This is a genomic window from Streptomyces sp. 4F14, assembly GCF_048159485.1.
In the GTDB taxonomy this organism is placed as follows: domain Bacteria; phylum Actinomycetota; class Actinomycetes; order Streptomycetales; family Streptomycetaceae; genus Streptomyces.
Map to the genome: position 1 here is coordinate 1 of NZ_JBLRVY010000036.1, position 111,255 is coordinate 111,255.

General features: G+C 71.2%; 113 protein-coding genes, 1 pseudogene and 1 riboswitch (1 of these 115 only partly in view). Of the genes and pseudogenes, 51 read left to right on the forward strand and 63 right to left on the reverse strand.

Annotation, left to right across the window (positions count from 1 at the left end):
* The first annotated feature begins 148 nt into the window (after positions 1–148).
* Positions 149–1,114, forward strand: coding sequence for a tetratricopeptide repeat protein (locus ACLZOT_RS42080; RefSeq protein WP_416974503.1), 966 nt, complete (start codon positions 149–151; stop codon positions 1,112–1,114).
* 517 nt (positions 1,115–1,631) lie between these two features.
* On the opposite strand, the gene ACLZOT_RS42085 is transcribed toward ACLZOT_RS42080, so the two are convergent.
* A complete protein-coding gene (locus ACLZOT_RS42085; RefSeq protein ID WP_416974504.1) occupies positions 1,632–2,333 on the reverse strand; it encodes a PH domain-containing protein in 702 nt (233 codons plus the stop codon).
* A 246-nt stretch (positions 2,334–2,579) separates the two neighbouring features.
* Here ACLZOT_RS42085 and deoC point away from each other — a divergent pair, with 246 nt between their 5' ends.
* Genes deoC through ACLZOT_RS42100 form a run of 3 tightly spaced genes read left to right on the forward strand, consistent with a single transcriptional unit; the run spans position 2,580 to position 5,862 of the window.
* The gene (gene deoC, locus ACLZOT_RS42090) at positions 2,580–3,548 is read left to right on the forward strand and encodes a deoxyribose-phosphate aldolase (protein ID WP_416974505.1); all 969 of its coding nucleotides are present in this window, start codon (positions 2,580–2,582) and stop codon (positions 3,546–3,548) included.
* A 6-nt stretch (positions 3,549–3,554) separates the two neighbouring features.
* Positions 3,555–4,985 carry an aldehyde dehydrogenase family protein gene (locus tag ACLZOT_RS42095; protein ID WP_416974506.1) on the forward strand — a complete coding sequence of 477 codons (1,431 nt, stop codon included), beginning with the start codon at positions 3,555–3,557 and terminating at the stop codon, positions 4,983–4,985.
* Positions 4,978–5,862 carry an aldehyde dehydrogenase family protein gene (locus ACLZOT_RS42100; RefSeq protein WP_416974507.1) on the forward strand — a complete coding sequence of 295 codons (885 nt, stop codon included), beginning with the start codon at positions 4,978–4,980 and terminating at the stop codon, positions 5,860–5,862. The genes ACLZOT_RS42095 and ACLZOT_RS42100 overlap by 8 nt, the downstream gene beginning before the upstream one ends.
* Positions 5,863–5,918: 56 nt before the next feature.
* Here the strand turns inward: ACLZOT_RS42100 and ACLZOT_RS42105 are convergent, their stop codons facing one another.
* The gene (locus ACLZOT_RS42105) at positions 5,919–6,326 is read right to left on the reverse strand and encodes a hypothetical protein (protein ID WP_416974508.1); all 408 of its coding nucleotides are present in this window, start codon (positions 6,324–6,326) and stop codon (positions 5,919–5,921) included.
* Between the two features lie 161 nt (positions 6,327–6,487).
* Here ACLZOT_RS42105 and ACLZOT_RS42110 point away from each other — a divergent pair, with 161 nt between their 5' ends.
* Positions 6,488–7,129: a uridine kinase family protein gene (locus ACLZOT_RS42110; RefSeq protein WP_416974509.1), complete on the forward strand. Its 642-nt coding sequence runs from the start codon at positions 6,488–6,490 to the stop codon at positions 7,127–7,129.
* Positions 7,130–7,131: 2 nt separating this feature from the next.
* Here the strand turns inward: ACLZOT_RS42110 and ACLZOT_RS42115 are convergent, their stop codons facing one another.
* Complete coding sequence (locus tag ACLZOT_RS42115; RefSeq protein ID WP_416974510.1) at positions 7,132–8,421, reverse strand: DUF3089 domain-containing protein; 1,290 nt, start codon at positions 8,419–8,421, stop codon at positions 7,132–7,134.
* A gap of 297 nt (positions 8,422–8,718) precedes the next feature.
* A complete protein-coding gene (locus ACLZOT_RS42120; protein WP_416974511.1) occupies positions 8,719–9,456 on the reverse strand; it encodes a SigE family RNA polymerase sigma factor in 738 nt (245 codons plus the stop codon).
* A gap of 372 nt (positions 9,457–9,828) precedes the next feature.
* On the opposite strand from ACLZOT_RS42120, the gene ACLZOT_RS42125 reads away from it, so the two are divergent.
* From ACLZOT_RS42125 to ACLZOT_RS42155, 7 genes are all read left to right on the forward strand, one after another.
* The gene (locus ACLZOT_RS42125) at positions 9,829–10,920 is read left to right on the forward strand and encodes a methyltransferase (RefSeq protein ID WP_416974512.1); all 1,092 of its coding nucleotides are present in this window, start codon (positions 9,829–9,831) and stop codon (positions 10,918–10,920) included.
* An 85-nt stretch (positions 10,921–11,005) separates the two neighbouring features.
* Positions 11,006–11,683, forward strand: coding sequence for a two-component system response regulator AfsQ1 (gene afsQ1 / locus ACLZOT_RS42130; RefSeq protein WP_010352555.1), 678 nt, complete (start codon positions 11,006–11,008; stop codon positions 11,681–11,683).
* Entirely contained in the window at positions 11,680–13,236 is a 1,557-nt protein-coding gene (locus tag ACLZOT_RS42135; protein ID WP_416974513.1) for an ATP-binding protein, read from the forward strand. Before afsQ1 ends, ACLZOT_RS42135 begins: the two co-directional genes overlap by 4 nt.
* Before the next feature lie 137 nt (positions 13,237–13,373).
* On the forward strand, positions 13,374–13,988 hold the full coding sequence (locus ACLZOT_RS42140; protein ID WP_416974514.1) for a hypothetical protein: 615 nt from the start codon (positions 13,374–13,376) through the stop codon (positions 13,986–13,988).
* Positions 13,989–14,338: 350 nt separating this feature from the next.
* Complete coding sequence (locus ACLZOT_RS42145) at positions 14,339–14,890, forward strand: VanZ family protein (protein ID WP_416974609.1); 552 nt, start codon at positions 14,339–14,341, stop codon at positions 14,888–14,890.
* A gap of 98 nt (positions 14,891–14,988) precedes the next feature.
* The gene (locus tag ACLZOT_RS42150; RefSeq protein WP_010352551.1) at positions 14,989–15,201 is read left to right on the forward strand and encodes a PspC domain-containing protein; all 213 of its coding nucleotides are present in this window, start codon (positions 14,989–14,991) and stop codon (positions 15,199–15,201) included.
* A gap of 48 nt (positions 15,202–15,249) precedes the next feature.
* Positions 15,250–16,953 (forward strand): immunity 49 family protein, encoded by a 1,704-nt coding sequence (locus ACLZOT_RS42155; RefSeq protein WP_416974515.1) that lies wholly within the window; start codon positions 15,250–15,252, stop codon positions 16,951–16,953.
* 67 nt (positions 16,954–17,020) lie between these two features.
* On the opposite strand, the gene ACLZOT_RS42160 is transcribed toward ACLZOT_RS42155, so the two are convergent.
* Positions 17,021–17,347 (reverse strand): ATP-binding protein, encoded by a 327-nt coding sequence (locus ACLZOT_RS42160; RefSeq protein ID WP_416974516.1) that lies wholly within the window; start codon positions 17,345–17,347, stop codon positions 17,021–17,023.
* A 157-nt stretch (positions 17,348–17,504) separates the two neighbouring features.
* Positions 17,505–18,668 carry an adenosine deaminase gene (locus ACLZOT_RS42165; RefSeq protein WP_416974517.1) on the reverse strand — a complete coding sequence of 388 codons (1,164 nt, stop codon included), beginning with the start codon at positions 18,666–18,668 and terminating at the stop codon, positions 17,505–17,507.
* A 113-nt stretch (positions 18,669–18,781) separates the two neighbouring features.
* Here ACLZOT_RS42165 and ACLZOT_RS42170 point away from each other — a divergent pair, with 113 nt between their 5' ends.
* Entirely contained in the window at positions 18,782–19,543 is a 762-nt protein-coding gene (locus tag ACLZOT_RS42170) for an alpha/beta hydrolase (RefSeq protein WP_416974518.1), read from the forward strand.
* Positions 19,544–19,547: 4 nt separating this feature from the next.
* Here the strand turns inward: ACLZOT_RS42170 and ACLZOT_RS42175 are convergent, their stop codons facing one another.
* Positions 19,548–20,498: a LysR family transcriptional regulator gene (locus ACLZOT_RS42175; RefSeq protein WP_416974519.1), complete on the reverse strand. Its 951-nt coding sequence runs from the start codon at positions 20,496–20,498 to the stop codon at positions 19,548–19,550.
* Between the two features lie 63 nt (positions 20,499–20,561).
* Between ACLZOT_RS42175 and ACLZOT_RS42180 the strand changes: the two genes are divergently transcribed.
* Positions 20,562–21,827, forward strand: coding sequence for an MFS transporter (locus ACLZOT_RS42180; protein WP_416974520.1), 1,266 nt, complete (start codon positions 20,562–20,564; stop codon positions 21,825–21,827).
* A gap of 211 nt (positions 21,828–22,038) precedes the next feature.
* Positions 22,039–23,046, forward strand: coding sequence for a sigma-70 family RNA polymerase sigma factor (locus ACLZOT_RS42185; RefSeq protein WP_416974521.1), 1,008 nt, complete (start codon positions 22,039–22,041; stop codon positions 23,044–23,046).
* Here the strand turns inward: ACLZOT_RS42185 and ACLZOT_RS42190 are convergent.
* From ACLZOT_RS42190 to ACLZOT_RS42245, 12 genes are all read right to left on the reverse strand, one after another.
* Positions 22,954–23,295 carry an STAS domain-containing protein gene (locus tag ACLZOT_RS42190; protein ID WP_416974522.1) on the reverse strand — a complete coding sequence of 114 codons (342 nt, stop codon included), beginning with the start codon at positions 23,293–23,295 and terminating at the stop codon, positions 22,954–22,956. The two genes, ACLZOT_RS42185 and ACLZOT_RS42190, sit on opposite strands and share 93 nt — an antisense overlap.
* Positions 23,296–23,324: 29 nt before the next feature.
* On the reverse strand, positions 23,325–23,909 hold the full coding sequence (locus ACLZOT_RS42195) for a Uma2 family endonuclease (RefSeq protein ID WP_416974523.1): 585 nt from the start codon (positions 23,907–23,909) through the stop codon (positions 23,325–23,327).
* A gap of 96 nt (positions 23,910–24,005) precedes the next feature.
* Positions 24,006–25,289 carry a thymidine phosphorylase gene (locus tag ACLZOT_RS42200; protein WP_416974524.1) on the reverse strand — a complete coding sequence of 428 codons (1,284 nt, stop codon included), beginning with the start codon at positions 25,287–25,289 and terminating at the stop codon, positions 24,006–24,008.
* A gap of 62 nt (positions 25,290–25,351) precedes the next feature.
* Entirely contained in the window at positions 25,352–25,741 is a 390-nt protein-coding gene (locus ACLZOT_RS42205; RefSeq protein WP_416974525.1) for a cytidine deaminase, read from the reverse strand.
* Positions 25,738–27,000, reverse strand: a complete 1,263-nt coding sequence (locus tag ACLZOT_RS42210) for an ABC transporter permease (protein WP_416974526.1) — start codon at positions 26,998–27,000, stop codon at positions 25,738–25,740. The genes ACLZOT_RS42205 and ACLZOT_RS42210 overlap by 4 nt, the downstream gene beginning before the upstream one ends.
* Positions 27,000–28,121 carry an ABC transporter permease gene (locus ACLZOT_RS42215; RefSeq protein WP_416974527.1) on the reverse strand — a complete coding sequence of 374 codons (1,122 nt, stop codon included), beginning with the start codon at positions 28,119–28,121 and terminating at the stop codon, positions 27,000–27,002. The genes ACLZOT_RS42210 and ACLZOT_RS42215 overlap by 1 nt, the downstream gene beginning before the upstream one ends.
* Complete coding sequence (locus ACLZOT_RS42220) at positions 28,118–29,833, reverse strand: ABC transporter ATP-binding protein (protein ID WP_416974610.1); 1,716 nt, start codon at positions 29,831–29,833, stop codon at positions 28,118–28,120. The genes ACLZOT_RS42215 and ACLZOT_RS42220 overlap by 4 nt, the downstream gene beginning before the upstream one ends.
* Positions 29,834–30,068: 235 nt before the next feature.
* On the reverse strand, positions 30,069–31,124 hold the full coding sequence (locus ACLZOT_RS42225; protein ID WP_416974528.1) for a BMP family lipoprotein: 1,056 nt from the start codon (positions 31,122–31,124) through the stop codon (positions 30,069–30,071).
* A 190-nt stretch (positions 31,125–31,314) separates the two neighbouring features.
* Complete coding sequence (locus ACLZOT_RS42230) at positions 31,315–32,394, reverse strand: BMP family lipoprotein (RefSeq protein ID WP_416974529.1); 1,080 nt, start codon at positions 32,392–32,394, stop codon at positions 31,315–31,317.
* Positions 32,395–32,666: 272 nt separating this feature from the next.
* Positions 32,667–34,019 carry an amidohydrolase gene (locus ACLZOT_RS42235; RefSeq protein WP_416974530.1) on the reverse strand — a complete coding sequence of 451 codons (1,353 nt, stop codon included), beginning with the start codon at positions 34,017–34,019 and terminating at the stop codon, positions 32,667–32,669.
* 205 nt (positions 34,020–34,224) lie between these two features.
* On the reverse strand, positions 34,225–35,862 hold the full coding sequence (locus ACLZOT_RS42240; RefSeq protein WP_416974531.1) for an MFS transporter: 1,638 nt from the start codon (positions 35,860–35,862) through the stop codon (positions 34,225–34,227).
* Positions 35,859–36,737 carry a helix-turn-helix domain-containing protein gene (locus tag ACLZOT_RS42245; RefSeq protein ID WP_416974532.1) on the reverse strand — a complete coding sequence of 293 codons (879 nt, stop codon included), beginning with the start codon at positions 36,735–36,737 and terminating at the stop codon, positions 35,859–35,861. Before ACLZOT_RS42245 ends, ACLZOT_RS42240 begins: the two co-directional genes overlap by 4 nt.
* A 98-nt stretch (positions 36,738–36,835) precedes the next feature.
* Between ACLZOT_RS42245 and ACLZOT_RS42250 the strand changes: the two genes are divergently transcribed.
* A complete protein-coding gene (locus ACLZOT_RS42250; RefSeq protein WP_416974533.1) occupies positions 36,836–37,486 on the forward strand; it encodes a class I SAM-dependent DNA methyltransferase in 651 nt (216 codons plus the stop codon).
* Between the two features lie 48 nt (positions 37,487–37,534).
* Here ACLZOT_RS42250 and ACLZOT_RS42255 read toward each other — a convergent pair whose 3' ends face one another.
* The 5 genes from ACLZOT_RS42255 to ACLZOT_RS42275 all read right to left on the reverse strand — a co-directional run bounded on the left by ACLZOT_RS42255 (position 37,535) and on the right by ACLZOT_RS42275 (position 43,249).
* Entirely contained in the window at positions 37,535–38,047 is a 513-nt protein-coding gene (locus tag ACLZOT_RS42255; protein ID WP_416974534.1) for a MarR family winged helix-turn-helix transcriptional regulator, read from the reverse strand.
* A 138-nt stretch (positions 38,048–38,185) separates the two neighbouring features.
* Complete coding sequence (locus ACLZOT_RS42260; protein ID WP_416974535.1) at positions 38,186–39,484, reverse strand: hypothetical protein; 1,299 nt, start codon at positions 39,482–39,484, stop codon at positions 38,186–38,188.
* Positions 39,485–39,528: 44 nt separating this feature from the next.
* On the reverse strand, positions 39,529–40,467 hold the full coding sequence (locus tag ACLZOT_RS42265) for an N-acetylneuraminate synthase family protein (RefSeq protein ID WP_416974536.1): 939 nt from the start codon (positions 40,465–40,467) through the stop codon (positions 39,529–39,531).
* 14 nt (positions 40,468–40,481) lie between these two features.
* Positions 40,482–41,702: a cytidylyltransferase domain-containing protein gene (locus ACLZOT_RS42270; protein WP_416974537.1), complete on the reverse strand. Its 1,221-nt coding sequence runs from the start codon at positions 41,700–41,702 to the stop codon at positions 40,482–40,484.
* Positions 41,703–41,905: 203 nt separating this feature from the next.
* Positions 41,906–43,249 (reverse strand): DUF6716 putative glycosyltransferase, encoded by a 1,344-nt coding sequence (locus tag ACLZOT_RS42275; protein WP_416974538.1) that lies wholly within the window; start codon positions 43,247–43,249, stop codon positions 41,906–41,908.
* Between the two features lie 167 nt (positions 43,250–43,416).
* Here ACLZOT_RS42275 and ACLZOT_RS42280 point away from each other — a divergent pair, with 167 nt between their 5' ends.
* The 3 genes from ACLZOT_RS42280 (at position 43,417) to ACLZOT_RS42290 (ending at position 46,966) form a co-directional block, all read left to right on the forward strand.
* The gene (locus ACLZOT_RS42280) at positions 43,417–44,403 is read left to right on the forward strand and encodes a glycosyltransferase family 2 protein (protein ID WP_416974539.1); all 987 of its coding nucleotides are present in this window, start codon (positions 43,417–43,419) and stop codon (positions 44,401–44,403) included.
* Positions 44,403–45,719, forward strand: a complete 1,317-nt coding sequence (locus ACLZOT_RS42285; protein ID WP_416974540.1) for an alpha-2,8-polysialyltransferase family protein — start codon at positions 44,403–44,405, stop codon at positions 45,717–45,719. Before ACLZOT_RS42280 ends, ACLZOT_RS42285 begins: the two co-directional genes overlap by 1 nt.
* Positions 45,720–45,844: 125 nt before the next feature.
* On the forward strand, positions 45,845–46,966 hold the full coding sequence (locus ACLZOT_RS42290) for an acyltransferase family protein (protein ID WP_416974541.1): 1,122 nt from the start codon (positions 45,845–45,847) through the stop codon (positions 46,964–46,966).
* Here ACLZOT_RS42290 and ACLZOT_RS42295 read toward each other — a convergent pair.
* Entirely contained in the window at positions 46,963–47,613 is a 651-nt protein-coding gene (locus tag ACLZOT_RS42295; RefSeq protein ID WP_416974542.1) for a TetR/AcrR family transcriptional regulator C-terminal domain-containing protein, read from the reverse strand. The genes ACLZOT_RS42290 and ACLZOT_RS42295 overlap by 4 nt on opposite strands.
* A 78-nt stretch (positions 47,614–47,691) precedes the next feature.
* Here ACLZOT_RS42295 and ACLZOT_RS42300 point away from each other — a divergent pair, with 78 nt between their 5' ends.
* On the forward strand, positions 47,692–49,062 hold the full coding sequence (locus ACLZOT_RS42300; RefSeq protein WP_416974543.1) for an FAD-dependent monooxygenase: 1,371 nt from the start codon (positions 47,692–47,694) through the stop codon (positions 49,060–49,062).
* Between the two features lie 2 nt (positions 49,063–49,064).
* On the opposite strand, the gene leuE is transcribed toward ACLZOT_RS42300, so the two are convergent.
* The 10 genes from leuE to ACLZOT_RS42350 form a co-directional block, all read right to left on the reverse strand.
* Entirely contained in the window at positions 49,065–49,712 is a 648-nt protein-coding gene (leuE, locus tag ACLZOT_RS42305; RefSeq protein WP_416974544.1) for a leucine efflux protein LeuE, read from the reverse strand.
* Positions 49,713–49,821: 109 nt separating this feature from the next.
* Positions 49,822–51,402, reverse strand: a complete 1,581-nt coding sequence (locus ACLZOT_RS42310) for an acyl-CoA mutase large subunit family protein (RefSeq protein WP_416974545.1) — start codon at positions 51,400–51,402, stop codon at positions 49,822–49,824.
* Between the two features lie 287 nt (positions 51,403–51,689).
* Positions 51,690–52,823, reverse strand: coding sequence for a hypothetical protein (locus tag ACLZOT_RS42315; protein ID WP_416974546.1), 1,134 nt, complete (start codon positions 52,821–52,823; stop codon positions 51,690–51,692).
* The gene (locus ACLZOT_RS42320) at positions 52,823–53,467 is read right to left on the reverse strand and encodes an RNA polymerase sigma factor (protein ID WP_416974547.1); all 645 of its coding nucleotides are present in this window, start codon (positions 53,465–53,467) and stop codon (positions 52,823–52,825) included. The genes ACLZOT_RS42315 and ACLZOT_RS42320 overlap by 1 nt, the downstream gene beginning before the upstream one ends.
* Before the next feature lie 298 nt (positions 53,468–53,765).
* Positions 53,766–53,960: a hypothetical protein gene (locus ACLZOT_RS42325; protein ID WP_416974548.1), complete on the reverse strand. Its 195-nt coding sequence runs from the start codon at positions 53,958–53,960 to the stop codon at positions 53,766–53,768.
* Positions 53,957–54,532, reverse strand: a complete 576-nt coding sequence (locus ACLZOT_RS42330; RefSeq protein ID WP_416974549.1) for an RNA polymerase sigma factor — start codon at positions 54,530–54,532, stop codon at positions 53,957–53,959. The genes ACLZOT_RS42325 and ACLZOT_RS42330 overlap by 4 nt, the downstream gene beginning before the upstream one ends.
* Before the next feature lie 196 nt (positions 54,533–54,728).
* Entirely contained in the window at positions 54,729–55,055 is a 327-nt protein-coding gene (locus ACLZOT_RS42335; RefSeq protein WP_416974550.1) for a hypothetical protein, read from the reverse strand.
* A gap of 28 nt (positions 55,056–55,083) precedes the next feature.
* On the reverse strand, positions 55,084–55,638 hold the full coding sequence (locus ACLZOT_RS42340) for a hypothetical protein (RefSeq protein ID WP_416974551.1): 555 nt from the start codon (positions 55,636–55,638) through the stop codon (positions 55,084–55,086).
* Positions 55,639–55,807: 169 nt separating this feature from the next.
* Positions 55,808–56,482: a DUF4328 domain-containing protein gene (locus ACLZOT_RS42345; RefSeq protein WP_416974552.1), complete on the reverse strand. Its 675-nt coding sequence runs from the start codon at positions 56,480–56,482 to the stop codon at positions 55,808–55,810.
* A 79-nt stretch (positions 56,483–56,561) separates the two neighbouring features.
* On the reverse strand, positions 56,562–58,187 hold the full coding sequence (locus tag ACLZOT_RS42350) for a beta-N-acetylhexosaminidase (RefSeq protein ID WP_416974553.1): 1,626 nt from the start codon (positions 58,185–58,187) through the stop codon (positions 56,562–56,564).
* 169 nt (positions 58,188–58,356) lie between these two features.
* Between ACLZOT_RS42350 and ACLZOT_RS42355 the strand changes: the two genes are divergently transcribed.
* The 7 genes from ACLZOT_RS42355 (at position 58,357) to ACLZOT_RS42385 (ending at position 63,542) form a co-directional block, all read left to right on the forward strand.
* Positions 58,357–58,830, forward strand: a complete 474-nt coding sequence (locus tag ACLZOT_RS42355; RefSeq protein ID WP_416974554.1) for a 2-oxo-4-hydroxy-4-carboxy-5-ureidoimidazoline decarboxylase — start codon at positions 58,357–58,359, stop codon at positions 58,828–58,830.
* Positions 58,831–59,072: 242 nt separating this feature from the next.
* Complete coding sequence (gene sdhC / locus ACLZOT_RS42360; RefSeq protein WP_010351863.1) at positions 59,073–59,453, forward strand: succinate dehydrogenase, cytochrome b556 subunit; 381 nt, start codon at positions 59,073–59,075, stop codon at positions 59,451–59,453.
* A gap of 5 nt (positions 59,454–59,458) precedes the next feature.
* On the forward strand, positions 59,459–59,941 hold the full coding sequence (locus tag ACLZOT_RS42365; RefSeq protein ID WP_055721466.1) for a succinate dehydrogenase hydrophobic membrane anchor subunit: 483 nt from the start codon (positions 59,459–59,461) through the stop codon (positions 59,939–59,941).
* Between the two features lie 19 nt (positions 59,942–59,960).
* On the forward strand, positions 59,961–61,715 hold the full coding sequence (gene sdhA / locus ACLZOT_RS42370) for a succinate dehydrogenase flavoprotein subunit (protein ID WP_416974555.1): 1,755 nt from the start codon (positions 59,961–59,963) through the stop codon (positions 61,713–61,715).
* Positions 61,715–62,479, forward strand: coding sequence for a succinate dehydrogenase iron-sulfur subunit (locus ACLZOT_RS42375; protein WP_055721464.1), 765 nt, complete (start codon positions 61,715–61,717; stop codon positions 62,477–62,479). Before sdhA ends, ACLZOT_RS42375 begins: the two co-directional genes overlap by 1 nt.
* Positions 62,480–62,637: 158 nt before the next feature.
* Positions 62,638–63,231, forward strand: a complete 594-nt coding sequence (locus tag ACLZOT_RS42380; RefSeq protein WP_416974556.1) for a hypothetical protein — start codon at positions 62,638–62,640, stop codon at positions 63,229–63,231.
* Positions 63,228–63,542: a hypothetical protein gene (locus ACLZOT_RS42385; RefSeq protein WP_416974557.1), complete on the forward strand. Its 315-nt coding sequence runs from the start codon at positions 63,228–63,230 to the stop codon at positions 63,540–63,542. Before ACLZOT_RS42380 ends, ACLZOT_RS42385 begins: the two co-directional genes overlap by 4 nt.
* On the opposite strand, the gene ACLZOT_RS42390 is transcribed toward ACLZOT_RS42385, so the two are convergent.
* Positions 63,539–64,435 (reverse strand): hypothetical protein, encoded by an 897-nt coding sequence (locus tag ACLZOT_RS42390; protein WP_416974558.1) that lies wholly within the window; start codon positions 64,433–64,435, stop codon positions 63,539–63,541. The two genes, ACLZOT_RS42385 and ACLZOT_RS42390, sit on opposite strands and share 4 nt — an antisense overlap.
* Before the next feature lie 121 nt (positions 64,436–64,556).
* Here ACLZOT_RS42390 and ACLZOT_RS42395 point away from each other — a divergent pair, with 121 nt between their 5' ends.
* A complete protein-coding gene (locus tag ACLZOT_RS42395; protein WP_416974559.1) occupies positions 64,557–65,264 on the forward strand; it encodes a hypothetical protein in 708 nt (235 codons plus the stop codon).
* 71 nt (positions 65,265–65,335) lie between these two features.
* Here ACLZOT_RS42395 and ACLZOT_RS42400 read toward each other — a convergent pair whose 3' ends face one another.
* The 3 genes from ACLZOT_RS42400 to ACLZOT_RS42410 form a co-directional block, all read right to left on the reverse strand.
* The gene (locus ACLZOT_RS42400; protein ID WP_416974560.1) at positions 65,336–65,605 is read right to left on the reverse strand and encodes a TM2 domain-containing protein; all 270 of its coding nucleotides are present in this window, start codon (positions 65,603–65,605) and stop codon (positions 65,336–65,338) included.
* 237 nt (positions 65,606–65,842) lie between these two features.
* Positions 65,843–66,274 (reverse strand): DUF2752 domain-containing protein, encoded by a 432-nt coding sequence (locus ACLZOT_RS42405; RefSeq protein WP_416974561.1) that lies wholly within the window; start codon positions 66,272–66,274, stop codon positions 65,843–65,845.
* Entirely contained in the window at positions 66,267–66,770 is a 504-nt protein-coding gene (locus ACLZOT_RS42410; protein WP_416974562.1) for a TM2 domain-containing protein, read from the reverse strand. The genes ACLZOT_RS42405 and ACLZOT_RS42410 overlap by 8 nt, the downstream gene beginning before the upstream one ends.
* A 103-nt stretch (positions 66,771–66,873) precedes the next feature.
* Here ACLZOT_RS42410 and ACLZOT_RS42415 point away from each other — a divergent pair, with 103 nt between their 5' ends.
* The 5 genes from ACLZOT_RS42415 to ACLZOT_RS42435 all read left to right on the forward strand — a co-directional run bounded on the left by ACLZOT_RS42415 (position 66,874) and on the right by ACLZOT_RS42435 (position 69,348).
* Positions 66,874–67,281: a VOC family protein gene (locus ACLZOT_RS42415; protein ID WP_416974563.1), complete on the forward strand. Its 408-nt coding sequence runs from the start codon at positions 66,874–66,876 to the stop codon at positions 67,279–67,281.
* A gap of 115 nt (positions 67,282–67,396) precedes the next feature.
* Positions 67,397–67,810 (forward strand): hypothetical protein, encoded by a 414-nt coding sequence (locus tag ACLZOT_RS42420; RefSeq protein WP_416974564.1) that lies wholly within the window; start codon positions 67,397–67,399, stop codon positions 67,808–67,810.
* The gene (locus tag ACLZOT_RS42425; RefSeq protein WP_416974565.1) at positions 67,807–68,292 is read left to right on the forward strand and encodes a thiol-disulfide oxidoreductase DCC family protein; all 486 of its coding nucleotides are present in this window, start codon (positions 67,807–67,809) and stop codon (positions 68,290–68,292) included. Before ACLZOT_RS42420 ends, ACLZOT_RS42425 begins: the two co-directional genes overlap by 4 nt.
* Before the next feature lie 10 nt (positions 68,293–68,302).
* Entirely contained in the window at positions 68,303–69,049 is a 747-nt protein-coding gene (locus ACLZOT_RS42430; RefSeq protein ID WP_416974566.1) for a TetR family transcriptional regulator, read from the forward strand.
* On the forward strand, positions 69,046–69,348 hold the full coding sequence (locus ACLZOT_RS42435; protein WP_416974567.1) for a hypothetical protein: 303 nt from the start codon (positions 69,046–69,048) through the stop codon (positions 69,346–69,348). Before ACLZOT_RS42430 ends, ACLZOT_RS42435 begins: the two co-directional genes overlap by 4 nt.
* On the opposite strand, the gene ACLZOT_RS42440 is transcribed toward ACLZOT_RS42435, so the two are convergent.
* Entirely contained in the window at positions 69,341–71,746 is a 2,406-nt protein-coding gene (locus tag ACLZOT_RS42440; RefSeq protein ID WP_416974611.1) for an MMPL family transporter, read from the reverse strand. The two genes, ACLZOT_RS42435 and ACLZOT_RS42440, sit on opposite strands and share 8 nt — an antisense overlap.
* A 173-nt stretch (positions 71,747–71,919) precedes the next feature.
* On the opposite strand from ACLZOT_RS42440, the gene ACLZOT_RS42445 reads away from it, so the two are divergent.
* Together ACLZOT_RS42445 and ACLZOT_RS42450 are read left to right on the forward strand one after the other, a co-directional pair.
* Positions 71,920–72,609 (forward strand): response regulator transcription factor, encoded by a 690-nt coding sequence (locus ACLZOT_RS42445; protein WP_416974568.1) that lies wholly within the window; start codon positions 71,920–71,922, stop codon positions 72,607–72,609.
* Entirely contained in the window at positions 72,609–74,051 is a 1,443-nt protein-coding gene (locus ACLZOT_RS42450) for an ATP-binding protein (protein WP_416974569.1), read from the forward strand. The genes ACLZOT_RS42445 and ACLZOT_RS42450 overlap by 1 nt, the downstream gene beginning before the upstream one ends.
* Before the next feature lie 54 nt (positions 74,052–74,105).
* Here ACLZOT_RS42450 and ACLZOT_RS42455 read toward each other — a convergent pair whose 3' ends face one another.
* The 3 genes from ACLZOT_RS42455 to ACLZOT_RS42465 form a co-directional block, all read right to left on the reverse strand.
* A complete protein-coding gene (locus ACLZOT_RS42455; protein ID WP_416974570.1) occupies positions 74,106–75,656 on the reverse strand; it encodes an ABC transporter substrate-binding protein in 1,551 nt (516 codons plus the stop codon).
* A 192-nt stretch (positions 75,657–75,848) separates the two neighbouring features.
* Positions 75,849–77,255 (reverse strand): metallophosphoesterase, encoded by a 1,407-nt coding sequence (locus ACLZOT_RS42460; RefSeq protein ID WP_416974571.1) that lies wholly within the window; start codon positions 77,253–77,255, stop codon positions 75,849–75,851.
* Positions 77,256–77,304: 49 nt separating this feature from the next.
* Complete coding sequence (locus tag ACLZOT_RS42465; protein WP_416974572.1) at positions 77,305–77,544, reverse strand: SCO4848 family membrane protein; 240 nt, start codon at positions 77,542–77,544, stop codon at positions 77,305–77,307.
* Between the two features lie 91 nt (positions 77,545–77,635).
* Here ACLZOT_RS42465 and ACLZOT_RS42470 point away from each other — a divergent pair, with 91 nt between their 5' ends.
* Positions 77,636–78,961: a D-alanyl-D-alanine carboxypeptidase family protein gene (locus ACLZOT_RS42470; protein ID WP_416974573.1), complete on the forward strand. Its 1,326-nt coding sequence runs from the start codon at positions 77,636–77,638 to the stop codon at positions 78,959–78,961.
* A 120-nt stretch (positions 78,962–79,081) separates the two neighbouring features.
* Here the strand turns inward: ACLZOT_RS42470 and ACLZOT_RS42475 are convergent, their stop codons facing one another.
* The 3 genes from ACLZOT_RS42475 to ACLZOT_RS42485 all read right to left on the reverse strand — a co-directional run bounded on the left by ACLZOT_RS42475 (position 79,082) and on the right by ACLZOT_RS42485 (position 81,458).
* Positions 79,082–79,945 (reverse strand): YihY/virulence factor BrkB family protein, encoded by an 864-nt coding sequence (locus tag ACLZOT_RS42475; RefSeq protein ID WP_416974574.1) that lies wholly within the window; start codon positions 79,943–79,945, stop codon positions 79,082–79,084.
* A gap of 65 nt (positions 79,946–80,010) precedes the next feature.
* A complete protein-coding gene (locus ACLZOT_RS42480) occupies positions 80,011–80,952 on the reverse strand; it encodes a decaprenyl-phosphate phosphoribosyltransferase (protein WP_416974575.1) in 942 nt (313 codons plus the stop codon).
* Complete coding sequence (locus tag ACLZOT_RS42485; protein ID WP_416974576.1) at positions 80,949–81,458, reverse strand: phosphatase PAP2 family protein; 510 nt, start codon at positions 81,456–81,458, stop codon at positions 80,949–80,951. Before ACLZOT_RS42485 ends, ACLZOT_RS42480 begins: the two co-directional genes overlap by 4 nt.
* Positions 81,459–81,592: 134 nt before the next feature.
* Between ACLZOT_RS42485 and ACLZOT_RS42490 the strand changes: the two genes are divergently transcribed.
* Both ACLZOT_RS42490 and ACLZOT_RS42495 read left to right on the forward strand, forming a co-directional pair.
* On the forward strand, positions 81,593–82,942 hold the full coding sequence (locus ACLZOT_RS42490; RefSeq protein WP_416974577.1) for an FAD-binding protein: 1,350 nt from the start codon (positions 81,593–81,595) through the stop codon (positions 82,940–82,942).
* Positions 82,943–83,069: 127 nt separating this feature from the next.
* Positions 83,070–83,825 (forward strand): decaprenylphospho-beta-D-erythro-pentofuranosid-2-ulose 2-reductase, encoded by a 756-nt coding sequence (locus tag ACLZOT_RS42495; RefSeq protein WP_416974578.1) that lies wholly within the window; start codon positions 83,070–83,072, stop codon positions 83,823–83,825.
* On the opposite strand, the gene ACLZOT_RS42500 is transcribed toward ACLZOT_RS42495, so the two are convergent.
* The 8 genes from ACLZOT_RS42500 to ACLZOT_RS42535 all read right to left on the reverse strand — a co-directional run bounded on the left by ACLZOT_RS42500 (position 83,822) and on the right by ACLZOT_RS42535 (position 89,824).
* Positions 83,822–84,397, reverse strand: coding sequence for a 2'-5' RNA ligase family protein (locus tag ACLZOT_RS42500; RefSeq protein WP_416974579.1), 576 nt, complete (start codon positions 84,395–84,397; stop codon positions 83,822–83,824). The genes ACLZOT_RS42495 and ACLZOT_RS42500 overlap by 4 nt on opposite strands.
* A 151-nt stretch (positions 84,398–84,548) precedes the next feature.
* Positions 84,549–85,562 (reverse strand): tryptophan--tRNA ligase, encoded by a 1,014-nt coding sequence (gene trpS, locus ACLZOT_RS42505; protein WP_416974580.1) that lies wholly within the window; start codon positions 85,560–85,562, stop codon positions 84,549–84,551.
* A 153-nt stretch (positions 85,563–85,715) separates the two neighbouring features.
* Positions 85,716–87,161 (reverse strand): glycine hydroxymethyltransferase, encoded by a 1,446-nt coding sequence (locus ACLZOT_RS42510; RefSeq protein ID WP_416974581.1) that lies wholly within the window; start codon positions 87,159–87,161, stop codon positions 85,716–85,718.
* Positions 87,162–87,198: 37 nt separating this feature from the next.
* Positions 87,199–87,287, reverse strand: a riboswitch (ZMP/ZTP riboswitch).
* A 4-nt stretch (positions 87,288–87,291) separates the two neighbouring features.
* On the reverse strand, positions 87,292–87,480 hold the full coding sequence (locus ACLZOT_RS42515; RefSeq protein WP_416974582.1) for a hypothetical protein: 189 nt from the start codon (positions 87,478–87,480) through the stop codon (positions 87,292–87,294).
* Between the two features lie 90 nt (positions 87,481–87,570).
* On the reverse strand, positions 87,571–87,708 hold the full coding sequence (locus ACLZOT_RS42520) for a hypothetical protein (RefSeq protein WP_416974583.1): 138 nt from the start codon (positions 87,706–87,708) through the stop codon (positions 87,571–87,573).
* Positions 87,687–87,959, reverse strand: a complete 273-nt coding sequence (locus ACLZOT_RS42525) for a hypothetical protein (protein WP_416974584.1) — start codon at positions 87,957–87,959, stop codon at positions 87,687–87,689. The genes ACLZOT_RS42520 and ACLZOT_RS42525 overlap by 22 nt, the downstream gene beginning before the upstream one ends.
* A gap of 301 nt (positions 87,960–88,260) precedes the next feature.
* A complete protein-coding gene (locus tag ACLZOT_RS42530) occupies positions 88,261–89,436 on the reverse strand; it encodes a glutathionylspermidine synthase family protein (protein ID WP_416974585.1) in 1,176 nt (391 codons plus the stop codon).
* Positions 89,437–89,443: 7 nt separating this feature from the next.
* Positions 89,444–89,824 (reverse strand): hypothetical protein, encoded by a 381-nt coding sequence (locus ACLZOT_RS42535; protein WP_416974586.1) that lies wholly within the window; start codon positions 89,822–89,824, stop codon positions 89,444–89,446.
* A 118-nt stretch (positions 89,825–89,942) separates the two neighbouring features.
* On the opposite strand from ACLZOT_RS42535, the gene ACLZOT_RS42540 reads away from it, so the two are divergent.
* Genes ACLZOT_RS42540 through ACLZOT_RS42560 form a run of 5 tightly spaced genes read left to right on the forward strand, consistent with a single transcriptional unit; the run spans position 89,943 to position 93,209 of the window.
* Entirely contained in the window at positions 89,943–90,791 is an 849-nt protein-coding gene (locus ACLZOT_RS42540) for a hypothetical protein (RefSeq protein ID WP_416974612.1), read from the forward strand.
* An 11-nt stretch (positions 90,792–90,802) separates the two neighbouring features.
* Complete coding sequence (locus ACLZOT_RS42545) at positions 90,803–91,600, forward strand: thymidylate synthase (protein ID WP_416974587.1); 798 nt, start codon at positions 90,803–90,805, stop codon at positions 91,598–91,600.
* Positions 91,597–92,073 carry a dihydrofolate reductase gene (locus tag ACLZOT_RS42550; RefSeq protein ID WP_416974588.1) on the forward strand — a complete coding sequence of 159 codons (477 nt, stop codon included), beginning with the start codon at positions 91,597–91,599 and terminating at the stop codon, positions 92,071–92,073. The genes ACLZOT_RS42545 and ACLZOT_RS42550 overlap by 4 nt, the downstream gene beginning before the upstream one ends.
* Positions 92,074–92,128: 55 nt before the next feature.
* Entirely contained in the window at positions 92,129–92,611 is a 483-nt protein-coding gene (locus ACLZOT_RS42555) for a VOC family protein (protein WP_416974589.1), read from the forward strand.
* Positions 92,612–92,627: 16 nt separating this feature from the next.
* Complete coding sequence (locus tag ACLZOT_RS42560; RefSeq protein ID WP_416974590.1) at positions 92,628–93,209, forward strand: DinB family protein; 582 nt, start codon at positions 92,628–92,630, stop codon at positions 93,207–93,209.
* Here ACLZOT_RS42560 and ACLZOT_RS42565 read toward each other — a convergent pair.
* On the reverse strand, positions 93,143–94,675 hold the full coding sequence (locus tag ACLZOT_RS42565; RefSeq protein ID WP_416974591.1) for a PLP-dependent aminotransferase family protein: 1,533 nt from the start codon (positions 94,673–94,675) through the stop codon (positions 93,143–93,145). The genes ACLZOT_RS42560 and ACLZOT_RS42565 overlap by 67 nt on opposite strands.
* A gap of 83 nt (positions 94,676–94,758) precedes the next feature.
* On the opposite strand from ACLZOT_RS42565, the gene ACLZOT_RS42570 reads away from it, so the two are divergent.
* The gene (locus ACLZOT_RS42570; RefSeq protein ID WP_416974592.1) at positions 94,759–95,250 is read left to right on the forward strand and encodes a carboxymuconolactone decarboxylase family protein; all 492 of its coding nucleotides are present in this window, start codon (positions 94,759–94,761) and stop codon (positions 95,248–95,250) included.
* Positions 95,247–95,990: an isocitrate lyase/PEP mutase family protein gene (locus ACLZOT_RS42575; protein WP_416974593.1), complete on the forward strand. Its 744-nt coding sequence runs from the start codon at positions 95,247–95,249 to the stop codon at positions 95,988–95,990. The genes ACLZOT_RS42570 and ACLZOT_RS42575 overlap by 4 nt, the downstream gene beginning before the upstream one ends.
* Positions 95,991–96,081: 91 nt before the next feature.
* Here the strand turns inward: ACLZOT_RS42575 and ACLZOT_RS42580 are convergent, their stop codons facing one another.
* Positions 96,082–96,993: a LysR family transcriptional regulator gene (locus ACLZOT_RS42580; protein WP_416974594.1), complete on the reverse strand. Its 912-nt coding sequence runs from the start codon at positions 96,991–96,993 to the stop codon at positions 96,082–96,084.
* A gap of 105 nt (positions 96,994–97,098) precedes the next feature.
* Between ACLZOT_RS42580 and ACLZOT_RS42585 the strand changes: the two genes are divergently transcribed.
* Entirely contained in the window at positions 97,099–98,574 is a 1,476-nt protein-coding gene (locus tag ACLZOT_RS42585) for an MFS transporter (protein WP_416974595.1), read from the forward strand.
* 59 nt (positions 98,575–98,633) lie between these two features.
* Here the strand turns inward: ACLZOT_RS42585 and ACLZOT_RS42590 are convergent, their stop codons facing one another.
* The 5 genes from ACLZOT_RS42590 to ACLZOT_RS42610 all read right to left on the reverse strand — a co-directional run bounded on the left by ACLZOT_RS42590 (position 98,634) and on the right by ACLZOT_RS42610 (position 104,274).
* Positions 98,634–99,779: a DUF5954 family protein gene (locus ACLZOT_RS42590; protein WP_416974596.1), complete on the reverse strand. Its 1,146-nt coding sequence runs from the start codon at positions 99,777–99,779 to the stop codon at positions 98,634–98,636.
* Between the two features lie 135 nt (positions 99,780–99,914).
* Positions 99,915–100,904, reverse strand: a complete 990-nt coding sequence (locus ACLZOT_RS42595) for a malate dehydrogenase (protein WP_416974597.1) — start codon at positions 100,902–100,904, stop codon at positions 99,915–99,917.
* A 357-nt stretch (positions 100,905–101,261) separates the two neighbouring features.
* Positions 101,262–102,494 carry a DUF2690 domain-containing protein gene (locus tag ACLZOT_RS42600; RefSeq protein ID WP_416974598.1) on the reverse strand — a complete coding sequence of 411 codons (1,233 nt, stop codon included), beginning with the start codon at positions 102,492–102,494 and terminating at the stop codon, positions 101,262–101,264.
* Positions 102,495–102,596: 102 nt separating this feature from the next.
* Complete coding sequence (locus tag ACLZOT_RS42605; protein WP_416974613.1) at positions 102,597–103,010, reverse strand: DUF3017 domain-containing protein; 414 nt, start codon at positions 103,008–103,010, stop codon at positions 102,597–102,599.
* A gap of 406 nt (positions 103,011–103,416) precedes the next feature.
* Positions 103,417–104,274: a bifunctional methylenetetrahydrofolate dehydrogenase/methenyltetrahydrofolate cyclohydrolase gene (locus ACLZOT_RS42610; protein WP_416974599.1), complete on the reverse strand. Its 858-nt coding sequence runs from the start codon at positions 104,272–104,274 to the stop codon at positions 103,417–103,419.
* A gap of 227 nt (positions 104,275–104,501) precedes the next feature.
* Between ACLZOT_RS42610 and ACLZOT_RS42615 the strand changes: the two genes are divergently transcribed.
* The 4 genes from ACLZOT_RS42615 to ACLZOT_RS42630 all read left to right on the forward strand — a co-directional run bounded on the left by ACLZOT_RS42615 (position 104,502) and on the right by ACLZOT_RS42630 (position 108,010).
* Positions 104,502–105,230, forward strand: a complete 729-nt coding sequence (locus ACLZOT_RS42615) for an RDD family protein (protein ID WP_416974600.1) — start codon at positions 104,502–104,504, stop codon at positions 105,228–105,230.
* 129 nt (positions 105,231–105,359) lie between these two features.
* Entirely contained in the window at positions 105,360–106,091 is a 732-nt protein-coding gene (locus tag ACLZOT_RS42620; protein WP_416974601.1) for an FHA domain-containing protein, read from the forward strand.
* Positions 106,088–107,446: a serine/threonine-protein kinase gene (locus ACLZOT_RS42625; protein WP_416974602.1), complete on the forward strand. Its 1,359-nt coding sequence runs from the start codon at positions 106,088–106,090 to the stop codon at positions 107,444–107,446. The genes ACLZOT_RS42620 and ACLZOT_RS42625 overlap by 4 nt, the downstream gene beginning before the upstream one ends.
* 117 nt (positions 107,447–107,563) lie before the next feature.
* The gene (locus ACLZOT_RS42630; RefSeq protein WP_416974603.1) at positions 107,564–108,010 is read left to right on the forward strand and encodes a hypothetical protein; all 447 of its coding nucleotides are present in this window, start codon (positions 107,564–107,566) and stop codon (positions 108,008–108,010) included.
* A 69-nt stretch (positions 108,011–108,079) separates the two neighbouring features.
* On the opposite strand, the gene purH is transcribed toward ACLZOT_RS42630, so the two are convergent.
* The gene (purH, locus tag ACLZOT_RS42635) at positions 108,080–109,642 is read right to left on the reverse strand and encodes a bifunctional phosphoribosylaminoimidazolecarboxamide formyltransferase/IMP cyclohydrolase (protein WP_416974614.1); all 1,563 of its coding nucleotides are present in this window, start codon (positions 109,640–109,642) and stop codon (positions 108,080–108,082) included.
* 26 nt (positions 109,643–109,668) lie between these two features.
* Complete coding sequence (gene purN / locus ACLZOT_RS42640) at positions 109,669–110,301, reverse strand: phosphoribosylglycinamide formyltransferase (protein WP_416974604.1); 633 nt, start codon at positions 110,299–110,301, stop codon at positions 109,669–109,671.
* An 877-nt stretch (positions 110,302–111,178) separates the two neighbouring features.
* On the opposite strand from purN, the pseudogene ACLZOT_RS42645 reads away from it, so the two are divergent.
* Positions 111,179–111,255, forward strand: a pseudogene (locus ACLZOT_RS42645) (hypothetical protein) (its annotated part continues 622 nt past the right edge of the window); the annotation flags it as partial.

Here is a 111,255-nt window from a genome sequence, read left to right on the forward strand (position 1 = left end):
CCTCATTCTCGCTGGTCAGAGGCACTTTCTGCTTTCCTGACCGCCTGCCGGACAGCCCGCTTCATGAAAGCGCGAGGCTAGGTACTACCCCCACAGAACCACCCCGCAGCCGAACCAGAGATATTGTCGGCCGATGCCAAATCGAACAGTGTCAGCCGGAGTCGGTCTCGCGCGAGTGCTGGCGCACTGCGGGGGTGACCTGACAGCGGCCCTGCGCCATCTCACGAGTGCAATCGCCTCCGCCCCCTCGACCCCCGAGCCCTACACGGTGCTCGCCGAGTTGTGGCAGGACAGGCCGACGGAGCTTGCCGAGCTCCTGCGCAACGACTCCTTGGAAGCGGTACTGACGCAGTCGTACATCAGCTTCCTCAAAGGCGACATGGACAGCGCAGCCATGACTCTCGGCTCGGTCACGGGCGCACGACCCGACATCGCGTGGGCCGAGGCTCCCTGGTTCAGCGATCCGCGTTTCCTCGGCACGGTGAGCGCGGACGCGCTGGCCGAGGCCGCGATGCGAACGATGGACTACGGCCACGACCTGGACACCGAGAGCATGCGGCAACGGTTCCAACCCTGGTTCCACGCGATCGACAAGGTCTCCACCCACCGGCCGTCGCCGGACGCACTGGCCAAGATGGCGATCTTGCTGCGGGCCTGCGGTCTCACGGACGCGTCGTTCGCCCTGTGCGACCGGGCGGACGCGGTGGAACGAATCATGCTGACGGAAGTCGTCAGAGCAGGCACATGGCGCAAGCTGAACAACCCCGCCCGAACAGCGGCGGCATTCGAACGCGCCCTCACCCTGGACCCGACGAACTGGTCCCTCCACCTGGACCTGGCCGACATACGAGCCGAACAAGGTGACTTCACCGCAGCCGTCCACCTGACCGCCGAGGGCCTGACCCACGAGCCCACCGAACCCACCCTCCGCGCAGCCAACGCCGCCTACCGCACCCGCCTCACCGGTTCCCCCGCGGCGCTGGCCGAATTCCTCGAACTGGCCCCGAATCTCCCGAACATCTCATACCGAAACACATTGATCGACCACGCTTGCGCGGCCCATTCACTCCCTGCCGACCTCATAGCTACGGCCCGCCGCATCCGGAACAACTGAGGCCCCGCGACTGCCAGAGGTGTAGCACAAGGCAGAAGTCAAAAATCTTCGAGTCGCCCCCTCCCAGAAAGAATTACCAGCCGCTACATCCTCCCGAACGTCGATAGCGACATGTCGATCTCCGTTCCATTCACCAAGAAGACCCGCCTCTGCCACAGCTTCACGCAGCACAGATCGCACCTTCATCGACTCGCGTGAATCCACAAAGAGAACTCGCAAGACGCGCCGACCAGACTTCGCAATCAATCGGCCAAAAGTCCGTAAACATAAAAAGGGACACGAAAAACTTCACACCCAGAGCCTCCGCTGTTCTCGCGAAGCCACAACTGCTCCCGCATCCCTTCAAGGCCGAACGGAGCCAGGTCCGTCATGGCCATGTAACTCATCCCTTCTTCCCCTGCCTCTCAAGTCGCTGGGTACACCCATCCCCCAGAGGTACGCCAAACACACGTACGAAGAGGTAGCCCTGCGGAACGACAGGTACAGCTGATACGCCGGTGGCCCGCAGCGGCGCCGATCAGCCCGCCAGCAGCAGAATCACCAGCACCACAGCCCCCGCCGCGACCGGCCCCAGTACCTCCCACGCCCACCGCACGCTGACCTCGCCCGGTGTCCCCTCGGACGAGGGCGAGCCCTCCGGCCGATAGCCCTCGTGCAGGGCCCGCAGGTCCGCCATGGAGCGGTCGCCGGAGGAGAGGGTGTCGCCCGCGTCGAGGTCGGTCGTGCGCCAGCCGGTGCTGAAACCGGGCAGGCCGCCGCCGATGACGCCACCGGCGCCCCCGCCCGTGTTTCCGCCCGCGCTCGCCCGCGCGGCCCGCCGGGCGGCCTTCTTGCGGCCGCGCAGGGAGACGGGGATCGCCCAGAGCTGGAACTTGGCGCCCGCGTTGCTGACGGCCTCGTTCGTGTAGTTCGAGCGGACCACCGCGACCTGGGACCAGGGCAGGACGATGACCCGGAAGGGGTTGCGGATGCGGAGGCGCTCCTCGTTGGCGTACACCGCGGGGCGGATCGTGAAGGCCGCCACCAGGGGTACGGCGAGCAGGAGCCCCGCGAGCGCCAGCCAGGGCGTGCGGCCGTGGCCGACGACGACCGCGTCGATGCCGAGCCAGCCGCCGATGCCGAGCAGCAGGACTCCGCCGACGATGCCGGCGGGTGAGCGGTAGACGCGGTCCTGGTACTCGGGACCGGAGGGCTGCGGCTCGCGTGCGGGGGTCGTCATGCGCCCGATTCTGCCCGAAGGGTCTGCCCGGGCCATCTCAGACCCCGGTAGGGGGTACCGGTAGCTCCGCCGGTGGGCCGGATCAGCCCCAGGCAGGGGATACCCGTAGGCCGGGAGAGCCGCCCGCACGCCCTACCCGGGAGCGAGCCCGCACGCCCCCTACCCGAGAGCCAGGCGCCCTCCCGGTCGCTCCGGTAAGGCCCTCCGGCCCTATACATCCGCTACGCGCGTAGATATGCTCATCTGGTGACCATGCCCACCACTGCATCTCCCGCTGCTCGCTCGGCGCTCGCCGACGTCGCCGCGTCCGACAGCACGCTGCGGCGCTTCCTGCACGGCCTGCCCGGTGTCGACGCGGTCGGCCTGGAGGCGCGTGCCGCCTCGCTCGGCACCCGTTCGATCAAGACCACCGCCAAGGCGTACGCCATCGACCTGGCCATCTCGATGGTCGACCTGACGACGCTGGAAGGCGCGGACACCCCCGGCAAGGTCCGGGCGCTCGGCGCGAAGGCCGTCCACCCCGACCCGACGGACAGGACGACGCCCGCGACGGCGGCCGTCTGCGTCTATCCGGACATGGTCGCGACCGCGAAGGCGGCCGTAGCCGGTTCCGGTGTGAAGGTCGCGTCGGTGGCGACCGCCTTCCCGGCCGGCCGTGCCGCGCTCGACGTCAAGCTGGCCGACGTCCGCGACGCCGTCTCCGCCGGCGCCGACGAGATCGACATGGTCATCGACCGGGGCGCGTTCCTCGCCGGGAACTACCTCAAGGTGTACGACGAGATCGTGGCCGTGAAGGAGGCGTCCGGCGCGGCCCGGCTCAAGGTCATCTTCGAGACCGGCGAGCTGTCGACGTACGACAACATCCGGCGCGCGAGCTGGCTGGGCATGATCGCGGGCGCGGACTTCATCAAGACGTCCACCGGCAAGGTCGCGGTCAACGCGACGCCCGCGAACACCCTGTTGATGCTGGAGGCGGTGCGCGACTTCCGGGCGCAGACCGGCGTCCAGGTCGGGGTGAAGCCCGCGGGCGGCATCCGTACGACGAAGGACGCGGTCAAGTTCCTCGTCCTGGTGAACGAGACGGCCGGCGAGGACTGGCTCGACAACCACTGGTTCCGCTTCGGCGCCTCCTCCCTCCTCAACGATCTGCTGATGCAGCGTCAGAAGCTGGCCACCGGCCGCTACTCCGGTCCCGACTACGTGACGGTGGACTGATTCCCCATGGCTTTCGAGTACGCACCCGCCCCCGAGTCCCGCTCGGTCGTCGACATCGCGCCGTCCTACGGCCTGTTCATCGACGGCGAGTTCACCGACGCGGCGGACGGCAAGGTCTTCAAGTCCGTCTCCCCTTCCACGGAAGAGGTGTTGGCGGAGGTCGCGCAGGCCGGTGAGGCCGACGTCGACCGCGCGGTCAAGGCCGCCCGCAAGGCGTTCGAGAAGTGGTCCGCGCTGCCCGGCTCCGAGCGCGCGAAGTACCTCTTCCGTATCGCCCGCATCATCCAGGAGCGCAGCCGCGAACTGGCCGTCCTGGAGACGCTGGACAACGGCAAGCCCATCAAGGAGACCCGCGACGCCGACCTCCCCCTGGTCGCCGCGCACTTCTTCTACTACGCGGGCTGGGCCGACAAGTTGGACCACGCGGGCTACGGCGCGAACCCCCAGCCGCTCGGTGTCGCGGGCCAGGTCATCCCGTGGAACTTCCCGTTGCTGATGCTGGCGTGGAAGATCGCCCCCGCTCTCGCGACCGGCAACACGGTCGTCCTGAAGCCGGCGGAGACCACTCCCCTGTCGGCCCTGTTCTTCGCGGACATCTGCCGTCAGGCGGGCCTCCCCAAGGGTGTCGTCAACATCCTTACGGGATACGGCGATTCGGGCGCCGCCCTCGTCGCGCACCCGGACGTGAACAAGGTCGCCTTCACCGGCTCCACGGCCGTCGGCAAGGAGATCGCCCGCACGGTCGCCGGCACCCGCAAGAAGCTGACGCTCGAACTCGGCGGCAAGGGCGCGAACATCGTCTTCGACGACGCCCCGATCGACCAGGCCGTCGAGGGAATCGTCAACGGAATCTTCTTCAACCAGGGCCAAGTCTGCTGCGCCGGAAGCCGGTTGCTGGTCCAGGAGTCGATCCAGGACGAGCTGCTGGACGCCTTGAAGCGCCGCCTGTCCACGCTCCGCCTCGGTGACCCGCTCGACAAGAACACGGACATCGGCGCGATCAACTCCGCCGAACAGCTCGCGCGGATCACGGCGTTGACGGAGCAGGGCGAGGCGGAGGGCGCCGAGCGGTGGTCGCCCGCCTGTGAACTCCCGTCCTCCGGCTACTGGTTCGCGCCGACGCTGTTCACGAACGTCACGCAGGCGCACACGATCGCGCGCGACGAGATCTTCGGCCCGGTCCTGTCGGTCCTCACCTTCCGCACGCCGGACGAGGCCGTCGCCAAGGCCAACAACACGCAGTACGGCCTCTCCGCCGGTATCTGGACCGACAAGGGCTCCCGCATCCTCGCCGTCGCGAGCAAGCTGCGCGCGGGTGTCATCTGGTCCAACACGTTCAACAAGTTCGATCCGACCTCGCCGTTCGGCGGTTACAAGGAGTCGGGTCACGGCCGCGAGGGCGGTCGCCACGGCCTGGAGGCGTACCTCGATGTCTGACCGACTCAGTGTGTTCAAGACCTACAAGCTGTACGTCGGCGGGAAGTTCCCGCGTTCCGAGAGCGGCCGGGTGTACGAGGTGACCGACTCCAAGGGCAACTGGCTGGCCAACGCGCCCCAGTCGAGCCGTAAGGACGCCCGGGACGCGGTCGTCGCCGCGCGCAAGGCGTTCGGCGGCTGGTCGGGCGCGACCGCCTACAACCGGGGTCAGATCCTGTACCGCATCGCCGAGATGCTGGAGGGCCGCCGCGAGCAGTTCACGCGTGAAGTGGCCGAGGCGGAGGGGCTGTCGAAGTCCAAGGCCGCCGCTCAGGTCGACGCGGCGATCGACCGGTGGGTCTGGTACGCGGGCTGGACGGACAAGATCGCGCAGATCGTGGGCGGCGCGAACCCGGTCGCGGGGCCGTACTTCAACCTGTCCACGCCCGAACCGACCGGCGTGGTCGCGGTGTTGGCGCCCCAGGACTCCTCGTTCCTGGGCCTGGTCTCGGTGTTGGCCCCGGTCATCGCGACCGGCAACACGGCCGTGGTCGTCGCCTCCGAGAAGTCCCCGCTCCCGGCGCTCTCCCTCGGCGAGGTCCTCGCGACGTCCGACGTACCGGGCGGAGTGGTGAACATCCTCTCCGGCCGTACGGCGGAGATCACCCCGTCGCTGGCCTCCCACCAGGACGTCAACGCGATCGATCTCGCGGGCGCGGACGAGGAGTTGGCGAAGGAGCTGGAGATCGCGGCGGCCGACAACCTGAAGCGCGTCCTTCGTCCACAGCCTGTGGACTGGAACGACCCGCAGGGCACGGACCGCCTCACCGCGTTCCTGGAGACGAAGACGGTCTGGCACACGACGGGTTCGCTGGGCGCGTCGGGCTCCGCCTACTGACGGTGCATCAAACGGCCCTGCGGCAAGGCGACTTGCCGCAGGGCCGTCCGTCCTCCTCACCCCTTGAGCAGCCCCGCCACCTGCCCCACCACCGGCATCGACCCGATCGACTGCGCCTGGGCCACCGGCCCGGTCAGCGCCCGTGTCGCCACCGGCTGGAAGTCGGCGAGCTGCGTCCCGACCCCGTTGTCGAGGGGGTCGACGCCGGTCCCGGCAAGGGGGTTCGGCTTGAGGGCGGTCACCGCTCCGGTCGCGTACGGCAGGGCCGTCAGCGTGCCCTGGAGCCCCGCCTCGGGGTCGACCTGGCCGAGGGCGGACGGGTTCGTGCGGACGGCGTCGACGACCGGCGCGTCGGCGGCGGTGGCCACTCCGGCGCCGGCCCCGAGGGCGACTCCGGCGGTCGCGAGGGCGGCCAGTGCGCGGCGGCCGGTTGAAGAGGAGGGGACGTTCTCGTGCTGAGGCATCTCGCTGCCACCTTTTCGATGCGGTGAGTAATCAGATCGACGCAGAGGGTAGTTGAAGTGCGCCGCGCGCATCAAAGGTGACCCGCGAAGGTGTGACGCACGCTTCAAAGGCCCCCCGCGGACTCGTGCTGAGCAGGCACCATGCCGCACACTGGTGTCCCGTGAGTCCCCTTCCCACCTCCACGCGAGTCGTACTGCTGTGCGGCCCCTCCGGCTCCGGCAAGTCCCTCGTCTCGGCCCGCTCCGGTCTCCCGGTGCTGCGGCTCGACGACTTCTACAAGGAGGGCGACGACCCGACGCTGCCGCAGGTCGAGGGAAGCTCCGACATCGACTGGGACCACCCGGCGTCGTGGGACACGGAGACGGCCGTGGCGGCGATCACGGAGCTGTGCCGCCGTGGCTCCACGGACGTACCCGTGTACGACATCTCGCTCAGCGCCCGCACCGGCAGCGAGCGCGTCGACTTCGGCCGTACCCCCGTCTTCATCGCGGAGGGCATCTTCGCCGCCGAGATCGTCGACCGGTGCCGGGAGGAGGGGGTGCTCGCGGACGCGCTGTGCCTGAGCCGGGGTCCGGTGAAGACGTTCCGCAGGCGTTTCCTGCGCGATCTCAAGGAGGGCCGCAAGTCGGTCCCCTTCCTGCTGCGCCGGGGCTGGCGCCTGATGCGCGCCGAGCGGGCCATCGTCGCCCGGCAGACCGCGCTCGGCGCGCACGCCTGCGACCGCGAGGAGGCGATGGGCCGCCTGGCGGACGCCGCCGCCGGCCGCGTCGTCCAGACCCCGGCGCCGACTCCCATACCGTAGGACTACCGCTGTAGCCCGGAAGGACTACGCCACTCGGCGATCTGCGCCCCGGCGAGCGCCGTCAGATCCCCGAGCGCCACGTTCACGTCGACGACATGCAGCCCGAGCGCGTTCGTACGGGAGTCCGCGGCGAACAGCGACAGGTCCCCCTCGACCTGAAGCCAGTCCACCCGGACCCCGGCGGGATCCACCGCGCTCTCGCAGGCCCCGGTCACCGCCCCGGTGTACCGGGCGAACCCGGCGGGCAGGTCGGGGAACGGGTAGCCCCCCATGACGGGAGCCAGGTACCCCGCGGGTACTAGAGCGCTACCCCCGACGAGCCGCCGCGTCGGCATCAGCGCGTCCAGCGGCACCCGCTCCCCCTCAGGTACCCCCCGCAGCAGCGCCGCCGGATTGACGCACGCCTTCCGGTGCCCCGGAGCGGTGCTGCGCCCGAAGCTCGTGGGCACACCCCCGTCCGCCAGGTCGAAGGAGGAGTAGGCGACGACACACCCCACCGGCACCGCAGCCCCGGCCCCGGCCCCCCGAGTGCACACGGGCACGTGCTGGAACGTCGAGTCCGGATCCCCGCCCCCGCCCCGAACCCCGTCCACCGGCACCTGCACATCCCCGCCGAGCAGATAAGCCGCGACCAGCTGCCGCCGCATCCCCGGGTCGGCGTCGAACGTGGACCGCATCAGGGCGCTCAACGCCGCGGTCCCCTGCGAATGCCCGACGAGGACGACACCCCGGCGCTTCCCGGTTGCGGGGTCGGCGTTGTCGTGGGCCCAGTAGTCCGCGAACGCCCGCTCCACGTCCCCGAATCCCACCGAGGGGTCGGGACTCGTCCCGGTCAGGATCCCACCGGCCAGTTCCAGCAAGGTGAGTTGACGGTAGACCGGCGCGAACACCCGGCACTGCCCGGCGAACCGCTGCGCCTGCGTGAACGCCACGGCCAGCGCGTTGTTCTGCGGCACCGGCGGCAGACTCCCCAGCCGCAGCAGGGGGTTGGGGAGCAGGTCGACGGTCGGGTACACGTAGAAGCAGTCGACGGGAGGATCGGGCGTGACGGTGAACGGCTCCCGTGTCCCGTCGGCACGCTGGACGTCGAACTCCGTGCTCCCGGACGGAAGATAACGGCCCGTCAGAGCAGGATCGACCGGATTCCCCCGGGCGTCCTGCCCGCAGGGGTTCGCCGGCATCCCCGGCCTGCACAGCCAGACGGTGGAGTCGAGCGGCGCGGCCCCGGCGGCGGGCGCGGCGAGCAGCGGTAAGAAGAAGACGGCGGCGAGCACAGCGACAAGACGGCGCAAGGCGGTCCTTTCTCCGGAAACCGAACCGCCTTGATCTCTGCCGCAGTCGGGGCAGAAGGAAACGAGGACACGGGAAGGGGAACAAAGAAACGGGACTGGACGGACCCCCCGGCCCTCCAGCCCCGCTCTCTGTTCCCCCGTGTCCCCCGTGTTTCCCCCGTGCTTTCCCCCCTGCGGTACCGCTCCCCGCGACGCTCCCCCGAACGCCGTCCCCCGAAGGTCCCCCCGGTACCGCTCCCCCGTGCTCCCCCACTACCCCTGACGGCCGCTCCCCCAGAACGGCGCCGGGGTCCACCCTCAGGCGACCAGCTCCCCGAAGGCGCTCTCCTCGTCACGGCCGAAGCTGAGGACCTCGTCCTCGCGCAGCCGGCGGAGCGACCGCCAGATGCTGGACTTCACCGTGCCGACACTGATGCCGAGGATCTCCGCGATCTCCGGGTCGGTACGGCCCTCGTAATACCTGAGGACCAGCATCGTCCGCTGGAGTTCCGGCAGCCGGGCCAGCGCCTGCCACAGGACCGCGCGCAGTTCGGTGCCGCGCATCGCGTCCGTGTCGCCGGGCGTCTCCGGCAGTTCCTCGGTCGGGTACTCGTTCAGCTTGCGGCGGCGCCACGCGCTGATGTGCAGGTTCGTCATCGTGCGGCGCAGGTAACCGCCCACCGCCGCCTTGTCGCTGATCCGGTCCCAGGCCCGGTACGTCGAGAACAGCGCGCTCTGGAGCAGGTCCTCGGCCTCGAACCGGTCGCCGGTCAGGTGGTAGGCGGTGGCGTACAGGGAGGCGCGGCGCTCCTGGACGTAGGCGGTGAACTCCGCCTCGCTGATGGAGCGACGCTCCCCCGTGCCCTCCCTGTACGCGGCTCCCCCCGGAACCGCATCCCCCGTTTTCGCGTCAACCACCGTGACGTACGTGGTGTGTTGACGCCCGGTGCTGCGAGCGCACCCCCGCCCGCTCACAACACCGGACTTCTCCGAGCTCCACCGCATGTCGTGGAGACGCGTGACAACTGCGCTGGTGTTCAAGCTGTGCAGCGACATGTCGCGCCTCCCGTCGTGGACCTCTGGTGCTCTTGCGCCAGGGCGGCTTGCCCTGTGCCGAAAAGCTTGCCCGGGGACCTTCATGGACGTGTCCGCCGACTGTCACAGACCTGTCACAGGGGCCCCTCACGGCGACACCACAGCGGGCTCAAAGGCGTTGGCGGTACAACCAGCCCGGACACCAGCGGGTTTGGCCTCCTCACGGCCCTCGTGGGACCCTTGCGGACATGTATTACGGCATGGTCCTCGGCGACCCGTTCCCCCGCGCTTCGGCGCGGCGGTGACAGCGGGTCCCCCAGCCGTTCCCCCTGCTCCTCGCCCCGTCGAAGTGCCTTCGCTCCCACGGCACTTACGACTTCCAGGAGCATCCCCATGCCCATCGAACCCGGCATCGAGCCCGGCATCGAATACGACTCCGTCGTCCCCGTCGACGACCGCCTGCGCGCCGCCACCGCCCACCGCCTGACCTCGGCCGGCACCGCCCTCCTCTGGCAGGGCGACTACGTCAACGCCCGCCAGATGCTTACGGCGTTGAGCCGCCGCATCCCGAACTCCCCGTACGACAAGGCTGGTTCACCGGCGGAGATCTTCCGCCTCCAGCGCCGCGACCGGGCTCGCCGGGCGGCGACACTGAACCGTCTCCTCGTGGAACTCGACGAACTCGACGGCGGCCACACCCTCGCCCTGCGCCGCGCCCCCGACGTCCGTGCGGCCTGCCGAGCCGCGTACGGCCCTCCCACCGGGCCCTCCGTAGTACCTCTGAGGGAACTCCTGGGAGTGATCGGCGCCCACCAGTGGCAGCGGAGGGGCGTGGAGGTCCCCGCGCTCGGCGACCGCGTCCATCCCGGGTACGGGGTCTTCTCCCCCGTACGAGGGGAGTACGTCGACCTCGTCGCCTCCACCCCGCTCCCCCGCCGCTGCCGGACCGCCTTCGACCTCGGCACCGGGACCGGTGTCCTGGCGGCCGTGCTGGCCCGCAGAGGGGTCGAGCGGGTCGTCGCGACCGACGTCAGCCCCCGCGCGCTCGCCTGCGCCGAGGAGAACGCGCGCCGCCTCGGGTACGGCGCGCGGATCTCCGTACAGGGCCCGGCGCTGTACCCCGCCGAGGGCCGCGCCGATCTCGTCGTCTGCAATCCCCCGTGGCTGCCGGGCACGCCGAGTGCCGGGCTGGAGCTGGGGGTGTACGACGAGGGCGGCGGGATGCTCCGGGAGTTCCTCGCCGGGTTGCGTAACCATCTGCTACCACAGGGTGAGGGGTGGCTGATCATGTCGGATCTCGCCGAGCTGCTCGGGCTGCGGACGCGGGAGGAGCTGCTGCGGCTGCTGCGCGAGGGCGGCCTCACCGTCGTACGGAGGTATGACGTGCGGCCCCGGCACCGGCGGGCGCGGGATCGGAGTGACCCCTTGTACACGGTCCGCAGCGCCGAGGTCACCTCGCTGTGGCGGTTGGGGATCAGGGTGTGACCGGGTAGTACCGGTGGGGGCTCGTAAAGGCGTTATAAGCCCCCACCTGTCGAACCTCACCCCCTGTATGGGCCAGAATGAGGCCGTGCCTTCCCTGTTGCTGATCGAGGACGACGACGCCATCCGTACGGCCCTGGAGCTCTCACTGACGCGCCAGGGGCACCGCGTGGCGACCGCTGCAAGCGGAGAGGACGGTCTGAAACTGCTGCGTGAGCAGCGACCGGATCTGATCGTGCTGGACGTGATGCTGCCCGGCATCGACGGGTTCGAGGTGTGCCGGCGCATCCGGCGCACGGACCAGTTGCCGATCATCCTGCTGACCGCGCGCAACGACGACATCGACGTCGTGGTGGGCCTGGAGTCCGGGGCGGACGACTACGTCGTGAAGCCGGTCCAGGGCCGGGTGCTGGACGCCCGGATCCGGGCCGTGCTGCGGCGCGGCGAGCGCGAGTCGAGCGACTCGGCGACGTTCGGCAGCCTCGTCATCGACCGGTCGGCGATGACGGTGACGAAGAACGGCCAGGACCTCCAGCTCACACCCACCGAGCTGCGGTTGCTGCTCGAACTGAGCCGGCGGCCCGGACAGGCCCTGTCCCGGCAGCAGTTGCTGCGGCTGGTGTGGGAGCACGACTACCTCGGTGACTCGCGGCTGGTGGACGCGTGTGTCCAGCGGCTGCGCGCCAAGATCGAGGACGTGCCGTCGTCGCCCACGCTGATCCGTACCGTCAGAGGTGTCGGCTACCGCCTGGACGCGCCTCAGTGACCCAGGCCGCACCAGGTTTCCGCGGCTGGACCGCGTTCCGCAGAGTCGTCCTGTCCCGGCTGCGTTTCACGAGCCTGCGCCTGCGCCTGGTCGTCGTGTTCGGCGCGGTCGCGCTCGCCACGGCCGTCTCCGCGTCCGGCATCGCCTACTGGCTCAACCGCGAGGCGGTGCTGACGCGCGCGCAGGACGCGGTGCTGAAGGACTTCCGTACGGAGATGCAGAACCGCGCGGGCGCGCTCCCCGAGCGTCCCTCGCAGACCGAACTCCAGCGCACCGCCGCGCAGATGGCCAACTCCAGTCAGCGTTTCAGTGTGTTGCTGGTCGCCACCGACGACGTCGGGCGGACCGTGTACGGCAACTCCGGTGGCCTGAGCGGGTTCTCGCTGGACGACGTGCCTCAGGCGCTGCGGCTCGCGGTGAACCGGCAGCAGTCGGTGTCCGGGGCCAACAGGTCGGCGTACCACCTGTTCTGGCAGCGCGTCGTCGACCACGGCACGCCCTATCTCGTCGCCGGGACGAAGGTCGACGGGGGCGGTCCCACCGGGTACATGCGCAAGTCCCTCGAACCCGAGGCGAAAGACCTCAACTCCCTTGCCTGGTCACTGGGGATCGCCACCGGGCTCGCGCTGATCGGGGCGGCGCTGATCGCGCAGGCCGCCTCCACGACCGTACTGAAACCCGTGCACCGGCTGGGAGTTGCCGCCCGGCATCTCGGTGAGGGGCGGCTCGACACGCGGCTCCAGGTGTCCGGTACCGACGAACTCGCCGATCTGTCACGGACGTTCAACCGGGCCGCCGAGGCGCTGGAGAAGCGGGTCGCGGACATGGCGGCGCGGGACGAGGCGTCGCGGCGGTTCGTCGCCGACATGAGCCACGAGCTGCGGACGCCACTGACCGCGATCACGGCCGTAACAGAGGTGCTGGAAGAGGAACTTGAGGCCGAGACCGGCAGCATGGACCCGATGATCGAGCCCGCCGTACGGCTCGTGGTGAGCGAGACGCGGCGGCTCAACGACCTCGTCGAGAACCTGATGGAGGTCACCCGCTTCGACGCGGGTACGGCCCGGCTGGTCCTCGATGTCGTCGACGTCGCCGACCAGATCACGGCGTGCATCGACGCGCGCGCCTGGCTGGACGCGGTCGAACTCGACGCCGAGCGCGGGATCCTGGCGCAGCTCGACCCACGCCGCCTCGACGTCATCCTCGCGAACCTGATCGGGAACGCGCTCAAGCACGGCGGGTCTCCGGTGCGGGTGTCCGTGCGGGAGAGTTCCGACGAGGTCGTCATCGCGGTGCGCGACCACGGGCCCGGCATCCCCGAGGAAGTGCTGCCGCACGTCTTCGACCGGTTCTACAAGGCCAGTGCGTCCAGGCCGCGTTCGGAGGGCAGCGGGCTCGGGCTGTCCATCGCGCTGGAGAACGCGCACATCCACGACGGCGCGATCAGTGCCGCCAACTCCCCTGAGGGCGGTGCGGTGTTCACGTTGCGGCTGCCCCGGGGGACCTGGGAAGCGGTGGAGCGGGAGGACGAGGACGGGGGGACGGCGTCGTGACGGTGACGGACGGCGGGACGACCGAGAGGGCAACGGCCCAAGCGGCTCGGGCGACTTGGACACGATGGGCTGACCGGACACCCCGGGCACCCCGAGTCGCCTCAGCACCCCGAGCAGGCCGGCCGGCCTCGACTGCCGTGACAGGCAACGGCCGTAAGCCGCTGCTGCTCCTCGCCGGGCTGGGGCTGCTCCTCGCCGGGTGCGGGATCCGGGCGACCGAGGTGCCGACCGACTTCGGGGCGGCGCCCTCGCGCGTGCAGTGCTCGGTGTCCGAGTCGGGGACGTCGCTCGCGCAGCAGTCGGGCGGGGTGCCGGTGCGGGTGTTCCTGCTGTGCGGGGCATCGCTGGTGGCCGTCGACCGGGCGGTTCCCGTGCCGGACGGGGCGGTCGGGGCCAAGCGCCTGGTGCTGGTCGCGCAGGGCCTGCTCGACGAGTTGGGGGCGAGCCCCTCGGCCCAGGAGAAGGAGTCCGGGTACACCACCGACGTACGCGCCGGGGTGACCGTCCTGCCCCCGCTGGCCGGCGCCGACCCGGACGACGCGCTGCGCCTGAGCGTCGCGCCGGACACGCTCTCCTCGTACGCCCTCGCGCAGGTCGTCTGCACCCTCTCCGACTCGTCCGCCTCCGACGGCGACGGCTCCGTGGTCCTCGGCGGGCCCACGGGCGGGGAGTTGAGGCGCTACGAGTGCACGGACGAGGTGAAGCAGCGCCCGGGGAGCAAGAGGCCGCCGTCGTCGAACGCGCCGAAGTGAGCGGGCGGTTGCCGTAGCACCCGCCCCAAGCCCTCTGCGGTTCGGGCGAGTTGGGAAACCGGACACGGCCCGGGAGTCGCGGCAGCAAGTGCGGGACGCCGTCGGCGCGTTGCAGCGGCGAGCACGGGAACTCCGCCCGGACGGTACGGCAGCGGGCACCCCGGCGTCTCCGCCCGGCGTACCCCGAGCGGTCACCGCAGGGCTCCGGCGGGCACACCCCCGCGAGTCCCCTCAGCGGCAGCCGGACCCCCGTGCCCGGCTCCCGGCTTGTGCGGGTGTGGTGAAGACCTCACTCCGCTCCCGGAGGCCCTTGCGGAACCATTCGCCGTGAAGGGTGCGTCTTGGGGGTCGTGCAGCGTCAAGGCCCCATCGGCGACAGCGCCGTGATCCGTGTCCGCGTGGCGGGAGGTGTCCTCCTCGCCGCTCATCTCGCGTTCGTCGTCTGGTACTCGCTGCGACCGCTGGACGTCCCCTGGGTGATGCCGGCCAACCTGCACCCGCTCGACGGCATCCGCGCCGACCTCGACCTGGGCTGGCACGAGGCGGCCCGCCGGATCGGCCGGGGTCTGGCCCTGCTGGCTCCCCTCGGAGTACTACTCCCTCTGGTGCACGGCCGGTTGCGGGTCTCCCCGCTCGGTTCGCTGGTGCGTACGGCCGCGGCCGGCGCGATGCTCTCGCTGGCGGTGGAGCTGCTCCAGACCGGCGTACCGGGCCAGGTCGTGGACGTCGACTCGATCCTCCTGAACACGGCCGGCGTGGCCCTGGCTCATACCCTGGTGGTACCCGCCGGACGGTACCTGCTGCGTAGGCGTACGACGCGGCGACGACGTCCTGCCGTCCGTCAGGAGGAGCCGTCTCAGGGTCGTACCCCGACGATTCCCAGGGTCGGAATAGCTCCGTAGAGGGACGCTTTATCCGCTTCGTCCTCGTAGCTTCGAGTCATGGAGAGGCGGCCGGCGAAGGCCGCACCTCGACCGGAGCAACGCAGAAGGAGCCCCAGATGTCCCGCCTCGCCCGTCCCACGCACGGCCGCATGATCGGCGGCGTGTGCGCCGCGCTGGCCAACCGCTTCGGCACGTCGGCCACGACGATGCGCGTGATATTCGTGCTGTCCTGCCTCCTCCCGGGTCCGCAGTTCCTGCTCTACATCGCGCTGTGGATCCTCTTCCCGTCGGAGGAGAAGGCGCGTACGACCGGCAGCGCCGCCTGGTAGCCGCCGTCCGGTCACGGGGGTGGCCGAATCCCTCATAGAGTCATCCGGGTGACTTTCGACGACGCACCAGACACGACCCCCGACGCCGAACTCCCCATGCTGACGGCGGCGCAGGCCGGACACCTGCGCTCGCTGGCCGCCCCGCACCTCCGGGAAGGCCACCGCTACTCCCTGCACGACCTGGCCGTGCGCTGCGGCAGAGCAGCCGAGGCGGAGTGGCCCGCGCTGGTGGACGCCCACTTCGAGCGTCTGAGCCGGGCGAGCCGGGGCGGCGAGAGCGCCGAGGAGCTGCTGCGGGACGCGTACGTCCGGCTGCTGCCCGTCGAGTCGATCACCCCGGAGATCGCGGCCGGCCTGACGTACGCCCGCGAGGTGGCCGACGGCCTGGTCTTCGCGTACGCCCTGGACGGCCCGACGAGCGTGCGCGTCCTGACCGACGGCGACGTGGAGCGCGCGGGCCTGGAGGCGCTCGGCAAGGCGGGGTACGAGAACCTCGCGCGCGTCCCCGTCGAGCACGACGTGGTGCAGGCGGGCGAGCACACGACGCTGCACAGCCTGTACGGCGACTCCCCGTTCATCGCGGGCAAGGCCCTGTACCTGGGCGAGACGGTCCGCCGCGTCACCGGCGAGCCGCTCCCGGAGCACGGCGCCCTGGTCGCCGTACCGACCCGCGACAACCTCGTGTACCACCCGATCGCGGACGGCACGGTCGTGGAGGCGCTCAACGCGCTCGCGCGGTACGCGCTGGGGGCGCACCAGCAGGGCGAGGGGCGGCTGTCGCCGCGCGTGTACTGGTGGTACCGGGGCAAGCTGACGTCCCTGACGGTGATCGACGAGGAGAGCCGCAGCTTCTCGCTCCAGCCGCCGCCGGAGCTGCTCGCGGCGATGAAGGGCCTGGTCAGGCTGGACGGCTCGGGCCGGCTGCGGACGGCGCTGACGGAGCGGGCGCCGGACGTGGCGGCGCTGGCGCGGGACACGGCGGGTCTGCTGGAGCGGCTGGGGCAGTCGGGCGACGCCCCGGCGCTGCTGGCCGACGCCTTCGCCTCGACGGTGACGCTGGCGCACGCGCGCTGTGCCGTCGACCCGGTCGCGTCCGAACTCGCCACGTGGGACGCCTGGTCGGCGGCGGTCCAGCTGGGGACGCTGCTGTTCACGGGCGGTGAGGCGCGGGAGTTCCTCTTCGACGACCTGGAGGTGCGTCTCCCCGCGTTCCCGGCCGAGCCGCCGGCCGACGCGCGGGCGTGGCTGGACGCCCTGTACCTCGCGGTGGTGTGCCGGGAGTGGGGCCGGGTGGCGCGGCTCGTGGAGGTGCCGGCGGAGCGGCTGCGGGAGGACGGGTCGGTCGACGAGTACGTCCTGCACTGGATCGACACGCTGCGGACGTACCTGTCGCGCGGGCCCATGGACGACATCGTGCAGAAGCTGCTGGCGACGATGGAGGCGGCCCACCCGGAGGCGGTCGCGTACACGCCGACCGGCTTCTCCGACCAGGTCGACTACCAGCCCGCCGCGCTGTTCCACCGGATGATCGCGAACGACGACGAGGCGTTCGCGGCGACCCTGGCGGCCGGGCTGGACAAGCACGCGGAGTACTGGGGCGACTCGCCCGCGCCGCGTGCGCAGGTGTCGCTGGGGCTGCTGGCGCTGGCGAGCCTCGCCGGGTCGCAGGAGTTCCCGGTTCCGGAGAAGGAGCGGCTGCTGCCGCTGTACCTGCTGAACGGGCAGCGGATCGAGGTGATCCCGGCGCCGTGAGGGGCCGGTGGGGGCACAAGAACGGGGTGCACCCGTAGTACTTCGGGTGCACCCCTCAAGAGCTACGTCAGCCGAGCGGGATCCCGTTGATCGGCAGGCCGTGGGTGGGCAGGCCCTGGCCGACCGGGAGGCCGCCGAGGAGACCGGCGACCGGCTTCGTGGGGCCCTCGGCCAGCGCGCGCTGGGCGATCGGGACGACGGTGGAGGCACTCGTCGCGACGGCGGGCTGGGCCTGGCCGACGAGCTCACCGGCGCCCGGCAGCGCGTTGGTGACGCCACCGAGGGCCTGGACGTCCGGCAGGGCGGGGGCGGCGGAGGCGGCACCCGCGCCGACGGCGGCGATGGCGGCACCGAGAGCGGCGACACCGAGGGTCTTGGCAGCAGACTGCTTCATGGAAAGTGCGTCCTCGAACTCGAAGGAGACAACGGGGAATGTACGGGGAAACGAGCGGTCCCCGACCGTAGACATGCGAAGGCACCCACCGCAAACATCGAAATGCGGACGGATGGTGAACACCCGTCCGCCTTCCGGAACCCCGAAGCCTCTGCTATCAGCCCTGTCCGGCCGAAGAACCGCTGGTGGAAGCCGTCTGCTGGAACAGCCATTCGGATTTCAGCTCGGCATATCCCGGCTTGATCACGTCATTGATCATGGCGAGTCGTTCATCGAAAGGAATGAACGCCGATTTCATAGCATTGACTGAGAACCACTGCATGTCGTCGAGCGTATAACCGAACGCGTCGACCAGTTGCTCGAATTCCCGGCTCATGCTCGTGCCGGACATCAGCCGGTTGTCGGTGTTCACCGTGGCCCGGAAATGCAGCCGCCGCAGCAGCCCGATGGGGTGCTCGGCGTAGGAGGCGGCGGCGCCGGTCTGGAGGTTGGAGCTGGGGCACAGCTCCAGCGGAATCCGCTTGTCGCGGACGTACGCGGCGAGTCGCCCGAGGGTCACGCTCCCGTCGTCCGCGACCTCGATGTCGTCGATGATCCGTACGCCGTGCCCGAGCCGGTCGGCGCCGCACCACTGGAGGGCCTGCCAGATCGACGGCAGCCCGAACGCCTCGCCCGCGTGGATCGTGAAGTGGTTGTTCTCCCGCTTCAGGTACTCGAAAGCGTCGAGGTGCCGGGTCGGCGGATGGCCCGCCTCGGCGCCCGCGATGTCGAAGCCTACGACGCCCAGGTCGCGGTACTTGTTGGCGAGTTCGGCGATCTCCAGGGCACGGGCGGCGTGCCGCATCGCAGTGAGGAGGGCGCCGACGCGGATGCGGTGGCCGTTCTCGCGGGCCCGGCGTTCGCCCTCGCGGAAGCCCTCGGTGACCGCCTCGACGACCTCTTCGAGGCTCAGGCCGCCGTCGAGGTGCTGCTCGGGGGCGTACCGCACCTCCGCGTAGACGACGCCGTCCTCGGCGAGGTCCTCGGCGCACTCGGCGGCGACCCGGACCAGTGCGTCACGTGTCTGCATGACGGCGACGGTGTGCGAGAAGGTCTCCAGGTACCGTTCCAGGGACCCGGAGTCGGCGGCCTCGCGGAACCAGACGCCGAGTTTGTCGGCGTTGGTCTCAGGTAGCCCCGAGTACCCGTACTCGCGAGCTAGGTCGACGATCGTGCCGGGACGCAGCCCGCCGTCGAGGTGGTCGTGCAACAGAACCTTGGGCGCCCGGCGGATCTGGTCCGCGGTCGGGGTGACGCCCCTGGGGATGCTCTGGCTCGTCATCCCGGCACAGTAACTCCTACGCGCGTAGACGGCTCGGCTCAGCACACCGTCGATACGCAACGGTGACCCCACGGACGGGTGGAGTACACCGGCGCTTCTGACACTGTTCTGCCATGGCACAGCATGTGACGCCGCTCCGAACCCCCCACCTGGGCAAGGCGATCGGCCCCGAGCCGGCCGCCGTCAGCGGAGCGGTCCTGCTCCTGCCCACCGGCGAGGAGCTCTCCGAGCGCAAGCCGTCCCCCATGTGGGCGACGTCCTCCGTACGCGCCCTCGGCCGCCGCCTCGCCCGCGCGGGCCGCGCCGAGGGGCTGATCGTCCACGCCGTCCACTACCGCTACCGCGGGTGGAACGGGACGGAGGCGCATCTCGCCGGCGACGCGGAGTGGGGGGTGGACGAGGTCGTACGCCGCTACGGCGACGTCCCCGTCTGCCTCGCCGGGGTCGGGATGGGGGCGCGGGCCGCGTTGCGGGCGGGTGGGCGGGAGGCCGTCAACTCCGTTCTCGCGCTGGCTCCTTGGCTGCCGGAGGAGGATGTCGCCGCGCCGCCCGAGCCGGTCAGACAGCTCGTCGGGCGGCGGGTGCTGATCGTCCACGGCACCAACGACGAGCGTACGGACCCCGAGTTGTCGTTCCGGCTGGCCGCCCGCGCGAAGAAGGCGAACCGGGACGTGTGCCGGTTCGAAGTGCACTCCGACGGGCACGGGTTGCACCAGTACCGGGGTGAAGTGCAGGCGCTCGCCGAGGACTTCGTGATGGGGACGCTGTTCGGGAAGGGGTTCGCGAGGCCGCTGGAGGACGCGCTCGCCGCACCGCCGCCGCTGGGACTCAGGATGCCGTTGGCTGTGGGGTTCGGGACATCACTCCGCAAGTAGGGGATCAGGTAAGGAGATTGCCCCTTCTCGACAGCAGGAACTTCTTGAACGCCGCCACCGGCGGGGTGTCCGGGTGGCCGTCCAGCCATGCCACCCCGATCTCCCTCGCCGCCCTCGGCGCCGTCACCGTCAACTCCGCCACCCCTGGCCTCTGTACGGCCGGGGGCGGCAGCAGGGCCACTCCAAGTCCCGCCGCCACCAAGCCCCTCAGCGTCTCCGCCTCCTCCCCCTCGAACGCGATCCTCGGCCGGAACCCGGCCTGCTGGCACAGGTCGTCGGTGATCCGGCGCAGGCCGTAACCCGGTTCGAGGGTCACGAACGTCTCCTCGGCCGCCTCCGACAGGCGTACGCGTCTGCGGCCCGCCAGGCGGTGGTCGGCGGGGACCACGAGCCGGAGTTTCTGTTCGTCGAGGCGCCGGGCCACCAAGTCCGGCGCGTCCGGCACCGGAGAGGTGAGGCAGAGGTCCAACTCCCCTGCCCGCAACCGCTCGATCATCGCCTCGCCGTAGTTCTGCACGAGACTGAACCGCACCCGCGGATGGTCCGCGCGGAAGGCGTGGATCAGCGCCGGCACGGTCTCCGCGCCCATCGTGTGCAGAAATCCGAACGCCACCTTGCCCGTTGCCGCGTCCGCGTCGGCCCGTACCGCGTCGGCGGCTTTCCCGACCTCCCCCAACGCCCGTTCCACAGAGGCGAGAAAGGTCCGTCCGGCGGGTGTCAGCGAGACCGTCCGGCCCCTGCGCGCGAACAGATCCACCCCGAGATCCCGCTCCAGCCGGACCATCGCCCGCGACAGCGTCGACTGCGGGACCTGGAGCTCCTGAGCCGCCCTGGTCACATGCTCCGTACGGGCCACCGCGGCGAAGTACGCGAGCCGCGGAGCGAGCAGCGCCGTCAGGTCTTCTGTGTCACCGGCCAGTGACAGATGACCCTCTGACCTCGATTGATGCACCATGGGAACGATTATGGCGAGTCTGTGCATTGGACGCATCAGCACAGGTCGTCCTACCGTCGACGTATGCCTTCCGCCAGTACCGAGGCGCCCGCCACCCCGGGCGCCCGCGCAGCCGTCCCCGCCCCCGACACCCGTATGCAGCCCGGCGGGAGCGACTACCGCCGGATGAGCTTCGCCCTGTTCCTCGCAGGCGTCGCGACCTTCGCGCTGCTGTACTCCACGCAGGCTCTACTCCCCCTGATCTCCGGCGAGTTCGGCGTCGCGGCGAGCGAGGCGAGCTGGACCGTGGCCGCCGCGACCGGCGGACTCGCCCTGTTCGTCCTGCCGATGAGCGCGCTGTCCGAGCGGTACGGGCGGCGTACCGTCATGACCGCGTCGCTCGCGGTCGCGGTGACCGTCGGGCTGCTGGTGCCGTTCGCGCCGTCGCTCGGCGCGCTGGTGGTGCTGCGGGGCGTGCAGGGGGCCGCGCTGGCCGGTCTTCCGGCGTCGGCGACCGCGTACCTGGCGGAGGAGGTCCGGCCGAAGGCGCTGGTCACGGCCATCGGGCTGTTCGTCGCGGGCAACAGTGTCGGCGGGATGAGCGGGCGCGTCATCACCGGGTGGGTCGCCCAGGAGTGGGGCTGGCGGGTCGCCGTAGGGGTGATCGGGGGGCTCGCGGTGGTGTGCGCGGTCGCGTTCCGCGCGCTGCTGCCCGCGCCGCGCCACTTCACGCCGGGGTCGCTGCGGCCGCGGGTGCTGCTGGGGACCGTACGCGGGCATCTGGCCAACCCCCTCCTCCGCAGGTTGTACGCCATCGGTGCGCTCTTCATGACCGTTTTCGGTGGGGTGTACACGGTGATCGGGTACCGGCTCACCGAGGGGCCGTTCTCGCTGCCCCAGGGCGTCGTCGGGTCGATCTTCCTGGTGTACCTCGTGGGTACGGTGTCGGCGTCCACCGCCGGGCGGCTGGTCGGGCGCGTCGGGCGGCGGGGAGCCCTGTACCTCTCCGGGGGTACGACGGCTACGGGGCTGGTGCTGTCGCTCGCCGGGTCGCTGCCGCTCGTCCTGCTCGGGCTGGTGCTGATCACCGCCGGGTTCTTCGCGGGGCACGCGGTGGCGTCGTCGGCGGTGAGCAAGACGGCGACGAGCGGGCGGGCGCAGGCGTCCGCGCTGTACCAGTCGGCGTACTACATCGGGTCCAGCGTCGGGTCGACCGTCGGGGCCATCGCCTTCCACGCCGGTGGGTGGGGCGGGACCGTCGCGGTGGGGCTGCTGGCCGTGGCGGGGGTCGTGTCGATCACCGTGGCGGGGACGCGGGCGGCTCGGCGGGAGGGCGGGGCGGTGGCCTGATGCCGTCGTCTTGAGGTCACCGCCTTGAGGTCGCCGTCGTCCGCGAGGCGCGTGGGGTTCCCGGGGCGGGGGTTGTCATGGCCCCGCCCCTGTCTCGCTGACCAGCGGATTTGTCAAGTCCAGGGGTGATTGTCAGTGGGGTGCGATAGCTTCCGAGGTGGTGGACGCGAAGGCGCGTGACACGACGGCCACAGGGGTGGGTGGACGAGGAATGAGTGACGGTACGACAGCGGTGGCGGACCTCGATGTGCGGCTGGAGAAGCACCGGGTCGAGCTGACCGGGTACTGCTACCGCATGCTGGGCTCGACCTTCGAGGCGGAGGACGCCGTCCAGGACACGCTGGTGCGGGCCTGGCGGAGCTACGAGAAGTTCGAGGGCCGCTCCAGCCTGCGATCGTGGCTGTACCGGATCGCGACGAACGTCTGCCTGGACATGCTGAACGCGGGCAACAAGCGCGCCCGCCCCATCGACCTCAGCGAGGCGACACCCCTCGCGCAGGCCGCGCTCTCCCCGCGCCCCGAGACCACCTGGCTCGAACCCATCCCGGACGCGCGAGCGCTCCCCACCGTTCAGGACCCGGCGGAGGCGGCCGTGGCCAAGGAATCCATCCGTCTGGCGTTCATGGCGGCGCTCCAGCAGCTCCCGCCCAAGCAGCGGGCCGTCCTCATCCTCCGCGAGGTCCTCGCGTGGAAGGCCAGCGAGGTCGCGGAGCTCCTCGACACGTCCGTCGCGTCGGTCAACAGCGCCCTCCAGCGCGCCCGCGCGACCCTCGCCGAGCAGCCCGAGGACAAGGGCGCCGCCGCCGACGTCTTCAACTCCCTCGACGAGGAGCAGAAGAAGCTCCTGGAGCGGTACGTCGCGGCCTTCGAGGGCTACGACATGACGGCGTTGACCGCGCTCCTCCACGAAGACGCGATCATGACGATGCCGCCGTTCGACCTGTGGCTCACCGGCCACGCGGACATCACCGGCTTCATGACGACGATCGGCAGCGGCTGCGAGAACTCCCGCCTCTTCCCCGTCCAGGTCAACGGCCTGCCCGGTTTCGCCCACTACAAGCCGGACCCCGACAAGGGCGGCTGGTCCCCCTGGTCCATCCAGGTCCTGGAGATCTCCGACGGCCGCCTAACCGGTTTCCACTTCTACCTCGACACCCCCCGCTGGTTCCCCCTCTTCGGGTTCCCCCTCCACCTCAAGGACGAGACCGACCAGCCGTAGCAGCGCGGTGAGCGCCGGGCCGGGGTCCCGCAGCCGTATCCGCCCCCCGGCCCGCTTGGCGGCGAGCTGCAACCGGGCGACGGCATTGACGTCCCCCAGCCCCGGCGGCCCGAGCCCACCCACATCGACGACGACCACGCCCCCAGGGGCCGCCTCCAGCACCCTCCGCACAACGTCGGAGAGCCCCTCCACCTCGCCGGGGGTGAAGGGGCCGGTCAGCGTGACTACGGGGAGTTCTTCGGGGTCCACGTGCGGTAGACCGCGGAGGCGGACTCAACTCATCGGTGCGGGAAGTCCGAGGTGTCGAGGGTGAGGTCGAAAGGCTCGGGCAGATCGATCGGATCGCCGAACTTGCCTGCCTTCAGGACACGGTAGACGTCATTGCTCGGCTCGCCGTAGAGGGTGACGGTAGGGCCGCCGTCGGCCCAGCGGTCGACAAGCAGGTACAGCGGGATACCTGCGGCGGCGTAGGCGGCCGGTTTACTCACCCGGTCATGGCGGGCGTTGGACTTGGACGTCACCTCGACGACAAGTTCGGCGAGCGCGGCCGGAACGTACGCGTCCGCTTCGGTGTGCTCTTGTACCGGCATGACCACGAGGTCGGGGATCAGCATGCCCAGGCGCGACGGTACGGCGATGGCCAGTGTCTGGAAGATCTCCCAGTCCTCAGGAATCACGGAGTAGAGGCGACGTTGGATACGGGCCGCGATCACGTTGTGGCGGTACGCGGGAGCGGGTGACACGGTGACGATCCCCTCGATGATCTCCACCTTGCTGCCCTCAGGCCCTTCCATCTCCTCCCAGAACCGGACGAGGTCGTCCCAGCTCTGCTCGGGATCGTGGCCCACGGTGAGTGCGCTCATGGCGGTCTCCTATCAGTGCGTCACCGATCCCAGCATGCCGAACGGGACCGGCGGCGGTCCACCGATCCCGTTCACTCGAAAGGGGAAAAACCCCGGTCAGGCGATGCGCTCCAGCACCACCGGGAACGGCTTGAAGTCCGTGCCGGGGGCCGCGACGTCGTAGGAACCCTCGATCGCCTCAAGGGCGTACGCGAAGCGGTCCGGGGTGTCCGTGTGCAACGTCAGCAGCGGCTGCCCAGCCGTCACCGTGTCCCCCGGCTTCGCGTGCATCTCCACGCCCGCGCCCGCCTGCACCGGGTCCTCCTTGCGCGCACGCCCCGCGCCCAACCGCCACGCGGCGAGGCCGATGTCGTAGGCGTCGAGGCGGGTGAGGACGCCGGAGGACGGTGCCGTGATCACGTGCTGCTCGCGGGCCACCGGCAGGGCCGCGTCCGGGTCGCCGCCCTGGGCGGAGATCATGCGGCGCCAGACGTCCATCGCGGAGCCGTCGGCCAGGGCCTTCGCCGGGTCGGCGTCGCGGACGCCCGCCGCGTCGAGCATTTCGCGGGCCAGGGCGATGGTCAGCTCGACGACGTCGGCGGGACCGCCGCCCGCGAGGACCTCCACCGATTCGCGGACTTCGAGGGCGTTGCCCGCCGTGAGGCCGAGCGGCGTGGACATGTCCGTCAGCAGCGCGACCGTCTTGACGCCGTGGTCCGTGCCGAGGCCCACCATCGTGGACGCCAGCTCGCGGGCATCCTCGATGGTCTTCATGAAGGCACCCGTGCCCACCTTCACGTCCAGGACCAGCGAGCCGGTGCCCTCGGCGATCTTCTTGGACATGATCGAGGAGGCGATGAGGGGGATCGCCTCGACCGTGCCAGTGACGTCCCGCAGGGCGTACAGCTTCTTGTCGGCGGGGGCCAGGCCGTCGCCCGCCGCGCAGATGACCGCACCCACCCCATCAAGAACCGACAGCATCTCCTCGTTCGAGAGCAGCGCGCGCCAGCCCGGGATCGACTCCAGCTTGTCCAGCGTGCCGCCCGTGTGGCCGAGGCCCCGGCCGGAGAGCTGGGGGACGGCCGCGCCGCACGCGGCGACCAGGGGGGCCAGGGGGAGCGTGATCTTGTCGCCGACGCCGCCCGTGGAGTGCTTGTCGGCGGTCGGGCGGGACAGGGACGAGAAGTCCATGCGCTCGCCGGACGCGATCATCGCGGCGGTCCAGCGGGCGATCTCGCGGCGGTTCATGCCGTTGAGGAGGATGGCCATGGCGAGCGAGGACATCTGCTCGTCGGCGACCTCGCCGCGGGTGTACGCGTCGATGACCCAGTCGATCTGCTCGTCGGTGAGTTCGGCGCGGTCCCGCTTGGTGCGGATGACGGAGATGACGTCCATGGCCATGTGGTGCTTGTCCTTCCGAAGAATGCGGCCCCCCGGACCGAGCAAGGGGGGCCGCACAGGAGTTACTTGGTGAGGTGCCCCGGCCCGAAGGCCTGGGGGAGCATCTCGGCGAGGGTCAGGATCCCCTCGGGGGTTTCCATCACGAGGTCGGGCCCGCCGTGCTCGTACAGGAGCTGGCGGCAGCGTCCGCAGGGCACCAGGATGTCGCCGTTGCCGTCGACGCAGGTGAAGTGGGTCAGCCGGCCGCCGCCCGTGCGGTGCAGTTCGGACACGAGCCCGCACTCCGCGCACAGGCCGATGCCGTAGGACGCGTTCTCGACGTTGCATCCGGAGACCGTGCGGCCGTCGTCGACCAGCGCGGCCACGCCGACGGGGTAGCCCGAGTACGGCGCGTACGCGCGGGTCATCGCCTCGTGCGCGACCGACCTCAGCGAAGACCAGTCGACGGTCACTTGCCCTGCCCCTTCCGGTACGGCAGCCCGTCCGCCTTCGGCATGCGCAGGCGCTGCGCGGAGAAGGAGAGGACGAGGAGGGTGACGAGGTAGGGCGCGGCGGTGACGAGCTGGCGGGGGACCTCGTCCGTGTTGGCGTACCAGATGAACATCACGGCCGCGATCACCAGCGAAACAGCCGCCGAGACGTACTTCTTCTTCCAGATCTGGTACGCCGCTGCCGCCACCAGGACCAGCGCGAGCAGCAGGAGCAGCGCGTGGACGTTGGTCGTGCCGCCGCGCAGGTTCAGGCTGTCGGTGTAGCCGAAGAGGCCCGCGCCGAGGGCGAGGCCGCCCGGCATCCAGTTGCCGAAGATCATGGCGGCGAGGCCGATGTAGCCGCGCCCGGCGGTCTGGCCGTCGAGGTAGACGTTGGACGCGACGATCGACAGGAACGCCCCGCCGAGCCCCGCGAAACCACCCGAGATGATGACGGCGATGTACTTGTACTTGTAGACGTTGACACCGAGGGACTCGGCCGCCACCGGGTTCTCACCGCAGGAGCGGAGACGCAGCCCGAACGCGGTGCGCCACAGCACCCACCAGGTCGCCGGGACGAGCGCGACGGCGACGACGGTCAGCGGGGACAGGTTCGTCACCAGACCGCCGACCAGACCCGCGATGTCGGAGACCAGGAACCAGTGCTTGTCGTTCAGGGTCTCCAGCCAGCTCGACAGACCCGGGATGTCGAAGTTGCCGAGCGAGTCGATCGGCGGGGACTGCTTGGAGGAGCCCTGCGGCGCGTCCTCGAACGTGAACTTCGACAGGTAGCGGGTCAGGCCGAGGGCCAGGATGTTCAGGGCCACACCGGAGACGATGTGGTTGACGTTGAAGGTGACGGTGGCGATGGCGTGCAGGACGGCGCCGATCGCGCCGCCGAGGATGCCGAAGACGACACCCGTCCACGGACCCCACTGATAGCCGGCCCAGGCGCCGAACCAGGTGCCGAGGATCATCATGCCTTCGAGGCCGATGTTGACGACGCCCGCGCGCTCGGCCCACAGACCGCCGAGCCCGGCGAGGCCGATCGGGACGGCGAGCCGCAGGGCGGTCGACATCTGGCCGGTGGAGGTGATGCCGTCGGCGCCGGAGATCAGGCGCACGATCGAGGTCAGGACCAGCACACCCGCGATGATCAGCAGGAGTACGGGCAGGGAGAGTTTGCGGCTGCCCTTGCCGGGCTGCTTCGCCTGGGGCTTGGCGACGGTCGCGGTGGCCATCAGACCGCCACCTCCTTCTTGACGTTCTGAGCGGCTTCGGCGGCGAGCTGCGCGCCGACCTGCTTCTGCTGGCGGCGCAGACCCCACTGCCGTACGGCCTCGTACGAGATGACGACGGCGAAGACGATCAGGCCCTGCATGATCGTGGCGATCTCCTTCTCGTACGCCACCGGCATGGCGTAGTCGAGCGCGGGGGACGCCTTGTCGAGGAAGGCCCACAGCAGCGCGGCGAGCGCGATGCCGCCGGGGTTGTTGCGGCCGAGGAGGGCGATGCCGATGGCGGTGAAGCCGAGGCCCGCCGGGAAGCTCAGGCTGTAGGTGTGCGCGTCGCCGAGGAGGAGCGGCAGGCCGGAGATACCGGCGACGGCGCCGGAGACCAGCATCGCGGTGACGACCATCCGCTTCGCGTCGACGCCGGACGCGGCGGCGGCCGTCTCGGACTCGCCGGTCGCGCGCAGGTCGAAGCCGAAGCGGGTGCGGTTGAGGACGACCCAGTACGCGATGCCGAGGGCGACGGCGAGGAAGACCAGGCCGTAGATCTCGCCGACGTCCGCGCCGAGGTTGATGCCGGGCATCCAGCCGGAGTCCTTCATGACGCCGGTCGTGACGTTGTCACCGACGAGGACGCCGAAGTTGTCGCGCAGGGTGAGGTAGCCGATGAGGCTGGTCGCGATCGAGTTCAGCATGATCGTCGCGACCACCTCGGAGACACCCCGGGTGACCTTGAGGACGCCCGCGATACCCGCCCACATCGCGCCGGTCAGCGCGCCGACCAGGAGCAGCAGCGGGATCTGGAGGAACCCCGGGAGCGCGACGTGCGCGCCGACGATCGCGGTGACCAGGGCGCCCAGGCGGTACTGGCCGTCGACGCCGATGTTGAACAGGTTCATCCGGAAGCCGAGGGCCACCGCCAGCGCCGCGATGTAGTACATCGACGCCTGGTTGATGATCAGGACCTGGATGTCGGAGTAGGGGATCTGCTCCAGCATCAGCCGGTACGGCTCGATCGGGTTCTTGCCGGAGGCGAGCAGCACGACCGAGGTCAGCAGGATCGCCGCGACGAGCGCGATGACCGGGCCGGCCACCGCGAGGAGCACGCGCTCCTTGTCGAACTTCTTCATCGGGCGTCGCGCTCCCCTTCAGTGCCGGTGCCTTCGGCGGATTCGGTGGCTTCGGCTTCTGCTTCGGCCTTTGCTTCGGCCTCGGCTGCGGCTTCGGTGGCGGTCTGATCATCGGCTTGTACGACGACGGGGGCCCCATCGGCGTCGGCCTCGGCCTCCTCCGTGTGCTCCAGGTGCCCGCTCGCCGCCCCGGTCATCGCCGACCCCAGCTCCTCCGGCGTGATCGTCGCCGGGTCCGCGTCCGCGACCAGCTTGCCGTCGTAGATGACCCGCAGCGTGTCGGAGAGGCCGATCAGCTCGTCGAGGTCGGCGGAGATCAGCAGCACCGCCAGTCCTTCCCGGCGCGCTTCCCGGATGCGGTCCCAGATCTGGGCCTGCGCGCCGACGTCCACGCCACGCGTCGGGTGCGCGGCGATGAGGAACTTCGGGTCGTGGCTCATCTCGCGGCCGACGATCAGCTTCTGCTGGTTGCCGCCGGAGAGGGAGGCGGCCGTGACGTCGATGCCGGGTGTGCGGACGTCGTACTCCTCGACGATCCGGCGGGTGTCGGCCTGGGCGCCCTTGGGGTCGAGCCAGAAGCCCTTCGCGTTGGGCTTCTCGGTGACGTGGCCGAGGATGCGGTTCTCCCAGAGGGGGGACTCCAGGAGGAGGCCCTGGCGGTGGCGGTCCTCGGGGATGTAGCCGACGCCGGACTCGCGGCGCTTGCGGGTCGGCCAGGGCGTGATGTCCTCGCCGAGGAAGGCGATCGTCCCGGAGTCGGCGTTCTTCGTGCCGATCAGGGCGTCGATCAGCTCGGTCTGGCCGTTGCCCTCGACGCCGGCGATGCCCATGACCTCGCCCGCGTGGATGGTGAAGGAGACGCCGTCCAGGACCTTCTTGACCTCGCCGGCCGCGGGCTGGCCCTCGACGCCGAGGGAGGCGCCGCCGGCGGCGTACACCGTCAGGTCCTCGACCGTGATGACCGCGCGGTCGGTGACCGTCGACTCGGAGGTCTCCGGCGTGGGGAGTTCGCTGCCGACCATCAGCTCGGCGAGCTGGCGGGGGGTCGTCTCGGAGGGGATCGCCGTGCCGACCGTCGTACCGCGCCGGATGACGGTGATGTCGTCCGCGACGGAGAGGACCTCGCCGAGCTTGTGGCTGATGAAGATGACCGAGAGGCCCTCGGACTTCAGCTCGCGGAGGTTGCCGAAGAGGGCGTCGACCTCCTGGGGGACGAGGACGGCGGTCGGCTCGTCGAGGATGAGGGTGCGGGCGCCGCGGAAGAGGACCTTGAGGATCTCGACGCGCTGGCGTTCGGCGACGCCGAGGTCCTCGACGAGGGCGTCGGGGCGCACCCCGAGGCCGTACCGGTCGGAGATCTCCTTGATCTTCTTGCGGGCGCCGGCGCCGATCCCGTACAGCTTCTCGCTGCCGAGGACGACGTTCTCCAGGACCGTCAGGTTGTCGGCCAGCATGAAGTGCTGGTGGACCATGCCGATGCCGCGCGCGATGGCGTCGCCGGGGCTCGCGAAGGCGACCTGCTCGCCGTCGACGGTGATCGTGCCCTCGTCCGGCTTCTGCATGCCGTAGAGGATCTTCATCAGCGTCGACTTGCCGGCGCCGTTCTCCCCGACCAGGGCGTGCACGGTGCCCGTGCGGACGGTCAGGTGGATGTCGTGGTTGGCGACGACACCGGGGAAGCGTTTGGTGATGCCCGCCAGCTCGACCGCGATCGGCGCTGCGGTGAGCGGAGGGCTGCTGGACGCGTCGATGGCGCACTCTCCTTGAGAAAGGGGCCATCTACGCGCGTAGCGCCCCTACTTTAAATAGAGCCCGGATCGGATCGGATGTTTTCGGCCGCGATCCGTTCCGAGCATTGTGCCGCGCGAACGGGGCACGGAGAGGCGATCCTCCACGTACCCCGTTCCTTGGCGGTAACGGTGTCATTACGACAGCCGAGACCCAGGGTCAGGCCGTCGTCTTGACCTTGATCGTGCCCGCCTTGATGCCCTCTTCCGCCTTCTTCACGGCGTCCTGGATCGCCGTGTCGCCGGCGAACTTCGGGTTCGAGTTGGAGAGGGAGACCCCGCCGTTGGAGAGGGAGCCGCGGACCTCGCCGGACTGCGGCTTGCCGTCGTGGACGGACTTCGCGAGGTCGTACACCGCGCCCTCGACGTTCTTCATGGCCGAGGTGAGGATGTAGTCCTTGTACGCGGCCAGCGCCTTCTGGTTGTACTGGTCGGAGTCGACGCCGATCGCCCAGATCTTCTTCGCGGCGGCGGCCTTGATGACGCCCTGGCCGGAGAGGCCGGCGGCGGCGTAGATGACGTCCGCGCCACCGTCGATCTGGCCGTCCGCGGCGGACTCGCCCTTGTCGGGGCTGGAGAAGCCGCCCTCGGCCGCGGTCTCGGTCAGGTACTGCGACTTGACCTTGACGCTTTTGTCCGTGTCCGTGACGCCCTGACGGAAGCCCGCCTCGAACTTCTGGATCAGCGGGACGTTCACACCGCCGACGAAGCCGACGGTCTTGGTCTTGGTGGCCTTCGCGGCGGCGACGCCCGCGAGGTAGGACGCCTGCTCCTCGTGGAAGACGAGGTCGGCGACGTTCGCGGCCTTGATCGTGTTGTCGTCGACGATGCCGAAGGTGGTCTTCGGGTACTTCGCGGCGACGTCCTTGACGGCGGGCGCGTACGCGTAGCCCACGCCGATGACCGGGTTGTAGCCCTGCTTGGCGAGGCTCTCCAGGCGCTGCACCTTGTCCGCGTCGGACTCGCCGTCCTGCGGCTCGACCGCGTTGGACTTGTAGCCGAATTCCTTGTCGGCCTTCTCCAGACCGGCGGTCGCGGCGTCGTTGAAGGACTGGTCGCCCTTGCCGCCGACGTCGTACGCGAGCGCGAGGCCCAGGTTCTTCTTCTCACCGGCCGACGACGAGGACGAGGTCGACGACGATCCGCAGGCGGAAACGGTCACAGCGAGAGCTGCGGTACAGACACCCGCGAGGGTGAGACGGGAAACCCGGCGCATGGTGCGAGACTCCTTTGTGCAAGCGCCCTATACCAGGCGCTGGTTCCGCGGCAGCGTAACGCGCGTAGACCGGCAGGAAAAACCCTTCTGTCCGCTCCGTTACCGACCTGTGGCCACATTCGTGTTTCAGATTACGGACAGCAATACGCCCCTCGCTTCACGCGAGGGGCGTACGGGTGAAAAGCCAGGATCACTTCGTGGTCTTGACCGTCACCTTGCCGTCGATGATGTCCTTCTTGGCCTTGTCCACGGCCGCGACGACGTCCGTCATCGCCTTGTACTTCGGGTTGGTGTCGGAGAACCCGACGCCGTCGTTCGACAGCGACCCGCGCACCACGCCGGTCAGCGGCTTGCCGTCCACGACCGACTTGACCAGGTCGTACACCGCGCCGCCGACGTTCTTCGTCGCCGAGCCGAGGATGTAGTCCTTGTACGCCTTCAGCGCGGACTGGCTGTACTGGTCGGAGTCGACGCCGATCGCCCACACCTTCTTGGCGGCGGCCTCGCTGATGATGCCCTGGTTGGACAGGCCGGCCGCGCCGTAGACGACGTCCGCGCCCGCGTCGATCTGGCCGCTCGCCCCCGCCTTGCCCTTGTCGGGGCTGGAGAAGCCGCCCTCGGCGGGGGTCTCCGTCAGGTACTGCGACTCGATCTTGATGGTCTTGTCGACGGACTGCACGCCCTGGACGAAGCCCGCCTCGAACTTCTGGATCAGCGGGATGTTCACGCCGCCGATGAAGCCGACGTGCTTCTTCTTCGTGGCCTTGGCCGCGGCGACGCCCGCGAGGTAGGAGCCCTGCTCCTCGTGGAAGACCATGTCGGCGACGTTGGCGCCCTGGACGGTCTCGTCGTCGATGATGCCGAAGGTGACCTTCGGGAACTTCGCGGCGACCTCCTTGACGGCGGGCGCGTAGACGAAGCCGACCCCGATGACCGGGTTGTAGCCGGCCTGCGCGAGCTGGGTGAGGCGCTGGACCTTGTCCGCGTCCGACTCGCCGTCCTGCGGTTCGACGTCCCGGCCGGGGATCTTGAACTCGGCCATGGCCTTCTCCATACCGGCGTACGCGGCGTCGTTGAAGGACTGGTCGCCCTTGCCGCCGATGTCGTACGCGAGGCCGATCCCCTTGCCGGAGTAGCCGCTCGACCCGCTGGACCCGGACGACGATGGCTTGGACCCGGCGCTGCTGCTCGACTCACCACAGCCGGCCGCGGCGAGCCCGACGACCGCGACCGCGGCGGCGACTCTCACACTCCTGGACAACTGACGCATGGCACACACCCTTTACTTCCCCACGGCACCGTGACCGGCCCGTTTTCCCCATGGCGGAGCCCTCCTCGAAGGCTCCCCCAACAAGCCGTTCTCGGTGGCGATTTCGGGCACCGTAACGCGCGTAGAAGGGCAGGGGAACAGGGTTTCTCCCGGCCGTTATCGATTCGTGCCGGTGGCGCGTTACGGCCGGGCACCAGGGGTTACACGAGGGTGACGCAATACGACGAAGGGGCGCGTTCCGGATATACCGGCACGCGCCCCTGGGGCCGGCGTTACGCCGTCCTCGTCGCCGCGTCCAGCAGGGCGGCGGCGGTGAACAGCTCCACGCCTACGGTGATCGCGTGCTCGTCCGCGTCGAAGTTGCCCTGGTGCAGGTCGCGCACGGTCCGCTCACCCGGGGTCCGCACGCCCAACCTGGCCATCGCGCCCGGGACTTGCTCCAGGTACCAGGAGAAGTCCTCACCGCCCAGGCTCTGTTCGGTGCCCTCCACCGAGGCCGCGCCGCGCCGCGCGGTCATCGCGTCCCTCAACAGGCCGGTGACCTCGGGGTCGTTGACGACCGGGGGGACGCCTCGGACGTACGTGATCTCCGACTTCGCGTGGTGCATGTTCGCGACCTCGTCGATCGCCGCGACGACGATGTCCGGGGCCGCCCGCCATGCCTCGATGTCCAGGCAGCGGACCGTGCCCGAGAGCTCCGCGTGCTGCGGGATCACGTTCGGGGCGTGGCCGCACTCGATCCGGCCCCAGGTCACCGCGAGCCCCGCGCGCGTGTCGACACGCCGTCCGACCAGGGCGGGTACGTCCGTGACGACGCGGGCCGCCGCCGTGACCAGGTCCGTCGTGAGGTGGGGGCGCGCGGTGTGGCCGCCCGGGCCGTCCAGGGCGATCTCCAGGCGGTCGCAGGCCGAGGTGATCGCGCCCTCCCTGATGCCGATCCTGCCCGCGTCGACCCTCGGGTCGCAGTGCACGGCGACGATCCTTCCGACGCCCTCCAGGACGCCGTCCTCGATCGCGTCCGCCGCGCCGCCGGGGAGGATCTCCTCCGCCGGCTGGAAGATCAGGCGCACGGGGCGGGGGAGGCGGCCCTGCTTGTGCAGCTCCGCCAGCACCAGGCCGGCGCCGAGGACGACGGTCGTGTGGACGTCGTGGCCGCAGGCGTGGGCCCGGTCGGGGACGGTGGATCTGTAGGCGCAGGTGGATTTGGTGTCGGGGATGGGGAGGGCGTCGATGTCGGCGCGGAGGGCGAAGATGCCGGGGGGTGTGACGCCGGGGGCGGTCGGGGTGGCGGTGGGGGAAGCCTTCACGCCGGGTGCCTTCGCGGTGGCGGCGGGGGAAGCCTTCGTGCCGGGGGCCGTTCCCGACTCCGTTCTGTCACCCGGCGTGTTCTCTTCCACGCCGATGTCGCATACGAGTCCGGTGCCTCCCGACAGGACACGCGGCTTCAGGCCCGCCTTCTCCAGGCGGGACTTGATCGCGGCCGTCGTGCGGAACTCCTGGTTGCCGAGTTCGGGGTGCATGTGGACGTCGCGGCGGAAGGCGACGAGCTCGGCGAACAGGGCCTCCGGAAGGACGCCGGGGAGCTGGGGTTCTCCGGCGGGGTCGGCCTCGGACTCTCGGGACATCAGTTGCTTCACCCTCTGAAGGGTAGGACGCCGAGGTGGTCAACTGACCCGCGAACCAGAAAACTTCAGCCCGTCAGGCGAAGAAAAGTGGCCGCGCGGCGCATGGCTGGCAGGGCGGATGGGTAAACTCGCCCGCTCGTGCGAAGGGGTACCGCGAGGAGCGATCCGCAAACCCGTCCGGGGGTTCCCCGGACCACCACCCTTATCACGGGAGATCGATCGCGCGCTGGGCCTGTCCAACTGGTGAAACCGGTTGCTGCGCAGTTACTTTGCGTGGCGGCAGGGCCCAGAGCAGGGCCACCGCGAGAACGGCCCCGATGGGCAGCAGCCACGGCAGCGCGCCGGCCGTGGCGAACGGTCCGATGATCAACCCCGTTACTCCGGCGGCGAGTTGCAGAGACAGCGACTGGACGGACAGGGCGGTGGCTCGCCGGTCGTCGGGGACGCGGTGGTGCAGCAGCTCGTTCAGGCCGGGGCCGAGAACACCGAGAGTGACGTAGAAAGCCCCGTACCCGACGACCGCGACGGCATCCCCACCGAGCGCCAGCAACGCGAGCGCCCCGGCCAGCACCCCCGTCCCCACCACCACGCCCCGCCGCCCACCCCCCACCAACGCCGCGAGCTGACTCCCCCCGGCCGAACAGAGAAACCCGACGGTCGCAAGCCCGGCATACCCCACCGCCCCGGACTCGGCCCCACCGGTGACCCCGGCGACCCGCCCCGGCACGAGCAACTCGACAACGGCCAGCGCACTGCCTGCGGCGGCGGCACTGAGCAGGACACGTCGGACGATGGCGTCCTGCGCGGCTAGACGGAGGCCGCCGAGGATGGTGGCGGGGATGGCGCGGAGGGTGGGGGATTTGCGCGGGGTGCCGTCGAGGGGCGGGCAGGGCCCACTGGGCTGCTCGCGCGAGGCGCCGTCGAGAGGCGGGCGGGGGTCGGGGCGAGCGGCGTCGGAAAGCGGGTGAGGGGCGGGGGGAGCAGGGTCGAGAGGCGGGTGGGGATCGGGGCGGGGGGCGTCGGAAAGCGAGCGGGGTTCAGGGGCGGCGGCGTCGAGGAGCGGGTGCGGGGCGGGGTGAGCGGTGTCGAGGAGCGAGCGGGAATCAGGGCGGGTGCCGTCGAGGGGCGGGCGGAGATCAGGACGAGCGGCGTCGGAAAGCGAGCGGGGTTCAGGGTCGGCGGCGTCGAGGAGCGGGTGCGGGGCGGGGTGAGCCGCGTCGAGGGGCTGCCTCCGGTGGGGAGTTTCGTGGAGGGCGAGGAGTGAGTGGGCCGTGTATCCCAGTGCGGACAGCGCCGCGAGCAGCATCGGTGTCGACAAGGGGAGGACCGTACCCCCGGTCGCCCCGCGCAGGTCGTCCGCGTACCCGCCGAGCAGCCACGGCAGCGCTCCCCCGGCGACCGTCCCCACGGCCAGCGCCACGGACGACGCGGTCGCGCCGCGCGCGAGGCCCGTACGGAGGTCGGCGGCGGGCCCCTCCGAGGCGCGTACGGAGTCGACGTACCAGGCTTCTGCGGGGCCACTGGACAGGGCCCGCGCGGCGCCGAGCAGGCCGGTGCCGATGCCGAGGACCACGGCCGTACCGCCGAGGGCGATCAGCAGGAACGCGGCGCACATCAGGAGACCGGCGGCGGCCAGGACACCCCGGCGCCCGACGACGTCGGAGAGCCCGCCGGTCGGCAGCTCCAGAGCGGCGGCGGTGAAGGAGTGCACGGCGACGACACCCGCGACGGTGCCGGGGGTGAGCCCACGCTCGGCGAGAAGCAGCACGAGGGGGGCGATGCCCAGGCCGACGGGGAGCCAGAAGAGGGCGGTGTTGACGACGTAGCGGCGGCGGAAGGTCACGTGGCGTCCTGGGAGAGGGGCGCACTGTCCGGGGCGGGGGCCGCGCTGTCGCGGACGGGGTCCGTGCCGCGCCGGGCAGAGCCCCCGCCCTCCCGAGCAGGGCCCTCACTGCCCCGGGCAAGGGTCGCGCCCTCGCCGGCAAGGCCCACGTCGCCCCCGGCAAAGCCCGCGCCCTCCCGGGCAGGGCCCACGCCCTCGCCGGCAAGGCCCACGCCGTCCGGGGCGGGATCCGTGCCGTCCCCGGAGAGGTCCGCGTCCCCCTCAAGGCCCGCCCCCTCCCCCTCGGCGTCCGCGTCACCGCGTGGCAGGCCCGCGAGGACCAGGACGACCTGGCGGGCTCGGGGGTCGGCTTCGTCTCGGCGGCGGAGTTCCTCGACCTTTGTGTCGAAGAGGTCCGTGAGTTCCGCGAGGGATTCGGGGGTGAGGCGGGGCAGGGCGTCCGAGATGCCCGCGGCCGCGATCCATTCGGGGCCCAGGAGTCCCACCGTGACGTCGTTCTCGTACCGGCGGGCCGCCGCCGCGAGGTGTTCGGCCTGGAGACGGCGGGCCATTCCGACGAACGCCTGCCCGGCGGGGTCCTGTTCCATCACCGCGTTGTCCCAGGAGGTGACGAGGTGGACGGCCCGCCAGCGCCGCTCGCGGCCGTCCCGGTGCTCGGCCTCCGCGATGAACGCGTACTTCGCGAGCACCCGCAGGTGATAGCTGGCCGACGCGGAGGACTCCCCCGTCCGCACGGCCAGCTCGCTCGCCGTGGATGGTCCGAGCTCCCGCAGCAGGCCGAGGAGCCGGATGCGCAGAGGGTGGGTGAGGGCCTTGAGCGCGGCGGCGTCGCGGGCCGGATCGAGGACGCGCTGCCGATCGTCGTCACTGTCCATGGGAGGGACGTTAGCCGCCCGCCCGAAGTTTGCCAAATAGTTTTTGGAAAACTTCTTCGGGAAACCTGCCGGCCGACTCCGGCGGATAGGGTCCCCTCGTGACGGACGCGGACTTCATACGCAACACTCGGGACTCGTACGACAAGATCGCCGAGGACTACACGGAGCAGTTCCCCAGCGGCCTCGGCGACCGGCCCGTGGACCGCGGACTCGTGGCCGCCTTCGCGGAACTCGTCCGGGCGAGAGGCCCCGAACCCGTCGCCGACCTCGGCAGCGGACCGGGACACGTGACGGCCCACCTCCGCGACCTCGGCCTCCAGGTCTTCGGCGTCGACCTCTCCCCCCGCATGGTCGCGCTGGCCCGCCAGTCGCACCCCGGACTCCGCTTCCACGTCGGCTCGATGACCGCGCTGGACCTGCCGGACCAGACCCTCGGCGGCATCTTCTCCCTCTTCTCGGTCATCCACGTCCCCGAGTCCGAACTCCCCGCACTCTGCGAGGAGTTCAGCCGCGTCCTGGTCCCCGGCGGCTACGCCCTCCTCTGCTTCCAGACGGACCCGGCCACCACCCGCCTGCGCCTCACCGAACGCTTCGGCCACGACATCACCCTCGACTACCACTGGCACGACCCGACCCGCGTCGCCGAACTCCTCACCGAGGCGGGCCTCTTGGTGGAGGCACACTGCGTCCTGCAACCACCGGAGGGCGCGAACAGACCGAGGGCGTTCCTGCTGGCACGGAAGAGGTAGGGCGGGGGGAGGGGGCGGGCTGCGCCCCCTCCCGGAACCGGGGATGGGCTACGCCCCCGTCCTCCCCACCTCGCTCCCCCGCCCCCCGAACTCCTCCGCCGCCCCCGGCATCGCGATCGACCGGTCCCCCGCCGTCTCCAGCAGTGCCCGCAGCCCCTCCACCAGCCCGGCCCGTGCCCGGGGCGGTACGCCGTCGACGAGTTTCTCGATCTCGCGGCGGCGATGGTCCAGCACCTGCCGTACGAGTTCCTCCCCGCGCCCGGTCAGCCGGAGGACGACCTCGCGCCGGCTGACCTCGCTGGCCCGCCGGTCGACGAGCCCGACCTGTTCCAGCCGCATGACGGACCGCAGCGCGGTGGACGAGTTCACGCCCAACACCTCGGCGAGGACGGCCAGTTTGACGGGCCCGCACCCTTCCAGCGCGACGAGTGTCCGCAACTGGGCCAGCGACAGGGACTCGTCGACCTCGGCGAGCGCCCGCGCGGACATCTCCATGACCAGCCGGGACGCGGCCATCACGACGGACACGAGGTCGTCGGACCGTACGGAGGAGTCAGTCACGGTCTCTCACCACACCCCTCACCACACCTCTGACCGGCGAGTTCTCAGCCATGCGCGCTCCTGCCCCATGCCGCGACGAACATCCCTGGCCGCAGCATCCACAGCAAGGCCGCCGATGCACAACCCCACGGCGCCCGGTCAGGCCATGCTCACCGACGCCAGCCGATGCACGTCCCGCGCCGTCCCCGTCACCCCGGAGAGGAACCCCTGCGCCCGGGGAGACGCGCCGGTCGTCAGCCACGCGGGGTCGATGTCGCAGACGGTGACCCGGACCCCGGTCCCGGCGAGAGCGATCGGCAGGGTGTGCACGACAGTTGAGGGAAAGCTCAGGATCGTACGCCCGATGGGCCCCCGCCGGGCGATGAGTTCGAGGGGGAGTTCGGGCCGGACGATCTCCAGACCGGTCCGGGCGTGGAGCCGGTGGAGTTTCTCCGTGGACTCGCGGCGGTGCGCGAAGTACCGGGTCACCCCATGGGTCCCGGCGAGTCGGTGGACGGCCTCCAGATACCGTTCCTCGTCGACAACTCCCGTCTCCACCAGGGAGGTTCCGACCATGTCCGCCCCCTTGGTGACGGACGGCGGCCCGAACCGCTCGCGGGTCCAGGCGAACGTGTTCTCCGTGAGCCGTACGTCCTTCGGCGCGTCCTCGATGGGCATCGCCGAGAACACCTCGACGTGCCGCCGCGCGGTGGGGGTGAGCCGGCGCCGCGCGGACGAGGAGACGGGCGCGAAGACGAGGTCTCGCGGACCGGGCCGGCCCCCCTTGCGGTGCCACCGCACGAGCCGTTCCCCGCGCGCGAGTTGACCCACGAACTCCATGGTCGCGGTCCCGTCGTCGACGACGACGAGTTCGGACGCCTTGGTGATGGTCAGCAGCAGCTGCACGTACCGGGAGAACGGATCCCCCATCACGACACGCCCGGCACCGCGCAGCAACCGCGACAGCCCCCCGACGGTCCGGAAGGGCGCCGCGGTACCGCCCCGCGCCTCCTCCCACCGCACCACATGCCCGTCCCCCCGCGCGAGTTCGGCCATCCGCCGCAACTGCCCCCGGGTCATGGGGTCGTTGGGAGCCAGCACGACGAGCACGAGCCCCGATACCGCCCCGGCTCCCGACCGACCGCGCATTCCGGCTGAGTCACCGGTCCCGGCGCCCGAACTACCGCGCATCCCAGCCGAGTTACCGGACCTGGCTCCTGAACTACCACTGGGCCCCGCGGAGTTGCGCACCCCGGCCTGCGAACCACCGCCGGTCCCAGCCGAGTTGCCCACCCCGGCCCGCGCCCCCGGCACCTCTTCAGCGCCGGGCGCGCGGTCCGGGTCCGGCGTACCGTCCGGTCCCAGCCCACGGGCGTACGCCCACTCCAGGACATTGAGCAACTGCACCGGACTCTCGACGAACGCGAGCGTCGTGGGCATCTCGGCGTGAGGGCTCATCCTCGTACGGCCATCCCGTCGTAAGGCGTAGCGGGGCACAGGGTTCAGACGGTGAGCGGCTCGCCCGCGGCGTCCGCGATCTCGGCCTCGGCGACGACGCCGGCGACACGGCGGAGCTTCTTCATGGGGCCGAGCTCGGACTCGTAGACCTTCTTGACGCCGTCGCCGAGGGACTCCTCGATGGTGCGGATGTCGCGGACGAGGCGCGCGAGGCCGCCGGGCTCGACGGAGGCGGCCTGGTCGGAGCCCCACATCGCGCGGTCGAGGGTGATGTGGCGCTCGACGAAGGTCGCGCCGAGGGCGACGGCGGCCAGCGTGGTCTGCAGGCCCGTCTCGTGGCCGGAGTAGCCGATCGGGACGTTGGGGTACTCGGCCTGGAGGGTGTTGATGACGCGCAGGTTCAGCTCCTGCGCCTTCGCCGGGTAGGTCGAAGTGGCGTGGCAGAGCAGGATGTTGTCGGAGCCGAGGACCTCGACGGCGTGCCGGATCTGCTTCGGGGAGGACATGCCGGTGGAGAGGATGACCGTACGGCCGGTGGCGCGCAGCGCGCGCAGCAGCTCGTCGTCCGTCAGCGAGGCGCTCGCGACCTTGTGCGCGGGGACGTCGAACTTCTCCAGGAAGGCGACGGCCTCGGTGTCCCACGGGGACGCGAACCAGGCGATCCCCTTCTCCTTGCAGTACGCGTCGATCTGGCGGTACTCGTCCTCGCCGAACTCGACGCGGTGGCGGTAGTCGATGTACGTCATGCGGCCCCAGGGGGTGTCCCGCTCGATGTCCCACTGGTCGCGCGGCGTGCAGATCTCGGGCGTGCGCTTCTGGAACTTGACGGCGTCGCAGCCGGCTTCGGCGGCGGCGTCGATCAGCTTGAACGCGTTGTCGAGGTCACCGTTGTGGTTGATGCCGATCTCGCCGCAGATGTAGACGGGGCGACCGGCGCCGGCCTCGCGCGAACCGAAGCTGCGGATACGGGAGTTGGTGCTCATGGCGGGGTGTTTCCTTACTGGGTGAGGGTGTCGAGCGAGGGTCCGAGGAGCCAGCCGGCGATCTCGCGGATCGCTCCGTCACCGCCGGCTGTGGCGGTGACCGCGCGGGCGGCGCCCCGGACGACGTCGTGGGCGCTGGCGACAGCCACCGGCCAGCCGACGAGGGCGAAGCAGGGAAGGTCGTTGACGTCGTTGCCGGCGTAGAGGACGCGCTCGGGCGCGATGCCCTGGTCCTCGCACCACTGCTTGAGCGCGAGGTCCTTGCGGTCGATGCCGTGCAGGACGGGGATCCTGAGCTTGCGGGCCCGGGCGGCGACGACCGGGTTCTGCTCGGTGGAGAGGATGAGGAGCTTCTTGCCGCTGCGGCGCAGGGCGGCGATGCCGAGCCCGTCGCCGCGGTGGACGGAGACGAACTCGCGGCCGTCCTGGTCGATCATGACCCGGTCGTCGGTCTGCGTCCCGTCGAAGTCGATGACGACGGCGTCGACTTCGGCGCCGGTCGGCAGGCCGCCCGCGCGTTCGGAGTCGAAGAGGGGCGCCAACGCCCGTGCGCGCGCGAGGTCGTGGGGGTCGTCGATCTCCAACACCCGTGCGGGGTCGGTGCGGACGAGTTCGGTGCGGCCGAAGAAGCGGTGGTTGTGGCTGCGGAACCCGGCCGCGTCCATCGCGTACGCGGCGCCGGTCTCCAGGAAGTCCTGCGGCCGGTCCTGGCGGCGCGGCCGGTACGCCTTGTCGTGGTTGACGCCCTGCCCGCCCTCGGTCTCCTCCCGCCACACGAATCCGTGGAAGGAGGCGACGGTCACGGCGGTGTCGGCGCCCTTCTCGACGACGGCGGCGGCGACCCCCTCGACGTCCTCGCGGATCACGAACGGGCTGGTGCACTGCACGAGCAGCACGACGTCGACGGGCGCACCGTGCGCCGCCTCGTGCGCGTCCATCGCGTGCAGGACGGCCGCCTCGGAGGTCGCGGTGTCCCCGGCGATGACGGCGGGCCGCAGCACGACCTCGGCGCCGGCCTCGCGGGCGGCGGCGGCGATGCCGTGGTCGTCGGTGGAGACGACGACATCGGTGACCAGCCGCGCGGCCAGACACTCCCGCACGGCTCTCGCCACCAGCGGCACACCCCCGACCGGCGCGAGGTTCTTCGCGGGAACCCCCTTGGAGCCGCCCCGCGCGGGAATCACGGCAAGCACCCGGCGAGGTGAACCGCCTTGTACTGCTTGCGAGTTGGACATGGAGTGAACTCCTTGTGGGGAATCTGGGGGCACCGGGGACCCGGTGGGTGTCGCGGGAAGGCCGCTCGCGGCGGGCGCACCGGCCGGACGGCGGCCCGCGCCCGAGGCAGAGGCAACCGCCGGCCGGCCCGTGCCCGCGCCGAGCCGGTCCCGGGCAGCGGCCTCGCCCTCCATGGCCGGCTCGTTCGCCGAAGGCGCCCCGCTCACAGCTCCCCCATCCGCCGGATCACCGGCGCCACCCGCTGCACCCCGTGCCGGTAGGCACCCCGCGCGGCCCGCCGCACGATCTGCCGTACGGGTCCGGGGGTCCTGTCGGCGGCCGGCGCACCTGGCAGGGGCGAGCCGTCGGGGCCGAGGTGGTGGCGGGCGAGGATGCCGGGGAGGTAGCCGGGGGCGGTGGCCCGCGTGTAGTACGGCTGGAGCGGCGGGAGCTGAGGCCGGTCGAGCAGCTTCGTGATCCGCTCGCGGGCGGCGTCGAAGGCGGTCCCATAGGAACCGTCGGCGCAGACGCCCTGCCGGGACACCCACTCCTCGTCCGCCACCGGCCGGTGCCCGGCGTCGAGTTGCTCCCAGGAGGCCAGGCACCCGGAGCCGACGAAGTGGTGGTTGCCGAGGGATTCCCGGATGCCGAGGTCGGTGAGGACGACGGTCGGGACCCGCCGGTGCAGGGATTCGAGCGCGGCCGTCGAGCTGATCGTGACCAGCAGGTCGGTGCGGTCGAGGACCTCGCCCATGTTGCCGTACACCAGACGGAAGTTGGCCGGCAGGTCCCTGCTCTGGGCGAGCTTCTGGTAGGGCAACTCCTCGATGTGGGTGGTGTGTTCACCCGGCTTGGAGCGCAGCTTGAGCAGCACCTCGCGGTTCGGGTGCAGGCGGGCGTGCCGGACGAGCCTCTCCAGCAGGTAGGTGCGGTCCTTGCGGCTCTCCGGCACGGAGGGCTGCGCGGCGAACACCACGGTGTACGGCTCGTGTTCACCCGTGTACGGCTCGCCCCCCAGGAACGGCAGGGCGACTTCGGTCACCGCCGAGGAGTCGGCGCCGACACCGTCGTACACGGCCTTGAAACGGTCCGCGTCCTGGCGGGAGTTGGCGAGGACGAGGTCCGCTCCGTGGCGCAGGAGGAGGCCGTCGGCGAGCTTCTCGTAGACGACGCCGACGTACCCGGTGACGACGACCGGGCGGGGCCCGTCCTCCCAGGCGCGCTTGAGGCCGTGGAGCATGGCCTGCACGCCACCGCCGACGAGCGACAGGACGAGGACGTCGTAGGACCCGTCCCCCATCGCGCGCAGGAACTCGACGGCCGTGACCTCGCGCAGCGAGTCCGCGGCGATCCCCACCTCGGCGAGCTGCCGGGGTGTGGGGGTCGCGCGTCCGCGCAGCAGATAACCGTCCAGAATGGATTCCCGGCCGCTGTCGGGAGCGATGCGCCGGGCGGTGCGTGCTCCCCATTTCCAGCGGGTGTCGGAGTCCGCGAGGACGGCGATCCTGAGGGGTGTCGAAGTACGTGGTGGCACAGCACGAGACACTAGTGAGGCAAATTCCGGCATCACGAAAACCAAGAATCAACAAAAAGTGAACAGCAACCTACCGAGCGGCCAACTGGCCCGTGGAATCACGGAAAGCAGACAGGATGCACACTCCCGACGCATCGAGTTCACCGCCCGTACAGCTTCCGGACGCCTCCCCCGCCGCGACGCCTCCTAGGCTCACTCGGGTGCCCAAGCTCTCCGTGATCGTGCCCTGTTACAACGTGCAGCACCTCGTACTGGACACCCTCAGAAGCCTCCAGGCGAACGCGCGCGAGGATTTCGAGTTCGTCCTTGTCGACGACAAATCGAAGGACGACACCGCGGCCGTTCTGGAACGGGCGGCCGAGACCCTCTCGAAGGTCTCCGAAGTGCAGGTCGTCCGCCCCGAGAAGAATGGCGGACTGGCCACCGCGCGCAATAACGGACTGAATGTGGCGCGCGGTGAATATCTGACATTCCTCGACGGTGACGACTGGTACGCGCGCGGTTTCCTGGCCGAATTGGTGGATTCCATCGAGAACCTCGGCTGTGATTTCGTCCGGGTGGATCACGTGCAGACGACGGCCCGCGCCCGGGCGATCTTCCGGCACCCGGAGGGCCGCCGGAACGTGGTCCTGGACCCCCGCGACTCGATCCTCCCGGCGGACCGCTCGTCCTCGGTCGACTACCCGTACGCGTGGGCCGGCGTCTACCACCGCAGGCTCGTCGACCGGGGCCTGCTGCACTTCACGGACGGCCTGCGCACCGCCGAGGACCGGCCCTGGATCTGGAAGCTGCACCGCGAGGCGGAGTCGTTCGCGGTGGCCGACCTGCACGGCATCTTCTACCGGCGGGGCGTCGCCAACTCCCTTACACAGATCGGGGATGTGCGCCAACTGGACTTCATCCGCGCCTTCGACCAGGTCGTCGAGGAGACTTCGAAGGACCCGGACGCCGACCGGCTGCTGCCGAAGGCCGTCCGTACGTATCTCGCGATCATCGCCCACCACCTGTCGGAGATCGAGAAGTTCGAGCCCGCGGTGGCCAGACTCCTGCGGGTGCGCAGCGCCGCCGCCATGCAGCGGCTGCCGCAGGAACTCCTCAAGGACGTCCTCGACACCATGGACATCGAGCGCTCCGCCAAGCTGCGGCGGCTGCGCCGCAAGGCCACGACTGCGAAGGCGGCCGCCTGATGCCCCGCACCACCCAGATCTACGTCGCCTCCACGCTGTACGGCGTGGCGACCATCGCCGCCGCCATGGACGCGGACGCCTTCCCGGCGGCCGACCGCAGGCTGCTGCTGGTCTGCAACAACGGCAACGCCCCCGAGACCACTGACGCGTTGGACGCGATGCCGGGCTTCGGGCCGCTGCGCCACCGGTTCGACGGCGTGCTGTCGTGGAACGACGCGATCAGCCCCTTCCACCCGAGCACCTGGTCGCCGCGCGCCGACGACACCGTGCTGTTCGAGCGGTACCTGCGCATGCTGTGGGACCTCGGCGACGACCGCGTCGAGATCGTCCTGGAGTCCCTCCAGGTCAACCCGGCGCAGGCGATCGCCGCCTGCTTCTTCGGCGCCCCGGTCGACGTGTACGCGGACGGCCTGATGACGTACGGCCCGACCCGCAACAAGGTCGACCCGCTGATCGGCACCCGGGTCCGCCGGGTCCTGCACCTTGACCTGGTCCCCGGCCAACTCCCGCTGGTCCTCACGGAGTTCGGGGTCCCGGCGGAGGTCGTGCCGACGGACGCGTTCCTCAAGGTGCTCGGCGAGATCATCGACACCACCGAGGAGTTGCCGCGCCTGCCCGCCAACACCGCGCTCCTGCTGGGCCAGTACCTCGCCGCCCTCGACATCCTCACCGTCGACGAGGAAGAGGCGCTGCACGTACGGATGTTGCGGGGCGCGGTCGCCAAGGGCCACACCTCGATCGCGTTCAAGCCGCACCCCGCCGCACCGGCCGGTTACAGCAAGGCACTTGAGGCGGCGGCGAAGGAACTCGGCGCGGATCTCCTGGTGCTTGACACCCCGGTCCTCGCGGAGGTGCTGTTCGCCACCGCCGACCCGGCGCTGGTCGTCGGCTGCTTCTCCACCGCCCTGTTCACGGCGAAGGAGTTCTACGGCATCCCCGTCGCGCGGGTCGGCACCCCGCTGATGCTGGAGCGGCTCGTCCCCTTCCAGAACAGCAACCGGGTGCCGGTGATCCTCGCGGACGCGCTCCTGCCCGACCTGGAGGGCAAGGACGAACCGGTCGCGATGGACGACTTGTTGGAGACGATGGGCTTCGTCATGCAGGCGCAGATCTACCCGCACCTGAGGCCCACGGCGGAGCGCTACCTCGCCACCCGCCTCACCCCGCGCACCCAGCGCTTCTTCAAACGCCGCCGCCTCACCGCCCTCGGCCTGCCCGGCGGCATCCCGGCCCGCCTCGCCTTCCTGCCGCGCAACGCCACGGCCCGCAGGGTCGTACGACGGGCCCGCGCGCTGAAGAAGTCGGTGTCGAAGTAACCCGGCGGGGCGCCGGGATGAACATTCGGCGACGAGTGGGCGCACGGCCCGCTCCCCGCCCGGACGGGCCCGCCCGGCGCCCTACGATCCCCCCTGACCACCTCTCCCGTACGAGGGATACCAGCGTGACCGAGACGGCTGTAAGAACCACGGAGCCCCCGGCGGAGCGGATACCCGCGCCCAAGCCTCCCCGGGTGAACCGGCTGCGGGCCCTGGACGGGCTGCGGCTGGTGGCCGCGCTGATGGTCGCGGTGTACCACTACGCGGGGCGCGGCGCCCAGGTGTCGACGTCCTGGGGAGCCTCGCCGAAGACCGAGTTCCCGACGCTGCACCTGTTCGCGACGTACGGCTGTCTCGGGGTCCAAGTCTTCTTCGTCATCAGCGGGTTCGTGATCTGCATGAGCGGCTGGGGGCGGTCCCTCCAGTCGTTCTTCGCGTCCCGGGTCTCGCGGCTGATGCCGGCGTACTGGTTCGCCGTCGCGCTGCTCGTCGTCGTCATGGCGCTGCCCGCCGTGCCCTTCAAGGGGGTCTCGCCGAGCGACGCGCTGATCAACTTCACGCTTCTTCAGCAGCCGATCGGCGCGGAGCGGGTCCTCGGGGTGTGCTGGACCCTGTGGGTCGAGATCCGCTTCTACGCCCTGTTCGCGCTCCTCGTCGTCATCCCCGGCGCGAACCGGCGCCGGGTGCTGATGTTCTCCATCGGCTGGCTCTTCGCCATCCCGATCGCGCAGGCGTCGAAACTGCCGCTCCTCGACGTGGTCGTCATGCCCGAGTACGCCCCCTACTTCATCGGCGGCATGGGCCTCTACCTCGTCCACCGCGACCGGCGTGACATCTACGCCTGGGGCCTCGCCGCCGCCGGCTTCCTCATCGGCCAGCACTACGCCGTCAAGGACCTCTGGAACGCCTCCGACCCGAACGCCTTCGCCCACCGCACGACCTTCGGCATCGTCGCGATCGTCGCCTTCGGCTTCATCGCGGTCGCGGCAATCGCGCTGGGCTGGCTGAACTGGGCGAACTGGAAGTGGCTGACGGTGGCGGGCGCGCTGACGTACCCCTTCTACCTCCTGCACGAACACCTCGGCTGGGTGGTGATCTGGACCCTGCACAGGAAGCTGGACATCCCGGCGATCCCGACGTTCTTCCTGACGGTGGGGGGGATGCTGGTGCTGGCGTATCTGATCTACAGGTTCATAGAGAAGCCGTTCACACCGAAGTTGCGTTCCGCCTTGCTGAAGGCTCGCTAGTTCCTTCCGTACCGCGCCGCGACGCCGTCGATGATGATCTCCAGGCCCTCCGCGAAGTGCCGGTCGTAGTCCGCGAAGATCTCGGCCCCGGCGGCAGCCGCCAGCGGAAAGTCCGCCATCCTCCGAGCCCGCTCGGCCACGTCGTACCCCTCCCTCCGTTCCCCGGGGAGGGGTACGACGCCTTGTTCCTCGGTCACGAACCCGACCGTGTAGTTCGTGGCGGTGCTGTACGCCCGTACCCCATCGGCCAAAGAGAACCCCGCGTCGAGAAAGAACCGCAGGTTCTCCTCCATCCGCACGGCGTGCTCGGTCCCGGTGAACCGCGACCCGCTGAACACCTTCGCGCCGTCCCGGTACGACAGCAGCGCCCCCCGCAGGGCGACGCACGCCCCCCGGATCCGGTCCCGCCACGTGTCCCCGGCATCGAGGACGATCCCCGCCTCCATCCGCCGGAACATCACCGTCGCCATCTCGTCCAGCAACGCCTGCTTGTCCTTGAAGTGCCAGTACAGCGCGGGCGCCTTGACGTCCAGCTCCTTCGCGATGGCCCGCAGGGTGAGCCCGTCGAGCCCGACGTCGTTGAGCAGGGTCAGCGCCGTCTCGGCGACGCGGGTGCGGTCGAGGGGGGCACGGCGTTCGGTCGTCACGGGAAACAGCTTGACACCTTAACGGCGTTAAGGGCACTCTCGTGGACGTAGCCACTTAACAGCGTTAAGGAGACGACCATGCAGCACACCGACGTCCTGATCGTCGGCGCCGGCCCCACCGGCCTGACCCTCGGCATCGACCTGGCCCGCCGCGGCGTAACCGCCCTGGTGACCGAGAAAGGCCCGGCCCTCTCCCCCGGCTCCCGGGGCAAGGGCCTCCAGCCCCGCACCCTGGAGGTCTTCGAGGACCTCGGCGTCCTCGACGGGATCCTCGCGGCCGGCGGCCCCTACCCGCCGACGATGACCTGGCGGGACGGCGAACAGCTCGGCGAACGCCCGATGTTCGACCCCGTCGAGGAGGACGAGGGCTCCCGCTTCACCGAACCGTGGATGATCGCCCAGTGGCGCACCCAGGAGATCCTGTACGACCGCCTGCGCACCCTCGGCGGCCAAGTCCTGTTCGACCACGAGGCGTTGACCCTCACCCAGGACACCGACGGCGTGACCGTCACCTTCACCGGCGGTACGGAGATCCGCGCCCGGTACGTCGTCGCGGCGGACGGCGGACGCTCGACCCTGCGCCGGGCCCTCGGCATCGGCCTGGCCGGCGGCGAGACCCTCTCCCTCGACCCGATCGTCGTCGCGGACGTCCGCGTCCCCGGCCTCAGCCGCACGCACTGGCACATGTTCCCGCCGGCCGAGGAGGGCACCGGCTTCCTCGCGATCTGCCCTCTCGCGGGCACGGACCACTTCCAGCTCGTCGCCCAAGTCACGGGCGTCGAGGGGGCGTTGGAGACCCCGGCGACCGGCGAGACCGTGAGTCACGCCCCGCGCCCCGACACGGACGCCACGCTGGAGACCGTGAACGCCCTCCTCCGCGCCCGCACCCACCTCCCCACCGCGACCGACCTCACCTGGTCCTCGGCCTTCGTCCCCCGTACCGCCCTCGCCGACCGTTTCCGCGCCGGCCGAGTCTTCCTCGCGGGTGACGCCGCCCACATCCACACCCCGGCGGGCGGCCAGGGCCTCAACACCAGCGTCCAGGACGCCTACAACCTCGGCTGGAAACTCGGCGCGGTCCTGCGCGGCGCCCCCGCGAGGCTCCTCGACACGTACGAGGAGGAGCGCAGGGCGGTCGCCGCCGGCATGCTGGGCCTCTCGACGGCCATCGCCCGCTCCGAGGCGCGGCGCGGCCGCTCGACCCGCCAACTCGACCTGAACTACCGGGAGTCGAGCCTGTCACAGGGGACGACGTCATCATTGCGCGCCGGTGACCGCGTCCCCGTCACCCTCGCCGGCACCGACCTCCACGCCCTCATCCAGGGCCCCGACTGGACCGAACTCACCCTCCCCGAGGGCGTGTTCCTCGTCCGCCCGGACGGGTACGTCGGCTGGTCGGGGCCGACGCGCGAGGGCCTGGCCGAATACGCGGCACAGGTCGGCGCCTGAACTCACGTACTGGCCACGGAGAGCTTGACCGCGAACCCCAGGAACAGCGCCCCCGCCCCCGAAGTCGCCCCCGCCGCAAGCCTCTTGCGACGCCGGAACGCGGTCGCCAGCTTCGTACCGCCGAATATCAGCGCGCTCAGGTACAGCACGCTGAAGGCTTGCGCGAACGCGCCGAGCACGACGAACGACAGGGCGGGGTAGGCGTATCCGGGGTCGACGAACTGCACGAAGAACGCGATGAAGAACAGGATCGCCTTCGGGTTGAGCAGGCTCACGACGAACGCCCGCCGGAAGGGCCGCTCAACTCCCCCCACGGCGACAGGAGTCGCCCCCTCCGTCGCCCGCCGCGCCTTCCACATCCCCCACGCGGCCCGCAGCATCCCGACCGCGAGCCAGCTGAGATATCCGGCGCCGACGTACTTCACGATCCCGAACAGCAGCGCGTTCCCCTGGAGCAGCGAGGCGACCCCGGCGGCGGACAGCGTCATCAGCACGGTGTCCCCGCACCAGACGCCGGCCGCGGCGGTGTAGCCGGCGCGTATCCCGCGCCGGGCGGCGACGGAGAGGACGTACAGCGAGTTGGGTCCCGGCAGCAGGACGATCACGAGCAGACCGACGAGGTAGGTGGGGAGGTCGATGACACCAAGCATGGGACCGAGTGTGACATGGGGATACGGCTGTGACGTGCGGGGCGTTTCCGGGGGCCCGGCACCCCGTTCAGAACGCGGTGCGGGGCGTTCCGGAAGGCCCGGCGCCGGTTCAGAACGCGTCCGTCGGGACGTACGTCCCCCACACCTCCCGCAACGCGTCGCACACCTCGCCGACCGTCGCCCGCGCCCGCAGCGCCTCCCGCATCGGGTACAGCACGTTGTCCTCCCCGGACGCCGCCTTCCGCAGCGCGTCCAGTGCCGCGTCCACCGCGCCCTGGTCCCGGCCCGCCCTCAACTCCGCGAGCCTGCGCGCCTGTTGCGCCTCGATCGCCGGGTCGACGCGCAGCGGCTCGTACGGCTCCTCCTCGTCGAGGCGGAAGCGGTTGACGCCGACGACGACCCGCTCCCCGGCGTCCTGCTCCTGGGCGATCCGGTAGGCGCTGCGCTCGATCTCGCCCTTCTGGAAACCGTGCTCGATCGCGGCGACGGCCCCGCCCAACTCCTCGACCTTGCCCATGAGTTCGAGCGCGGCGGCCTCGACGTCGTCCGTCATCCGCTCGACGACGTAGGACCCGGCGAAGGGGTCGACGGTGGCGGTCACGTCGGTCTCGTACGCCAGCACCTGCTGCGTCCGCAGCGCGAGGCGCGCGCTCTTGTCCGTCGGCAGGGCGATGGCCTCGTCGAAGGAGTTGGTGTGCAGGGACTGGGTGCCGCCGAACACCGCGCCCAACGCCTGGACGGCGACCCGGACGAGGTTCACCTCGGGCTGCTGCGCGGTGAGTTGGACGCCGGCGGTCTGCGTGTGGAACCTCAGCATCAGCGACTTGGGGTTGCGCGCGCCGAACTCGTCCCGCATCACGCGGGCCCAAATGCGCCGTGCGGCACGGAACTTGGCGACCTCCTCCAGGATCGTCGTCCGCGCGACGAAGAAGAACGAGAGGCGGGGCGCGAAGTCGTCGACGTCCATGCCGGCGGCGACGGCCGTACGGACGTACTCGATGCCGTCGGCGAGCGTGAACGCGATCTCCTGCGCGGGGCTCGCACCGGCCTCCGCCATGTGGTACCCGGAGATCGAGATCGTGTTCCACCTGGGGATCTCGGCCCCGCAGTACTTGAAGATGTCGGCGGTCAGCCTGAGGGAGGGCTTGGGCGGGAAGATGTACGTCCCTCTCGCGATGTACTCCTTGAGTACGTCGTTCTGGATCGTCCCCGTCAACTGCCGTGCCTCGACGCCCTGCTCCTCCGCGACGAGCTGGTACATCAGCAGGAGCAGCGCGGCGGGGGCGTTGATCGTCATCGACGTGGAGACCTGGTCGAGGGGGATGCCGTCGAACAGCACCTTCATGTCGTCCACGGAGTCGATCGCGACGCCCACCTTGCCGACCTCGCCGGAGGCGAGCGGGGCGTCCGAGTCGTGGCCCATCTGGGTGGGGAGGTCGAAGGCGACGGACAGTCCCGTGGTGCCGTTCGCGATCAGGTGGCGGTAGCGGGCGTTGGACTCGACGGCCGTGCCGAAACCGGCGTACTGGCGCATCGTCCAGGGGCGGCCGGTGTACATCGACGGGTACACGCCCCGGGTGTACGGGTACTCCCCGGGTACCCCCAGCTTCTCGGCCGGGTCCCAGTCCGCGAGCGCCTCCGGCCCGTAGACCGGTTCGATGGGGAGTCCGGACTCCGACTCGCGTGTCATGCTGCCGCCGCCTCTCGCCGGTCTGATGGGCCTCGGCACCATCTTGGCCCAGCGGCGTACGGGAGTCCCGTAGCTGAGACGGCGCGGACGGGACCGGGGGAACGTGTCCCGCCCGCGCCAGGTGCACGAAGCCGTAGGTACGGGGGGAACCCCGGCTCCGTGCGAGGGCCGATGACCAGTCGGCTACTTGTTACTGCGCCGGGGAGCGAGAAAGTGTCACACCCTCAGGGAGATTTCTTTGAGAACCGGGCTCAGAACCGGGCTCAGAACCGGACTCAGGACCGGGCTCAAGACTGGGCGAGGAGGTGACCGCCGCCGTGCGGGCGCGCGCCTCCGCCACCGCCGTGGCCTCCGCCCCCGTACCCGCCCGAGCCGGACCAACCGCCTTGCCCGCCACCGGAGTTGCCGCCGCTCCAGGAACCCTTGGTGGTTCCACCGGACCCGCCGGCCGCGAACCCCGCACCCCATCCCCCCTGAGAGCTGCCCCCGGAGCCGGACCCCCCGCCGGATCTGGACCCGCCGTTCACCCCCGCACCCCCCGTATCCCCCTTGCCTCCGCCGGAGCCCCCGTCGCCCCACCCGCCCTGGCCACCACTGCCCCCCTTGTCACCCTTGTCGCCCTTGTCGCCCTTGTCGCCCTTGTCGCCCATGAGTACTCCGGCGCAGTAGGCGGGCACCTTGGCCGCACCGCCCGCAGCCCCCTCCAGCGACTTGCGACGGGCCCCGTCCACGGACCGCCCGAGCGCGAGATCCCGGCACGTCGTACCGAGCGCCTCGGCCTCCCGGCTGCTCTGCCCGCCGGTAACGCCTCCCCCGGAGGTAGTCCCCCCGGATGCGCCGGACCCGCCGGACGAGGTCCCGCCCCCGGTGGTACCCCCACCACCCCCACCCTCAGGTACTACCCCCTCGGCACTGACCCCGGGCTCGGGCACCGGAGTAGTACCCCCCTCCCCGTCCTCGGACGGATCCGGCGTGGGCGTGGCGGCGGCGGAGACGGTCGTACCGGGCTCCGGCGTCGTGCTCCCCCCGCCGGACCCCACCCCGGCGACCACGGCCGCACCCCCCGCGACCCCCAGCACCAGCGCGGCGGCGAGCCCGAACCGGGCCACCCGCTGCCGCCGCGACACCCCGGAGGGCACCTCGGGCACCCCGAGCCGGACCACGCCACCCATCTCGGCGGCATCCCCCACCGGCCCCCCGACGGCGTCCCCCGCGCGCACCTTGCGGAACGCGGCCAGCGCGGCGGCCTCGCCGGGCAGCTCCGCGCCGTCGTCCGCACCGGCCGGCGTCAGCGAGCCGAGCGCGCGCGCCAGACGCGCCGCCCGTTCCCGGTCCGCGGGCTCGACGACGTCGGGCGACTCCCCGCTCAGCAGCCGTTCCGCCGTGTCGGAGTCCAGCCACCTGTACTGCTCGTCGGCCATCACATGTCCTTCTGCGTCCGCGCGCACGCATGCGTCACACCCGGCGACGGCAGGGTCCCCGGCTGCTGGGGCAGCGCGTCGAGCACCGCCTCGGGATCCTCCCCGATCAGCTCGGCGAGCTTCTTCAGTCCGCGGTGCGCGGCGGTCCGTACGGCGCCGGGCCGCTTGCCCAGCGTCTCGGCGGCGGTCTTCGCGTCGAGCCCCATCACGACCCGCAGGACGACGGCCTCGGCCTGGTCCTGCGGAAGCCGCGCGATCAGGGAGAGCGTACGGCCGGTGGCGAGCGCCTCGATGGCCTCCCCCGCGGTGTCCGACTCGGCGGCGTGCCCGCTGAGCTCGGTCTCGTCGCCCCCGATGGCGGGCCGGCGCCCGCGCATCCGGATGTGATCAAGAGCACGGTTCCTGGCGATCCGCGCGGCCCAGCCCCGGAACCGGTCGGCGTCGCCGCTGAACCTCTCCAGGTCCCGCGCGACCTGCAGCCACGCCTCGGACGTCACGTCCTCCGCGTCCGCCTCTCCCACCAGGGTCCGTACGTACCCGAGCAGCCGGGGATGCACGGCGCGGTACACAGCCCGGAACGCGTTCTCGTCCCCGTCCTGCGCACCGAGCACCGCGGCAGTCAGCTCCGCGTCGTCCCCCAGCACCCCGGCACCCTGGTCTCTAGATCGTCTGATTCGCGCCACCGGAAGATCCCTGGACAGGGCGGTCGGTCCCCACCCCGCTCCCCGGCGCGAAAGGCACGTTACGACCTCGATCCGCGCCCCGTCCACGCCGGTCCCCTGTGTATCCCGGCCAGGTGTGACACAAACCGCCGTCCCGACGCTGTACAGAACACGGGCCGCCGCGCGACCCGTACAGCGACGACCGGGGTCTCTCCTGTGGGGGGTGGCGACCCCGGTCGTCGCCTGTTCGCACGCTCCTCGCGCCGCGTACGCCCCCCGGCTACGAGTCCGCCGAAAAGCCGCAGGAAGTCCCCGCTCCCCCCTCCCGCCGCCAGTCGTCGCACCGCCGGGTCGGCGCCCGCAGCGCCCCCGAATCCCGCGCCACCCGAAACGCGGCCACCGCCTCGGCCTCCGCCCCGGTGTCGGGGTCGGGCAGGGTCAGCGCGTCGGCGAGGAGGCGGGGCAGGTCGGTCATCCGATCCCCAACTCCTTCGCGAGCCGCCGCAGTCCACGATGCGCGGCGGTCCGTACGGCGCCGGCCCGCTTCCCGAGCACCCGCGCGGCCGCGGGCCCGTCCAGCCCGACGACGACCCTCAGCAGCACGGCCTCCGCCTGATCGGGCGGCAGCATCCGTACGAGGGCGAGGGCGCGCTCGGTCGACAGCGCCTCGGCGACCTGGTCGTACGTGTCGTGCGGCGCGACCGGCTCGACGTCCTCCAGCGAACCGCCCCGGACGGGCCGTACCTTCATCCGCCGCAGATGATCGAGGGCCCGGTGCCTGGCGATGGTCGCCGACCAGCCCCGGAACCCGGCCCCGTCCCCCCGGAACCGCCCCAGGTCCCGGGCGATCTCCAGCCACGCCTCGGACGCGACGTCCTCCGCCTCGTCCCCGACGATCCCCTTGAGATACCCGAGCAACCCGGGCTGCACGATCCGGTAGACCACCCCGAACGCCACCTCATCGCCCTCCTGGGCACGGGCGACGGCCACCCCGAGCTCCCCGTCGAACGCCGCCTGAGGGCGCCGGGGTTCCCCACCCTGCCCCACAACAAGTCCCCGTAGATCCCGAAGTCCGAGGGCGACGACCGCGCGGCCCACCCCCGTGGGACCGCACCGGCCGCCGGTCCGCGACGCGGCCCTCACTACTCCCAGCGACGAACGGCCCGAATCCATCACGGGGTTGAGGTGTGGAACGGGTCACATGCCGGGGGCGAAGGGAGAAAGGCTCACGGCATTCGCCCGCTCACTCGCCGGGCACCACGTCGGCGAACGACCGGACATCCCCGAGGGCGTCCTCGGCGGTTCCCCCCAACTCCGGGTCCCCGAGGAGCCGTTCCAGACAGGCAACCACCTCGGGGCCGACGACGCCCCGCGTCCTGCCGAGATGCCCCATGCACGTCACCGCCAGCGACCGCAGTTGGGGCTCGTTCCCCTCCCGCACCTGGTCGAGCAGCAGGCCCTCCAGCCAGCGGCGGTCCGGGTCCTCGTAGGTCAGGTACAGGAGAGCCCGGGTCGCCCGGGAGGTGTCCCCGCTCGCGAGGTCCGCCAGCTTCTCGGTACGCGTGGTCATGGGTGGGCGCCGGCAGCTCGCGCACCCCTCAAGACGCCCCCACCACACGCCCCCGCCGAGAAACCACCGCCCGCAGCACCCTTCGCCCCTCGGTCGACACGTCCACCGCGCGCCGCAACCCCGCGCCCCCGTGCGCCGTGACCACCTCCAGCACCGTCACCTGGCGGCGGAGTTCGGCGACGACCAGTGGGGGCAGGCCCTCGGTGCGGCCGTCGCGGGGGATGTCGGTGTCGGTGCCGGTGGGGTCGAGGAGGAGGTGGATGCGGAGGGCGGCGAGGGAGCAGGTGTCGGCCCAGTCGCGGAGGGTGTCGGCGGTGCGGTCGGGCGGCGTGCCGTCGAGCATCGCCCGGGTGAGGAGGACGGCGTCGTCCTCGGAGTCCGCGCAGCCGTCCAGCTTCGACTGGATCTGCTGGAGGAGGGCGGGCCAGTCGGCGGGGTCGCCGCCGGGCGCCAGGTTTCCCCACAGCGGTCTGAGGGCTTCGTCGTCACCGCCCAGCAGCGAGACGCACCGATCCAAACAAGCCAACCCGCTTGCCGCCAGCGTCAGTTCGTCGGCCCCCGCCAACAGTTCGGCCAGGTTCATCGCCTTCTCCCTCCCCTGGGCCTCACCCCCGTACGAAGCCCCTGTTTCCCTGTGGCGCCCCAGTCTCACAGGGCCACCACCCGAAACGCCAGGGCAAGCGGAACGGAGATTTCCGGCCAGAAATGGCCGAGAGAGGGGCGGAAACGCCCGTCCCGCACAAACGCCCGCCTCACGGAGAAACGCCCACCCCGAGCGACACCGCCCCCTGAGGCCCCGCCAACGCCTTCTCGTTCTGCATCCGCGTCACCCGCAGCACGACGAGGATCGCCAGCACCCCCGCCACCGCCCCCATCAGATCCGTGACCATGGTCACCCCGCTCGCCTCCCGGAGCTCGGCAGCGGTTTCCGCGGACCTGTAGTTCACGCCCGCCCCCCAACCGACGAGAGCCGTGAGCACCCACATCACCCACCAGGCGTTGACGAGCCCGTAGGACACCGTCCGCCCGACCGGCGCACTCGCCCTCCAGACGTCGGCCATCACCCGCCGGGGAATCCAGAAGTTGGCGATCGGCAGGAACCAGCCGCCGATGGTCCACCCCCGCCCCATCGCGTGCCCGGCCGGCTCGAAGACCTCCGCGTTCACGCGGACCCGCCAGAACCAGCAGAGGTAGACGACGATGGCGGCCATGAACGGCGGCCCCTGGACCACCGCCGCCAGATTCTCCAACCGGTCCGCCTCGACGGCCCGTTCGACGACGTCGACCCCGTCCGCGAGGTCGCTGTAGACGCCGTACGTCACGCTCCCCGCCCACAACCCGAACAACCGCGTGACGACGACGGCCCCCAGCAGCACCGCCGTGGCCCTCCCCAGCCCCACCGGAGAACGCAACCACGCAACAGCCATGAAATCCCCCCAAGATACGAGAATTCCGGCCCTCCCCAGAACCAGAACGCGCATTCTCGCACAGGAGCACAGGAACCCCTCAGCTCACCCGCCCCGCCAACTCCCGGAACCCCGCCCACGGCAAGGCGGGTGTACGGGAGTCCCACAGTTTCTGCGCGGTCGCCCGCAACGGCATCCGGATTCCCGCCGCGACCTGCGCCTGCGTCTGCGACTGGGACAGATCGCACCACACGGCGAAGACCCCGCCGAGAATCTGGGAGTCGTAGGACGAGGAGACCTCGGCGGTTCCCCGCAGCACGCGGGGATTCCACCGCTCGTAGATCCGCTGCCCCGTCGGATAGACGAAGGTGTTCGGCTCCCCGAGCACGTAGTACAGGAATTCGTCGTTGTAGTTGACGACTTTCCGTCCGGCGGAGAGATAGGCGACGGGTTTGCGCGCCCCCAGTTCCTTCCCGGTCCAGTACGCGACCTGGATCCCGTCGGCTGCCTCGACGGACGTCCCCGCGTAGAACCCGTCGTTCCAGGCCCGCACGGTCCGCCCGGCGACCGCCTTCGCCCGGTCGTTGAGCCACCCGGTGGCAAGGTCGGCGACGCTCGCGCCGGAGCCGTACGCACTCCGCGCGGCGGCGGCGAGCTGGGGGTAGAGGGCACCGGGATTCGGCACGGTCAGGGCCTGGTACTCGTCGCCCCCGAGATGCCAGGACGAGCCGGGGAACAGTTCCGTGTATTCGCCGAGGAGTTCGTCGACGAGCTTGGCGGAGGCGGGCTTGGAGATGTCGACGGCGCCTTTCGCGGGCACGCCGTTGACATTGCGCAGCTGGAGTTCCGGATGCGCGGCGATGACCGCCCCGAGATGCCCAGGGGAATCGATCTCGGGCACGATCTCGATATGCCGGGACGCCGCGAGGGAGACGATCGACCGCACCTCGGATTTGGTGAGGTGAATCTTCGAGACGACCTCCGGATGCGTGTCGGAGGCGATCCGGAAACCCTGGTCGTCGGAGAAGTGCAGCCCGAGCTGATTGAACTTCAGGTCGCCCAGTTCCCGTACCCGGTCCTCGATCCAGGACGCGGTGAAGTTCTTGCGCGCGATGTCGAGCATGAACCCGCGTACGGGCTTGGCGGGCTTGTCCCGCACGACCCCTTCGGGCGCCGCCCCGCTCCCGCGCACCTCCTGCTTCAGCGTCCGCGTCCCGTAGAACACCCCCGCCTCGGACGCCCCGCTGACGGTGACCTTCCCCCCGCTCACGGTGATGCTGTACGCCTCCGGGGGTCCCTCCTCGCCGAGTTCGAGCCGTACGTCGCCGTCCCGGCCGTCGCCCGCCTCACCGCCGTAGGAGATCCCCAACTCCCCCGCGATCAGCCGCCCTTCGTCGGCGAGCCGGGAGTCGTCGACGACGACCCGGTACGCCTTGGCGGGCCGCCAGCCGGGGCCGCGCGCCGGGGTGTGGGAGACGACGGCGGGGATGGTGCGGGGGCCGGTGGACAGGGGGTACGAGGAGGGGGGCCGGGTGGTGGGAGAGGCGCTGGGGGTGGAACGGGAGGCCCGCGCGGACGCCTCGGTCCCGCCGCCCTTCGGCGACGACCCGGACGTGGCCCACACCCCGACCCCCACCCCGAGCCCGACCGTCACCACGAACGCCCCGGCGACCAGGGCCCCTCGCCGCCCACCGCCCTGCCGCGTACCCCGCCGATGCCTGCTCACGCCGTCAACCTAAGGCTCACGACCGACCACCCGTCGTCCACCACACGTTCCGAAACTCTCCCGATCGAGTGAAATTCGGGCAACTGTCGGACACACCACGACCACTCTCGATAACGTGGCGCCACACCAGCATCCCGTGACACAAGGACCAACGCTGCCCGCCCACCGCGTGGCCATACCGGCCCTTCCCGAACAACCATCACCTACGCACCAACGCCTCGCCGCGTTCAACACGGCTCCCCCGGCGGAGGCGTACACACTCCTCCTCACCTGCCTCCACAGCGAGACCTGGGCGGTGAGAGTGACCACCCACCGCCCGTACCCCACGGTCGAAGCCCTCCTGGCAGCAGCGGACGAGGCGGCGTACGACCTGACGAGGGGGGACCTGACGGAAGCACTGGCGGCGGAGAAGATGCCGCAACTCCCGCCGGGTACATATGTAGCGGCCCATATGGCGCTAAGCGCCGCGCACACGGCATACGAGTCGAAGTTCGGCCACGCCTTCGTCATCGCACCCGACACTCTGGATCACACCCTGGAAGCCATCCGGTCACGTTTGCTGAACGATCCGGAGGACGAACGGGTACTGGCGGCGGACGAACTCCGCAAGCTCGCAAAGCACCGGTTGATGAGGGCCTTTTAGGGGCGCGAGGAACTGCGCGACCAGCCACAACGGCGCCGCACCCGGCACATAACAGCACCCACCACCCCAGATGCCGCACGGCTTCACCCATCCGCGTGCCACTTTGATCACACCGGTAGGCCCGCCGTAAACCCGCCCCCACTGCGTAGCTAACATGCTGGGGGCCGGTGGACCGTACCCGGCCGGGCCGACCGACAGCACAAGCCGGCAGGCCCCGACACCCCGCTCCCGGAGGGACTTCCGTGCCGGCTGGAACGCTGTACCGCGGCCGGGAAGGAATGTGGTCCTGGGTGGCTCACCGAGTCACCGGCGTCCTCATCTTCTTCTTCCTGTTCGTTCACGTGCTGGACACCGCTCTCGTCCGCGTCTCCCCCGAGGACTACGACAAGGTCGTAGCCACGTACAAGACGCCGATCGTCGCCTGCCTTGAGTACGGCCTCGTCGCCGCCATCCTCTTCCACGCCCTCAACGGCCTGCGCGTCATCGCCGTCGACTTCTGGTCGAAGGGCCCGCGCTACCAGAAGCAGATGCTGTGGACGGTCGTCGGCCTGTGGGTCGTGCTGATGATCGGCGCGATCTACCCCGTCCTCGGCCACGCGGCCCGCGAACTCTTCGGGAGCTGACACCGATGGCCACCACCGAAACCACCGCGTCCGGCATCGGCCCCGTCGAGGGCGGTTCGCTGTACGACGTCGACAACCCGGCCCCGTACATCGAGGCCCCGCGCAAGCGCACGAAGAAGACCCCCAAGTCGACGCGGGGCAACTTCGAGCTGGTCGCGTGGCTGTTCATGCGGCTGTCCGGCATCGTCCTGGTCGTCCTGGTCATCGGCCACCTGCTGATCCAGCTCGTGCTGGACGGCGGCGTGTCCAAGATCGGCTTCGCGTTCGTCGCGGGCCGCTGGGCGTCCCCGTTCTGGCAGGTCTGGGACCTGCTGATGCTGTGGCTGGCGATGCTGCACGGCGCGAACGGCCTGCGTACGGTCATCAACGACTACGCGGAGCGCGCGAACACCCGGCTGTGGCTCAAGGGCCTGCTCTACACCGCCACGGTGTTCACCATCCTGCTGGGCACGCTGGTGATCTTCACCTTCGACCCGAACATCCGCTAGGCACGGGGCTGCGACCAACATGAAGATCCACAAGTACGACACCGTCATCGTCGGCGCGGGCGGCGCCGGTATGCGCGCGGCCATCGAGTCGACGAAGCGCAGCCGCACCGCCGTGCTGACGAAGCTCTACCCGACCCGCTCCCACACGGGCGCGGCGCAGGGCGGCATGGCCGCCGCGCTGGCGAACGTGGAGGAGGACAACTGGGAGTGGCACACCTTCGACACGGTCAAGGGCGGTGACTACCTGGTCGACCAGGACGCCGCCGAGATCCTGGCGAAGGAGGCCATCGACGCCGTCCTCGACCTGGAGAAGATGGGCCTGCCGTTCAACCGGACGCCCGACGGGACGATCGACCAGCGCCGCTTCGGCGGGCACAGCCGCAACCACGGTGAGGCGCCGGTGCGCCGCTCCTGCTACGCGGCCGACCGCACCGGTCACATGATCCTCCAGACGCTGTACCAGAACTGCGTGAAGGAGGGCGTGGAGTTCTTCAACGAGTTCTACGTCCTCGACCAGCTCATCACCGAGGTCGACGGGGTCAAGCACTCCGCGGGCGTCGTGGCGTACGAGCTGGCGACCGGCGAGATCCACGTCTTCCAGGCGAAGGCCGTGATCTACGCGTCCGGCGGCACCGGCAAGTTCTTCAAGGTGACGTCCAACGCGCACACCCTCACCGGTGACGGGCAGGCCGCCTGCTACCGCCGGGGGCTGCCGCTGGAGGACATGGAGTTCTTCCAGTTCCACCCGACCGGCATCTGGCGCATGGGCATCCTGCTGACGGAGGGCGCCCGCGGTGAGGGCGGCATCCTGCGCAACAAGGACGGCGAGCGCTTCATGGAGAAGTACGCGCCGGTCATGAAGGACCTCGCGTCCCGTGACGTCGTTTCCCGCTCCATCTACACGGAGATCCGTGAGGGCCGCGGCTGCGGTCCCGAGGGCGACCACGTCTACCTCGACCTCACGCACCTCCCGCCGGAGCAGCTCGACGCGAAGCTCCCGGACATCACCGAGTTCGCGCGCACCTACCTCGGCATCGAGCCGTACACGGACCCGATCCCGATCCAGCCGACCGCGCACTACGCGATGGGCGGCATCCCGACGAACGTCGAGGGTGAGGTCCTGTCGGACAACACCACGGTCGTTCCGGGTCTGTACGCCGCCGGCGAGGTCGCCTGCGTCTCCGTGCACGGCGCGAACCGCCTCGGCACCAACTCGCTGCTGGACATCAACGTGTTCGGGCGGCGGGCCGGCATCGCGGCGGCCGAGTACTCGCAGACGGCCGACTTCGTCGAACTCCCGGAGAACCCGGCGCAGTTGGTCGTCGACCAGGTGGAGAACCTGCGCGCGTCGACCGGGACCGAGCGGGTGGCGGTGCTGCGCAAGGAGCTCCAGGAGACCATGGACGCGAACGTCATGGTGTTCCGGACCGAGCAGACGATCAAGACGGCCGTCGAGAAGATCGCCGAGCTGCGCGAGCGGTACAAGAACGTCTCGGTGCAGGACAAGGGGCGGCGGTTCAACACCGACCTCCTGGAGGCCATCGAGCTGGGCAACCTGCTCGACCTGGCCGAGGTCATGGCCGTCTCCGCGCTGGCCCGCAAGGAGTCGCGCGGCGGTCACTACCGCGAGGACTACCCCAACCGCGACGACGTCAACTTCATGCGCCACACCATGGCGTACCGCGAGGTCGGCGACGACGGCACGGACTCGATTCGTCTCGACTACAAGCCGGTCGTGCAGACCCGCTACCAGCCGATGGAGCGTAAGTACTGATGGCAACCCCCGTTCTGGACAAGGTGGAGGCGGAGGCCGCGGCCTCGGACCACCTCATCACCGTCACGTTCCGCGTCCGCCGGTTCAACCCGGAGGTCTCGGCGGAGGCGGTCTGGGAAGACTTCCTGCTGGAGATCGACCCCAAGGAGCGCGTCCTCGACGGCCTCCACAAGATCAAGTGGGATCTGGACGGCACGCTCACGTTCCGCCGCTCCTGCGCGCACGGCATCTGCGGCTCGGACGCCATGCGGATCAACGGCAAGAACCGGCTTGCCTGCAAGACCCTGATCAAGGACATCAACCCGGCCAAGCCGATCACGATCGAGCCCATCAAGGGCCTCACGGTCCTCAAGGACCTGGTCGTCGACATGGAGCCGTTCTTCCAGGCGTACCGCGACGTCATGCCCTTCCTCATCACGAAGGACACGAACGAACCGACCCGCGAGCGCCTCCAGACGGCCGAGGACCGCGAGCGCTTCGACGACACGACGAAGTGCATCCTCTGCGCGGCCTGCACGTCGTCGTGCCCGGTCTTCTGGAACGACGGCCAGTACTTCGGCCCGGCGGCCATCGTCAACGCCCACCGCTTCATCTTCGACTCGCGCGACGAGGCCGGTGAGCAGCGCCTGGAGATCCTCAACGACCGTGACGGCGTGTGGCGTTGCCGCACCACCTTCAACTGCACGGACGCCTGCCCGCGCGGCATCGAGGTCACGAAGGCGATCCAGGAGGTGAAGCGAGCGCTGATCACGCGCCGCTTCTGACCACTGCGCGTCACCGCTGAGGGCCCTGTTCCGCACCACCGGGAACAGGGCCCTCAGGGGTTTTGGCGGATTCGCGCTGCTGCCGCCGGCTGCTTCTCGCCGTCACACTCCTGTCGAACGTTCCGACAGACACCGGGTGTTGGGGAGGGCGGGGGCTTGTGCCGGCACCGAATGTGACTCCGCCTTGGCAGAGCCCCGACCCGCTGGGATACGGGCACGGCTCCAAGGAGGCCCAGTTCGTCGCCGCGCCCCTGCTGGCCGCCGCGGCACTCGGACTCGCCGGCGTCGTGGCGGGCGCCAAGGACGACCTGTTCCTGTTCTCGGGGCCGACCCTCCTCATCCTCGTGCTCTCCGCGATGTCCCTGATCTTCAGCATCCAACTGGCCTATCACGCACGGAAGTTCCTCTACTCCCGGCAGGACGTCTACGACTGGCACGAGTACGAGGCCGCGGACGAGCGGACGCGACTGGCCCTGCGGACGAAGCAGTACAACGACTACCGCACCTGGTTCCGGTTCAACAACAAGGCCAACCTCGGCTTCAACACGGGGACCGTCCTCCTGGCGTTCGGTGTGGCCGCGGCGCTGGCTCCCGGTGGCGACAGCAGCCAGAAAGGCTGGCGGTGGTGCGCGGCGGGCATCGTCCTGGCCTGCGCCTTCGGGGAGATCTACTGGCAGCACCGGCTCACCCGTCTCATCGACGAACGCGCCGCCGAGAACAGTCGACCCGTCCGGCAAGGAGGCTCCACATGACCATGCACGCCATGGCACTTCCCGGTTACCAGGCCCACTCGGTGCTCTGTGGCAGCTGTCCGGCGAACCTGGGACACGTCAGCACGACCATGATGCCCCTCCTCATGCACGAGTGGCAGAAGGCGTTGCGGGCCGGTCCTGCCGCCATCGACGCCTACCTCGCCGAGCACAACGCCGGGGTCGTCGACCGGCACGACGAGAACTGCCCGTTCCGGGAGTTGCCTCCGGTCGTCCACGCGTCGCACAGGACCTGGGACGACCTCGTGCGGGCCCGCCACGCCTTGGACGCCGCACGCGCCGGAGAATCCTAGAGCTCCGGACCGCCCCGGACCCGGTGGTCGTACACGCGCCGCTCCGGTCTGATCCCCGCCAGCAGATCCGACACGTCCGCGAACACCTCCTCCTCGCTCTCCCGGTCCCCCGGCAGCGGATACCGCAGGGCCTCCAGCAGATCGAAGCGGTGCAGGTCGTAGACGACGTGCATCAGGCCGGAGTACGCCTGCGCGGTCGTCACCGCGCCCTTGTAGGCGAGCGCGGCGAGGAGGAGACCGGTGGCGGGGAGCCACCACAGGGCGGGTTCGTCGTACAGGGCGGGGAGGGCGGTCGCGGTCAGTGCGAGGAAGGACCAGCAGAGGTTGACGGCCGTGTCGAGGGCGTCGCGGGCCGAGCGGAGCGCCTCGTCGACACGGCCGGAGACCTGGGGGTAGATACGGGGCCAGGAGGACAGCGTGGTGAGGCCGTACCGCTCACCGGCGCTCAACTCCCCGGCGCGCAGGGCGTTTCCGAGGGCGGTGGGCAGGAGGAGGTCGCCCGGCGGATGACCGGCGAGCCGGCGCAGGGCATCGGCGCGGATCCGTTGCTCACGTTCACCGCCCGTCTTCCCGTACGCCCGTTTCCGCAGCGCCCGCCACCGCCTGCGCTGCACCCCCGTCAGCACCCCGGCGAGCCGGGCCGTGAGCGGCCAGCGGTCCCAGTAGCCCTCCAGGACCCGTACCGCCCGTACCTGGAACGGCTGGAGGAGCAGGCCGAGAAGGGCCGCGCAGGCGGTGAGGGCGGCGGTGAGCTGGAGCGTCGTCTCGGGGCGGCGGGGCCACACCGCGCCCCAGTCGCTGCGCCCGGAGAAGCTCCCCGCGCGGACGAGGACGAACACCCCGGCGACGAACAGCGCGCACGGCGCGAAGTGCACCGACAGCACTCGTCGCACGAACTCCGCCTCCCCTTGGGCTGTTTGAGCGGTGTTCAGTATGGGGTGCGGTGGCGGAAGGGGCTGGTGTGGCTCAAAGAGTGCGTTGATCTGCTTGAGAGTTCAAGCCAGACTCTGGCGCATGGCAATCCTGAGAAAAGCGGCGACGGCCGGACTGGCCCTGACAGCCGTGCTCTTCGCGATACCCCCCACTGCCTCGGCAAGCCCCGCGTGGACGACGGAGACGTCGGCCGGCAGTTCGATCACGGTGGTGCCCAGCACAAGTGGGCGCCCCGGCAAGGAACTTCTCTTCCACACGGAGGGCAACGGCAAGGCGTTCCTCGTCCTCCCGCTCAAGTCCCTGCCGGGCAACAGCCTTTGGGCCCGCGCGCGGGTCAAGGTGGGGGCGTACCCGATCTCGCCGGACTGGGCGCACTGGACGATGGCGGAGGCGTCGGGGAGTGATTCGCCCACGCTGGTACGGCCGTTGGGCGGGCAGTACGCGCCGACCGACAAGGGGAACTTCTACGGTGTCGGCTCGGACCTGGGCGTGACCGGCGACTGGACGAACTGGCGGACCTCGGCGCCCGCGGTGGGCGGCGTCTGGCAGTGCCTGGAGTTCCACCTCGACGCGTCGGACAACAAGGTCACGGTGTACTTCGACGGGGTGGAGAACCCTGATCTGACGGTGTCGACGAAGAACCACGGCGGGACCGCCGACGACTTCGTGTTCCCCAAGTTCGACAAGCTGAAGCTCGGCTGGCAGCTCTACCAGGCGAACCCGGACCCGGCGTCGTACGACGTGCGGATGGCCGACATCGCGGTGGGTCCCCGGCGGGCCGGCTGCTGAGGCCGTAGGGCCCGTGGAGGGGTCCGCCCCTGGGAGAAGATCAGGGGCGGACCCGGGACCCCGCGGGGGGATCAGCCGCGCAGGACGCGGCCCTGCTTGTCCGTGCGGTCGTTGCTGACGAGGAAGATGATGCCGTCGATCAGCGCCCAGATGCCGAGGCCGCCGCAGGTCAGGAGCTGGGCGATACCGACGCCGACGTTGCCGACGTAGAAGCGGCCGATGCCGAGGTAGCCCAGGAAGAGCTGGAGGATGCCCGCGACGATCTTCGACTTGTCGGAGTACGGGCGGCCCTGCGGGTCGTAGCCGTAGGGGGCATCGGGGTTGGGGACGGGGACGGTCATAGGAACTGCTCTCCTGACGGGACTGCTCGGAATGCGAGAACCGGGGAGCGCGCGCCTGTCAGCACATGACTCGGTCGCCCCCCGTGTGTGAGCGCTGAGCGTAGGCAGCCGACGGTGCCCGACGGCAGGCATGTCGAACGATCGTTCCCGTTCCGTGACAAATCTTGCGCCAAGTTCCGGCTGCTTCAAGCCACTTCGGAAACCCCGCTCAACCCGGGGTCATCAGGGGGCGTCGCGTCAGCGAAGGTTGCGGGCGACGGTCCAGGTGACGGCGAGGCCGAGGATCAGCGCCTGCCCGCGCACGCCGATCCGCGGCCGCCAGGACCGGCGGCGCCCGATCCCCTCCCACATCCAGCGGGCCAGCAGCGCGAGTGCGAACGGGGCGGCGAGCAGCAACGCCCGGTTGTCGAGCCACGCCGCGTCGAGGCGGCCGTGCATCAGGTCGTACGTCATACGGGTGCCGCCGCACGCGGGGCACAGCAGGCCGGTGACGAGCCGGAAGGGGCACTGGGGCAGGAGGTGCCCCGGCTGGTGGGGGTCGGTGCCGTAGAGGTACACCGACCCCGCGGCACCGGCGACGAGCACCGCGAGAGGGGCCGTCGCCGGGTGCCGGAGGAAGGAGACGGCGGGTTTCGGGTCTCCGGACGGCACGGGTGCCGTCTCAGCCACGGAGGACCCGGCCCTGCCCGTCCGTCGTGCTGTCGCTGGTCAGCAGGATGATGCCGTCGATCAGGGCCCAGATGCCGAGGCCGCCGCAGGTGAAGAGCTGGGCGAGGCCGAGGCCGACGTGTCCGACGTAGAACCGGCCGACGCCGAAGGTGCCCAGGAAGAGCTGGAGGATGCCCGCGACGATCTTCGACTTGTCGGAGTAGGGGCGGCCGTAGATGTCGTACCCGTAGGGGGCGTTCGGGTCGCCGGTGTAGGTGCCGGGCGGCGCGTATCCGGCGCCCGGGGGCATCTGGCCGCCGGGGTACGCGTAGCCCTGCGGGGGCGGGGGGTAGCCCGGCCCGGGCTGGCCCGGCTGGCCCTGCGGGGGCGGGGGGTACCCCTGGCCCTGCGGCGGCTGCTGGTAGCCGTATCCCGGCTGGGGCTGCCCGTAGGGCCCCGCGCCCGGGTAGCCGTATCCCGGGGGCGGCTCGTAGGGCTGCTTCGGCTGTTCCGTCACGGTGGTGGTCCCCCAAGGTCTGACGATCTGACTAGCGCCATCTTGCCCGACATCCCTGTGCCGCAGCCCCCGATCCGGACCGGGGTGCACCTATTGTGACGGTATGTCTGATGACGAGTCGTACGAGCTGCTCGGGTTCGACAACGTGCTGCTGCCGGTCGGGGACCTCGCCGAGGCGGTGGGGTTCTACGAGCGCGCCGGGTTCGCGGTGGGGTTCCGTTTCGACGAGGGCGGGATCGCGCTGCTGAAGGTGGGGCGGGAGACGCCGGGGATCCTGCTGCGGGAGGAGGCGGCGCTCGGGCACAGGCCGCCGCCGTGGGGGTGCACGCGCGTGTGGATGGAGGTGCCGGACGCGCGGGCTGCGGCGCGGCGGCTGACGGCGGCGGGGGTCACGCCGATCGACGAGCCGGCGTCCGTGGCGACGGGCTGGACGGTGGAGATCGCCGACCCCTGGGGCAACGTCCTCGGCTTCACGGACTACACGAAGCGCCCGGAGCTGGCGAGGCGCTGAGACGCCGGGCCCCCTGCCCCGCCCTCGGACTCCCCACCATGTTGAACACGTTCAAAAACAGGTCTACAGTCATCCACGACAGCGTTTTGAACGCGTTCAAGAAAGTGGTGGGGACATGGACCGCACAGTCATCGCATACGTCGTCTACCTGGCCGTCAGCATCGCGCTGACCGTCTGGGTCGCCCGGACCCTCAGCCGCAACGGCCGGATCTTCCTCGCCGACGTCCTGCGCGGCGACGAGAAGCTCGCCGACGCGGTCAACCACCTCCTGGTGGTCGGCTTCTACCTCGTCAACCTCGGCTTCGTCGCCCTCTACCTGAGCGGCGACGACGCCCTCGCGAACACCCGCGAGATCTTCGAGGCCCTGTCGACGAAGCTCGGCGTGGTCCTGCTGGTCCTCGGCGCGATGCACCTGGGCAACGTGTACGTCCTCAGCCGCATCCGGCGCCGGGGCATGCTGGAGCGCGAGCAGGTGCCGCCGGTCGCCCCGCGCGCGTGGGTCGCGCCGACGAAGCCGGCCCAGGCGTGAGCGCCGAGACCGACGCCGCCGACCGGGACGCCGTACGCGTCCCGGTCCGCCGGCTGACCGTCCTGTACGACGCGGAGTGCGGCCTGTGCCGCGCGCTCAGCGCCTGGCTGGCCCGCCAGCCCCAACTGGTCCCCCTGGACCTCGTCCCGGCCGCCTCCGACGCCGCCCGCGCCCTCTTCCCCGGCCTCGACCACGGCCTCACCCTCGCCGAGGTCACCGTCGTCGGCGACAGCGGCCAGCTCTACCGGGGCGCCGACGCCTGGGTCGTCGTCCTGTGGGCGCTGCGCGAGCACCGGGCCCTCGCGCACCGGCTCAGCACACCGTCCGGGGCGCGGCTCGCCCGCACGGCGCTGCTCACCGTCGCGCGCGTGCGCGAGGCCGGGTGGGGCGGGGACGCGTACACGCGCGGCGACGGGTGGGCCTACGACCCCGCGCACGGGTGGGAGTACGCCTGTGACAGCGGCTCCTGCCCCACTGACTAGGCTCGCGACCGTGTCCGCGAACAACGACGGCCCCGCCGCAGCGCCCAGCAAGTCCGAACAGACCCGCGCCCTCATCCTGGAGACCGCCATGCGGCTCTTCCAGGAGCGCGGGTACGACAAGACGACCATGCGGGCCATCGCCCAGGAGGCCGGGGTCTCCGTCGGCAACGCCTACTACTACTTCGCCGGCAAGGAACACCTCATCCAGGGGTTCTACGACCGTCTCGCCGCCGAGCACCGCGCCGCCGTCCGCCCCCTCCTCGCCCGCGAGACCGACTTCGAGGCCCGCCTCGCCGGGGTCCTGCGCCTGTGGCTCGACCTCGCGACGCCGTACCACGAGTTCGCGGTCCAGTTCTTCAAGAACGCGGCAGACCCCGACAGCCCCCTCAGCCCCTTCTCCCCCGAATCGGAGCACGCGCGCGAGGAAGCGATCTCGGTCCACCGAGAGATCCTCCGGGGCGCCACGAAAACAAAGGTCGCGGACGACCTCAAGGACGTCCTCCCCGAACTGATGTGGCTCTCCCAGATGGGCCTGGTCCTCTACTGGATCTTCGACCGCACAGAAAACCGCGAACGCAGCTACCGCCTGGCGGAACGGGGCGCCCGCCTCACCGCACGCGGGGTGGCACTGTCCCGCTTCCGGGTGCTGCGCCCCCTGGTGAGGGAGGTCCACGAACTGTTCACGGACTTCCTGCCGGGGATGACGAGGATGCTGCCGGATCCGGGAGACAAGAGGGGCAGGAGGGAGGAAAAGTGACCACTGCTAACAACTCCGTTGCTCCAAGCAGTGTTCCCGACCTCTCCCTGGTGACCGCCGACATCGACAGCCACCTGATCGCGAACAACTGCTACGCCCCCTCCTGCTTCCGGCTCGTCCTGGAGGCCACCTCCCGGAACTGGCGGACCGACCTGCACGCCAAGGTCGCCGCGTACGCCGCCGGGGACACGTACGCGAACCACCGCGTACACGCCCCCGGCGAGACGGTCGCCGTACTCGAAGTCACCCTCGACGTCGGCCTGATCCCCGAAGCCGGGCGCCCCAGGTCCGCTAGCTGACCGCGTCCACCTCCCCCTCCCGCAGCTCCACGTCCTGCACCACCGGCCCCTCCCCCACGCTCACGTGCCGCGCGGACGACCCGTACGCGGGTGCGGTGACCGCCAGGAGGTACGTCCCCGGCGCCGGGACCGCGAGGACGTACGAACCGTCTGCCAGGGTGACGACGTGGTCGAGTTGGCGGCCTCCGCCGGAGGACAGGAGGGTGACCGCGGCGCCGGCGACGGCGGAACCCTCCGGGTCGCGGACGAAGCCGTGGACGACGGAGGCGGGGCCGTTCTCAGCCGGTTCGCGCGGCTCCTCCTGGGGTTCCACCGCCAGGTGCGGCAGGCGTTTGTCGAGCCACGCCGGGAGCCACCAGTTCGACGTACCCAGGAGGTGCATGGCCGCCGGGACGAGGGCCGTGCGCAGGATGAACGCGTCCAGGGCGACCGCGACCGCGAGGCCGACGCCCGCCATCGCCGCCCCGGCGTCCCCGCTCAGGACGAACGCGAGGAACACGCACACCATGATGAGCGCGGCGGAGTTGATGACGCGGGAGGTCTCGGCGAGGCCGACGCGTACCGCGCGCGCGTTGTCGCGGGTGTGGACCCACTCCTCGTGCATGCGGCTGACGAGGAAGACCTGGTAGTCCATCGACAGGCCGAACAGCAAGGACAGCATGATGACCGGCAGGAACGCGTTGATCGGCCCCTCCTTGCCGAGCCCCAGAAGCTCAAGCCCCCAGCCCCACTGGAAGATCGCCACCAGCACGCCGAACGAGGCAGCGGCGGCGACGAGGTTCATGACGGCCGCCGTCAGCGGCACGACCAGCGACCGGAACGCCACCAGGAGCAGCAGGAACCCGAGCCCGATGATCGTCGCGACGAACAGCGGCAGCCGGTCGCCGGTGACGGTCGCGAAGTCCTTCGACACGGCCGTCACACCGCCCACGTGCGCCTGCGCGCCCGCCTGCGGGATGACGCGGTCGCGCAGGGTGTCGATCAGCTCGTCGGTCTCCCGGGACTGCGGGGACGTCGTGGGCACGACCTGGACGACGGTGACCCCGCCGGCCGGCGGCAGCGCGGCGACCCGCGCGACGCCCTCGGTCGCCTGGATGCCCCGCACGAGCGCGGCCGTGTCACCGCCCTCGGCGACGACCTGGAGGGGCCCGTTGAAGCCGGGCCCGAAGCCCTCGGCGAGGAGGTCGTACGCCTGGCGGGTCGTCGTGGACGTGTCGTCGTTGCCCTGGTCGGTGGCGCCGAGCCGCAGCGAGAGCACGGGCAGCGCGAGGACGACCATGACGGCGAGGGCGAGCGCGGCGATGGACCTGGGCTTGCGCTGCACCTGCGCGGACCAGCGGACGGCGGGCCCGCTCGTCCCCTCCGGTTCGGGCCCGGCGGCGGCGAGCCGGCGCCGCTGCCCACGGCTGAGCACGCGCGGCCCGAGGAAGCCGAGGAGCGCGGGCAGCAGGGTCGTCGCGGCGAGGACGCTGAGGACGACCGTCAGGGACGTACCGATGACGACGCCGTCGAGGAAGCGCAGGTTGGTGACGAGCATCCCGGCGAGCGCGATGCAGACGGTACCGCCCGCGAACAGGACGGCGCGGCCCGAGGTGTTGAGGGCGGTGACGGCCGCCTCCTCGGGGTCGAGGCCGCGCAGGACGCCCTTGCGGTGGCGGGTGACGATGAACAGGGCGTAGTCGATGCCGACGCCGAGGCCGATGAGGGAGGCCAGCAGGGGCGCCAGGTCGGGGATGTCCGTGGTGTGGCTGAGGAGCTGCGTGCCGAACAGGCCCATGCCGACGCCGAAGACCGCGATGGCGATCGGCAGGAGCATCGAGAAGAGCGAGCCGAACGCGAGGAACAGGACGACGGCCGCCGCGGCGAGCCCGATCATCTCGGCGAGGCCCGTGGGCGGCTCCTGGACGCGCTGGATCGCCTGGCCCCCCAGCTCGACCCGCAGACCGCCCTGTTCGGCCTTCTGAGAGGCGTCCACGACCTTCTCGATGAGGTCCTTGGGCACCTCGTTGGCCTGCTTGGTGAACGTCACCTGCGCGTAGGCGATCGTCCCGTCGCGGCTGATCTGCGCCGCCCCGCCCGCGCCCGCGTACGGCCCGGCGACGTCCCCGACGCCGTCCATCGCCGCGATCTCCTTCAGCGCGGGCTCGATGCGCTGCCGTACGGCGTCGTCGCGGACGCTGCCGGTCTCGGTCTTCCACACGATGGTGTCGGTGTCGCCCGCGCGCGCGGGGAACGCCTTCTCCATCAGGTCGTACGCCTTCTTGGAGTCCGTGTCCGGGAGCGAGAAGACGTTCGCATAGTTCGTTCCGGCCGCCGAGGCCGTGAACCCCATGCCGAACAGTGCCCCCACCCACAGCAACAGGACCACCAGCCGGTGCCGGTAGCACCAGCGTGCCAATGCCGCCACGCTTCAACTCCTCTTCGTATCCGGTCAGTTCGGTTGGTCCCCCAGGTCCTGGAGGACAGCATCGACAGGAGCGGACGCGGCTGGACATCGACTGGGCATGACTCTCAAGGAACTCCAAAGTCAAACCCCGTACGCGCGTGCGGGGCGGCGCCGATACTGGGGGCATGACGACGGCCCCTGGCACCGTGCTGGTCGTGGAGGACGAGCCGAGCATCGCTGACGTCCTCGCCATCGCGCTGCGCTTCCACGGCTTCGAGGTGATGGTCGCGGGCACGGTCCGCGAGGCCCTCGCGCTCGCCGGCCGTACCAGCCCCGACGTGGCGCTCCTGGACGTGATGCTCCCGGACGGCGACGGCCGCGCCCTGGGCCGCGAACTGCGCGCCCGGCGCGCGGACCTGGCGATCGTGTTCCTGACGGCGCGGGACTCGCCCGCCGAGATCGTCGGCGCGCTCGGCTTCGGCGACGACTACATCACCAAGCCGTTCGACATCGACGTCGTCATAGCGCGCATCGGCGCGGTCCTCAGGCGTACGCGCGCGGAGGACGTCCTCACCCAGCGCCCGCCGCTGCGCTACGGCGACCTGGAGCTCGACGAGACGACGTACAGCGTGCACCGCGCGGGGCGCACGGTGGAGCTGACGCCGACCGAGTACGCGCTGCTGCGGTTCCTGGTGCGCAACGGCGGCCGGGTCGTCCCCAAGGAGCAACTCCTGCGCCACGTCTGGCAGTACGAGCACACGCCGCCCGAGTCGACGGTCGTCGAGACGTACATCAGCTACCTGCGGCGCAAGCTGGCCGCCCTGGGGCCGCCGGTGATCACCACGCGGCGCGGGGTCGGGTACGGGCTGGCGTGATGGGCCTCCCGCGCGCGTGGGCGATGCGTTCCCTGCGGGTGAAGCTGACGCTGGCGAACGTCGCGCTGCTCGCCCTCGGGATCACCGCCGCGACGGCCGTGAGCCTGATGGCGATGCGGCACTACCTGATCGGGCAGATCGACTCCGGGCTGACCAAGACGCGCTCCTCGCTGGAGAGTTCGCGGCTCACCCTGCGGGACGTCGACTCGCTGACCGTCCTCGCGTTCATCATCGACCAGGGGCTGCCCGAGGCGGAGCGCGAACAGTCCGCGCCGGACTCGGTGTTCGTCGCCGTCGACGCCGAAGGGACCGCGCTCCCGATCTTCGGCATCGCGCCGACCGACGTGCAGACGGGGTTCGCGAAGGCGGTCGGTACGCCCGCCGCGCTCGTACGGCACAGCTCCCCGCAGGACGTCGACCTGCACGGCACCCCCTACCGGGCGACGGCGACACTGCTGCGGGACGGTACGTACGTCCTGATGGGGACCTCCACCGACCGGCTGCACAAGGGGATGGCGAAGGCGCTGCGGGCCGATCTCGCCGTCGGGACGCTGCTGCTCGCGCTGCTGGCGTGTCTGACGCTGTTCAACGTGCGGCGGCGGATGCGGCCCCTGGAGGACATGGTCGAGACGTCGTCGGCGATAGCGGAGGGCGATCTGACGCGCCGGGTGCCGTCCAACTGCGACGCCACGCAGGAGGTCGAGCAGCTGCGGCTGGCCCTCAACTCGATGCTGCACCAGGTGGAGACGGCGTACCGCACGCGCGAGCGCAGCGCCGCCCAGCTCCGGTCCTTCGTCGCGGACGCCTCCCACGAGCTGCGCACCCCGCTGGCGGCGATCCGGGGCTATCTCCAGCTCTACGACAAGGGGATGCTGCGCGAGGAGGAGGAGCGGCGGCGCTCCTGGGACCGGATGAACGCCGAGGTCGACCGGATGGGGCGGCTGGTGGACGAACTCCTCACGCTGGCCCGCCTCGACCAGCACCCGGAACTGCGGCTGCGGCCCGTCGACGTGACGCGGCTGGTGCGGGACGCGGCGCAGGACCTGCGCGCGCAGCAGCCGGCCCGCCCGGTCACCGTGGACGCCTCGGGCACGCTGCTTCTACAGGCCGACGAGTCGGGGCTGCGGCAGATCCTCGGCAACCTCGTCGCGAACGTCCGCACGCACACGCCGCCGGACGTGCCGGTGCACCTCTCCGCGCGGCGCGCGGGCGACCGGATCACCCTCGCGGTCGCCGACCAGGGACCCGGGCTCACCGAGGAGAACGCGGCCCGCGTCTTCGACCGGTTCTTCCGCACCGGCAGCGCGGCGGGCAGCGGCCTCGGGCTCGCGATCGTCCAGCGCGCGGTGGAGGCCCACAACGGGACGATCAGTGTGCGGACGGCGCCCGGGGAGGGGCTGACGGCGACGGTGGAGCTGCCCGAGCGGCCGGGGTGCTCCTGAAACGGCTGACGGCACCCCGGAGTTCCCGGGGTGCCGTCAGAGTTCCCGCTGGAGCTAGATCCAGTTCAGGCTCCACAGCCGGAACACGCCGTTGCCGTCCGCGAGGTACTGGCTGCCGCCGACGTCCTCGGTGGCGACGACGTACTCCTTGCGCTGCCACAGAGGGATGACGGGGGCGTCCTGGGCGACGTCGTCCTGGAGGCGGCGGAAGTCGTCGGAGACGCGGCTGCGGTCGGCGTACTGCTGGCTGTCGCGGATGAGCTTGTCGACGGCCTTGCTGCTGTAGCCGGTGTTCATCGTGGAGTCGGTGCCGACGAGGGGCGCGGCGAAGGTATCGGCGTCCGGGTAGTCGGCGACCCAGCCGACGGGGTACGCGTCGAGCTTGCCGGCGACCCACTGCTTCTGGAAGTCGGTCCACTCGAACGCCTTGACGTCCAGCTTGAACAGGCCGCCCGTCTCCAGCTGGGCCTTCAGCGCGGCGGCCTCCTGCTCGGCGACACCCCGCTTGCCGTAGCCGTAGGTGATCGTGACGGGCGTGGAGACGCCGGCGGCCTGGAGGAGGGCCTTGGCCTTGTCGACGTCCGGCTTGGGGTAGGCGTCGAAGAACGACGTGGCGTGGCCGGTGATGCCGGTCGGGATCAGCGAGTACAGCGGGTCGACGGTGCCGTCGTACACGGTCGTCGCGAGCTGCTCGCGGTTGATCAGCCAGGCGGCCGCCCTGCGCACGCGCGCGTCGTGCAGCGGGGAACCCGCGCGGGTGTTGAAGTACAGGTTGCGGGTCTCGGAGCTCTCCGCCTCGGTGACCCGCTGGTCGGGGTCGCTGGCGTTGAGGGAGGCGAGCATCTTCGGCGGGAGCTGGCGGGTGGCGACGGAGACGTCCTTCGCCTTCCAGGCGCTCTCCAGCTGCGCGGAGTCCTTGTAGTACTTCAGCTCGACGGGTTCGCCGGTCTTGAAGGCGCCCTTGTAGTCGGCGTTGGGCTTGAGGTCGATCCGCTGGTCCTTGGTGTACCCGGAGATCGTGTACGGGCCGGTGCCGTCGACGCTGTCGCCCGTACGGAGCTTGTTCTCGGGGTACTTGGTGCTGTCGACGATCGAGCCGACGCCGGTCGCCAGCTTGAACGGGAACGTCGCGTCGGCGAACGCCAGGTGGAAGGTGACGGTGTCGCCCTCCGTGTCGACCGACTTGAGGGTGGACAGCAGCGGCGCGGGACCGACCTCGGAGTTGATCTTCTTGATGCGGTCGATCGAGTACTTGACGTCCTTCGCGGTGACCTTGCGCCCGCTCGGGAACTTCAGGTCGTCGCGCAGCTCGCACGCGTACGTCGTCAGCCCGCCGCCCTGGAAGGCGCAGCTCTTGGCCGCGTCCGGGACGGGCTGGACGCCGCCCGGCGCGAAGGTCAGCAGCGACTGGTAGACGTTGCTGTACAGCGCCCAGGAGCCCGAGTCGTACGAGCCCGCCGGGTCGAGGGACGTGACCGAGTCGGTCGTGCCGACCACGATGGCCTTGCCGTCGCCGCCGTCCGACGGCAGCAGCTGCCAGCCGCCCACGCCGACGGCGGCCAGTACGGCGACCGCCGCGATGATCCGCATGCGAACAGATCGCATGGTGGTGCCCTGCCTCCCCAGGCCCCGTGTACGGGCCCAGCCTTGCGAAAAAGAGGCCACTCCCCTGAATGGCCGGCTCACCTAATCACACACGGTTTCGCCCAGGGAAGGTTAATCGGATGAGATGAGAGAGAACTTACCCGAACAGTTGTTTCGGTCCGGTTTCACAGTTCCCTCACAGCTCTGGGGGGTTCATGCCTTCAGGGACGCCAGCTCGATCACGGTGACGTCGGACGGCGCCCCCACGCGCGTGGGCGGCCCCCACGCGCCCGCGCCGTTGGAGACGTACAGCTGCGTGTCGTCGTACCGCTCCAGGCCCGAGACGGTCGGGTTCGCGGCCTGCGCGAAGTACTTGCCCGGCCAGAGCTGGCCGCCGTGCGTGTGGCCGGAGAGCTGGAGGTCGACGCCGTGGTCCACCGCGTCGTGGATCTGCACGGGCTGGTGGGCGAGGAGGACGGCCGTCCGCGCGCGGTCGCGGTCGCCGAGCGCCTTCGTGAAGTCCGGGCCCTGGCCCTCGCTCTCGCCCGCGATGTCGTTGACCCCGGCGAGGTCGAACCAGGGGAGTTCGGTGCGCTCGTTCTGGAGGGGGCGCAGGCCTAGGCGCCGGACCTCCTCGACCCACTGCTCGGCGCCGGAGAAGTACTCGTGGTTGCCGGTGACGAAGAACTGCCCGTGCCTGGCCCGGAGTTGAGCGAGGGGCGCCGCCGCCGGGCCGAGGTCCTTCACGCTGCCGTCCACCAGGTCGCCGACCACCGCGATCAGGTCGGGCTGGGTGCCGTTGATCGTGTCGACGACCTTCTGCGCGAAGCCCCGGCCCAGGACCGGGCTGAGGTGGATGTCGCTGACGACCGCGATCCGGTAGCCGTGCGCCGCGCGCGGGAGCTTCGCGAGGGGGACCGTGACGCGTTTCACCCTCGGGCCGCGCAGGACGCCGTAGGTGCCGTAGCCGACGGTGCCGACGGCGGCGGTGGCCGCGGCGCCGGCGACGACGCGGGAGACGAAGAGGCGGCGGGTGGGGGTGGCGAGGGGGGTGGTGGTGACGGGGGCGGGTTCGGCGGCGGTGGGCTCGGCGGGCGCGGCGAGGGAAGTGGTGGTGGCCGGGTCGGCGGGAGCCTGGGCGGCGGCGGGTTCGGGGGTCTTGCGGGGACCCTCGGACACCGACGCCTCCTGCGGGGCCTCAGTGGCCTGCGCGGTGTCCGGTGCTGCCGGGACCTCGGAGAGGGTGCGTACGGGCTCCTGAGGGGCCTTCACGGGCCCGGGAGCGGCATCCGTGACCCGCCTCGCCGCCCACCGCTCCAGGAACAGCCGCAGCAGCGGTCGTACGGCCTCGCCCGCCAGGACCGCGAGCAGCAGGTACATCGCCAGCGCCAGCCACAGGAAGCCCGGCCAGGCCAGGACCCGCTGGAGCCAGAACGGCGCACCCGTGCGCTCGGCCGCCAGAGCCGAGATCGCGAGGACCCAGCCGGCCCCGATCAGCACCGCGCCCGCGCGCCGCACCCACCCGGGGCCCCGGGTCGTGTCGCGGAACAGCCGGCGCCACAGGTACCAGTTGCCGGTCACCAGGACGGCCAGCGCGAGCGCGCCGAAGACGATCACCATGACGGTCGTAAACCCCTTGCTCCCACGGCCACTTGACCCGCTCGATCCGCTACGACGCCGCGCGCAGCGCGCGCAGGGAACGCAACCCGATGAGCCCGATGGCCGTCCCCAATACGAAGGACACGACCGCGAGCGTCAGGTGCACCCAGAAGTAGGCCGTGGGATGTCCGTCGTCGAACGCCAGGCCGCTGCCGTCTTTGATCAGATTCTTTACGAAAGTGACCCAGATGACCCACGACCAGACCCCGAAGGCGAGCAGGAACCACGACAGGGGGCGGGTGAGCTTCATGCGCCCAGTATCGCCGTCGGGTGTCCGGTTCCCGGAGGCGGGTGGGGAGCGCGCTGGGACTTCCCCCGGGGCTGCGGGTACGTTCGGCGTCGTGCCCGCACCCATGAAACGGGCCGTCAGGCGAACCCTGACGGTCACCGCCGCCACGCTCGCGACCGCCTCGCTGACCGCGCCCCTCGCCGTCGCCGCGCCCAAGCCCTCCCCCTCGCCGACCCCCACCGTGACGCCGCCCGCGCGGATGTCCACCGTCGGGGGTGCGCGGCTCGGGCTGCCCGGGACGCAGGCCGACCTCGCGGGCGGGGCGCCCGTGCTGCCCAAGGACATCACCGCGCGGTCCTGGATCGTCGCGGACGCGGAGACGGGGGACGTGCTCGCGGCGCACAACGCGCACTGGCGGCTGCCGCCGGCCAGCACGATGAAGATGCTGTTCGCGGACACGGTCCTGCCGCGCTTCCCGAAGACGACGCAGCACAAGGTGACGGCCGCCGAGCTGGCCGGCATGGGGGCGGGTTCCAGCCTCGTCGGGATAAAGGAGAACGAGACCTACTCCGTCCACGACCTGTGGCTCGGGGTCTTCCTGCGGTCCGGGAACGACGCGGTGCGCGTCCTGTCCGCCATGAACGGCGGCGTCCCCGCGACCGTGGCCGAGATGAACGCGCACGCGGAGGAGCTCCAGGCGCTCGACACGAGCGTCGTCTCTCCCGACGGGTACGACGCGCCCGGGCAGGTGTCGTCCGCCTACGACCTCACCCTCATCGCGCGCTCCGGGCTCCAGAAGAAGGACTTCCGGGAGTACGCCTCGACGGTTCGCGCCAAGTTCCCCGGCCAGACCAAGAAGGACGCGAAGACCGGCAAGACCTCCCGGACGCCCTTCGAGATCCAGAACACCAACCGGCTCCTCAGCGGGGACTACGACATCGCGCAGTACCCCGGTATCGCGGGCGTCAAGAACGGCAACACCACCAACGCGGGCGCGACCTTCACGGGCGTCGCCGAACGGGCGGGCCGCGTCCTCCTGGTCACGGTCATGAACCCCGCCAAGGAAGACCACAACGAGGTCTACAAGGAGACCGCCGCCCTCCTCGACTGGGGCTTCCAGGCGGCCGGCAAGACCCGCCCCATCGGCGAACTCGTCCCCCCGAGGAACGCGGCCCCCCAGCCCGGCGCCACCAACTCCGCGTCCCCTGAGACGACAGGCCAGGCGGGCGGCGCGGGCAACGCCTCGGGCGCCCCCGTCGCCGCGAAGTCCACGACGGACGGTTCGAGCGGCATGGGTACGGCGCTGGCCATCGCGGGCGGGGTGCTGGTGCTGCTCGCCGGGGGTGTGTTTCTGGTCAACCGCAGGTGGCCTTCGGGGAGGGCCGCACGCGCGGGAGAGGCAGCGGGCGAGAAGCCGGAGGAGACGCCGGGGAGCTGAGGCACGGGCGCGCGGGACTGCTGACGTCGGCTCGCGCGCGGGGGCATGCGGTTCGGTTTCGGTGAGGTTCCTCGTACCCGCGCGCGGGAGCAAGGCCGGACACCCCCGCTCAGCACCCCCTCACGCCTCCCCCTCCCCCTTCCTCCCCGTAGCCGTCCAGGCCGCGCAGTACAGCACCAGCTTCGCCGTCAGGTTGATCCACAGCAGCAGCGCGACGGGGACCCCGAAGGCGCCGTACATGGTCTTCGTGGCGACGCCCTGGAGGTAGCCGCTCAGGACGAGCTTGAGGAGTTCGAAGCCGATCGCTCCGAGGAGGGCCGCCTGGAGGAGTCGGCGGCGGGGCGGGTCGGCGCCGGGGAGGAGGGTGAGGACGTACAGGAGGAGCAGGAAGTCGGCGAGGACGGCCACCGCGAACGCGGCCACGCGCAGGAGGGCACTGCCCCAGCCCTGTTCGTCGAGGCCGAGCGCGTCGGCGATACGGCCCACCGCCCAGGTCGCGACCGTGGACGCCGCGAAGGTGACCAGGACCGCGCCGCCGAAGCCGACGAGGACTCCCGCGTCCTTGGCCTTGATCAGGACGGGGTTGCCGTCGTCGTCGGGGAGTTCCCAGACCGCCCGCAGACAGTCCCGTATCTGCGTGACCCAGCCGAGGCCGGTGAACAGCAGCACGGCACCGGCGATGAGCCCGACCGTGCCGGCGTTCTGGACGAGGGACGCGACGTCGAGCTGCCCGGAGATGCCGGGGACCTGGTCGGCGATGCGGTCCTCAAGACGTTTCTGCTGGTCACCACTGAGCGTGGCGGCCGTCACCGCCGCGGCCAGTGTCAGCAACGGGAACAGCGAGACGAAGCTGACGAACGTCATCGCGGCGGCGAGCCGCGTCCACTTCACCTTGTCGAGCAGCTCGTACGACCGCCACGCGTGCGTACGCGCCAGCCGCACGGCGAGCGGCCCGACGACGGGGAGCTTCTTCAGCCAGTCCATGATCCGAACTCTGCCTCACCGGGGGCCGGACACCCCTGGTCCGGGTTCCCCGGAACGTCGGTTCTTCACCAATGCGCCACCGCGAGCCCGTACATGGCGATCCACGCGACGCCGATCAGCGCGAGCGCGCGGTCACCGAGGACGACCTCCTCGGGCTCCCCGGCGCTCCCCCGGTCCGCGAAGACGGCGTACCGCAGCACCGCCAGGATGAACGCGACCATCGAGAGTTGACGCCACGGCACCGCACTCGCGTGCGCGCCGCCCTCCAGGGCCCACAGGCAGTACCCGAGGACGGCGACCCCGGCGGCGAGCTGCCACACGAAGCGGAGGTACCCGGTCGTGTACTCGGTGAGCAGCGCGCGCGTGGCGCCCGGCGTGCCGGTCATCTGGACGGCCTCGGAGTAGCGCTTGGCGGCGACCATGAACAGCGCCCCGAAGCCGGTGGTGATGAGGAACCAGCGGGAGAGGGGGATGCCGAGGGCGAGTCCTCCGGCGGTGGCGCGCATCAGGAACCCGGTCGAGACGACCACGAGGTCGACGACGAGGACGTGCTTGAGGCTGACGCAGTACGCGAGCTGCATGGCGACGTACGCCGCCAGGAGGGCCGCGACGCCGGGGGCGGAGACGTGGAGGGCCAGGAGGGGGCCGGAGGCCGCGAGAAGGGCGCCCACGGCGTAGGCGAGGGGTACGGGGACCTGTCCGGCGGCGACGGGGCGGTGGCGTTTCGTGGGGTGGGCCCGGTCCGCGTCGGCGTCGCGCGCGTCGTTGACCAGATAGACGGCCGCCGCGCAGGCGGTGAACAGGGCGAAGACGAGGGCGAGTTGACCGGCGGCGTGCCAGGACGGCAGCCGTCCGGCGGCGGCCGGCGCGGCGACGACGAGGACGTTCTTGATCCACTGTTTGGGCCGGGCGGTCAGCAGAAGACCGAGGAGCACCCCGCGCGCGGGTGTCGGCGCAGGCGGCCGTCCCCCACACGTGCGCTGCTCGTGGAGAGCCGTCTGCGTCATCCGGGAACGCCCCGCACCCACCGCGCCCCCACGCGCGCGGTGACGACGCCGAGCACCGCCCCCGCCACGACGTCCGACGGATAGTGCACGCCGACGACCAGCCGGGACACGCACATCGCGACGGCCGCGGGGGCGACGGCGTACGCGCCGAGCGCCCCGTACGCGTACGCGGCAGCGGCGGCGGACGTCGCGTGGGAGCTGGGGAAGGAGTGCCGCCCGGCGGTGCGGACCAGCGGGCGTACATGGGACGGCCTGGGCCGCCGTACGGCGTGTTTCGCGCCGATGCTCAGCGCGTGCGCGCCCGCGCAGAGTGCCGTCGCGCGCAGCCAGGCGCCGCGCCGGCCGGGGTCGAGGGCCGCGCCGGCGAGGCCCGCCGCGATCCACACGGCCCCGTGTTCGCCGGCCCACGACAGGGCGCGCGCGGTGGCGGCGACCCGGGGATCCGCCGCGCGCGCGTGGAGCGCGGTGAGCAGGCGCCGGTCGTAGCTCTCGTCGGTCTCGTCCATATCAGCCCACTGTTCACGCCCGAACGGCCGCAGGACCGGCAATATTGGGCGAAATCCCATTTATCACCCATTTCGGGGAGGGGATTTGATGTTGACGAGGTTTCCGGACAAATAGGGACGCTACGGTCACCGGCATGGCTGCCGAGACCGTTTCCGTGACCGGATGGGGCCGCACCGCCCCCTCAACGGCCCGTCTGATCCGCCCAGGGACCTACGAGGAGGCCGTGGAGGCCGTCCGGGGTGCGGGAGCCCGGGGCGGCATCCCCAGGGGCCTGGGGCGGGCGTACGGCGACGCGGCGCAGAACGCGGGCGGCGCCGTCCTCGACATGACCGGCCTCGACCGGGTCCACGCGATCGACGCCGCCGAGGGCATCGTCCTGTGCGACGCGGGCGTCTCCCTGCACCGCCTGATGGAGGTCCTGCTCCCGCTGGGCTGGTTCGTGCCGGTCACCCCGGGGACCCGGTACGTCACCGTCGGCGGCGCGATCGGCGCGGACATCCACGGCAAGAACCACCACGCGTCCGGCTCCTTCGCGCGCCACGTCCCGTCGTTCGAGCTGCTCACCGCCGACGGCACGATCCGTACCGTCCGCCAGGGCACGCCCCTGTTCGACGCGACCGCCGGGGGCATGGGCCTGACCGGCGTCATCCTCACCGCGCGCGTGCGCCTGCAACGCGTCGAGACGTCCCTGATGGCCGTCGACACGCAGCGCGCGGCCGACCTCGACGACCTGATGGCCCGGCTGACCGAGGGCGACCGGCACCACCGGTACTCCGTCGCCTGGATCGACCTCCTCGCGCGCGGGGCGTCGACCGGGCGGGCCGTCCTCACGCGCGGGGACCACGCTCCGCTGGACGCGCTGCCTCCGAGACAGCGGCGGGCCCCCCTGGCCTTCCGGCCCGGTGTCCTCCCCGCCGCCCCCTCCTTCGTCCCCGGCGGCCTGCTCACCCGCACGACGGTCGGCCTCTTCAACGAGCTCTGGTACCGGCGTGCCCCCCGCGCGCGTGCCGGTGAGCTCCAGCGGATCCCGGCGTTCTTCCACCCCCTGGACGGCGTCCCGCACTGGAACCGGGTCTACGGGCGGGGCGGCTTCGTGCAGTACCAGTTCGTCGTCGGACACGGCCAGGAGGAGGCGCTGCGGCGGATCGTCCACCGCATCTCCGAACGCCGCTGCCCGTCCTTCCTGGCCGTCCTCAAGCGGTTCGGCGAGGGCGACCCCGGCTGGCTCTCCTTCCCCCGCCCCGGCTGGACCCTCGCCCTCGACATCCCGGCCGCCCTGCCCGGCCTCGCCGCCTTCCTGGACGAGCTGGACGAGGAGGTCGCGGGGGCGGGCGGGCGCGTCTACCTCGCCAAGGACGCGCGGCTGCGGCCGGACCTCCTCGCGGCGATGTACCCGCGCGTGGACGACTTCCGCGAGCTGCGGGCGCGGTTGGACCCGCGCGGGGTGTTCGTCTCGGACCTCGCGCGGCGGCTGAGCCTCTGAGGACACGGCCGTGGAAAGCCGCCGCGCATGACGCCGAGCAAGCCTCCAGAACCCCGCGAAAGGCGCCGCCAAAGGCCCCGAGAAGCCCCGCCGGCCCAAGAAACCCACCCCGCCCGCTAGGAGCCCCGTGAAAGACGCCTTCGGCCTCCCCCAGTCCCTCCTGATCCTCGGCGGCACCTCCGAGATCGCCCTCGCCACCGCGCGCCGCCTGATCGCCCGCCGCGCGCGTACGGTGTGGCTCGCCGGGCGCCCCTCCCCCGGGCTGGAGGCCGCCGCCGACAGCCTGCGCGCACTCGGTGCCGACGTCCGGACCGTCCCCTTCGACGCCCTCGACGCCGAGTCCCACGAGACGGTCCTCGGGAAGGTCTTCGCGGAGGGCGACATCGACGTCGTGCTGCTCGCGTTCGGGGTGCTCGGGGACCAGGCGCACGACGAGCGCGAGCCCCTCGCCGCCGCGCGCGTCGCGCAGACGAACTACACCGGCGCCGTCTCCTCGGGCCTGGTCGCCGCCCGCGCGCTCCAGACGCAGGGCCACGGCTCCCTGGTGGTCCTCTCCTCCGTCGCCGGGGAACGCGCCCGCCGCGCGAACTTCATCTACGGCTCCAGCAAGGCGGGCCTCGACGCGTTCGCGCAGGGCCTGGGCGACGCGCTGCACGGGACGGGCGTCCACGTCATGGTCGTACGCCCCGGCTTCGTCCGTACGCGGATGACGGCGGGCCTGCCGGAAGCCCCCCTGGCCACCACCCCCGAGGCGGTCGCGACGGCGATCGAGGCGGGGCTGCGGCGGCGGGCGGAGACGGTGTGGGTGCCGGGGGTGCTGCGGGTGGTGATGTCGGCGCTGCGGCATGTGCCGCGCGGGGTGTTCCGCAGGCTGCCTGTCTAGAGGCTGGGGACCGAGTCCACCGGCGCCGACGCCTGCGGCGGGACGACCGGGCTGCCGAACGGGTACTCCCGCAGCTTGCTCCACACCCCGTCCGGTCCCTGCGCGTAGAGCGCGAAGCCGGTGCAGGACCACTCGGCCTCGTACCCGGCCAGTTCCTCGTAGGCGCGGTCCATCGCGGCGTCGTCGATGCCGTGGGCGACCGTCACGTGCGGGTGGTAGGGGAACAGCAGCTCGCGCGCGAGCGGGCCCGACGCGTCCCTGACCTGCTGCTGGAGCCGGGCGCACGGCTCGGCGCCCTCGACGACCCGCACGAACACGACCGGCGAGAGCGGGCGGAACGTACCCGTCCCCGACAGCCGCATCGGGAACGGCCGGCCCGCGCGGGCGACGTCCGTCAGATGCGCCTGTACGGCCGGCAGCGCGTCGCCGTCGACCTCCGTCGGCGGCAGCAGCGTGACGTGCGTGGGGATGCCGTGCGCGGCGGCGTCCCCGAAGCCCGTGCGCAGCTCCTGGAGCAGGCTGCCGTGAGGCTCCGGGACCGCGATCGACACGCCGATCGTTACGGTCCCCACGTCGTCTCCTGTCATCTGGTGTCCGGCGGTTCGGCTATCGACTGTACGGCCACGGTCGGCGTGTGGGCAGGCGCAGCCGTAGTGATGTGCAGCGCTCTTCCCCGGCGGACGCCGGGGAGTGTTCGTACGGCGGTGCGCCCTCGGTGCCCGCTCAGTGCTTCGCGGGCAGGAAGCCGACCCGGTCGTACGTGTTCGCCAGGGTCTCGGCGGCCACGGAGCGCGCCTTCTCCGCGCCCTTCGCGAGGATCGCGTCCAGCGTCTCCGGGTCGTCCAGGTACTGCTGGGTGCGCTCCCTGAACGGGGTCACGAAATCTACGACGACGTCCGCGAGGTCCGTCTTGAGGGCGCCGTACATCTTGCCCTCGTACTCCGCCTCCAGCTCGGCGACCGTCTTGCCGGTCAGCGTCGAGTAGATCGTCAGGAGGTTGCTGACGCCCGGCTTGTTCTCCGGGTCGTAGCGGACGACCGTGTCGGTGTCCGTGACCGCGCTCTTGACCTTCTTCGCGGTCGCCTTCGGGTCGTCGAGGAGGTTGATGAGGCCCTTCGGCGTCGACGCCGACTTGCTCATCTTGACCGCCGGGTCCTGAAGGTCGTAGATCTTCGCCGTCTCCTTGAGGATGTACGGCTTCGGGATCGTGAACGTCTCCCCGAAACGGCCGTTGAAACGCTCCGCGAGGTCCCGGGTCAGCTCGATGTGCTGGCGCTGGTCCTCGCCGACCGGCACCTCGTTCGCCTGGTACAGCAGGATGTCCGCGACCTGGAGGATCGGGTACGTGAACAGGCCGACCGTCGCGCTGTCCGCGCCCTGCCGCGCCGACTTGTCCTTGAACTGCGTCATCCGCGACGCCTCGCCGAAGCCCGTCAGGCAGTTCATCACCCACCCGAGCTGCGCGTGCTCCGGGACGTGGCTCTGCACGAACAGCGTGCACCGCTCCGGGTCGAGCCCCGCCGCCAGCAACTGGGCGGTCGCCAGCCGGGTGTTCGCCCGCAGCTCCGCCGGGTCCTGCGGGACCGTGATCGCGTGCAGGTCGACGACCATGTAGAACGCGTCATGCGACTCCTGCAACGCCACCCACTGGCGCACCGCGCCGAGGTAGTTGCCGAGGTGGAACGAGCCGGCGGTGGGCTGGATGCCGGAGAGCACACGGGGACGAACAGAGGCCATGGGGGCATTGTCTCAGGTCCCGGGGGGAGGTTCGGAACGGGTCACGCCCGATGTGGCGATGCTCGCCGACGGAGGGCCGGGCGGCGGGCCGACGTGGAGCCGGACCGCCGCAGGACGAACCCCGGCGGGAGTTGACCGAGCTGTGAGCCGCGGTCAGCCCAGGTCGACTTCCGGGTACAGGGGGAAGCCCTGGACCAGGTCCGTCGCGCGCTGGGCGATCTCCTCGGAGACCTTCGTGTCCAGGACGTGCGCCGCCTTGGAGACCGCGCCGGACTTGGTCCTGCCCTGCTCGGTCGCCGTGAGGACGCGGTCGATGAGGCCCGCGACCTCGTCCATCTCGGACGTGCCGAGACCGCGCGTCGTGAGGGCGGGCGTGCCGATGCGGACGCCGGAGGTGTACCAGGCGCCGTTCGGGTCCGCCGGGATCGCGTTGCGGTTGGTGACGATGCCGGAGTTGAGGAGGGCCGCTTCCGCCTGGCGGCCCGTGAGGCCGTACGAGGTGGAGACGTCGATGAGGTTGAGGTGGTTGTCCGTGCCGCCCGTGACCAGGGTCGCGCCGCGTCGCATCAGGCCCTCCGCGAGGGCGCGGGAGTTCTCGACGATCTTCTGGGCGTAGATCTGGAAGGAGGGCAGGCGGGCCTCCGCCAACGCCACCGCCTTGGCCGCCATGACGTGCGGGAGCGGGCCGCCGAGGACCATCGGGCAGCCCCGGTCGACCTGGTCCTTGAGGGAGTCGTCGCACAGGACCATGCCGCCGCGCGGGCCGCGCAGGGACTTGTGGGTGGTCGTCGTGACGATCTGGGCGTGCGGGACCGGATCGAAGTCGCCGGTGAGGACCTTGCCCGCGACGAGACCGGCGAAGTGCGCCATGTCGACCATGAGCGTCGCGCCGACCTCGTCCGCGATCTCGCGCATGATCCGGAAGTTCACCAGCCGCGGGTACGCGGAGTACCCGGCGACCAGGATCAGCGGCTTGAACTCACGCGCCTGGGCGCGCAGCGCGTCGTAGTCGATGAGGCCGGTCGCGGGGTCCGTGCCGTACGAGCGCTGGTCGAACATCTTGCCGGAGATGTTGGGGCGGAAACCGTGGGTGAGGTGGCCGCCCGCGTCGAGGGACATGCCCAGCATGCGCTGGTTGCCGAAAGCCTGGCGCAGTTCGGCCCAGTCCGCCTCGGAGAGGTCGTTGATCTGGCGGACGCCGGTCTTCTCCAGGAACGGCGCCTCGACGCGGTCGGCGAGGACGGCCCAGAAGGCGACGAGGTTGGCGTCGATCCCGGAGTGCGGCTGGACGTACGCGTGCCGCGCCCCGAACAGCTCGCAGGCGTGCTCGGCGGCCAGCGACTCGACCGTGTCGACGTTGCGGCACCCGGCGTAGAAGCGGCGCCCGACCGTGCCCTCCGCGTACTTGTCGCTGAACCAGTTCCCCATCGCCAGGAGCGTCGCCGGAGACGCGTAGTTCTCGGACGCGATCAGCTTGAGCATCTCGCGCTGGTCGGCGACCTCCTGGCCGATCGCGTCGGCGACGCGCGGCTCGACCTCGCGGATCACGTCGAGGGCGGCGCGGAAAGCGGTGGACTGGGTGGACTGGGGCTCGGACATGAGACCTCCGGACGTAGGACTACGGCGTTCGGCGTTCAGGTTCGGCCCAGGCGCACGGCACTCGGTCACTCCGGGCCGCTCCCCGATGGTCGGTCCCATCCCAGCGCGCCAGTCACGGCCCTCGGTCAGCCTACCCGGTGGCCTCGATCCGCCACCGGCCCACGTCCCGGTACGCGGAGTCGTACACGGTGCTGCCGTCGCCGGGTTCCAGCTCGTAGTGGTGGAGGTTGCCGCCCCAGTAGCGCAGGATCCGCCCGAGTTCCTCGACGGGGCGTTCGGGGTCGACGGAGACTTCGAGCACGAATTTCGCGGTCGTCATGCCTTCTATCGTTTCATTGAGGTGCCCTGTGAGACTTTTCGGCGATCGGTCGAGGAAGGGTGCCGAAAAGTCTCAACAGGGGTGCAGTCCTCAGTCGGCGTATACGCCGGTCGCCTGGCCGGAGGTCAGGAACTGGAAGCGGTACCTGGTGCCGTCGAGCACGTCCGTGGCGGCCTCGGTCCAGTTGGAGCGCCGCCGGCTGAAGATCAGCCCCGCCTCCCGCAGCACGGACGTGTGATGGCTGGCGGTGGCCGGTGAGATGTCCAGTAATCGACCTCCAGCACCGGCGACCGCCACCGCAGCCCCGGCCCCACCCCGTCCAGCAGCCCGTCCACTCCCCCGTCGAGGACGGCCCGCCCGAGCGTCGCCCGCTCGCTGTCGAACGCCGCCCGCATCCGGTCGTGGTGCGGGGCGATGACGGCGGAGTGACAGGCGCGCAGGACGCCCACCAGCTCCTCGCGGGCCCGCCGCTGCGTCAACTGCCCCGCCCAGCCCGGCGTCGAGTCCGTCGGCGGCCTCGGGTGGGGTGAGGAAGTCGGGGAAGTAGCCGGCGCGGGGCAGGACGTGGTGCAGCGTCCCCCGTACGGCGGCGCCGAGCGGCGTACCGGTCAGCTGGGGCAGGGCCGTGCGGAACCAGTCGGCGAAGGCCCGGCGCCTCCGGGTGTCCTGGAGCCGGTGGAGGCTGAAGGCGACCTCCCACAGCGGGTCCGGCGCCCCGGCGATCCGGACCCGCGCGAGATCTTCGGGCGTGAAGTGGATACGCAGCGTCCGGCCCCCGGGTCACTGGATGATGTGCGGCAGGAACCTCGCGTACACGTCCGTCACCAACCCGGACGACTCCCGGATCCCGAGCCCCGCCGCCTCCCCCTCGACCGTCCACGCACCGAGGACGACGTGGTTGCCGTCGAAGGCGGGGAGCGGCGCCAACTGCTGGTAGCAGCAAGGCTCTACGGGTACGAGGGGCTCGGCGCCCTTTTGATGCACCACGACCCCGGCGCCCTCCCGGCCCAGCAAGGGCTTGGACACGTACTCGGTCAGCTCCCGGGGCCCGTCCAGATAGGCCGGAAGGAGGTTGGGGTGGCCGGGATACAGCTCCCAAAGCACCGCCAGCAACGCCTTGTTGCTCAGCAGCATCTTCCAGGCCGGCTCGATCCACAGCGTGCTGCCGGTGCCGCCCCCGTTGTCGAGGGTGTCCAGCACATGCCCGCCGAAGCGGTCCGTCGTGAGCCACTCCCAGGGGTACAGCTTGAAGCAACTCCGGATGAACCGGAGCCTGTTGTCGACGAAGCGGCCGGAGAGGGAGTCGAAGCCGATGTCCTCGACGGGGATCCACTCCGTGGCGAGGCCCGCCTGTTCGGCCGTCTCCTTGAGGTAGGCAACGGTCATCAGGTCCTCGCCGAGTTCGTCGGCGGTGGAGTGCGCGAAGTAGAGCGGGCTGCCGGGCGGCAGGAGGTCGCCCTGCCGCTTCCAGGCGGCAACCAGCCTTTCGTGCAAGGAGTTCCACTGGTCGGCGCCGGGGAAGCGGTCCTCCATCCAGAACCACTGCGGGGACGCCGCCTCCACCAGGGACGTGGGCGTGTCCGCGTTGTACTCCAGCAGCTTCGCGGGCCCGGTGCCGTCGTAGTGCAGGTCGAACCGGCCGTACACGGACGGCAGTTCGTCCCGGCGGTGCCAGGACTCGGCGACGGCGTCGGCGACTTGGGGATCGGTGATGCCGAGGTCGGCGAACCGGCCCCGCGCGACGATGTGTTCGGCCGCCGCGAGGCACATCCGGTGCAGTTCCTCGACCGTCTCCTCCAGCGCCTCGACCTCGGCGAGGGTGAAGGAGTAGTAGGCGCTCTCGTCCCAGTAGGGGTGCAACTCCCCGTCCGGGTGCCGGGAGAGGGGATAGACGAGGCCCTGTGCCTCGACCGTGCGCTGCCAGTCGGGGCGGGGTTCGATGCGGTGGCGGATCACGGCGCGCTCAGCCGCCGGAGCTGCCGTGGCCGCCGTCGCTGCCGCCGAAGCCGCCCCGGTCGACGCCGCCCGATCCGCCGCTGGAGCTTGAGCTCGAACCCCCGGACGACTTACGGGACTTGGTGAGCGAGCCGCCGTCCACGTACCCGCTCTTCTTCTTGCCGCCGTAGTACCAGACCGTGTGGGACGACGTACCCCCGGACGAACTCCCCGACGACTTGCAGTTCTTGTCGGCGACGACCTTGTACCCCTTCACGGAGTCGTAGCTGTCGCGGTCCACGCACCGCTTGTCCGGGTCGGAGGAGCACGCGGTGAGCGCCACCGCGAGGATCCCCACGCCGCCGAGGACGACCGTGTTCGAGCGAAGTCTTCTGGTTGCGTCCGCCATGTCCTGTTCTCCCCGTGTAATCGACACGTGTGATTGACGCGTGTGTTCGGTCAGCCTAGATCGGCGAGAGTTCCCGTCCGGCCGCCCCCTCCCCTACAGTCCGTTTGTGATGTTTGGGATGGTGTGCGCCCTCGCGGCGGCGGTCTGCTTCGGTACGGCCACGGTGTGGCAGGCGGTGGCGACCAGGGCAGCGGCGACCGGCGAGGGCGGTGACGCGGCGCTGCTGCTGCGGGCCGTACGGCAGTGGCGGTACCTCGCCGGGCTCGGGCTCGACGGGCTCGGGTTCGTGTTCCAGGTGCTGGCGCTGCGGTCCGTACCGATCTACGCGGTCGGCGCGGCGCTCGCGGCGAGCCTCGCGGTGACGGCCGTCGTGGCGGCGCGGATGCTCAAGGTGCGGCTGAGCCGGACCGAGTGGGGCGCGGTCGCGGTGGTGTGCGCGGGGCTGGCGATGCTGGGACTGGCGTCCGGCGAGGAGGGGACCCGGCACGGGTCCGGCGTACTGAAGTGGGCGGTCCTCGGGGCCGCCGTCTGCGTCCTGCTGCTCGGGACCGTCGGCGGGCGGCTGCCGGAGCGGGGGCGCGCGCTGACGCTCGGGCTCGGCGCCGGGTTCGGGTTCGGGGCGGTGGAGGTGGGGGTGCGGCTGATCGACTCCCTCGACCCCTTGTCGCTGCTGGGCAACCCGGCGTCGTACGCGCTGCTGGTCGGCGGCGGCGCGGCCTTCCTGCTGCTCACCTCGGCGATCCAGCGGGGGTCGGTGACCGCCGCGACCGCCGGGATGGTGATCGGGGAGACCGTCGGGCCCGCCGCCGTGGGCGTGATCTGGCTGGGGGACCGGACGCGGGGCGGGCTTGAGTGGCTGGCGGTGCTGGGGTTCGGGGTGGCGGTGGCGGGGGCGCTGGCGCTCGCGCGGTTCGGGGAGGCGCCGGAGGAAGTGCCCGATACGTCCCTGTCGCAGGCGTCCCAGTAGACTCGGCCGACGTGGCGGATACCCAGTACGAAGACCTGTTGCGACACGTGCTCGACTCCGGAACGGCCAAGGCCGACCGGACCGGCACGGGTACCCGGAGTGTCTTCGGACACCAGCTGCGCTACGACCTCGCGCAGGGCTTCCCCCTGATCACGACCAAGAAGGTCCACTTCAAGTCGATCGTGTACGAGCTGCTGTGGTTCCTGCGCGGCGACTCGAACGTCAAGTGGCTCCAGGACAACGGCGTCACGATCTGGGACGAGTGGGCCGACTCCGATGGCGAACTCGGCCCCGTCTACGGCGTCCAGTGGCGCTCCTGGCCCACCCCGGACGGCGGTCACATCGACCAGCTCACCGAGGTCCTCGACACGCTGCGCCGCGACCCCGACTCGCGCCGGATCATCGTCTCCGCGTGGAACGTCGCCCAGCTCTCCGACATGGCCCTCGCGCCCTGCCACGCCTTCTTCCAGTTCTACGTCGCCGACGGCCGCCTCTCCTGCCAGCTCTACCAGCGCAGCGCCGACCTGTTCCTCGGCGTCCCCTTCAACATCGCGAGCTACGCGCTGCTGACGCACATGGTCGCCCAGCAGGTGGGACTGGAGCCGGGTGACTTCATCTGGACGGGCGGGGACTGCCACATCTACGACAACCACGTCGAGCAGGTGACGGAACAACTCTCCCGTACGCCTCTGGACTTCCCCCGCCTGAACCTGCGCCAGGCCGCCGACCTCTTCTCCTACACCTACGACGACGTAGAGGTGGTCGACTACCGGCACCACCCCGCCATCAAGGCGCCGGTAGCGGTATGACCATCGGCCTCATCTGGGCGCAGACCCTGGACGGCGTGATCGGCGCGGACGCCACCATCCCCTGGCACCTCCCCGAGGACCTCGCCCACTTCAAGGCGACCACCCTCGGCCACCCCGTGATCATGGGCCGCCGCACCTGGGACTCCCTCCCGCCCCGCTTCCGGCCCCTTCCCGGCCGCCGCAACATCGTCCTGACCCGGGATGCCTCCTGGACGGCGGACGGCGCGGAACTAGCCTCCTCACTCCCCGAGGCGCTGGCCTCGGCGCCGGACGCGTGGGTGATCGGCGGCGGGGAGGTCTACCGGGCCGCGCTGGAGCACGCGACGAAGGCATCGGTCACGGAGATCGACGTACAGGTAACAGGCGACACGTACGCCCCCGCGCTGGACGCGTCGTGGCGGGTCGCCGAGAAGGGCGACTGGCTGACGTCGGGGTCGGGGCTGCGGTACCGGATCCTGGAGTACGTCCGATAGCGGACCGGATCTGACCTACAGGGGTCCTAGCGTCGCCGGGAACCCAGGAGGTCACATGTCCGTCAAGCCGATTCCCGAGGGCTACACCACCGTCACGCCGTGGCTCATCTCCCGCGACACGGTCCAGCTCATCGACTACCTCAAGCGGGCTTTCGACGCCGAGGAACTCGCCTGCCTCACCGGCGAGGACGGCACCGTCCACCACGCGGAGGTCCGCATCGGCGACTCCGTGGTGATGATGTTCGACGCCCGCCCGGAATGGCCGCCCACCCCCGGCTTCCTCCGCCTCTACGTCGAGGACGCCGACGCCGTCCACCGCCAGGCTGTCCGGGCGGGCGGCACCTCGGTCACCGAGGTCACCCACCTGTTCTTCGGCGACCGCGTCGGCCGCGTCCGCGACCCCCTGGGCAACCTGTACTGGATCCAGACCCGCGTAGAGGACCTGACCCTGGAACAGATGGAACCCCGCCTGACCGACCCGGAGTTCACGAAGGCCATGGAGTACGTCCAGAGCGCGGACTTCTTCCCCGGCCGGTAGCCAGTACTGTGCCCGGATGACGAGAAGCGAGCGCCTCGCGGAGCAGTTGGACTGGTACTGGCGGGCGAACCTGCGGCCACGGCTGGAGGGGCTCACCGACGACGAGTACTTCTGGGAGCCGGTACAGGGGTGCTGGAGTGTCCGGCCCCGGGGTGAGGCGGGGGAATGGGTGCCGGACTTCGCGCAGCCCGCTCCGGAGCCGGCCCCGGTGACCACGATCGCCTGGCGGCTGGCGCACATCGTCGTGTCGTGTCTGGGGTATCGGGTGGGGTGGTATTTCGGGGGGCCGGAGGTGGATTCGGAGACGTTCGCGTACGCGGGGTCCGCCGACGAGGCGCTGGAGCAGCTCGACGAGATGTACGGGCGGTGGAACGCCGGGGTGCGCGGGCTCTCGGACGCCGATCTGGAGAACCCGCCTCCGGTGGGGCCTGAGCCGTACCCCCTGGAGAACCGGGTTCTGCACGTGAACAGGGAGCTGATCCATCACGGCGGGGAGATCGCGCTGCTGCGTGACCTCTACCGCTGGGAGTTTCAGGGCAGCACCCGGCACAGTGCCGCGAGCGCGGCGGGCCAGGTGTGGTCGGACGGGGTGCCGTAGCCGACGACGAGGGCGTCGCGGGGTGTGTCGAGGGTCGCGTGGCGGAAGCGGGTGAGGCCGTAGAGGGCGAGGCCCTGCCAGGCGGCGGCGTGGATGACGGAGTCCTCGGTGCCGGCGGGAAGGCTGAGGACGGCGTGCAGGCCGGCGGCGATGCCGGTGACGCGGACGTCCGGGGCATGGGTGGTGACGGCCGTGACGAGGTCGTCGCGGCGGCGCCGGTAGCGGAGCCGGGAGGCGCGTACGTGGCGGTCGTAGGCGCCTGATTCGATGAACTCGGCGAGGGTCAGCTGTTCCAGGGCGCTGGTCGACTGGGCGCCGCCCAGGCGGGACGCCTCGGCCGTGAGGGACGGGGGCAGGACGAGCCAGGCGATGCGCAGGCCGGGGGCGAGGGACTTGCTGGCGGTGCCGAGGTAGACGACGTGGTCGGGGGCGAGGTCCTGGAGGGCGCCGACCTGCTGGCGGTCGTAGCGGAACTCGCCGTCGTAGTCGTCCTCCAGGATCAGACCGCCGCTGCGGCGGGCCCAGTCGACGATCTCGGCGCGGCGCTCGGGGCGCAGGGCGACGCCCAGGGGGAACTGGTGGGAGGGGGTGAGGAGGACCGCGCCGGCGCCCGCGGGGAGGTTCTCGACGCGGGTGCCGTGGGTGTCGAAGGGGAGGGGGGACGTGGTGAGGCCGGTGTTCTCCAGGATCGCCCAGTGCGGCGGGAGGCCGTACGACTCGACGGCGAGGGTGCGGACGCCGCGCGCGTGCAGGAGTTCGCCGAGGAGGCGCAGGCTGTGCGAGAAGCCGGTGGAGATGAGGATGTGCTCGGGGTCGGTGCGGACACCCCGGACGCGGGCGAGATAGCCGGCGAGCGCGGCTCTGAGCCGGTGCAGTCCGCGCGGGTCCCCGTAGCCGAGGACGTCGTTCGGGGCGGCGGTGAAGGCCCGGCGGGCGGCCCTGAGCCACTCCGCGCGGGGGAACGCGGCGAGGTCGGGGCTGCCCGGCAGAAGACTGTACCGGGGCCGCCCGGGCTGCCGCCGGTGCCCTGTGCCCCGCGTCTCGCGCTGCGGTACGGCCCGTTCGGCGACCCGGGTCCCCGAGCCCTGCCGCGCGGTGAGCCACCCTTCGGCGACGAGGTCGGCGTACGCGTCGGCGACGGTGTTGCGGGCGATCCCGAGGTCGGCGGCGAGCACCCGCGACGAGGGCAGCCGCGTCCCCGGCCCGAGCCGGCCGCCGCGTACGGCTTCGCGGAGGGCGTCGGTGAGTCCGCGCCGCAGGTGGGGGCCGGTGGGCACGAGGTGCAGGTCGATGCCGAGTCCGGCAGGCGGTGGGGCCGGGGCGGCGGGCGTCTCCTCCACGGCGTCGGGGCCGGCGCCGTCGTACACGGGGGCGGCCTCGGAGGTGGGGATGCCGGCCAGGCCGGTCAGGACGACCGGGTCGGCACCGTTCTCACCGTTCTCACCGTTCTCGTCTGTCTCGTCCATCCGCGCCCCCTCCGGATTGGCCCACGTTTTCGGTTCCGGAGTGGACCATATCCGTGGGCTGGTTGGATCTTAGGGTCGATGGCATGAGCACAGCGGAGCGGGAACAGGCGGCGCACTGTCCGCGGATGGTGCTGGCGGAGCGGGTACCGGAGGTCTACCGCGCGCTGGTGCGGCTGGACGCGGCGGCGCAGCAGGGTGTCGACGAGACGCTGCGGTATCTGGTGAAGGTGCGGGTCTCGCAGGTCAACGGGTGTGCGTTCTGCGTCGACATGCACAGCAAGGACGCGCTGGCGAACGGTGAGAGTGTCGAGCGGCTGATGCAGCTGACCGTCTGGGAGGAGTCCCGGCACTTCTACACCGAGCGCGAGGTCGCCGCGCTGGCGCTGGCCGAGGCGATGACACGGCTGACGGAGGGACCCGTGTCCGACGAGGTGTACGGCACCGCGGCGAAGCTGTTCGGGGAGACCGAGCTGGCCCGGCTGATCTCGGTGATCACGGTGATCAACGCGTGGAACCGGATCGGTGTGACGACCAGGATGGTCGCGGGGACCTACCAGCCGGAGGCCGCGCGATGAGCAAGGCGGAGGTGTTCCGCGCGCTGCACAGGCGCCGGTGTCCGGACGATCCGCTCGTCCTGGCCGGTGCCTGGGACGCGGTGAGCGCGGGCGTGTTCGTGGACGCGGGGTTCCCGGCACTGGCGACGCCGAGCGCCGGGGTGGCGGCGAGCCTCGGGTACGCGGACGGGGAGACTCCGGCCCCGGAGATGTTCGCGGCGGTGACGCGGATCGCGCGCGCGGTGGACGTCCCGGTGTCGGCGGATGTCGAGGACGGGTACGGGCTGGCGCCGAAGGAGCTGGTGGAACGGCTCCTGGAGGCCGGTGTCGTGGGGTGCAACCTTGAGGACTCACGTGGGGAAGTCCTCAAGGACCCGCACGAGCAAGCCGACTGGCTGGCGGAGGTGTGTGCGGAGGCGGGCGAGAGCCTGTTCGTCAACGCGCGTATCGACACCTTCGTCCGTGGGGTCGCCTCCGCGGAGGCGGCGATCGAGCGGGCCGCGCTGTACGTGGCGGCCGGCGCGGACTGCGTGTACCCGATCCTCGCTCCCCTCGTCACGCTGCCGCTGCTGCGGGCGGGGATCCAGGGGCCGATCAACGCCTTCGGCCACCCTGAGGACGGCCCGAGGCCCGCGGACCTGGGCACGCTGGGCGCCACCCGCGTGACCTTCGGCCCGGGGCTCCAGCGGTGCGCGACGGCGGCGCTGCGGGAGATCGCCGCGGGCCTCGCACCTCAGCCGGACCGGTGGAACGGGGAATAGCCGCTCTCGTTTCCACCCCGATCCATCGGCCCGGCCTTCCCGAGGGCGCCTTCCGGACGTACCTGAATCGTCCGGGGGCGCCCTCAACTCTTCAGTCCGGCAGGGTGGTTCGCATCCACTCCCGCACCAGCCCCCGCAGCCACGCGTGCGCCGGGTCGGCGTCGTAGCGCGGGTGCCAGGCCATGCCGAGCCTCAACGGCGGTAGCGGCAGCGGCACTTCGAAGTGGGCGAGCCCCAGCGTCCGGGCCAGCGACAGTCCCCAGCCGGTGTTGAGGCCGACGAGGTCGGTGTCGCGCAGGACGAACAGGGACGCGGGGAGCGAGCCGACGGACCCCACCACCCGGCGTTGCAGGCCGAGTTCGGCGAGCGCGGTGTCGACCGGACCGTGGAGTTTGCCGCGTCGGGACACGATCAGGTGATCCGCTTCCGAGGCGAACCGTTCGGGTGTCAACTCCCCTTCCAGCAAGGGGTGTCCGGCCCGTACGACCCCCACCATCCGGTCCTCGGCGAGGAGTTCGGACCGTACCTCGGGCGATGTGCTGTCCACGACGCCCACTTCGAGATCGGCCGTCCCCTCGCGCAGGAACGGCGCGTCCAGGTGGCTCTCGCTGAGGAACCGCAGCCGGATGCCGGGCGCCTCGGCGGCGGCGCGGGCGAGGAGGGCGGGGCCGTGCGCGGCGGCTATGGCGTCGTGGCCGAGGATCGAGAAGGTCCGCACGACGGTCCGCAGGTCGGTGTCGGCCGGTGTGAACAGTGCCCGCGCCCGCTCGACGACCGCACCGACCTCCGCGCGGACGGCGAGCGCGCGGGGTGTGGGGACCATCCGCCGCCCGGCCCTGACCAGCACCGGGTCGCCGAGGGCCTTGCGGATCCGGCCCAGCGTGCGGCTCATCGCGGGCTCGGACAGGTGCAGGCGCCGCGCCGCACCCTGCACGCTGCACTCCTCCAGCAGGACGTCCAGCGCGACGAGCAGATTCAGATCCTCGGATTGCGTCACACGCATTCGTCCCTTGCGAAGGTTGCACTGGAAAGCAGGTCACCGACGAGCCTACGGTGAAAGGGCCCGCCGGCCGGGAATCCCACACCGTCCAGCTCCCCTGGAGGAGCCGTGCCCGCGCATGCCCTCAAACGCTCCACCCTCCTCACCCTGTGCGCCTGCGTCCTCGTCGCCCAGAGCATGGTCGCCGCCATCAACCTCCTCATCCCCCAGCTCGCCGCCTCGGACCTGCACCCCTCGCACACCGAGATCCTGTGGACCGTCGACGCGTACGTCATCGCCTTCGCCGGTCTGCTGATCCCGGCGGGGGCGCTGGGAGATCGCTACGGCCGCAAGGGCGCCCTCCTCGCCGGGCTCGCGCTGTTCGCGGTCGGGGCCGGGGTCAGCGCGTCCGCCTCGGCGCCCGCGCTGCTCATCGCCGGACGCGGCGTCTCCGGCGCCGGGGCCGCGCTCATCACCCCGGCCACGATGTCCCTCGTCGTCCACCTCGCGGGGCCCGCGCACAGGGCCCGGGCGATGGCGTCCTGGACGCTGGCGATCGGGCTCGGCGGCATGGCCGGCAACCTCGGGGGCGGGCTGGCGGGGCAGTTCCTCACGTGGCGGTGGCTGTTCGGGGCGATGGTCCCGCTCGCCGGGCTGCTGGCGGTCGCGGTGGCGGTGACGGTCCCGCGTACGGCTCGCTCGCCGCGCAACTCCCTCGATCCCGTGGGGACGTTGCTGCTGACCGCCGGGCTGGTGGCGGTGCTGTTCGGGATCATCGAGAGCCCCGGGCACGGGTGGACGTCCGGGGTGATCCTGGCGGCGTTCGGGGTGGGGGCCGGGCTGATCGGGGTGTTCACGGGGAGGTCGGTGCGGGCGGCACGGCGAGGCGAACCGGCAGCTCAGGAGACGCACTTGGCCGCGCGCCCCGCGTACCGAACCCCCCTCTTCGACCCCCGCCTCTTCCGTTCGCCCCGCCTGCGCGCCACCGTCCTCGGCCTGGCCACCGGGTTCTTCGGCCTCTTCGCCCTCTTCTTCGTCAACTCGCAGTACCTGCAAGAGGTCAAGGGGTACGGGCCCGCCGTCACCGGCGTCGCGATCCTCCCCGTGGCCGTCGGCATGTCACTGGTCCCGAAGTTCGCGGCACGCTGGTCGGCGCACCCGCGTCCGGTGGTCGGCGCGGGGCTCGCGCTGATCGGCCTGGGCCTGCTGGGGGCGTCCACGGCGGGCGCGGGGACGCCGTATCCGCTGTACGCGTGCTGGCTGCTGACCATCTCGGCGGGTACGGGCCTCGCGATGCCGGCGCTGACCCTGGGCGTCGCCACGTCGCTGCCGCCGCATCAGACCGGCCTCGGTTCGGGGCTCGGCACGTCCGCACGCGAGATCGGCGCGGCCCTCGGCGTCGCCGTCTCCGGCACCCTGCTGGCCCACCACCCCGACCTCGCGTCGGGAATGGGCTCGGCACTGCGGGTCGTGGGCATCACGGTGCTGGTGGCGACGGGCGTGGTGGTGACGGGGTTCCGGGGACGACCGGAGCGACGGCCGGAACCGGGTACGGGGGAGACGGCACCGGCTTCCGCGAAGGCACCGGCGGCGGACCGGGCGTGAGGCGGGGCCGGCGCCGGGGACTCTTCGAGTGACCCCCGCGCCCCCTCGTACCCCGTCCCCTACCGGTCCAGGTCCCTCATGCCCCGCGCCTTGCGCCATGCCCTCTTGCGTTCCCGTTCCGCCTCCCACAGGGCCCGGTACTCCTCCACGCGTGCGCTGGCCTCCGGGTCGAGGGGGGTGTCGTCGTCGAGGTCCTCGTCCTTCCACAGGCCCGCGTCCTTCAGGCGTTTCAGCTGGACGTCGGAGGGTTCCTCGGGGTCGAAGTCGGAGGGGCGCGGGGGTTCGGGGCCGTCGGGGCCCATGCGGACGAGTCGTTCGACGCGGGTGACGCGGTAGCGGACGCCGTCGACGACGAGGGCGTTGCCGCGGGTCTCGTCGAGGCGGTCGGCGAGGGCGGCCCACTCGGCCTTCGTCTTCTCGTCGAGGCCGAGTTCCCAGGGGCCGTGCAGCCGGAGGTAGGAGGCGAGGGCGTCCCGGGCGCCCTGGGCCGTCGCGTACGAGGAGGCGATGTTGAAGGCGCCCCACTGGCCGTCGCGGCGCTCGGAGAGGGTGAAGACGGGCGGCATCAGCACCCCGCCGGGGTACTCGCGGCGGGCCCGGCGCGCGTCCTCGTACCCCTCCGGCGTGGAGCCCTCGCGGGCGTTGACGAAGTCGACGAGTTCCATCTTGAGGATGCCCTCGGACAGGCCCGTCCACGCGAACACGTCGACGACGTGCCCCTTGTCCTTCGGCCGCGGGACGTCTCCGCCGCCGACGTCCGGGCTGTCGCGGTCCGAAGGGCGGGGCGGCTCGGGCCCGTTGGGGCCCATCCGCATGAAGCGGCTGACCCGGACGATGCGGTAGCGGCGGCCCTGGACGGTGAGGTCGTCGACGGCCTCACGGTCCATGCGCTTGGCCGCGGACATCCACTTGCGGCGGTTCTTCTCGTCGCCCGCGTCCTGCGACTCCTTCGCCTTCATACGGAAGTAGCTGCCGAGGGAGTCGCGGGCGCCCTGGGGGGTGATGTTGCCGAACCCCAGGACCTCCCAGCCCCCTTGCTCGCACTCCCCCATGTGGAAGAACTCCGGCAGCCCGAGCCCCATCACCTGCGGGTACCGGTCCCGGGCCCGCCACGCCTCCTGGTCCGCGAACTGCGCGATGGGGCTTTCCGGGACGGTCATCCGGAAGGTGAGGTAGGCCGGATGGTTGTCCTGGTAATCGGTCATGCACGTACCGTGCCCGGCTGGAGGGCCGGGCAGACATGCCGATCCGGTCGTCTCCTGCGGGTGACGCGAAAACGACGGCCCCCGGGTGACGGAACGGTCACCCGGGGGCCTCGTATCGATCAGAACCGATCAGACTCAGATCAGGCCGAGCGCGCGGACCGCCTCGCGCTCCTCCTCCAGCTCCTTCACGGACGCGTCGATGCGCGCACGCGAGAACTCGTTGATGTCCAGGCCCTGGACGATCTCGTACACGCCGTCCTTCGTGGTGACCGGGAAGGAGGAGATGAGGCCCTCGGGGACGCCGTAGGAGCCGTCCGACGGGATGCCCATGGAGACCCAGTCGCCCTCGGCGGTGCCGTTGACCCAGGTGTGGATGTGGTCGATCGCGGCGTTCGCGGCGGACGCGGCGGAGGAGGCGCCACGGGCCTCGATGATGGCCGCGCCGCGCTTGGCGACGGTCGGGATGAAGTCGTCGGCGAGCCACTGCTCGTCGTTGACGACCTCGGCCGCGTTCTTGCCCGCGACGGTCGCGTGGAAGATGTCCGGGTACTGCGTCGCCGAGTGGTTGCCCCAGATGGTGAGGCGCTTGATGTCGGCGACCGTCGTGCCGGTCTTCTTCGCGAGCTGCGTCAGCGCGCGGTTGTGGTCGAGGCGGGTCATCGCGGTGAAGCGCTCGGCCGGTACGTCCGGGGCGGCGGCCTGGGCGATCAGCGCGTTCGTGTTCGCCGGGTTGCCGACGACCAGGACCTTGACGTCGTCCGCCGCGTTGTCGTTGATCGCCTTGCCCTGCGGCTTGAAGATGCCGCCGTTGGCCTGGAGGAGGTCACCGCGCTCCATGCCGGCCGTGCGGGGGCGGGCGCCGACGAGGAGGGCGACGTTCGTGCCGGCGAACGCCACGTTCGGGTCGTCGGTGATGTCGATGCCCTGGAGCAGGGGGAACGCGCAGTCGTCCAGCTCCATGGCGGTACCCTCGGCGGCCTTCAGCGCCGGGGTGATCTCCAGGAGGCGCAGCTTGACCGGCACGTCCGCGCCGAGCAGCTGGCCGGAGGCGATGCGGAAGAGCAGGGCGTAACCGATCTGGCCGGCCGCGCCGGTGACGGTGACGTTCACGGGAGTGCGGGTCATGGCGTTCTCCGTATGACAGCTGGCGGTGGGGCGTCCCTGCCCCGGATGATCGATCTCTTGGCATCAAGAGAATCCAGCGGTCAGGCTATCGCGCATCGGGGAGGGCGGGTGCGCGGGGTTGTGTGGCCCAGCCCACAGATCTTGGTGTGCGGGGCGGGTTGCACGAAATGGCGGCCGCCGGTCCGGGAGAGGAGTGACCGACGGCCGCCAGGACGGGCGCTGCGGCCGGGCGAGCCGAACTCCCGTGGGGTTGTAGTCCGCGTGCCCCGGAGTCGGGGGGACAAACGCGGGTCGCGGAAGAATCCGGGTTCCTAAGGGGTGGGGGCTGTGCGCGGCGGAGTGCGGGTGCGTTGTGGCCTACCCCGTACATCCCCGCCGTCCCGACGCCAGTACCACGCACGCCTGCGCCTCCGTCGCCGTCCGTACCGCGACCATCGGTGTGTACGCGATCGTGTTGCCCCCGGTCGTGACCTCGCCCCGCTGCCGTGCCTGCCCCACGGTGACCTGGACGACGTCCCCAGACCCCGCCTGCACGATGCGCCCCCATGCCGCCGCGCAGACCTTGCTGTACCGCACCTGCACCAGCGTCCCGGCGACCGTCGCGCTCTCCGTCGTCGTCACGAGGTCGTCGGCGCAGCCCATCGTCTCCGCGTCCTTGCCGGTGCAGGTGGGGCCGTTGCACTTGACGCCGGGCGGCAGGGTGACGCGGGGACTCGGCGACGGGGAGGGGGAGTTGGCGGCGACCGGGGTGCTGTCGGGGCCGGTCTCCGTGAGGAGGAAGGCGGCGAGGGCCAGGGCGACGACGCCGAGGGCGGCTGCGGCGAAGGTCAGCCAGCGGGGGGCGGACCTGACGCGGGTCTCGGGGCGGGCGGACGTATCGGCGGGGGTGCTCGCGGAGGCGCCGAAGCCTTCGGACGGGCTCGCGGTGCTCACCGGCTTCCCGATCCCGGCGTCTGCGGGACCCCGGCCTGCGCCCGAGGTCGAATTCGCGGCTCGGGCCGACCCCTTGCCGACGTCCGCGACCGAACTCCTGGCGCCCGCCGACCCATTGCCGACGTCCGCGACCGAACTCCTGGCGCCCGCCAGCCCCTTGCCACCGACCTCGACCGAACTCCCGCCACCCGCCGACCCCCTGTCCCCGGCCGCTGTCGAACTCCCCTCCCCGGACGCCCCCTTGCCCTCCGCCGGCCCCCTCGTCCTGGACGGTCCCCTGTACCCCGCCAGCCCCCACGAGTTCCCCTCCGTCGGGCCGCCGACCTCGCGGACCGGCAACGCCGCCGGGTGGACGCGGAGTTGGGTGGTCGCGCGGTCGTCGGGGGAGCCGGGGTTCCAGGACTGTTCGGCGAGTTCCCAGAGGGTCGTGAGGTGGACCGGCGAGGTGCCCGTGGCCTCCGCGAGGGCGTCGGTCGCCCGGCGGGGGGCGAGGAGGCGGCCGTCCAGGAAGCGTTCCCAGGAGGTCCGGCTGTAGCCCGTGCGCTCGGCCAGCGCGGTCAGGCTCAGCCCGCTGCGGTCCACCGAGCGGCGCATGTGGACGACGAACTCCACCATCCGCGCGTCGAGTCCGTCCGGCAGCGCCTGCCAACGAGCCATCGTGTCCCCCCAGTGACAGTCCGTCCCGTTCGGAGACGTTAGTCCGCTTCCGCGCCGGAATCGACAGGCACCGGAGAGAAAAATCGATGTATCGACAGGACCTCAGGTCTTGACCGTGAAGTGCAGCGTGTCCTTGAGGAAGGGGATCTGGAGCAGCGGGTCCGGCTGCGCCATCAGCGCGAGCAGCACGATCGCCAGCCCCAGCACCCCGTACGTCACGATGTCGGTGAACCGCGAGCGCACCGCCAGCATCCCGACGCCCGGCAGCAGCCACCGCATCACCGCCCCGCCGAGCAGCCCGACCCCGATGAGGATCGTCCCGGCCCGGAACTGGTCCAGCGCGGTGATCAGCAGCCCGAGGGCCACCGTCCCGAACACCGCCAGCATGGGCCACTGCCGCGCGGGCACGGACGAGGCGCCGGCGACCGCCCGCCCGCTCCCCTCGGGCCGTGCCGTGTCCCGGGTGATCCTCGGGAACCGCCTGCTGCCACGCCGGGTAACCGCCTCTTCGGCCACGGGCTCCTCACCTCGGTCGGTCTCGCACTGCTGGGTGGTCCGCCGCTGCCCGACGCCGGGCGGGCGGGGTGTCTCGTCTGTAGGGACTGGGGTCGCGGGGAGTTCGGTTGCGGGGAGCCCTGTTGCGGAGGACACGATCGCGGAGGGCTCGGCCACGGGGGATTCGGTCGCGGAGGGGTCGGCCGCAGGGGGTTCGCCTGCGGGGGGCTCAACCGCGGAGGGCTCGACCGCGAGGGACTCGGTCGCGGGGGACCCGGTCGCGAGGGACTCGCCCGCCGGGGACTCGACCGCGAGGGGTTCGCCCGCGAGGGACCCGGTCGCGAGGGACCCGGTCGCGGGGGACCCGGTCGCGAGGGACTCGACCGCCGGGAGTTCGCTCGCGGGTGCCCCCTCCCCCGCCTCCTTCTTATCGCCCGGCACCGCGCTCCGCCGCCTCGACCACGTTGACCAGGAGGTGTGCGCGGGTCATGGGGCCGACCCCGCCGGGGTTGGGGGAGATCCACGCGGCGACCTCGCGGACGTCGGGGTGGACATCGCCGACGATCTTCCCGTCCGGCCCCCGGGACACGCCCACGTCCAGGACGGCCGCCCCCGACTTCACGTCCCGCGCCCGGACCAGGTGGGGGGAGCCCGCCGCCGCGATGACGATGTCCGCCCGGCGCAGATGGGCCGCCAGGTCCTTCGTACCCGTGTGGCACTGCGTGACCGTCGCGTTCTCGGTGCGGCGGGTCAGCAGGAGCGGCATGGGGCGGCCGATGGTGACGCCGCGTCCGACGACGACCACCTCCGCGCCGTCGATCTCGACGCCGTGGCGGCGCAGGAGGGTGAGGATGCCGTTCGGGGTGCAGGGCAGGGGGGCGGGTTCGCCGAGGACGAGGCGGCCGAGGTTGGCGGGGTGCAGGCCGTCCGCGTCCTTGGCGGGGTCCATCAGGCCGAGGACGCGGTTCTCGTCGATGCCGGCGGGCAGCGGGAGCTGGACGATGTAGCCGGTGCAGGCCGGGTTCTCGTTCAGTTCGTGGACGGCCTTCTCGATCTCGTCCTGCGTGGCCGTCGCGGGCAGTTCGCGCTGGAGGGAGGCGATGCCGACCTCCGCGCAGTCCCGGTGCTTGCCGGCGACGTACTTGCGGCTGCCGGGGTCGTCGCCGACCAGGACGGTGCCGAGGCCGGGCGTGACGCCCCGGTCTCTCAGCGCCGCCACGCGTGTGGTCAGCTCCGACTTGATCTCGGCCGCGGTGGCCCGGCCATCGAGAATCTGGGCGGTCATGCGGCCATCCTCGCGGATGACCGGTCTCCGGTTCCAATCCGGTCACTCCACTCACGGATGTTGCACTTGCACAACACCCGGCGAATCGGGCTGGACAAGAACTGACGGATCAATCAACGATGAAAACCGCACATTCGCGGTCCTGTCGGGGGAAGAACCGCTCAAGTATCGACATTCCTCCGCCTTGTCCGCGCCGTCCCCGCGTAGTCCAACGGAGGAATCCAGCCATGAGTTTCGGCGCTCCGCCGCCCGGCAACCCCTACGGCCAGCAGCCCGGCCAGCCGCAGCAGCCCGGCGGCTACGGCCAGCCGCAGCAGCCCGGTTACGGCCAGCCGCCGGGGTACCCCCAGCAGGGCTACGGCTACCCGCAGGACCAGCAGCAGTACGGCCAGCAGCCGCCCCAGGGCTACCCGAGCTACCCGCAGGCCCCCGGCGGCGGCTACCCGGCCGGCTACGGCGGCCCGCAGGTCGCGTCGATGGGCCGCCGCCTCGGTGCGCGCTGCATCGACGGCGCGATCATCTTCGTCGTCTACCTGGCGTTCACGATCGCCGGCATCGCGGGCAGCATCAGCTCCGCCAGTGACTGCGACCCGAACGACTCTTCGGCCGTCTACAACGCGTGCATGGACGACGCCGCGAACGAGATCGGCGGCAAGATCATGGTCGTCGTCCTCCTTCTCACGGTCGTCAGCTTCCTCTACGAGTGGCTGATGGTCGGCCTCAAGGGCGCCACCCTCGGCAAGCTCGCCGTCGGGCTGCGCGTGGTCAACGTCGAGACCGGCCAGAAGCCGGGCATGGGCTCGTCGTTCATCCGCTGGGTCATCCCGCTGGTCGGCAGCTTCGCCTGCGGCATCGGGCAGCTCCTCGTCTACCTGTCCCCGTTCTGGGACAAGTCCGGCCGGCAGCAGGGCTGGCACGACAAGGCGTCCAAGACGATGGTCATCCACAACCGGTAAGCAGCCACTCCCGCAGATCCCCCGGTTCCGGGCAAACCATGGCGGACACCGCCAAGGTCCCTTTACTCTCGCCCCATCGGACCGGGGGGCCGAGCCCCCCTGCCTTGTCTGGAGAAGGGGGACGACTCCATGCACAGCCTCATCGTCGTACCACCGCAGTGTGCGGGCGTGAACGAGCAGATCAGACTGGGGGCGGGCGAGCGGCTGCCGTTCGGCCGGGTGGGCGGCGGGCTGGTCATCGCGCACGAAGGGGTGCCCCGGGTCGCCGGTGAGATCGTCCCCGACCGCACGTTCTGGCTGCTCAGCAACCTCAGCGAGGACCAGACGTACGTCGTCGAGAACCCGGAGGGCGCGGGCGAGCACGTCAAGGTCGCGCCGGGCCGGCTGGAGGCGCCGGTCCCCTTCGAGTTCTCGCGGGTCGTGCTGCCCGCCTCGGGGGACCTCCTCGCCTTCGACGTGTGGGCCCCGCGCCACGCCTTCCGCAGCGTGTCCCGGCGGGAGTTGAGCGGGGCCGCGACCACCCCGGCGTTCTCCCTGGACCGCACGAAGCGCTACTTCGCCGTCCTCGCCGCCCTGTGCGAACCCCGGCTGCGCGGCGAGCCGCACGCCCCGCTGCCCGCCGTGGAGGAGCTGGTGGAGCGCCTGCGCGAGGTGTGGCCCGGTGTCACCCGCTCCGCCGTGTACTGGAACATCGACTACCTCGCGGTGAAGCTGCGCCTGCGCGAGGACACCGCCGAGACCGGCGGGCGGCGCCTCAACGGCAAGAAGGAGACCCTCGTCTCGCTCGCCCTGCGCTTCGACCTGGTCCAGGAGGACGACCTCGTGCTCCTGGCCGCGCCGGCCCTGCGGGAGGCGCGATGAGCGTCCTCGTCCCGAAGGGGTACCGGGCCGGCGACTGGGAGGTCCGCGAGCCGCTGGCTTCGGGTGCGTTCGCCACGGTGTACGCGGGGCGGCGCGCGCCGGACGCGAGCGGGCCTCCCGACGGCTCCCCCGGCCTTCCGCGCCATGTCGCCCTCAAGTTCCTCCCCACCGGCACCCGTACCCCGCGCCAACTCCACCACCTGCGCGAACTCGCCGACCGCGAGGTCGAGTTGCTGTCCCGGCTGCGGGCACCCCGGCTGATCCGGATGTACGACGTGGTGACCGTGGAGGATCCGCAGCGCCCGGAGCTGGACGGTGCCACCGTCCTCGTCCTGGAGCGCGCCGAGGGCTCCTTGGACACCCTGCCCCTGCGGGAGCCCCGGGTCCTCGCCCAGATCTGCGAGGGCCTGCACCAGCTGCACCACGCGGGCTGGGTGCACGGCGACCTGAAACCGGCCAACGTCCTGCTGATGAAGGACGGTTCGGTACGGCTCGCCGACTTCAGCACGGCCGCCGAACTGGAGGGCACCCACGCGTACGCCCCGCTGTTCACCACCCCCGACTACACGCCGCCCGAGCTGCTGTGGCCGGAGGTCAGCGAACGCGGCACCCGGATCCGTCCCACCGCCGACATCTGGGCCTTCGGCGTCCTCGCGCACGTCCTCCTCACCGGCACGCATCCCCTGCCGGGGGCCACGCCCCAGGCCCGCACGGACGCGGCCCTACGCTATGCGCGCGGCGCGCAGGAACTGCGCCTGGACGCCGAACTCCCCGCCGAGTGGCGGGAGATCGTCCGCGACTGCCTGACGCCGGCCCACGGCTCACGGGTCGGCGCGAAGGAGCTGCTGCGCCGGGTGGAGTCGGCGACGGGTACGATCCGCTCCGCCCGGCTGCCGCGGCTGCGCCCACGCCGCCTCCCTCGCCTGCGCGTCGCGGCGGCGCTCCTCCTGGCGGGCATGATGACAGCGACGTACGCGTATGCCGAAAGCCGTTCCGACGGTCCCGTCTACGGCTACCACCGCTGTCCCTACCCCAGTGTCTGCTTCTTCAAGGGCCCCAACGGCACCGGCGAGATGTGCTCCTGGCGGGACGCCGATCCCGACTGGCTCTCCGGCCGGGAGACCTGTATGTGGAGCGCGACCGACCCCGTCCGCTCGGTCTACTACAACGCGGACGAGTCAACGGGTTTCGGGGGCGTCGCGTACTACCGGGGCCGCAACTACGTCCCTGTGGGCGCGGACATCACCCGCCCCAACTCCCGTATGCGCACAGGTTGCACGGCCCAGCGCGCGCAGGGGAACCTGGCAGGCACGTACGCGCCGCTGTCACATCAGCTGATCGTGCACTGCGGGTGATACGCGCAGTACGGAGGAGTCGATCCGAGGCCCTGGAAGGTTCCAGGTTCCCCACGCCGTCGCCGTGCACCAGGCTCTCTTCCGCACCGCCTCCCAACAGCTCAGAGAGGTACCGGCATGTCTCACATCGCCCGCAAGGCGTCCGCCGTCCTGCTCGCGGCCTGCGGCACACTCGGCATCGCGGTCGCCGCCCCGGCATCGGCGGCGGACTACCCGACGGACTCGTTCTTCGTCTCCAAGACCGACGGCTCCACGACGAACAGCTACACCAGCGGCACCATCACCTGGTACAACCGCACCGCGGGGATCACCGGCGCGGTGGTCGACCTCCAGGCCGGGGCCTACACCGTCGCCTACTTCGAGGCGTTCGCAGGTGCCACGAAGATCGACTCCCAGACGCGGTCCGCCAACGACGAGAGCGACCTCGGTCAGCGCCGGACCTTCACCTTCACGATCGGCGACTCGGACCTCGTCGGCGGGATCGACCGTGTGAAGGTCACGGTGTGCACGCACTACCCGTCGGCGACGTTCTGCTCGGCGCCGGAGAACTACTCCCGAGGCTGACCACTCCTCCGGGAGCGTACGGCCCGCCGGTCGAGGTGACCGGCGGGCCGTACGTCGTTCCTGTGCGGCTCAGTGGAAGAAGTGCCGCGTCCCCGTGAAGTACATCGTCACGCCCGCCTTCCGCGCGGCCTCCACGACCAGTTCGTCCCGTACCGAACCCCCGGGCTGCACCACGGCCTTGACGCCGGCCGCGGTGAGGATCTCCAGGCCGTCGGGGAACGGGAAGAACGCGTCGGACGCCGCGTACGACCCCTGCGCCCGCTCCGCGCCGGCCCGCTCGACGGCCAGCTTCGCGGAGTCGACCCGGTTGACCTGGCCCATGCCGACGCCCACGGAGGCGCCGTCCTTCGCCAGCAGGATCGCGTTGGACTTGACCGCCCGGCACGCCTTCCACGCGAACGCCAGCTCGGCCAGCTCCCCGGCGTCCAGGGCCTCGCCGGTCGCCAGCGTCCAGTTCGCCGGGTCGTCGCCGTCGGCCTGGAGCCGGTCGGCGGCCTGGAGGAGCGCGCCGCCCCCGATGGGCTTCAGCTCGACCGGCGCGGACGGCCCGTCGGGCGCCTTCAGCACCCGGATGTTCTTCTTCCTGGCGAGCGCTTCGAGCGCGCCCTCCTCGTAGTCCGGCGCCACGATGACCTCGGTGAAGATCTCCGCGACCTGCTCGGCCAGCTCCTTCGACACGGGCCGGTTCACGGCGATGACCCCGCCGAACGCCGACAGCGGGTCACACGCGTGCGCCTTGCGGTGCGCCTCCGCGACATCCGAACCCACCGCGATCCCACAGGGGTTGGCGTGCTTGATGATCGCGACGGCCGGCTCGTCGTGGTCGTACGCGGCCCGGTGCGCGGCGTCCGTGTCCGTGTAGTTGTTGTACGACATCTCCTTGCCGTGCAACTGCTCGGCGACCGCGAGTCCGGTGCCGCTGCCGTCGACGTACAGCGCGGCGGGCTGGTGCGGGTTCTCCCCGTAGCGCAGCGTGTTCTCACGGGACCAGGTCGCGCCCAGGAAGTCGGGGAACTCCGACTCGTCGACGGGGGCGTACGACGACGCGAACCACGACGCCACCGCCACGTCGTACGCCGCCGTGTGCTGGAACGCCTCCGCCGCGAGCCGCTTGCGCGTGGCGAGGTCGAACCCGCCGTCCGCGGCGGCCTTCAGGACGTCGGCGTACCGGGCCGGGTCGGTGACAATGGCCACCGACGGGTGGTTCTTCGCGGCGGCGCGCACCATGGACGGGCCGCCGATGTCGATCTGCTCCACGCACTCGTCGGCGCTCGCCCCGGAGGCGACCGTCTCCCGGAACGGGTAGAGGTTGACGACCACCAGGTCGAACGGCTCGACCTCCAGCTCGGCGAGCTGCTCGCGGTGGCTCTCCAGCCGCAGGTCCGCGAGGATCCCGGCGTGCACCTTCGGGTGCAGGGTCTTGACCCGGCCGTCGAGGCACTCGGGGAACCCGGTCAGCTCCTCGACCTTCGTGACGGGGACACCGGCGCCGGCGATGCGCGCGGCGGTGGAGCCGGTGGAGACGAGCTGGACCCCGGCCGCGTGCAGGCCCTGGGCCAGCTCCTCCAGGCCGGTCTTGTCGTACACGCTGACGAGCGCGCGGCGGATCGGCCGTCGGTTCTCGGAAGTCACGGCCTCGGCGGTCACGTTCTCGGCGGTCACGGGATAACTACCTTTCGTCCCTCAATGCGGTGGCCGTTGCGGGCGATCCGCCCCACGACCTCGACGAGCAGCCTTCGCTCGACTTCCTTGATGCGCTCGTGCAGCGCGCTCTCGTCGTCCTCGTCCCGGACCTCGACCACGCCCTGGGCGATGATCGGGCCGGTGTCGACGCCGTCGTCGACGAAGTGGACGGTGCAGCCGGTGACCTTCGCCCCGTACGCGAGCGCGTCCCGCACTCCGTGGGCGCCGGGGAAACTCGGCAGCAGCGCGGGGTGGGTGTTCACGAACCGGCCGCCGAACAGGGCCAGGAACTCCTTGCCGACGATCTTCATGAACCCCGCCGAGACGACCAGGTCCGGTCCGTACGCCGCGACCGCCCCGGCGAGCGCCGCGTCCCACCCGTCCCGGCTGTCGTGGTCCTTCACCCGGACGACGAACGTCGGGATCCCCGCGCGCTCCGCCCTGGCGAGGCCCTCGATCCCGTCACGGTCCGCACCGACCGCGACGATCTCCGCGCCGTACTCCCCCGCTCCGGCCTCGGCGATGTGGTCCAGCAGGGCCTGGAGGTTCGTACCGGAGCCGGAGACCAGGACGACCAGGCGTTTGGGGGCGGGGGCCGGGTCGGCCACGTTCGGGGACCTTTCTCACGGTCGGCGTTTGTGCGGTCGTACGAATGCGTTGCGCCCCTGGATACGGGGAAGTCTACGAAGCGGCCGACCGTCAGCAACGATACCGGCACACCCGGCGGCCCCCACGGGACGGGGGCGGGGCCGGGAGGTAGCGTCTGCGGGGAGCGGGCTCGGGAACGCGGCGGTGGTGTGGCACGTTTCCGGAGTGACAGCTCTTTTCAGACCGATCGGCACATGAGGGATGGGTGAAGGACCAGGGTGGTGTGCGCGGTTCGTGAGGCGGAGCCGGTGGCCGGGGAGCGATCCCGGCACCGCGCCCCCGCAGCGCGGACAGCCCCTCCCCGGCCCTCGCCTCCCCCTCCCCGCCGACCGTCCTGACCAGGGGCCCCGCCGGCCCGCCCGACTTGTCCGACTGATCTCCGACTCACCTAGGGAAGACGCTCACTTGATGCCGGACCGCAGTCTGCGACCCACCGCCCGCCCCCACGCCCCCCTCCTGCGGGAGGGCCGCCTCTCCTCCCCCGGCACGGGCGAGCCCGAACGGGAGAACACCCGCGAACCGGCTCCGGCGACCCGGGGAACCGAGCCTGCCCAGGGGTCCGGCGAGGGGCGCGGGCCCGAGGGGCTCGGGGGGAGCGAAGGGGCCGGGGAGCACGGGGCTTCGGCGGTCCAGGGGACGCCGGGTGCTCAGGCGGCGCCGGGCGAGCGGAGCGCGGCGGGTTCCCCGGAGGGGCGGGGCGCGCAGGCCGGCGAGGGGGCGGGAGCCGAGGGTTCCGCCGGTGTCGCTGATGCTCACGATTCAGGAAGTCAAGGTGCGGGCGCTCGGAGTTCCTCCGGCGTCGACGGGGCGCAGGGCCCCGAGGTCTCGGGTGCTCGGGACGGTCAGGACGGGCACGGTGGGCGGGACGGTCGAGGCGGGCGGGACCAGCAGGGCGGGAATCCCTTCGCCCCGCC

What these genes read in the sequence shown, in the direction of transcription:
- ACLZOT_RS42480 (WP_416974575.1), bottom strand. Translation starts at nt 80,952, where the DNA reads ATGACGCAGACGGCTCTCCACGAGCAGCGCACGTGTGGGGGACGGCCG.
- ACLZOT_RS42565 (WP_416974591.1), bottom strand. Translation starts at nt 94,675, where the DNA reads ATGGACGAGACAGACGAGAACGGTGAGAACGGTGAGAACGGTGCCGAC.
- trpS (WP_416974580.1), bottom strand. Translation starts at nt 85,562, where the DNA reads ATGGCCTCTGTTCGTCCCCGTGTGCTCTCCGGCATCCAGCCCACCGCC.
- ACLZOT_RS42510 (WP_416974581.1), bottom strand. Translation starts at nt 87,161, where the DNA reads ATGTCCGAGCCCCAGTCCACCCAGTCCACCGCTTTCCGCGCCGCCCTC.
- ACLZOT_RS42385 (WP_416974557.1), top strand. Translation starts at nt 63,228, where the DNA reads ATGACCATGCACGCCATGGCACTTCCCGGTTACCAGGCCCACTCGGTG.
- ACLZOT_RS42445 (WP_416974568.1), top strand. Translation starts at nt 71,920, where the DNA reads ATGACGACGGCCCCTGGCACCGTGCTGGTCGTGGAGGACGAGCCGAGC.
- ACLZOT_RS42200 (WP_416974524.1), bottom strand. Translation starts at nt 25,289, where the DNA reads ATGGCCATGGACGTCATCTCCGTCATCCGCACCAAGCGGGACCGCGCC.
- ACLZOT_RS42590 (WP_416974596.1), bottom strand. Translation starts at nt 99,779, where the DNA reads ATGACCGATTACCAGGACAACCATCCGGCCTACCTCACCTTCCGGATG.
- ACLZOT_RS42575 (WP_416974593.1), top strand. Translation starts at nt 95,247, where the DNA reads ATGAGCAAGGCGGAGGTGTTCCGCGCGCTGCACAGGCGCCGGTGTCCG.
- ACLZOT_RS42365 (WP_055721466.1), top strand. Translation starts at nt 59,459, where the DNA reads ATGGCCACCACCGAAACCACCGCGTCCGGCATCGGCCCCGTCGAGGGC.
- ACLZOT_RS42285 (WP_416974540.1), top strand. Translation starts at nt 44,403, where the DNA reads ATGCCCCGCACCACCCAGATCTACGTCGCCTCCACGCTGTACGGCGTG.
- ACLZOT_RS42315 (WP_416974546.1), bottom strand. Translation starts at nt 52,823, where the DNA reads ATGGCCGACGAGCAGTACAGGTGGCTGGACTCCGACACGGCGGAACGG.
- ACLZOT_RS42340 (WP_416974551.1), bottom strand. Translation starts at nt 55,638, where the DNA reads ATGAACCTGGCCGAACTGTTGGCGGGGGCCGACGAACTGACGCTGGCG.
- ACLZOT_RS42620 (WP_416974601.1), top strand. Translation starts at nt 105,360, where the DNA reads ATGCACAGCCTCATCGTCGTACCACCGCAGTGTGCGGGCGTGAACGAG.
- ACLZOT_RS42270 (WP_416974537.1), bottom strand. Translation starts at nt 41,702, where the DNA reads ATGTCCAACTCGCAAGCAGTACAAGGCGGTTCACCTCGCCGGGTGCTT.
- ACLZOT_RS42630 (WP_416974603.1), top strand. Translation starts at nt 107,564, where the DNA reads ATGTCTCACATCGCCCGCAAGGCGTCCGCCGTCCTGCTCGCGGCCTGC.
- ACLZOT_RS42345 (WP_416974552.1), bottom strand. Translation starts at nt 56,482, where the DNA reads ATGGCTGTTGCGTGGTTGCGTTCTCCGGTGGGGCTGGGGAGGGCCACG.
- ACLZOT_RS42490 (WP_416974577.1), top strand. Translation starts at nt 81,593, where the DNA reads ATGGCTGCCGAGACCGTTTCCGTGACCGGATGGGGCCGCACCGCCCCC.
- ACLZOT_RS42180 (WP_416974520.1), top strand. Translation starts at nt 20,562, where the DNA reads ATGCCTTCCGCCAGTACCGAGGCGCCCGCCACCCCGGGCGCCCGCGCA.
- ACLZOT_RS42450 (WP_416974569.1), top strand. Translation starts at nt 72,609, where the DNA reads ATGGGCCTCCCGCGCGCGTGGGCGATGCGTTCCCTGCGGGTGAAGCTG.
- ACLZOT_RS42475 (WP_416974574.1), bottom strand. Translation starts at nt 79,945, where the DNA reads ATGGACTGGCTGAAGAAGCTCCCCGTCGTCGGGCCGCTCGCCGTGCGG.
- ACLZOT_RS42610 (WP_416974599.1), bottom strand. Translation starts at nt 104,274, where the DNA reads ATGACCGCCCAGATTCTCGATGGCCGGGCCACCGCGGCCGAGATCAAG.
- ACLZOT_RS42460 (WP_416974571.1), bottom strand. Translation starts at nt 77,255, where the DNA reads ATGGTGATCGTCTTCGGCGCGCTCGCGCTGGCCGTCCTGGTGACCGGC.
- ACLZOT_RS42160 (WP_416974516.1), bottom strand. Translation starts at nt 17,347, where the DNA reads ATGAAGCAGTCTGCTGCCAAGACCCTCGGTGTCGCCGCTCTCGGTGCC.
- ACLZOT_RS42420 (WP_416974564.1), top strand. Translation starts at nt 67,397, where the DNA reads ATGGACCGCACAGTCATCGCATACGTCGTCTACCTGGCCGTCAGCATC.
- ACLZOT_RS42165 (WP_416974517.1), bottom strand. Translation starts at nt 18,668, where the DNA reads ATGACGAGCCAGAGCATCCCCAGGGGCGTCACCCCGACCGCGGACCAG.
- ACLZOT_RS42625 (WP_416974602.1), top strand. Translation starts at nt 106,088, where the DNA reads ATGAGCGTCCTCGTCCCGAAGGGGTACCGGGCCGGCGACTGGGAGGTC.
- ACLZOT_RS42225 (WP_416974528.1), bottom strand. Translation starts at nt 31,124, where the DNA reads ATGCGCCGGGTTTCCCGTCTCACCCTCGCGGGTGTCTGTACCGCAGCT.
- ACLZOT_RS42245 (WP_416974532.1), bottom strand. Translation starts at nt 36,737, where the DNA reads ATGGACAGTGACGACGATCGGCAGCGCGTCCTCGATCCGGCCCGCGAC.
- ACLZOT_RS42485 (WP_416974576.1), bottom strand. Translation starts at nt 81,458, where the DNA reads ATGGACGAGACCGACGAGAGCTACGACCGGCGCCTGCTCACCGCGCTC.
- ACLZOT_RS42515 (WP_416974582.1), bottom strand. Translation starts at nt 87,480, where the DNA reads ATGACGACCGCGAAATTCGTGCTCGAAGTCTCCGTCGACCCCGAACGC.
- ACLZOT_RS42570 (WP_416974592.1), top strand. Translation starts at nt 94,759, where the DNA reads ATGAGCACAGCGGAGCGGGAACAGGCGGCGCACTGTCCGCGGATGGTG.
- ACLZOT_RS42100 (WP_416974507.1), top strand. Translation starts at nt 4,978, where the DNA reads ATGTCTGACCGACTCAGTGTGTTCAAGACCTACAAGCTGTACGTCGGC.
- ACLZOT_RS42095 (WP_416974506.1), top strand. Translation starts at nt 3,555, where the DNA reads ATGGCTTTCGAGTACGCACCCGCCCCCGAGTCCCGCTCGGTCGTCGAC.
- ACLZOT_RS42120 (WP_416974511.1), bottom strand. Translation starts at nt 9,456, where the DNA reads ATGTCGCTGCACAGCTTGAACACCAGCGCAGTTGTCACGCGTCTCCAC.
- ACLZOT_RS42615 (WP_416974600.1), top strand. Translation starts at nt 104,502, where the DNA reads ATGAGTTTCGGCGCTCCGCCGCCCGGCAACCCCTACGGCCAGCAGCCC.
- ACLZOT_RS42275 (WP_416974538.1), bottom strand. Translation starts at nt 43,249, where the DNA reads ATGCCGGAATTTGCCTCACTAGTGTCTCGTGCTGTGCCACCACGTACT.
- ACLZOT_RS42085 (WP_416974504.1), bottom strand. Translation starts at nt 2,333, where the DNA reads ATGACGACCCCCGCACGCGAGCCGCAGCCCTCCGGTCCCGAGTACCAG.
- ACLZOT_RS42210 (WP_416974526.1), bottom strand. Translation starts at nt 27,000, where the DNA reads ATGGCCACCGCGACCGTCGCCAAGCCCCAGGCGAAGCAGCCCGGCAAG.
- ACLZOT_RS42595 (WP_416974597.1), bottom strand. Translation starts at nt 100,904, where the DNA reads ATGACCCGCACTCCCGTGAACGTCACCGTCACCGGCGCGGCCGGCCAG.
- ACLZOT_RS42540 (WP_416974612.1), top strand. Translation starts at nt 89,943, where the DNA reads ATGGTGTGCGCCCTCGCGGCGGCGGTCTGCTTCGGTACGGCCACGGTG.
- ACLZOT_RS42535 (WP_416974586.1), bottom strand. Translation starts at nt 89,824, where the DNA reads ATGGCGGACGCAACCAGAAGACTTCGCTCGAACACGGTCGTCCTCGGC.
- leuE (WP_416974544.1), bottom strand. Translation starts at nt 49,712, where the DNA reads ATGCTTGGTGTCATCGACCTCCCCACCTACCTCGTCGGTCTGCTCGTG.
- ACLZOT_RS42125 (WP_416974512.1), top strand. Translation starts at nt 9,829, where the DNA reads ATGCCCATCGAACCCGGCATCGAGCCCGGCATCGAATACGACTCCGTC.
- ACLZOT_RS42465 (WP_416974572.1), bottom strand. Translation starts at nt 77,544, where the DNA reads ATGAAGCTCACCCGCCCCCTGTCGTGGTTCCTGCTCGCCTTCGGGGTC.
- ACLZOT_RS42600 (WP_416974598.1), bottom strand. Translation starts at nt 102,494, where the DNA reads ATGGCTCGTTGGCAGGCGCTGCCGGACGGACTCGACGCGCGGATGGTG.
- ACLZOT_RS42175 (WP_416974519.1), bottom strand. Translation starts at nt 20,498, where the DNA reads ATGGTGCATCAATCGAGGTCAGAGGGTCATCTGTCACTGGCCGGTGAC.
- ACLZOT_RS42395 (WP_416974559.1), top strand. Translation starts at nt 64,557, where the DNA reads ATGGCAATCCTGAGAAAAGCGGCGACGGCCGGACTGGCCCTGACAGCC.
- ACLZOT_RS42300 (WP_416974543.1), top strand. Translation starts at nt 47,692, where the DNA reads ATGCAGCACACCGACGTCCTGATCGTCGGCGCCGGCCCCACCGGCCTG.
- ACLZOT_RS42185 (WP_416974521.1), top strand. Translation starts at nt 22,039, where the DNA reads ATGAGTGACGGTACGACAGCGGTGGCGGACCTCGATGTGCGGCTGGAG.
- ACLZOT_RS42150 (WP_010352551.1), top strand. Translation starts at nt 14,989, where the DNA reads ATGTCCCGCCTCGCCCGTCCCACGCACGGCCGCATGATCGGCGGCGTG.
- ACLZOT_RS42415 (WP_416974563.1), top strand. Translation starts at nt 66,874, where the DNA reads ATGTCTGATGACGAGTCGTACGAGCTGCTCGGGTTCGACAACGTGCTG.
- ACLZOT_RS42335 (WP_416974550.1), bottom strand. Translation starts at nt 55,055, where the DNA reads ATGACCACGCGTACCGAGAAGCTGGCGGACCTCGCGAGCGGGGACACC.
- ACLZOT_RS42550 (WP_416974588.1), top strand. Translation starts at nt 91,597, where the DNA reads ATGACCATCGGCCTCATCTGGGCGCAGACCCTGGACGGCGTGATCGGC.
- ACLZOT_RS42260 (WP_416974535.1), bottom strand. Translation starts at nt 39,484, where the DNA reads ATGAGCCCTCACGCCGAGATGCCCACGACGCTCGCGTTCGTCGAGAGT.
- ACLZOT_RS42375 (WP_055721464.1), top strand. Translation starts at nt 61,715, where the DNA reads ATGGCAACCCCCGTTCTGGACAAGGTGGAGGCGGAGGCCGCGGCCTCG.
- ACLZOT_RS42560 (WP_416974590.1), top strand. Translation starts at nt 92,628, where the DNA reads ATGACGAGAAGCGAGCGCCTCGCGGAGCAGTTGGACTGGTACTGGCGG.
- ACLZOT_RS42265 (WP_416974536.1), bottom strand. Translation starts at nt 40,467, where the DNA reads ATGAGCACCAACTCCCGTATCCGCAGCTTCGGTTCGCGCGAGGCCGGC.
- ACLZOT_RS42580 (WP_416974594.1), bottom strand. Translation starts at nt 96,993, where the DNA reads ATGCGTGTGACGCAATCCGAGGATCTGAATCTGCTCGTCGCGCTGGAC.
- ACLZOT_RS42215 (WP_416974527.1), bottom strand. Translation starts at nt 28,121, where the DNA reads ATGAAGAAGTTCGACAAGGAGCGCGTGCTCCTCGCGGTGGCCGGCCCG.
- ACLZOT_RS42235 (WP_416974530.1), bottom strand. Translation starts at nt 34,019, where the DNA reads ATGTCCCGAGAGTCCGAGGCCGACCCCGCCGGAGAACCCCAGCTCCCC.
- ACLZOT_RS42310 (WP_416974545.1), bottom strand. Translation starts at nt 51,402, where the DNA reads ATGACACGCGAGTCGGAGTCCGGACTCCCCATCGAACCGGTCTACGGG.
- ACLZOT_RS42170 (WP_416974518.1), top strand. Translation starts at nt 18,782, where the DNA reads ATGGCACAGCATGTGACGCCGCTCCGAACCCCCCACCTGGGCAAGGCG.
- ACLZOT_RS42455 (WP_416974570.1), bottom strand. Translation starts at nt 75,656, where the DNA reads ATGCGATCTGTTCGCATGCGGATCATCGCGGCGGTCGCCGTACTGGCC.
- ACLZOT_RS42105 (WP_416974508.1), bottom strand. Translation starts at nt 6,326, where the DNA reads ATGCCTCAGCACGAGAACGTCCCCTCCTCTTCAACCGGCCGCCGCGCA.
- ACLZOT_RS42555 (WP_416974589.1), top strand. Translation starts at nt 92,129, where the DNA reads ATGTCCGTCAAGCCGATTCCCGAGGGCTACACCACCGTCACGCCGTGG.
- ACLZOT_RS42230 (WP_416974529.1), bottom strand. Translation starts at nt 32,394, where the DNA reads ATGCGTCAGTTGTCCAGGAGTGTGAGAGTCGCCGCCGCGGTCGCGGTC.
- ACLZOT_RS42400 (WP_416974560.1), bottom strand. Translation starts at nt 65,605, where the DNA reads ATGACCGTCCCCGTCCCCAACCCCGATGCCCCCTACGGCTACGACCCG.
- sdhA (WP_416974555.1), top strand. Translation starts at nt 59,961, where the DNA reads ATGAAGATCCACAAGTACGACACCGTCATCGTCGGCGCGGGCGGCGCC.
- ACLZOT_RS42195 (WP_416974523.1), bottom strand. Translation starts at nt 23,909, where the DNA reads ATGAGCGCACTCACCGTGGGCCACGATCCCGAGCAGAGCTGGGACGAC.
- ACLZOT_RS42325 (WP_416974548.1), bottom strand. Translation starts at nt 53,960, where the DNA reads ATGACCGACCTGCCCCGCCTCCTCGCCGACGCGCTGACCCTGCCCGAC.